Genomic DNA, 114828 nt, shown 5'->3' with positions numbered 1-114828 from the left:
ATTTATCGTGAAAGCATATCAAGGCATGACAGGGCATCAGCGCGGCGAAATTCCCTTTGACTCAAAAGAGGAGATGTTTGATGCGTTTAAGGTGTCTTTAACGCCATATTTACATAGCAATAAGCTCGCCATGGTGCTGTTTCAATTTCCGCCGTGGTTTGACTGCAAGAAGGAGAATGTCGCCTATTTGAGATGGTGCAAGCACCAAATGGGAGATATTCCTTGTGCGCTTGAATTCAGAAACCGTTCCTGGTTCTCGCCGCCATTTTATGAGCAGACGCTTTCATTTATGAAAGCGGAAGGCTGGATTCACAGTGTCTGTGATGAACCGCAAATCGGAGAAGGCAGCGTTCCGACTGTGTTGCGCGCCACCGATGAAAACAAAACGCTCGTCAGGTTTCACGGACGCAACAAGCAGGGCTGGATGAAGCCTGATGGCGGGAAAAACTGGCGGGAGGTCAGGTACTTATACCGCTACAACCAACAGGAGCTGGAGGATTGGAAAAAGCACCTGAATGAATTGCAGCAGCAATGTAAGGATGTTTTTGTCCTGTTCAACAACAATTCCGGCGGTGACGCCGCGGATAATGGCAAGCAGATGCTTGAACTGCTTGATATCGAGTACAGCGGACTTGCTCCGAGACAGCTCGATTTATTTTAGAAAAGAGGTTTTTATTGATGTCGTTTGTGATTTTGGTCGTACTGGGATTAATCGCAGGTACGGTAGGAAGTCTGATCGGGCTTGGCGGCGGAATTGTCATTGTGCCGTCTCTGATGTTTTTAAGCACAGTGACGCAGCTGTTTCAGGATGTGACGCCGCAGGTTGCGATTGGAACTTCGCTTTTGGTCATTATTTTTACGGGCCTTTCTTCAACTTTGGCTTATATTAAATATAAAACCGTTGATTATAAGAGCGGGCTCATTTTCTTTATCGGTTCGGGTCCCGGCAGCATGATCGGGGCTTACGTGTCAAAGCTGTTCAATTCAAACTCGTTTTCCGTTTGGTTTGGCATTTTTATGATTCTGATTTCATTATCCTTAATGCTGAAAGCGAAAGCCCGGCCGGTCAATAAAGCGCACAAAGGAATTATCCGGACATTTCAGGATGATGCCGGTGAGCCTTATACGTACTCATATCAGGCCTCTGTCGGTATTGCCATTGCCTTTGTTGTCGGTTTTTTAGGCGGACTTTTCGGTATAGGCGGCGGATCACTGATGGTTCCGGCGATGATGCTGTTATTTCTGTTTCCGCCGAAGGTTGCGGTGGCAACGTCCATGTTTATTATTTTCCTGTCTTCTATGACAGGGTCTGTTTCACATATGATTTCCGGGCACGTCAATTGGCTTTACGCCCTCGCGCTTGTGCCCGGCGCTTGGTTCGGCGGAAAGCTTGGCGCCGCCATCAACAGAAAAATGCAGACGAAAACGATCGTTATGATCATGCGGATCGTATTGATTTTGATCGGCTGCCAGCTCATTTATGAAGGCATTTTCAGCTGAACGATTAGGGAGAGATATTATGAAGGAGAAGCTCCGCTTATATCATACAAATGATTTGCACAGCCATTTTGAAAACTGGCCGAAAATTGTAGATTATATCGAGCAGAAAAGAAAAGAGCATCAGTCATACGGCGAAGAGACGCTCGTTTTTGATATTGGCGATCATCTTGATCGTTTTCAATTCGTGACAGAGGCGACATTCGGAAAAGCGAATGTCGATCTCTTAAACCGCCTTCACATTGATGGAGCGGCGATCGGCAATAACGAAGGGATTACGCTTCCGCATGAAGAGCTTGCTGCCTTATATGATCATGCTGAATTTCCTGTCATCGTCTCTAACCTGTTTGATAAAAATGGAAACCGTCCGTCCTGGGCGGTGCCTTACCATATCAAATCATTGAAAAACGGTATGTCCATTGCTTTCTTAGGTGTAACTGTGCCGTATTATCCTGTTTATGACAAGCTGGGATGGACAGTAACGGATGCCCTTGAAAGCATAAAGGAAACCATTCAGGAAGTGAAAGGGCAGGCTGATATTATCGTTCTGCTGTCACATTTAGGCATTCTTGATGATCAAGCAGTGGCTGAAGCGGTACCTGAGATTGATGTAATCCTCGAATCACATACCCATCATTTGCTTGAAGATGGACAAGTGGTTAATGGGGTACTGCTGGCCAGCGCCGAGAAATACGGGCATTATGTCGGCTGTGTAGAAATCACGGTGGACAGCGTACAGCGAAGCATCATCAGCAAAACGGCTTCTGTGCAGAACATGGCGGAATGGACAGGAGAATCCGCAGAAACAAAAGCGTTTCTCAATGAAAAAGAACGTGAAGCCGAGGCGAAGCTGTCCGATGCCGTTGCAGAGCTTGCACAAGATGCTGAGGTGAAGTGGTTTGAAGAATCAGAGCTGCCTTTGCTTTTGGCATACGCCTTAAAGGAATGGTGCGAGACGGACATCAGTATGGTCAATTCAGGTGTCATTCTCGGTCCGCTAAAAGCAGGTCCTGTGACAAAGCTGGATCTGCACCGTATCTGTCCGCATCCGATCAACCCGGTGGCTGTCCGCCTGACGGGAGAAGAACTGAAGGAAACCATTGTCCATGCCGCTTCCGAACAAATGGAGCAGCTCCGGATCAAAGGACTTGGCTTCCGCGGAGAAGTGATGGGGAAAATGGTGTATGCCGGCGTTGAGGTAGAAACGAAACGGCTCGATGACGGGATCACCCACGTCACCCGAATCACACTGAACGGGGAAGATATTGAAAAACATAAACAATACTCCGTTGCGGTGCTTGATATGTTTACGCTCGGCAAACTGTTTCCGTTGATTCGCGACGCTGCAGAAAAAGAATATTTTATGCCTGAATTTTTGCGGGATCTGCTTGCTTGGAAGCTTGCGCAATAAGGAAGTCAGCCCACAACAAGCTGTGCCCTTCATCATAAAGTGATGAATGAAGGGAGTGGTTGACGTGGTAAATCTGACACCGATCATGATAGAAGGACAGCCTTTTACAGCTGTGACAGTGAAACTTCCAAAAACGAATTTTATGGCCGTCACCAATGATCACGGATACATTATGTGCGGCGCGCTAGATGTGGCGCTGCTGAATGAAAAATTAAAGGAGCGCGGCATTGTGGCGGGTCGCGCAGTTGGTGTCCGCACCATTGACCAGCTGTTAGACGCACCTTTAGAATCCATCACGTACGCCGCAGAAGATCTTGGCATCAAAGTCGGCATGAGCGGCAGAGAAGCGCTTTTAAAAATGGTGAAATAAAATAAATTGGCCCCGGCTATTACTATGTCCCCTCTTATAAGCATACATTGTGATATGTAAGGGGGGATTTTCTTGCCAAGATATCGCGGCCCTTTTCGCAAGAGAGGACCTTTGCCTTTCCGTTACGTGATGCTCCTGTCAGTTGTCTTTTTTATCCTGTCAACAACGGTCAGCCTTTGGATGATCAATGGCTCGATCAAACCTATTTTAATGGACATCGGCGAGATGGAAACGAAGCGTATAGCGACAGAGGTGATCCAGGATTCGATTGAGGACTATATGTCTGACAGTGAAAATATGAAAGATATGTTTCAAATGAATTCTGATGAAAACGGAAACTTAACGACAATCGATTTTAATACACAGGTTGTAAACAGTGTGAAAACAAAAGTGACAAAGCAGCTTCAGGCTCATTTGAAAGAGATGGAAACCCATACTGGACACAGCGGCGCCAGTGAAAACATTATGATCAACATTCCGCTGGGACAGGTAACCGGCAACAGTCTTCTTGGAAACCTCGGGCCGAAAATCCCGGTCCGGTTCAATTTAATCGGTGACGCTTTTACAGATGTCAAAACTAAAATCAAGCCGTATGGCATAAATAACGCACTTATTGATATCAGCATCTTTGTCGAAATTAAAGTGAAGGTCATCATTCCATTTGCCAGCAAAACCGCTGTCGTCACAAATAATGTTCCTGTATCGATTAAAGCAGTGCAGGGCGAAGTGCCGCAGTTTTATAATGGAAGCGGCGGCTCGGGTGTCACGCCTTCTGTCCAGCTCCCGAGCAGCAAAGAAGAAGACGGTGCTGATTCAAAAAAAGAAAAAAGCAGCAAATAAGCCGCCTGTCGAAGAGGCGGCTTTTTGTTACTTCTTTTTTTGGTATTCATATCGCTCCCACGCCCTCAAATGCGGGTATGGATCAAATGACCATTCGGTTCTTCCGTTATCTTTGTACATGCCATAGTGCAGATGCGGCGGGAACTTCCCGGCGGTTCCCGGCGGGCCGTATCCGGAGCTGCCGACTGATCCGATCACTTGGCCAGGCTCAACGATTTGTCCTGTTTTAATCCCTTTGGCAAACCCATTGAGATGGGCAAAATAATGATACGTATTGTTAATGTCCCTGATGCCGATTCTCCATCCTCCGAAGCGGTTCCAGCCCTTCATTTCAACTACACCGTAACATGTGGATTTGACAGGAAGGCCGTAATGGGCAAAGATATCCGTACCTTCATGAATCCGCCTTCCTCCGAAGCCGCGGGCATCTCCCCACGTGCTTCGATAGCTGTAATCGGTTCTGATCGGAAGCGGGAATGCATGCTCGCCCAGATCAATATGGCCGTAGGCTTTAAACAGCTTCATGAATTCAGATATGATCCCCACTGTCTGATCACGCCGGTAATAATTCCAAAGCCCGATCCGGATGTTGTCTTCATCTGTGCCATACGACAGTAAGTATTGGCTGAACGTATACAAAATATCTTCATCGTTGCTGACCTCGGCTTTCCCGTCTCCATCGCCATCCATTCCGATTCCGTCAAACACTTTAATGCTTAACGGCGCATCATCTTTCGGATTCGGGTTTTCAGGCCCGCTCCAGATGTCATCGGGTATATAGATGCTGATGATTCCCGCCTTGTCAGGCAGATCTTTCCGGTTGCTCCGCACGTTTTCTTCGTACTGATCAACAGCGGCGAGCGCATACCAAGGGATCTGCGTCACAGCTTCGATTTTATGATATAATTCCATCCGTTTCGACAGCACTGGATCTGAAAGCTTTGTTCCAGACGCAGAAGGCTCAAATGCAAACAAAAGGAGAAGAAGAGCGGATAACAAAACTTTCACAAAATAATCTCCTTTCATATTGAATACACATAGTTTGCGGCAACCCGGCTTAAAAATGTCAGTAATCATCTTCCCTTGTCGAGAAATTTTTCCTATGTTAAAGTGTCTAAAGAAAAGACTTTCTTTAGTTAGAAAAACATTATTTTTGTTGCAGAACTAAAACCTGCACCTTTCTCGTTTTCAGAATGTTTCGTGTCAGAAATTGAGTATATTGGATATTGGAGATGATGGGAATTGGCAAAGAAAGACGAACACCTCAGAAAGCCCGAATGGCTTAAAATTAAATTAAATACAAATGAAAACTATACAGGGCTCAAAAAACTCATGCGGGAAAACAACCTTCATACCGTATGCGAAGAAGCAAAATGTCCGAATATTCATGAATGCTGGGCGGTCAGACGTACAGCGACATTTATGATTTTAGGTTCTGTTTGTACAAGAGCATGCCGTTTCTGTGCTGTCAAAACAGGCCTTCCAACTGAGCTTGACCTGCAAGAGCCGGAACGCGTAGCGGATTCAGTCGCGCTTATGAATCTGAAGCACGCGGTCATTACGGCTGTTGCGCGTGACGATCAGAAAGATGGCGGGGCAGGCATTTTCGCGGAAACGGTCCGTGCGATCCGCAGAAAAAGCCCGTTCACAACAATTGAGGTGCTGCCGTCTGATATGGGCGGAAACTACGATAACCTAAAAACCTTAATGGATACACGCCCAGACATCCTGAATCACAATATCGAAACGGTTCGCCGCCTGACGCCAAGAGTCCGCGCGCGTGCGACGTACGACCGTTCATTGGAATTTTTGCGCCGTGCGAAGGAAATGCAGCCTGACATTCCGACAAAATCAAGTATCATGATCGGACTTGGCGAAACAAAAGAAGAGATTATTGAAGTAATGGACGACCTCTTGGCGAACAACGTGGATATTATGGCAATCGGCCAATATCTGCAGCCGACGAAGAAACACTTGAAAGTCCAAAAATACTACCATCCTGATGAATTTGCAGAATTAAAAGAAATCGCGATGCAAAAAGGCTTCAGCCATTGTGAAGCCGGTCCGCTTGTCCGTTCCTCTTACCATGCGGATGAACAAGTAAACGAAGCATCTAAAAAGCGTCAAGCACAAGCATAATGCCAAAACGCCAGATCATCTGGCGTTTTTGTCATTCCTATCGATTTTCATGTCCTGATGTGTTTCTCCATTGGCATTTTCATTCTCTGAGACAGGGCTTCCTTGCGGGGAGGTTTTCATTTCTTGAATCGTCCCCGACATGATCTCTCTGATATCCCTTGAACCAGAGCCGAGATTGCTGTAATTTTCGACGGATTGCATATGGTTTGGATTATCAGAAATATACACGTGATAGTATCGCGGTATCACGGAAGCCGCTGTTTTTTTCACCTGATCGGCGGTCAGCTCCCGGTTTTTAGAATCGGTTTTGTATACGACAAGCGCTTCTCGGTCAGTCACCAATGTCGCAGCATCTTGAATATGAGGGAGCTGAACCGTTAAACTTGATATCATGTGAGCGGTTTCTTCCCGGTTCATCACCGGCGTTTTCTGCTGGTCTCCGTCAAATTGTTCTTTTTGATAGCGGACATAGCCAAATTGTTCGTTCTCATTATGCCTGTTAAAAGCCTCGTTGCGGTCCGACACATGAATGGGTTTGGTTTGATTCTGCGTCTGATTCCGGACATTTTGGGCATTATCCAATCCTGCGCCTCCGCACCCGGATAAAAGTCCGGTTAGCAGGCAGAGGCTGACAGCGGTTCGTTTCATTTATAAATCCCTCCTCATGTGTAGGGTAGCCAAATCGCATGATTTATTCTTTAGCAATTGATGGGGACGGGGCAATGAATTATGATAGGAATGAGTGAAAAAGAGGTGAGATCATGATTCTTATTCAAAATGCCGAATTTGAATTGGTGCACAATTTCAAAGACGGCTTCAACGAAGAGGCTTTTAAAGCCCGCTACTCCGATATATTAAATAAATACGATTATATTGTGGGAGACTGGGGATACGGTCAGTTAAGGCTCAAGGGCTTCTTTGACGACCAGAATCAAAAGGCAACCTTCGAAACGAAAATCAGCACATTAGATGAATATATTTACGAATACTGCAATTTCGGCTGTGCGTATTTTGTCTTGAAACGGATCAGAAAATAAATATACACAAAGGGGATGCTGTCATGTATTTTGTTGACAGAAGCAAAATCGAGAAAACACTAGGATTCTTCGAGCACCAGCTGGCGCTATTTGACTCACAAACAGGCTGGCAGTCTGAAATCGGGGGATTGGCACTTCAGCGTATAGGCCATCTGTTAATCGAATGCATTTTGGATACAGGCAATGACATGATTGACGGCTTTATTATGCGGGACCCGGGCAGCTATGACGACATTATGGATATACTTGTTGATGAGAAAGTTGTCACGGAAAAAGAGGGTGATGAGCTCAAAAAATTGATCGCCTACCGCAAAACGTTGGTTCAACAGTATCTGCTCGCTGACAGCGGCGAGCTTTACAGGCTGATCAAGGCGCATCAAACAGCTCTTCAGGACTTCCCGAAACGGATCAGAAGCTATTTGGAAACAGAGCTAGGGCCTGTTTCCGCGTTTAAATAACAACTGGAAAGCCACAGGAGTGTTGGATATGAAAACATATAAAGGGTATTTAATTGATTTAGACGGAACGATGTACAATGGCACGGAAAAAATCGAGGAAGCGTGTGAATTTGTCAGAACGCTGAAAGATCGCGGCGTTCCTTATCTTTTCGTGACAAACAACTCTTCGCGCACACCGAAGCAGGTAGCGGACAAGCTCGTGTCTTTTGATATTCCGGCAACAGAAGAGCAGGTCTTCACGACCAGCATGGCAACTGCCCAGCACATTGCACAGCAGAAAAAAGACGCGTCTGTGTATGTGATTGGGGAGGAAGGAATCCGCCAGGCGATTGAAGAAAACGGCCTGACATTTGGCGGAGAAAACGCGGACTTTGTCGTTGTTGGCATCGATCGTTCCATTACATACGAAAAATTTGCTGTCGGCTGCCTGGCAATCAGAAATGGTGCCCGCTTTATTTCCACTAATGGAGATATTGCGATTCCGACTGAAAGAGGGCTTCTGCCGGGAAACGGTTCACTGACATCGGTGTTAACCGTATCTACAGGTGTACAGCCTGTATTTATCGGCAAGCCGGAATCAATTATTATGGAGCAGGCGATGCGCGTTCTCGGCACAGATGTGTCTGAAACACTCATGGTTGGCGACAACTACGCCACTGATATTATGGCCGGCATTAACGCGGGTATGGATACGCTGCTCGTTCACACAGGCGTAACGAAAAGAGAACATATGACAGACGATATGGAAAAACCGACTCACGCCATTGACTCTCTGACTGAATGGATTCCATACATTTGAAAAAAGGGCACCCAAAAAAGGTACCCTTACAGATTGAGGGCACCCAAAAAAGGTACCCTTACAGATTGATGACAAAATCCTAAAACGTTTTCGTTTTAGGATTTTGTCATCTTTTCAGCGTGATTGAAAACCTTTGAAGTCTAGGAAGGCCGAGCACCGGAGCACGGCGAATGTTGAAATTCGTGAGCACCGAAGCGCAGGCCTGACAACGAATGCGAGGGTTTGTCGACACGCTGAAAGGGCACCCTAAAAGGGTGCCCTTATTCTGTATGCCGCGCGCGGTGTGCAAGTCTGCTTGAAGCCGCGGCGGAAATCGCTCCGACGATGTCATCTAAAAAGGTATGGCATTCACCGGTTGATTTATCATTCAATCGTTTAAGGATTCCGGGTTTTTCTTTGTCGATGTAACCGTAGTTCGTAAACCCGATCGATCCGTAAATGTTCACAATGGAAAATGCCAGAACTTCATCTACTCCATATAGGCTTTCATCTATTTCCAGCATCGTTTGCAGCGGTTCAGACAGTTTTTTCTGCTCAGCAAGAACATCCAATTCAATGCCCGTTAAAATCGCGTTTTGCACCTCGCGTTTTGCGAGAACACGATTGACGTTCAGCGTGCATTCATCAATGGTTAAATCCGGATGATATTTTTTCTGCAGAAAAAAGACAAGCTCGGCAATGTCTGATACCTCAACGCCGCGCTCCTTCATCCGTGCTCTTGCTTTAGCTTCCATCTGACTGAATTGTTCGTTTTCTGACATCAGCTTCACCCAATCTTTTTTACTAGTTTATACAAAATGCTTGAGAAGTTTACGACTTTTTCTTGCGCCTTCTTCGGATTAAAATATGTATTCATAATTCCGGCTGTGTATGACTACGATGTGATGAGCCCTAATTCAACAGGCAGGTGATCATGGTGAAAGGTACAATAAAAGAAAAATACGGCATTCACATCAGGCAGCTTTCCATGTACCAGCACACATATCAATGCTTTCAGACGCCTAATTCATACTTTCTGATTGTTCCCGTTTCCCAATTCTCAGAAACAGAGCTGGCGGAGCTTTATTACATGAGTCAGTATTTACAAGAACAAAGTGACCCATACGTCTCGGTTTTTATCTTTACAAAAGAAGGTGAGCTGACATTTGAACATGAGGGAAAAACGTACGCTCTGCTGAAGGCGGCCCCCCCTTATTCAAACAGGGCGTTCTCCATTGGAGCGGAGCTGTCGGAATTTCACCGAAAAGGCCGAGGATATCCGTATGAGGTGAAGGCAGCCGGAAGAATCGGCCAGTGGAAGGATCTGTGGGGAAAACGAATTGATCAGCTGGAAGCATTTTGGCAGAGAAAGGTTCAGACCCCTCCGCATGAGCCATTCGATAAAAAAATGATCGAATCATTTTCATATTATTTAGGACTGTCAGAAAACGCGATACAATATTTAGTGGACACTGAGCTGGATGACAAGCCCCAAGCCGCTGATTCAGGAACGATATGCCATCAGCGGATGGAAAGGCATACATGGTCACCCGAATCACTGATCAGAATTCCGGCTGATTGGGTGTTTGACCATGCTTCCCGTGATTTGGCTGAATATATGAGGCATACGTTTTTGCATCACAGACAAGATTTTAATCAGCAGGGCTTTCTCTTTTTACAGGAATACGAGCAAGTCACACCGCTGTCTTCGTTTTCGAAACGCCTTTTATACAGCCGTCTGCTTTTCCCGCTTCATTATTTTGAAATCGTGGAAAGCTATTACATGTCATCAGAATCAGAAAAGCATTATTTTGAAGAACAGCTTGACTTCATTCTTAATGACTGTGGGCGTTATGAACAATTTCTCAATACAGCGCAGGAATTCATGAATATGCGGGCGCAGAAGCTGTTTGTTCCCCGCGTCAGCTGGCTCGGCAAAGGCAGCTCAGGGTGAGGAGAAAATCTGACAAAAATAATTAGAAAATAAAGAATCTTGTCATATCAATGCATTAAGCGTTTACATTCACAAAATTCAGCCTAGTGCTGTCTTGTCAAAACAGGAGCGGGCTTATATAATGTTTGTAACTTATATGTCTGTGTTGAGTTAACAATTGTCTTTTTCAAGAGGACAATCAAAAGAAAGGTGGAGTTTTTTTGAAAGCGATTCGTGTAGGGCTTTTAGGTTTAGGTACCGTCGGAAGCGGTGTCGTTAAAATTATTCAAGACCATCAGGATAAGCTTATGCATCAGGTCGGCTGTCCGGTTACGATAAAAAAAGTGCTTGTAAAAGATATAGAGAAAAAGAGAGAAGTAGATTTGCCGAAGGAAGTGCTCACGACAGAAGTGTATGATGTCATTGATGATCCAGATGTTGATGTCGTCATCGAGGTGATCGGCGGCGTTGAACAGACAAAACAATATTTGGTCGACGCGCTGAGATCGAAAAAGCATGTTGTCACAGCAAACAAGGACTTAATGGCTGTGTACGGCTCCGAGCTGCTTGCCGAAGCAAAGGAAAATGGATGCGATATCTACTTTGAAGCCAGTGTTGCCGGCGGGATTCCGATTCTGCGCACGTTAGAGGAAGGCCTCTCATCAGATCGAATTACAAAAATGATGGGAATTGTGAACGGCACAACAAACTTTATCTTAACAAAAATGATCAAAGAGAAAAGCCCATACGAGGAAGTGCTCAAGGAAGCGCAGGATCTCGGTTTTGCCGAAGCTGATCCGACTTCTGACGTGGAAGGGCTTGACGCCGCACGGAAAATGGCGATATTGGCGCGCCTCGGCTTCTCGATGAACGTGGATCTGGAAGACGTCAAAGTAAAGGGGATCTCCCAAATTACAGACGAGGACATCAGCTTCAGCAAACGCCTTGGCTATACAATGAAGCTGATCGGGATTGCTCAGCGTGACGGCAGCAAAATCGAGGTCAGCGTACAGCCGACACTGCTTCCTGACCACCATCCGCTTTCTGCTGTTCATAATGAGTTTAACGCCGTTTATGTATACGGCGAGGCTGTAGGTGAGACGATGTTCTACGGGCCGGGAGCCGGAAGCATGCCGACAGCGACATCCGTTGTTTCTGACCTCGTCGCTGTCATGAAAAATATGCGCCTTGGTGTAACAGGCAACAGCTTTGTCGGACCGCAATATGAGAAAAACATGAAATCGCCGTCTGACATTTATGCACAGCAGTTTTTAAGAATTCATGTAAAAGATGAGGTTGGTTCATTCTCGAAAATTACATCTGTGTTCTCAGAACGGGGCGTGAGCTTTGAAAAAATCCTTCAGCTGCCAATTAAAGGCCATGATGAGTTAGCTGAAATCGTAATTGTCACACATCATACATCAGAAGCTGATTTCAGTGATATTCTGCAAAACCTAAATGATTTGGAAGTCGTTCAAGAAGTCAAAAGCACATATCGTGTAGAAGGGAACGGTTGGAGCTAATGTGGAAAGGACTTATCCATCAATATAAAGAATTTTTACCTGTAACAGATCAAACACCGGCGCTGACTTTACATGAAGGAAACACACCTCTTATTCACCTGCCGAAGCTATCTGAGCAGCTCGGAATTGAGCTTCATGTCAAAACGGAAGGCGTCAATCCTACGGGATCATTTAAAGATCGCGGAATGGTTATGGCTGTGGCAAAGGCAAAAGAAGAAGGCAATGACACGATTATGTGCGCGTCAACAGGTAACACTTCCGCTGCTGCGGCAGCATATGCAGCCCGTGCTAACATGAAATGCATTGTCATCATCCCGAACGGAAAAATTGCATTTGGAAAACTCGCTCAAGCTGTCATGTACGGAGCCGAGATTATCGCAATTGACGGAAACTTTGACGATGCGCTTAAAATTGTCCGTTCCATCTGTGAGAAATCACCGATTGCCCTTGTCAACTCAGTCAACCCTTACCGCATTGAAGGCCAAAAAACTGCTGCCTTCGAAGTGTGCGAACAGCTGGGGGAAGCGCCTGATGTTTTAGCGATCCCGGTCGGAAACGCGGGAAACATCACTGCGTACTGGAAGGGCTTCAAGGAATATCATGAGAAAAACGGCACAGGCCTTCCGAAAATGCGCGGCTTTGAAGCTGAGGGTGCGGCGGCAATCGTGCGCAATGAAGTGATTGAAAATCCTGAAACAATAGCGACAGCCATTCGTATCGGAAACCCGGCAAGCTGGGACAAAGCTGTAAAGGCAGCCGAGGAATCCAATGGGAAAATTGACGAAGTCACTGATGATGAAATCCTTCACGCATATCAGCTGATCGCCCGTGTAGAAGGCGTGTTTGCAGAACCAGGTTCTTGCGCGTCTATCGCAGGAGTGCTGAAACAGGTGAAATCCGGAGAAATTCCGAAAGGCAGCAAGGTCGTAGCTGTGTTAACAGGAAACGGACTGAAAGATCCGAACACAGCGGTCGACATTTCAGAAATCAAGCCTGTCACTTTGCCGACTGATGAAGACAGCATCCTTGAATATGTAAAAGGAGCGGCCCGTGTATGAACGAAGCCGACATGCTGTTCTCTGTCACTGTTCCCGGAAGCACAGCTAACCTAGGCCCCGGCTTTGATTCAGTCGGAATGGCGCTCAGCAGATATTTGAAGCTGACCGTCTTTGAAAGCGACAAATGGTCTTTTGAGGCTGAAACAGAAACAGTCGCCGGAATTCCGGCGGGTACAGATAACCTGATCTATCAAGTGGCTAAACGGACCGCAGATTTGTACGGAAAAGAAATGCCTCCTGTCCATGTGAAGGTGTGGAGCGACATCCCGCTTGCACGCGGCCTTGGCAGCAGCGCCGCGGCGATTGTAGCGGCCATTGAACTGGCTGATGAATTATGCGGCTTAAAGCTGTCTGAAGCGGACAAGCTGCATTTAGCCAGTCTAGAAGAAGGACACCCGGACAATGCTGGCGCTTCTCTCGTCGGCGGACTTGTGATCGGCCTGCATGAGGATGACGAGACCCAAATGATCCGCGTCCCGAATGCTGACATTGACGTAGTCGTTGTCATTCCTTTTTACGAAGTGCTGACAAGAGACGCGAGAGACGTGCTTCCGAAGGAGTTTCCATATGCCGATGCCGTAAAAGCAAGTGCTGTCAGCAATATCCTCATTGCTGCGATCATGTCCAAGGACTGGCCGCTTGTCGGGAAAATCATGAAGAAGGATATGTTCCATCAGCCGTACCGGGCGATGCTTGTGCCTGAGCTGTCAAAAGTAGAGCACGTCGCCGAGATGAAGGGCGCATATGGAACGGCTCTCAGCGGAGCAGGCCCGACGATTCTTGTCATGACCGAAAAAGGAAAGGGAGAAGAGCTAAAAGAACAGCTCGCGCTTCATTTCCCTCATTGTGAAGTAGACGCTTTGACCGTTCCGAAAGAGGGAAGTATAATAGAGCGAAATCCTTTATATCAAGTAAAAAGTGTATAAATCATGCCAAGCGTTCCTCAGCGTCAGCGGAGGGCGCTTTTTTTTGCTGAAGATAAAGGAGTTTTTATTTAGAAAAACGAAATACTTGTAAAAAGGAGGAGATGAATATGAAAAAGCTGATAACCGCAGACGACATCACTGCGATTGTCTCTGTGACCGATCCTCAATACGCCCCAGACGGCACCCGTGCCGCATATGTAAAATCACAAGTGAATCAAGAGAAAGATTCGTATACATCAAATATATGGATCTATGAAACGAAAACGGGCGGGTCTGTTCCTTGGACACATGGAGAAAAGCGAAGCACCGACCCAAGATGGTCTCCGGACGGGCGCACGCTTGCCTTTATTTCTGATCGAGAAGGCGATGCGGCACAGCTGTATATGATGAGCGCTGAAGGCGGAGAAGCGAGAAAACTGACTGATATCCCGTATGGCGTGTCAAAGCCAATATGGTCCCCGGATGGCGAATCGATTCTAGTCACTGTCAGTTTGGGAGAGGGAGAAAGCATTGATGACCGAGAAAAAACGGAGCAGGACAGCTATGAACCTGTTGAAGTGCAAAGCCTCTCCTACAAACGGGACGGCAAAGGGCTGACGAGAGGCGCGTATGCCCAGCTTGTGCTTGTCAGCGTAAAGTCGGGTGAGATGAAGGAGCTGACAAGTCACAAAGCTGATCATGGTGATCCTGCTTTTTCTCCTGACGGCAAATGGCTTGTTTTCTCAGCTAATTTAACTGAAACAGATGATGCCAGCAAGCCGCATGATGTTTACATGGTGTCACTGGAGTCTGGAGATCTTAAGCAGATTACACCTCATCGCGGCTCATTCGGACCAAGCTCATTTTCACCAGACGGAAGGTATCTTGCTTTGCTTGGAAATGAAAAGGAATATCAGAATGCAACGCTCTCAAAGGCGTGGCTCTATGATATCGAACAAGGCCGCCTCACATGTCTGACTGAAATGCTGGACGTACACTTAGCGGATGCACTGATTGGTGATTCATTGATCGGTGGTGCCGAACAGCGCCCGGTTTGGACAAAGGACAGCCAAGGGTTTTATGTCATCGGCACAGATCAAGGCAGTACGGGCATCTATTATATTTCGATTGAAGGCCTTGTGTATCCGATTCGTCTGGAAAAAGAGTACATCAATAGCTTTTCTCTTTCACCTGATGAACAGCACTTTATTGCCAGTGTGACAAAGCCGGACAGACCGAGTGAGCTCTACAGTATCCCGCTTGGACAGGAAGAGAAACAGCTGACTGGCGCGAATGACAAGTTTGTCAGTGAGCATACGATATCAATACCTGAAGAGATTCAATATGCTACAGAAGACGGCGTGACGGTGAACGGCTGGCTGATGAAGCCTGCACAAATGGAAGGTGAGACAACATATCCACTTATTCTCAACATACACGGCGGTCCGCATATGATGTACGGGCATACATATTTTCATGAGTTTCAGGTGCTGGCGGCGAAAGGATACGCGGTCGTTTATATCAATCCGAGAGGAAGCCACGGCTACGGACAGGAATTTGTGAATGCGGTCAGAGGAGATTATGGAGGAAAGGATTATGACGATGTGATGCAAGCTGTGGATGAGGCTATCAAACGAGATCCGCATATTGATCCTAAGCGGCTCGGTGTCACAGGCGGAAGCTACGGAGGTTTTATGACCAACTGGATCGTCGGGCAGACGAACCGCTTTAAAGCTGCCGTTACCCAGCGCTCGATATCAAATTGGATCAGCTTTCACGGCGTCAGTGATATCGGCTTTTTCTTTACAGACTGGCAGCTTGGGCATGACATGTTTGAGGACACAGAAAAGCTCTGGGACCGGTCTCCTTTAAAATACGCAGCAAACGTGGAGACACCACTTTTGATTCTGCATGGCGAGCGGGATGACCGATGCCCGATCGAGCAGGCGGAGCAGCTGTTTATCGCTCTGAAAAAAATGGGCAAGGAAACCAAGCTTGTCCGTTTTCCGAATGCATCGCACAATTTGTCACGCACCGGACACCCAAGACAGCGGATCAAGCGCCTGAATTATATCAGCTCATGGTTTGATCAACATCTCTAATAAAAAAGCCAGGCTGATCAAATATCAGCCTGGCTGCTTTATTAAAAAACTTGTTCTACTTCAACGACACCCGGCACTTCTTCTAGAAGAGCGCGCTCAATTCCGGCTTTCAGCGTAATTGTTGAACTTGGGCAGCTGCCGCATGCGCCTAGAAGACGAAGCTTAACGATACCTTCATCTACGTCTACAAGCTCACAGTCACCGCCGTCACGAAGTAAAAACGGACGAAGTTTGTCCAGTACTTCCTGCACCTGTTCTTTCATTTCAACTTCAGTCATGACATTCGCTCCTTTCGTCGTCATAAAACCATTATATTCAGTGTAACAATAAAAATCTATTGTTTGGTTTGCAAAGTTGCTTTCCCTATTATAGCACATTCAGACTTCAACACAAAAACGGTTTTTTTCTATAAAAACGTCCTTTGGCTCTGTATACTTAAAAGAAAGGACTTACATAGGAAAGGGGGCGTTTACAAGTGATGAAACCAGTCATGCTCAGCGTATACGGGGCAGAAACCGTTTGTGCGAGCTGTGTCAATATGCCGACAGCCAAGGATACATACGAGTGGCTTGAGGCTGCGCTGAAAAGAAAATATCCAAATCAGCCTTTTGAGATGCAGTACATCGATATTCATGAGCCGCCTGACAATGAACATGCGAAAGAGCTTGTGGAAAAAATCAGAAATGACGAGTATTTTTATCCGCTTGTGCTCGTAGAAGACAAAATTGTCGGTGAAGGCAATCCGAAATTAAAAGACGTTTATGAGGAAATGGAGAAGCATGGGTATACAGAAAACCGCTGACTTGATCAGCGGTTCTTCTCTATCATTAACCGTTATGGTGTTTATACATCCACAGCAAGCCGGATTTCAGCATACGCGGAACACGGCCGATCAGCGGACGGTCAGCAACAAGCCCGAAGCCGGCTTTTTTTCCGAGTGAACCGAGGACGCCTTTCAGCTTAAACTGAGGCATTGATTCAGGCAGGGCTTCTCCATTCCAGCGTTTTTGCAAGATTTGGACAATCTGCTCTGCTTGAGCCTCTGCCAGCTGGGCGCTCGGTGCATGAGGAAGGCTGGCGCAATCGCCGACAACGTACAGATGTTCATCACCTGGAAGATTGTGATGAGGCGTTAATACAATACGCCCTTGTGCGTCCTTCTCCACATCTAAGTCTCTGACGACTTTGTTTGGCTGGATGCCGGCTGTCCACACGATGGCGTCTGCAGAAATCGGATCATCGTGGTTATACACAACGCCTTCTTCTACTTTTGTGATATTTGCCCTGTTAATAATGCGGACACCGTGCTCTTCGAACCATTTTTGCACATATTTGCTTAAACGCTCGGGAAAGCTTGATAAAATGAGATTACCGCGGTCGAACAAAATAATGTTCAGGTCATCACGGCTTTCTCTCAATTCACTTGCAAGCTCAACGCCGCTTAAGCCCGCTCCGACAATGGCGACGGTGGCATTAGCGCTCAGATTATTCAGCTTTTGATAGGTTTCGCGGGACTGATCGATGGTTTGAATACTGTAGGTGAATTCAGGCGCTCCCGGCACGTTGTGGTATTTATCCTCACAGCCGAGCCCGATTACGGCGTCATCGTAAGAAATCGGTTCACGATCTTGGAACAGCACTTGTTTTTGTACAATATCAATTGATGTGATATCACCATATTGGACATCCAGGCGAGGGTGCTCTGGGAATGACACTCTGATATGATGGTCAGAAATTGTGCCTGCGGCAAGGGCATAATATTCTGTTTTCAAGCAGTGATAAGGATTTCTGTCAATTAACGTGATTGAAACATCATCAGGCAGCTGGTTTGGCAATAAGCGATGAAGAACACGCATGTTCCCGTAACCTCCGCCGATCAAGACCAATTTTTTCATTTGAATTCCCCTTTAATCCGAAGAGTATGATAGACACATTGAAGAAAATACGAACTATGTAAAATAACATCTAGAATTATATCGAATTTGATCTAAAATCACAATAATAGTTTCAAAATAACCTACAATTTAGCCTGAAAACACAAATTAGTAAAACGTTATTTGAGAAATAATATGTTACGATAATAAATTTTGAATCATCCGTTGTCTTTGACGAATAGTAAAAAATTCGCGATAATGGACATATGTGAGGTGAAACCGCATGAATCCAATGATTGAATTTTGTGTCAGCAATCTGGCTCACGGCTCTCAGGAAGCCCGGGCGATTTTGGAGAAGGATCCCAACCTTGATGTCCTTGAATATGGCTGCTTAAGCTACTGCGGGACATGCATGGAATCGCTTTTCGCTCTGGTAAACGGAGAAGTCGTCATGGGTGAAACGCCTGCTGAGCTTGTTGAGAATATATATACCTTTATTGAAGAAAATCCAATGTTTTAAAGAAAAGGGCCTGGACAGGCCCTTTTTTTATTTTGCCGTACAAAAGAACTAAAAAAATGTGTAGACATCAAAAAATATTATTGTTATCGTATAAAAGATATTTTTTTAAATAAAATTTAAGAGGTGTACGAGTATTCATGAATGTTCTGTGGGGGCTGCTGGGCGCAGTTGCGATCATTGCTATCGCGTTTTTATTTTCAGAAAAGAAAAGCAATATTAAGATAAGAACCGTCATCGTTGGTTTATGCACACAGGTGGCGTTTGGATACATCGTGTTGAAATGGGAAGCGGGACGCGCTGTTTTTTTATGGTTTTCAAGCCGTGTACAGCTTCTGATTGACTATGCGAATGAAGGCATCAGTTTTATTTTTGGACCGCTTCTAAAGGTCGGAGACAGTCCGGCATTTGCATTAAGTGTACTGCCCGTTATCATTTTCTTCTCAGCACTGATTGCAGTTTTATATCATTTGAAAATCATGCAGCTCGTTTTCCGTGTCATTGGCGGCGGATTGTCGAAGCTCCTTGGAACAAGCAAAACGGAATCTCTGGCGGCTGCTGCCAATATTTTTGTAGGACAATCAGAATCTCCGTTAGTGATCAAACCTCTGATTGCTGGGCTGACGCGCTCTGAGTTGTTTACGATTATGACGAGCGGTCTATCGGCAGTTGCGGGATCTACCTTGTTTGGGTACGCGCTACTCGGTATTCCGATTGAATACTTGCTGGCGGCCAGCTTTATGGCTGCTCCAGCTGGACTAGTCTTTGGTAAATTGATTATACCCGAAACGGAAAAAACGCAAACCGTAAAAAGCGATTTCAAAATGGATGAAGGTGAAGGCGCAGCCAATGTCATTGACGCAGCTGCAAAGGGAGCGTCAACAGGACTGCAAATTGCGTTAAACGTTGGGGCGATGCTGCTTGCGTTTGTTGCGTTAATCGCTGTAGTAAACGGTATTCTCGGCGGGGCTTTCGGCTTGTTCGGTTTAAAAGGCGTAACATTAGAATCCATTCTCGGCTATGTGTTTTCTCCTATCGCCTTTTTGATTGGCGTGCCCTGGCATGAAGCATTGCAGGCGGGAAGCTATATCGGCCAGAAATTGGTGCTGAATGAGTTTGTCGCTTATTCTAACTTCGGTCCGCACATCGGCGAGTTTTCTAAGAAAACTGCTACCATTATCAGTTTCGCGTTATGCGGATTCGCCAATTTTTCATCAATTGCGATTATGCTTGGTACGCTTGGCGGTTTAGCACCCAGCCGCCGTTCAGATATCGCACGTCTCGGCCTGAAGGCTGTTCTTGCAGGAACATTAGCCAATCTGCTCAGCGCAGCCATTGCCGGCATGTTTATATAAACGATAAAAGCTCCTTGCGTCAGTGCAAGGAGCTTTTATGTATGAAAAACGGGGGATAATTGTATTGTGTCCGCTTATAATAGCTTTTATACTAAGAAAAAGAAAAAAAGTTGGAGGCACCTATGAACTCATTTCGATTTACCAAAATGCACGGCCTGGGAAACAGTTATATTTATGTGAATCAATTTGAAGAACAGCTTTCAGAAGAAAAACTGTCAGAGATTGCAATTCAGGTTTCTTCTGTTTATACAGGGATCGGATCCGACGGAATGATCCTGATATGCCCATCAGACCAAGCGCCTGTTAAAATGCGGATTTTTAATAATGACGGGTCTGAAGGGAAAAACTGCGGCAACGGCCTGCGCTGCGTCGCAAAATACGCATATGAGCATAAGCTGGTTGAGGAAACATCTTTTCTGATTGAAACTCTCTCCGGGCTTGTGAAAGCGGAGGTTCAAGTCGAAAACGGAAAAGTGAATGTGGTCACTGTCGATATGGGCGAACCGCGCTTGACAAAATCCGAGCTCCCGATGCTTGACGGCGGGGAAGAGCGCACAATCAATGAAACGATGGCATTTGGTGAAGTAGAACTAACAGGCACTGCCGTTTCAATGGGAAATCCGCATATCGTTTTTCCGATCGCAGACATTGAACAGGCACCCTTAACGACACTGGGGCCGGTGATTGAGAAAGATCCGAGATTTCCGGAAGGCATCAATGTGGAATTCGTTGAAACTGTGAATGAACAAGAATTGCATTTCCGCGTCTGGGAACGGGGATCAGGGATTACTCAGGCATGCGGGACAGGAGCATGTGCAGCGGCGGTCGCATCTGTATTAAACGGCGTATCAAAGCGAAATCAAGACATCACGGTGCATTTAGCAGGCGGGGATTTGGTGATAAACTGGAAAGATAACGGCCATGTAATGATGACAGGGCCGGCTGAAACCGTTTGTGAGGGTGTCTATTTCTTGTAAAACACCTTGTTTGAGAATTGGGACGATCATGTTTATAATAAAAGACAGCAACCGGTTTTTAAAAGGAGGTTCACAATGATGAGCAACCCGGTAACAATTACAGAAGCAGCAGCTTTGCATATAAAAGATATGATGAAAGAGCATGAAGAAGAAAACGCGTTTCTGCGTGTAGGCGTCAAAGGCGGCGGCTGCAGCGGACTTTCTTACGGCATGGGCTTTGAGCATGAAAAGAGTGAATCAGACAGTGTGTTTGATCAGCATGGCATCACTGTTCTAGTTGACAAAGAAAGCCTTGACATCATGAACGGCACCGTGATTGATTATAAACAATCCATGCTCGGCGGTGGCTTCACCATCGACAATCCAAACGCCATCGCTTCATGCGGCTGCGGTTCTTCGTTCAGAACAGCAACGAATGCAGGCAAGCCTGAAGAGTGCTAAGCACTAAAAACGGATAGCAACTATTAATGACGCTTTTCTTAGCGATAAATCATCGTTAAGGGAGGCGTTTTTATTATGGGGAAATGATGCAGAGAGTTCCGGGAACTTCGGCAAGAGAAAATCCGCATTGCTGTTTGATTTTTGTTGTAAATACAGCAAAATTACGCTATATTTAATGCGAAGTATATTTTATTGCATTTACAACAAAAAACGTTAGGGAGTTGATGATGAAGAAGGTTTTTGGAATGGTAACAAGGTCAGTATCTGTTCCTTGTTTAAATATATTAAAAAGGGACACAAGACAATTGAATTTTTAATAAAGGGGCTGAATCCGAACAATGAGTGTAAAAATGAAAAAATGCAGCCGGGAAGATTTACAAACACTCCAACAATTGAGTATTGAAACATTCAATGACACTTTTAAAGAACAGAACTCACCTGAAAATATGAAATCCTATTTAGAAAGCGCATTTAACACTGAGCAACTGGAAAAAGAGTTATCCAATATGTCTTCGCAATTCTTTTTTGTTTACTTTGATCATGAAATCGCTGGATATGTAAAGGTCAATATCGATGATGCTCAGTCTGAAGAAATGGGTGCTGAATCACTTGAAATCGAGAGAATTTATATAAAGAACAGCTTTCAAAAACATGGGCTTGGCAAACATCTGTTGAATAAAGCTATAGAAATTGCGCTGGAACGTAATAAAAAGAACATTTGGCTAGGTGTGTGGGAAAAAAATGAAAATGCCATTGCCTTTTATAAGAAAATGGGGTTTTATCAGACCGGCGCCCACTCTTTTTATATGGGTGATGAAGAACAAACGGATTTAATCATGGCTAAAACACTCATATAATATTTTTCGAAGGGTGGATGATGATGTATATTCCAAAATATTTTAAAGTCACAAATGCTGAAGACATTTGGAATTTTGTACAAGAAAACTCCTTTGGTACGATTGTCACAACAGAACAAGGAAAACCAATTGCCACACATTTGCCGTTAGGATTCAATAAAAAAGATGATCATTACTATATTACGGGGCATTTCGCTTATGGAAATCCTCAGTGGAGAACGTTTGAAGCCTGTGAAGATGTGCTTGTGATGTTTCAGGGACCGCACGCTTATATTTCTTCTTCCTGGTATTCGCGCGAAAATGTTCCGACGTGGAATTATCAGGCTGTCCACATGTATGGAAAAGCAAGTATGTTAGAGAAAGATGAATTAGCAGAAGAATTAACAATCATGCTGGAGAAATACGAAAAACATCGTGACAATCCTGTTTTATGGGATAAGCTTTCTCCAAAACTCTTAGAACGTGAATTGAAAGGTATCGTTGGATTTAAGATTAAGGTGGAAGACATTCAAGCGGCATATAAATTAAGCCAGAACCGAAATGAAACGGATTATATGAACATCATTGAACAGTTGCAAAATGAAGAAAATCCAAATGCAAAACAAATGGCAGAACTGATGGAAAATAAATTCAAAAAGCAAATATAAGCTTACTTTGCTGAAGAAGTAGCAGAAAACGCCAACTCAAGCGGAGAACCGCTGACTTGGCGTTTTTTTATGATTAATATTTATCCCCATTAAAAATGGAATTCTTCACAATCACATAATCCACATTGCGGATGGCGTCAAGCTTTGTTCCGCCTGCATAAGAAATAGAAGATTGAAGATCCTGCTCCATTTCAATCAGTGTATCCTTGATTGAGCCTTTATGCGCCACGTGCATTTTTTTGCCTTCGACATTTTTCTTTTCGCCTTTTTGGAATTCAGAGGCTGAGCCGAAGTACTCTTTGTAAAGCTTTCCGTCTTTTTCGATCGTTTGGCCTGGCGATTCTTCGTGTCCGGCAAATAGTGAACCGATCATGACCATCGTTGCGCCGAATCGGATTGATTTTGCGATGTCGCCATGGGTGCGGATGCCGCCATCCGCGATAATCGGTTTGCTGGCTGCTTTGGCACACCAGCGCAGCGCCGCTAATTGCCAGCCGCCTGTGCCGAAGCCGGTTTTGATTTTCGTAATACATACTTTTCCCGGTCCGATGCCGACTTTAGTGGCATCCGCTCCCGCATTTTCAAGTTCTCTGACCGCTTCCGGCGTTCCGACATTGCCAGCAATAACAAAGCTGTCCGGCAAATGTTTTTTTAGGTGCTGGATCATTTCAATGACAGCATTTGAGTGCCCGTGAGCAATGTCAATTGTCACGTATTCAGGAGTCAGATTTTCTTCTGCCAGCTGGCGGACAAATTCATACTCCTCCTCTTTGACGCCCACGCTGATAGAAGAGAATAAGCCGCGTGCGTTCATATCTTTAATAAAATTAATTCGTGTCTCAGGCTCAAATCTGTGCATCACATAAAAGTAGCCATTTTCGGCTAATGAAATCGCTAGTTTTTCATCTATAATCGTCTGCATATTGGCAGGGACGACGGGTAATTTAAATGTACGTCCGCCTAAACGTACGGATGTATCACATTCTGAACGGCTATTTACAATGCATTTTGCAGGAATTAGCTGAATATCTTCGTAATCAAATACGTTTTCCATGTTTTTCACTCCTAAAAACGAATATTTAAAATGATATTATATGAAATGTTCGCCTTCTATAATGTACTCTGTTTTATTTAGGATGTCAAACATTATGATTTCCTGGCAGGTATGGTGCAAGTGCCGAAGCTTGTCATGCAGGGTGAGTTTAGGTATCATAGTTTTAACGAATGGTCTTAGAGAGCGGATCAAAACGCGAATGATATACGTTCAGCAAAGCTTGGTCGTTCAGCACCAGGCTTTCTTTATGGCATGGACATGGGAAAGGAGCGAATAAGATGGCCCAAAACGAAGAAAAAACACCGAAGTCCCAAAAGATTCAGGACCGTATTATTATGGCAATGATCTGGGTAGTCGCAGCCCTTGTGATTGCGCTGGTTGTAGGAACTGCATTGAATTATATCAATATCTTCAAATAAAAAAGGAGCTGTGTCGCAGACACAAGCTCCTTTTTTATTATTTATTTTCAAAAAGACTTGTTGAGTGAAGAGGCTGTACGCGGGCTTTCGGGTCCATGTAAGCCTTGGCGTTGTTCACTGCTGTCGGTGCCTCACCGAAGCCGCTGGCAATCAGGTTGACTTTTCCTTCGTATGTACAAATGTCACCTGCTGCAAAGAAGCCTTCGATATTTGTTTCCATTGTTGATTTCACGACAATGGAATTTTTCTCGATATCCAGGCCCCAGTTTTTGATCGGTCCAAGAGATGAAACGAAACCGTAGTTGACGATTAAGTCATCAATTTCTAAAATTTCTTTGCGGTCGCCTTTCACTTCTTCAAGCACTAGCTGTTCGATTTTGTCTTCGCCGATCAGCTCCGCAGGGACGAATGGTGTCAGGACATTAACCTTCGACGCATGAAGGTTTTCCACACTGTGCTCGTGCGCACGGAACTTGTCGCGGCGGTGAATGATCGATACTTCTTTTGCGATTGGCTCAAGCATAAGCGCCCAGTCAACCGCGGAATCTCCACCGCCTAGGATCGCAACGCGTCTGCCGGCGAATTTTTGCAGATCATCAACGAAGTAATGGAGGTTTTTGCCTTCATACTGCTCGGCATTTTCAAGTTCCAGCTTTCTCGGTTTGAATGCGCCGTTTCCTGCAGTGATGATGACCGTTTTAGAGTAGTGGGTTTCTTCATTTGTTACAAGCTTAAACACGCCATCCGCTTGTTTCTCAACAGATTCAACCGCTTGCTCCAGACAAATGGTTTGGTCGAATTTCGCCATTTGCTCTTTTAGGTTATTGATAAGCTCTTGCGCGCGGATTTTCGGGAATCCCGCTACATCATATATATACTTCTCAGGGTATAGGGCGCTAAGCTGTCCGCCGAGCTGAGGCAGGCTTTCGATAATTTTGACGCTTGCCTGTCTCATTCCGCCGTAAAAAGCGGTGAATAAGCCGACCGGTCCCCCGCCTATAATTGTAATATCATAAACCTTTGTATCCTCTCGCATACGAAAATTGCCTCCTAAATGAAAATTGTTATTAATTATACCATATTGCCGTTCAAATTGACGAGTCAGCAGAAAAAATCGTAAGGATCTAACGTGCCCATCCGTTCTTGAAAATATTTCCGCAGGCCGCTACGATAATAACCAAATGAAATGATCTTTTTCTGAATGTTTCTTGGGCCAGCCGGATAAACATGATAATAGTGCTATGGGTAAGGACTTCACAAAAAACTTTTCAATATATTTCATAAAATCCCGCCAATTAGCTGAAGCTAACACAAATGATGATTTTATTATGGGTCTAACAAAAGCAAAAAAAGAGAAGGTGGATGTGATGGCATTGAATAAGCCCAAAATCGTGATTTTAGGTGCAGGATATGGCGGATTGATGACGGTGACAAGGCTGACGAAATATGTCGGTCCGAATGATGCTGAAATTACGCTTGTAAATAAACACAATTATCATTATGAAACGACATGGATGCATGAAGCGAGCGCGGGTACGCTCCATCATGACCGCTGCCGTTATCAGATAAAAGATGTAATCAACCAGTCACGGGTGAATTTTGTACAGGATACCGTAAAGGCAATCAAAATTGATGAGAAAAAAGTTGTGCTTGCGAATGGAGAACTGCAGTACGATTATTTAGTCATCGGGCTCGGCGCCGTGCCTGAAACATTCGGCATTAAAGGCTTGAAAGAATATGCGTTTCCGATCGCCAACATCAACACGTCGCGCCTGCTGCGGGAACATATTGAGCTGCAGTTTGCGACTTACAATACGGAAGCGGAAAAACGGCCGGACAGGTTAACGATCGTTGTTGGCGGTGCCGGATTTACGGGAATTGAATTTCTTGGCGAGCTGGCGGCTCGCGTGCCGGAGCTCTGTAAGGAGTATGACGTTGACAGAAGTCTTGTCCGCATCATTTGTGTGGAAGCAGCGCCGACCGTTTTGCCGGGCTTTGATCCGGAACTTGTTGATTACGCCGTACATTTCCTTGAGGAAAACGGAGTTGAGTTCAAGATCGGCACAGCTGTACAAGAATGTACCCCGGAAGGAGTCAGAGTCGGCAAAAAAGATGAGGAACCAGAGCAGATCAAATCGCAAACCGTTGTATGGGCAGCAGGTGTCCGCGGCCATCCGATTGTAGAGGAAGCCGGTTTTGAAAATATGCGCGGCCGGGTGAAAGTCAACCCTGATCTTCGCGCCCCAGGACATGACAATGTCTTTATTCTCGGCGACAGCTCGCTGTTTATGAATGAAGATACAGAGCGTCCGTATCCGCCGACTGCGCAAATTGCAATGCAGCAGGGCATAACGGTTGCTAAAAACCTTGGCAGGCTAATTAAAGGCGGAGAGCTTGAGGAATTCAAGCCGGACATTAAGGGAACAGTGGCTTCTCTTGGCGAGCATAACGCGGTTGGGGTTGTTTATGGCAGAAAGCTGAAAGGCACGCCGGCTTCGTTTATGAAAAAAGTCATTGATAACCGCTCGCTGTTTATGATTGGCGGACTCGGACTGACACTGAAAAAAGGCAAGTTCAAGTTTTTCTAAAAACCCGCGGAAGCGGGTTTTCTTTATTAAAAAACGCCAAAATAAAAAGAGAATGAGAGGAAAATAAGTATGTTTCCGCTTACATCAAAAGATTTGTCACATGATCTGACTTTATTATTGACAGCTTGATATGGTATATTATCAGAAAATTAAGAAAAAGGGTGATGATTAGATGAAAACTGCAACGACAACCGCTTCACATGCATGCCCATTTTGTTCAGGGAAAGGATATTTTCAATTGATTCTCGGCGGTTCAGAGACTTGTCCGTCTTGCCAGGGGACAGGAAAAGACAGTCATTCTTTTTCCAGCCGTTGACTTTATTTCAGCCCCCGCGTTACACTAAAAACAACGCAGGGGGGTGGAATAGGTTGATTAGTCTGCCAGTCGTAATCATCTCAATTGTTTTGTTTTTTGTCTTGTTTTTTGGAATCGGTTTCTTATTAAACATGCTGCTGAGAATGTCTTGGATTATGGCTGTGATTTATCCGATTGTATGCCTTTTCATTATCAGCAAAGAAAAGCTGATCAGCTATGTCCAGTCGCCGGGAGAATCCTTTGCCAGCCTGTTTCATCGTGTCTTATCATTAGCGGCTGCCGATGTGCTGATTTTAGTCAGTGGTTTGGCCGGCGCCATCGTGTCCGGTATAGCGATCAACATGCTCAGAAAAAGAGGATATCAAATGTTTTAAATGCCGCTTTCTTCTAAAGAAAGCTTTTTTTATGTGTTCAACTCATTCATCATTTTGAATAATGCTCTCTCCACTTGGGAACAATGATTCGGAGGAGAGGTGAATGATGTTGAATATGATCAGACGTTTGCTGATGACCTGTTTATTTCTGCTTGCATTTGGCACGACATTTTTATCAGTGTCAGGAATTGAAGCGAAGGACTTGTCAAAATGGGTGCAGGAACATCAGGAAAAGCACTTGAAGCATGCAGGACTGACATTAAAAGCATTGCAGCAGAAACAAACACAAACCACGTCCGCGGCTGAGGATAAAACAAAACCGTTAGAAGAGGCATTTGATTGGGATGAATATCCAGTCCAAAGAGTAACAGCAACAGGCTACACAGCAGGAGCTGAGTCGACGGGCAAAAATCCCGGTGATCCATTATACGGGCTTACATATTCAGGTGTGAAAGTGAAACGGGATTTATATTCCACGGTTGCTGCTGACCCGTCCGTTTTCCCGATCGGAACAATTTTATTCATTCCGAACTACGGTCTCGGAGTTGTGGCCGACACAGGATCAGCTATTAAGGGAAACCGCCTTGATCTGTACTATGAGACAGTCAAAGATGTATACAATGAATGGGGCAAAAAAACCCTTGATGTATATGTGATTAAAAAGGGAACGGGAAAGATTACCGAGGATGAGCTTGAGAAGCTCAATGAAACAAAATCTTTGCAAGTGTTCAGAAATCAATATAAAACTGTGAAAGAATAAAACGCTCCAGCGAAAGCAGGAGCGTTTTTTTACATGAAAAAGTAAGCGAGTACCAATGTCAGTAAAATACCTGTGAGGCCTCCGAAAAAGACTTCGATCGGCTGATGTCCGAGAAGCTCTTTCAGCTTTTTTTGCTTTTCTTTCTCTGCAGCCTTAGGGAAGTCCTTCGCTTCATTTACGAAACGGTTAAAATCAATGACAAGCTTATTAATGACTGTTGCCTGCTCACCGGCGTGACGTCTGACGCCAGTTGCGTCAAACATGGTGATGACGGCGAAAATGGCGGAAACCGCAAAGAGTGAGGAGTCTAATCCATGCTCCAAGGCTACGCCTGTAGAAAGCGCAGTGACCGCTGCGGAGTGAGAGCTCGGCATGCCGCCTGTGCTTGTGACCAGCGACCAGTCCAGTTTTCTGGACACGATAAACTGTATGGGCACTTTGATGACCTGAGCAAAAATAATTGCGGCCAGGCTTGATAATAAAGGAAAATTCGTTAAAAGTTCCATCGGCGACATCCTTTCTATTTGAAAAATCCTTCGTGTTTCAAAAGAAAAAAGCAAGTCTTAGACTGTTGTTTGTTAAAATAAGTATAGTGGAAAGAATGTTTTTCCTATTATACCATTGTTCATTACAAATACCCATTACGTTAGGAGTGTAAGCCTCATGTTTTATGCGGTTCAACAATCAGAGCATACAGAAACCCTTGTGGTCGGGCTTTTTCAAAAAAGCCAGCTGACAGGAAAAGCGTTGGAAATTGATGAAATGCTCGAAGGCCATCTGACACAGCTTTTAAAAGAGGGTGATGTCTCTGCGAAACCGAATCAAGTATCAAAAGTATTCCCTCCATCTTCTGCGGGTATGAAACGGATTTATTTCGTTGGTCTGGGGAGAGAAGCAAATTATTCGTTTGAACAGGCGAAGGAACGTTTTGCTCATGTTTTTCAAGCCATTCATAAAGATCGAAAACAAGAAACTGCTGTTCTGCTTGATACGTTTATTTCGGAAGACGTGCCTCCAGCCGATGCCGCTCATGCTTTAGCAGAGAGCTGCCTGCTTGCTTCCTATGAGGTGCAGGATTATAAGCACAAATCAAATGAGCCTGACAAACAAATTGAAGCCGTGTATGTTGTAACAGATGAAGATACACAGGAAGTGCAGGCGGGGCTTCGCGTCGGCCAGGCATACGGACAAGGGACAAATTCGGCTAGAACGCTTGTGAATATGCCGGGAAACATGCTGACAGCGACTGACCTCGCTTCGTATGCTGAGGAGCTTGCGGCGAAATATGATTTTGAGTGTGAGATACTGGAGAAATCAGAGATGGAAGAGCTCGGTATGGGCGGAATACTTGCGGTAAACCAAGGCTCCACCGAACCGCCGAAAATGATTGTGTTGAAATATCAGGGCAAAAAGGAATGGGAAGACGTCGTCGGACTAGTCGGGAAAGGAATTACCTTTGACACAGGCGGCTACTCCATTAAAACGAAATCTGGAATTGTCGGCATGAAATCAGATATGGGAGGAGCAGCTGCGGTTCTCGGGGCTATGGAAACGATCGGAGAGCTTCGTCCTGAGCAAAACGTGCTGTGCGTTATTCCATCAACCGATAATATGATCTCCGGCGGGGCCATGAAGCCGGATGACGTGATCGTATCTTTAAGCGGAAAAACAATAGAAATCCTTAATACGGATGCTGAAGGAAGGCTAGTGCTTGCAGATGGCATTACATACGCGAAACAGCATGGCGCGTCAGTTCTTGTCGATGTAGCTACGCTTACCGGCGGCGTCGTTGTAGCTTTAGGAACAGAAACAACCGGTGCAATGACAAATGATCAAAGCTTTTACCAGCAGGTAGCTGATGCTGCACAAGAGTGCGGCGAGGCAATCTGGCAGCTGCCGATAACAGAGAAGGATAAAAAACGCGTGAAAAGCAGCCAAATGGCGGATCTCAACAATTCACCGGGACGCGAGGGACATGCGATAATGGCAGGAACGTTTCTTGGTGAATTCGCTGAGTCAACACCTTGGGTTCACCTTGATATTGCAGGCACAGCGACTGCCAATAAAGCAACCTGCTTCGGGCCGGCCGGGGCTACTGGCGTTATGGCAAGAACACTGGCTACACTTGCGGAGCGATTTACATTGGAAGAAGATAAAAACGAGTAATCAAAAATCCCTGCTGTACGATGCGGCAGGGATTTTTTTCTTCCGGAATCTTTAGTTGACTAAAGTGGATCGGTTATGATACGATACGTTCGTACTTTATTTATCTACTACATTAGCAAACTAAAGGATTTTTGGAGGGGTATCATCATGAATGCAGTCGTCATCGCAGTCCTGCTTATGCTTGTATTAAGCCTGCTGCGTGTCAATATTGTTATCGCATTAATTATAGGCGCCTTGGCCGGCGGGTTAACAGGCGGGCTCGGTCTTGGCGAAACGGTTAAAGCTTTCACAGACGGTCTCGGCGGAAATGCCACCGTTGCAGTCAGCTACGCTATGCTTGGCGCGTTTGCCGCCGCTTTGACGAAAACGGGTCTTCCGGACGCAATGGTGGAAGCCTCCGTTAAATTAATCGGAAATAAAGAAGATTCTCGAAAAAAAGCACTGTCTAAGGTGCTGATTGTGCTGATTATTTTAATTGTATCTTGTTTTTCGCAAAACGTCGTTCCGGTTCACATCGCGTTTATCCCGGTGCTGATTCCGCCGCTTTTGAAAATCTTTAATGAACTTGAAATGGACCGCCGTCTGATCGCGTGTGTAATTACATTTGGCTTAACGGCTCCTTATATTTTGCTTCCGGTCGGTTTCGGCCAAATCTTCCAGGGAATGCTGAAGGACAATATGGCGGATGCGGGGTTAAACGTTCCGCTTGCTGATATTCCGTACGCACTGATTATTCCAGTTGCAGGTATGGTTGTCGGCCTTATTTTATCAGTGATCGTATACCGTAAACCGAAACAATATGAAACAAAAGACATTTCAGGTGCAGAAGCATCGCCATATACGAGAAAAAGCATTGGTATCGCGGTTCTAGCCATTGTCGTGTCACTCGGCGTCCAGCTTTACTTATCTCAGACTTTGGGAGTAGAAGGAATGATTATGGGGGCGCTCGCTGGTCTGATTGTTCTGTTTGTCAGCGGTGTGATGAAGCGTGATGAAGCGGACTCACTGATTACTGATGGAATGGTTTTAATGGCCTTTATCGGCTTTGTCATGCTTGTTGCAGCCGGGTTTTCAAACGTGTTGACGAAAACCGGAGATGTCGAGTCACTGGTCAAAACGTCAGCTGGTTTTATCGGACACAGTCAGTCATTAGGTGCATTGCTGATGCTCATTGTCGGCTTATTAATTACAATGGGGATCGGATCTTCTTTTGCGACGATTCCTGTTATCACAACCATTTTCGTGCCTCTATGCATGCAGCTTGGATTCAGCCCGATGGCAACGATTGCGATTATCGGAGCTGCTGCTGCCCTCGGCGATGCCGGTTCACCTGCCAGTGACAGTACGCTTGGGCCGACTTCAGGTTTGAGTGCGGACGGCCAGCATCACCACATTTGGGATACTTGTGTGCCGACATTTATATTTTATAATATTCCGCTTGTTATCTTTGGCTGGATTGCAGCGCTTGTTTTATAGGAAAAAGGCTCCCCTTTACTGGGGAGCCTTTTCTCGTTATGATAAAAAAACCGTCCAATAGAACGGTTTTACATGGACGATATATGATTTCTGTTAAAGCCGGTTGCTTTATGAATAGAGCGGTAGATTGCTGGTGCGATAAACGACAGTATCACAGCCAGCGCTGTATCTTTTACCATAAACCAAATCATAAAGCCCCAAGCCGTGCCGTAGCTCACTGGCGTATGAATCCACAGCTTCAGTGCAAGATACATATAGGTAGTGCCGATGAGATACATGATCGCCGTTCCGATAAGTGAAGCAATGAGAAATCGAATTTTACTTGGCTGAATGTTTCGTTCTAAAAACCATCCCGCTGCAAATGCTGCCGGGATGTATGAGATAATAAACCCGCCGCTTTTCCCTGCAAACGGTGCGAAGCCTGCTGAAAATTGAGCGAACACAGGCGCTCCTGCCAATCCCACAAGTGCATATACAATCATGGCAACCGCTGCTCGTTTGCTGCCAAGAAGCAAAGCTGCCAAGAGACAGAAAAACGGCTGCATCGAAAGCGGAATGCCGGCTACTTGTAAAAAGGGTGCTACTGACGTAATGTTGGCCCCGACAGCCATAAGTGCAGCGAACATGCCAATCAGCGCCATATCTCCCGCACGAAGTTTACGTTGTTTCATCGTTGTTCCCCCTTAGGTTGACATACACAATCATAGAGTAATAAAGAACAAAAAGATTGTCAACATAATTTAAAATGAGGTTAACAAAAAAGGAGTGCTCCATATGTATTTCGGAAAAACAAAACAGTCCGATCAATCTGGAAGAGTGCCGCCAAATCAAAACGTCACCACTTCATTTCCTGTGCTTCATACCGGAAATGTCCCATATTACGAAGATATGACGAAATGGAATCTTCAAGTATACGGTTTGGTTGACCATCCGATGCTGTTAAGCTTTGAAGATGTCAAAGCCTTTCCACGGTATGAATCGAAAAATGACATTCATTGCGTCACGGGCTGGTCAAGGCTTGATAATGTGTGGCAAGGCGTGCGGGCTTGTGATATAGCGGAAAAAGCGGGTGTAAAAGAAGAAGCGGGCTACGTCATTTTACATGCTGAAGAGGGCTGGACGACCAATCTGCCGCTTGATGATTTCTTAGCGGAAACTTCCCTTCTGGCTTATGCGCATAATGGCGAACCTTTAACCCCTGAACACGGCTTTCCGCTGCGGGGTGTATTTCCGCATCTGTATTTTTGGAAAAGCGCCAAGTGGCTGCGCGGCATCCAATTTACGAAAGAAAATCACCCTGGCTTTTGGGAGCGGAATGGCTATCACATGAGAGGCGATCCTTGGCAAAATCAAAGGTTTACATGGGATTAAGGTTCTATTTCAAATAGGACAATCCGCATCTTTATTGGATTTTTACTTCCATATTGATAGTCTGCAGGTACCTTATTTGATCAAGGTGCTTTTTTTATTCGGGAAAAAGTTGACTTTCTTTGGAAGAAAACCTATTATTTGAGGTGTCTAGTTGATAGTGAAAATCATTATCATACATTGCGGTTTAGTTTAAGGAGAGGAATGTCGTACTGCATGAAAGAGCAAACAACAGACCGGACAAATGGCGGGACATCAAACGCATTTACGATTCCTGGTACGGAAGTGCGTATGATGTCTTCACGCAATGAAAACCGTACCTATCACATTTTTATCTCGAAACCTAGTACGCCGCCGCCACCCGCTGGTTATCCTGTGATTTATCTGCTGGATGCCAATTCTGTCTTCGGAACGATGACGGAAGCCGTTCGAATACAGGGACGCCGACCCGAAAAAACCGGGGTGATCCCTGCAGTAATCGTCGGCATTGGCTATGAGACAGCGGAGCCGTTCTCTTCAGCACGCCACCGGGATTTTACAATGCCAACAGCCCAATCGAAGCTGCCGGAAAGGCCCGACGGCAGAGAATGGCCGGAGCATGGCGGAGCGGAGGGCTTTTTCAGATTTATTGAAGAGGATTTAAAACCGGAGATAGAACGAGATTACCAGATTGATAAAAAAAGACAAACAATCTTTGGCCATTCGCTCGGAGGGCTTTTCGTGCTGCAGGTGCTGCTAACAAAGCCCGATGCGTTTCAAACGTATATCGCGGGAAGTCCGTCCATTCATTGGAATAAACCGTTTATTCTCGAGAAAACGGACCATTTCGTCTCTCTCACCAAGAAAAACAATCAGCCTATCAATATCCTGCTTGCTGCAGGAGAATTGGAGCAGCATCATAAAAGCCGGATGAATGATAATGCAAGGGAGCTTTATGAGCGGCTGGCCGTTTTATCTGAACAAGGCATACGAGCAGAATTTTGCGAGTTTTCAGGAGAAGGACATATTTCAGTTCTTCCAGTTTTGGTCAGCCGGGCGCTGCGTTTTGCGCTTCACCCTGACGGACCGCATCTATCAATGGGCTGAGACATACTCAGCCTTGCCTTTAAAAAATATTTGTCACTGAAATTATATTTGACTGTCACATGACATTTGGATATGATTATTTTTATAATTGATAATGATAATCATTATCAATAGATTGCGTTTTTCAAGGCGCAGCAGTCTTTTTCGCTGGATGTCTGTTCGGCATTTAGAGCGAAGAAAGGAATTGATGATATGAATGCAAAGGGTATAGAGGGAAAAATTGCTTTTATAACAGGGGCTGCCCAAGGAATAGGCGAAGCTGTTGCGCGGACGCTTGCCAGTCAAGGCGCACATATTGCGGCAGTTGATTATAATCCTGAAAAGCTGGATAAGGTTGTGAGCAGCCTCAAAGCAGAAGGCCGCCATGCAGAAGCTTTTCCTGCGGATGTGAGAGACAGCGCGGCGATTGACGAGATCACGGCGCGCATTGAACGTGAAATGGGGCCGATTGATATTTTAGTGAATGTAGCGGGTGTCCTTCGCCCGGGACTGATCCATTCACTTAGCGATGAGGAATGGGAGGCGACGTTCTCAGTGAATTCGACTGGCGTATTTAACGCCTCGCGTTCAGTCAGCAAATATATGATGGACCGAAGATCAGGTTCGATTGTAACAGTTGGATCGAATGCTGCCGGTGTACCAAGAACATCTATGGCGGCATATGCGTCTTCAAAGGCTGCGGCTGTGATGTTTACGAAATGCCTTGGCCTTGAGCTTGCAGAATACAATATTCGCTGCAACATTGTATCTCCCGGATCAACGGAAACAGACATGCAGTGGTCATTATGGGCCGACGAGAATGGAGCGGAGCAAGTCATAAAAGGATCACTTGAGACATTTAAAACAGGGATCCCGCTCAAAAAACTAGCCAAGCCTTCGGATATTGCGGATGCGGTGCTCTTTTTGGTTTCTGACCAGGCAGGGCATATTACGATGCATAATTTAGTCGTAGATGGCGGCGCGACCTTAGGCGTGTAACTGAATTTAAAGGAGGTTCATGAGAATGTTGGATCAAAACGTTATAACAGAAACAAAAGCGGAGCATTTGCTTCATGAATATCAGCCGGGCGCCTTTTTCTTAGCGTCTCCTCATCGTGTACTGTTAGCGAAAGGCATATGTGAAATCGTACCGGAGGCAGACGGGCAAAACCAAATAGAAACCCTTTCTGGCCGAATTGCAGAGACGTTGCGTCAGGCAAAACAATCAGGGCAAAGCCGGCCGCTTGTTGTCGGGGCCGTTCCTTTTGATCAAGTAAAAGCAGCGCGGCTCGTTGTACCTGAGGAAGTGCGCTGGTCAGGACCGTTTCAATTTGATCATGAGGAAAAGGAACAGCAGGCTGGGCATACATACCACATAAAGCCTGTTCCTGAACCTGAGGATTATAAAAATGGTGTTGAACAAGGGCTGACACGCATTGCCGATGGAACACTCAGCAAAATCGTCCTATCCAGATCGCTGCATTTGACATCGCCTGAACCGATTCAGACGGATGAATTGCTTCGCCATCTGGCTCAGCATAACACGCATGGCTACACGTTTGCCGCAGACGTGTCCAGCCAGGAGGAAACGTCTCCCCGCCGAACATTGCTCGGAGCAAGTCCGGAGCTTCTCGTTTCAAGGATGGGAACACAGGTCGTTTCCAATCCATTAGCCGGCTCAAGGCCGCGCAGTAATGATCCTGTTGAAGACCAGCGCCGGGCAGCTGAATTGCTTTCTTCCGCAAAGGATCTTCATGAGCACGCGGTTGTCGCTGACGCGGTTGCGGCAGCGCTGAGACCTTTCTGCCGGACGCTGGAGGTTCCGGAGAAGCCTTCACTGATCAAAACGGAAACGATGTGGCACCTGTCCAGCGTGATTAAGGGAGAGCTTTCCGATCCGTCTGTAACTGCACTTGAATTGGCGGCGGCGCTCCACCCGACGCCAGCAGTCTGCGGAACACCGACTGATCTTGCAAGAGAAGCGATTCTCAGCATTGAACCATTTGACCGCGGTTTCTTTACCGGCATGGTCGGCTGGTGTGACGATGCCGGTGACGGAGAATGGATCGTGACCATCCGTTGTGCAGAGGCAGAAGAACGCTCACTCCGCCTGTATGCTGGAGCTGGTGTTGTGGCCGGTTCAAAGCCCGAGGACGAGCTTCAGGAGACGTCCGCAAAGTTTCGGACAATGCTGCGGGCAATGGGCGTGGATCACATATGAACAGAATGAATTGCTGGAGGGATACAACATGCTGAAAGGATTTACGCCTTGGCCTGATGAGTTAGCTGAGACCTATCGAAAGAACGGCTGCTGGGCCGGTGAAACGTTTGGAGATTTGTTAAGGGACCGAGCAGCCAAATATGGTGATCGCATTGCCATTACATGCGGAAACACCCATTGGAGCTATCGAGAGCTTGACACAAGGGCTGATCGCCTGGCTGCCGGATTTCAAAAGCTCGGCATTCAACAGATGGATCGTGTTGTGGTGCAGCTGCCAAATATCAAAGAGTTTTTTGAAGTCATTTTCGCGCTTTTCCGTCTGGGGGCGCTTCCAGTCTTCGCACTGCCTTCTCATCGAAGCAGTGAAATTACATATTTTTGCGAGTTTGCTGAAGCGGCTGCATATATCATTCCCGACGCATATTCCGGTTTTGACTACCGTTCGCTTGCCAGACAGGTTCAAAGCAAGCTGCCGACTTTGAAAAACATCATTGTCGCAGGTGAGGCAGAGGAATTTTTGCCGCTCGAGGATTTGCATACAGAACCTGTAAAACTGCCTGAAGTCAAATCTTGGGATGTGGCGTTCCTCCAGCTTTCTGGCGGGAGCACCGGGCTATCGAAACTGATTCCGAGGACCCACGATGACTACATATACAGCCTGAAGCGGAGTGTGGAGGTCTGCTGGCTCGACCACAGCACGGTGTACTTGGCCGCGCTGCCGATGGCACACAATTATCCGCTGAGCTCACCTGGCGTTCTCGGCGTATTATACGCTGGAGGAAGAGTGGTATTATCTCCTTCTCCAAGTCCAGATGACGCATTTCCTTTGATTGCACGCGAAAAGGTCACGATAACCGCTCTTGTTCCGCCTCTTGCGATGGTATGGATGGATGCGGCATCCTCACGCCGTGACGATTTATCCAGCCTTCAAGTGTTGCAGGTCGGCGGTGCCAAGTTTAGTGCTGAAGCCGCGCGCAGGGTAAATGCTGTTTTCGGCTGCACGCTGCAGCAGGTGTTCGGAATGGCAGAGGGTCTCGTCAATTATACGAGATTGGATGATCCTGAGGAGATCATTGTCAACACCCAAGGAAGACCGATGTCCCCATATGATGAAGTGCGTGTTTGGGATGATCATGATCGCGACGTAAAACCTGGTGAAACAGGCCATCTGCTGACGCGGGGACCGTATACAATTCGAGGTTACTATAAGGCAGAAGAGCATAACGCCGCTTCATTTACTGAGGACGGTTTTTACCGTACGGGTGATATCGTCAGGCTGACACGAGACGGCTATATTGTCGTTGAAGGCCGGGCGAAGGATCAAATTAACCGTGGAGGAGAAAAGGTTGCGGCTGAAGAGGTAGAAAATCATCTGCTGGCGCATCCAGCTGTCCATGATGCGGCAATGGTCTCCATGCCTGATCAATTTCTTGGCGAAAGATCTTGTGTGTTCATTATTCCCAGGGATGAAGCCCCAAAAGCCACAGAGCTCAAAGCATTTTTGAGAGAGCGCGGACTGGCGGCATATAAAATCCCTGATCGAGTTGAATTTGTCGAATCCTTTCCGCAGACAGGGGTAGGAAAGGTAAGCAAAAAGGCTCTTCGTGAAGCTATTTCCGAGAAACTTCTTGCAGGGTCAAAAAAATAAAACAACAATTTGAGAGGAAGTGTTCAAATGGCTATACCTGCCATTCAGCCGTATCAAATGCCGACAGCATCTGATATGCCGCAAAACAAAGTATCATGGGTGCTTGATCCGAATGGGGCTGTCTTGTTAATACACGATATGCAAAACTATTTTGTCGATGCTTTCACAGCGGGAGCGTCTCCGGTAATAGAGCTTTCAGCGAATATACGAAAGCTGAAGAATCAATGTGTTCAGCTTGGGATTCCTGTTGTCTATACCGCACAGCCGGGAAGCCAAAATCCGGCTGACCGGGCGCTGTTGACTGACTTTTGGGGCCCGGGATTAAACAGCGGTCCTTATGAGGAGAAAATTATAACCGAGCTGGCACCAGAGGATGATGATCTTGTGCTGACAAAATGGAGATACAGCGCGTTTAAGAGAACGAATCTGCTTGAAATGATGCGCAAAGAGGGACGCGATCAGCTGATCATTACAGGAATTTACGCCCATATCGGCTGTCTTGTTACAGCATGTGAAGCATTTATGGAGGATATTAAAGCCTTTTTTGTGGGAGATGCAGTTGCTGATTTTTCATTAGAAAAACATCAAATGGCGCTGGACTATGCAGCTGGACGCTGTGCGTTTACCGTGATGACTGACAGTCTTCTTGATCAGCTGCAGAATGCGCCGGCAGACGTTCAAAAAACGTCAGCAAACACTGGCAAAAAGAAGGTGTTTACATGTGAGAATATCCGTAAACAAATTGCTGAGCTTCTACAAGAAACACCGGAAGACATCACAGATCAAGAGGATTTGCTCGATCGTGGTCTTGATTCGGTAAGGATCATGACATTGGTGGAACAATGGCGCCGTGAAGGGGCAGAGGTGACTTTCGTAGAATTGGCTGAACGCCCAACGATCGAAGAATGGCAGAAATTGCTCACAACCCGCAGCCAGCAAGTGCTGCCAAACGCGGATTATTTATAAAAGGAGGGTAAACAAACGGATGCCTGATACAAAAGATCTTCAATATTCTTTGACCGGGGCGCAAACTGGCATATGGTTTGCTCAGCAGCTTGATCCGGACAATCCAATCTACAATACAGCGGAATATATAGAAATCAATGGACCAATCAATATTGCTCTTTTTGAAGAAGCTTTGCGGCACGTGATCAAGGAAGCGGAATCGCTGCATGTCCGCTTCGGTGAAAATATGGACGGGCCTTGGCAGATGATAAACCCGTCTCCGGATGTACAGCTGCACGTCATTGACGTCAGCTCTGTGCCTGATCCGGAAAAAACATCATTAAACTGGATGAAAGCTGATTTAGCAAAGCCGGTTGATTTAGGGCATGACCCTTTGTTTAATGAAGCTCTGTTTATTGCCGGGCCTGATCGTTTCTTTTGGTATCAGCGCATTCACCATATAGCGATCGACGGCTTCGGTTTTTCCCTGATAGCCCAGCGTGTGGCAAGTACATATACTGCGCTTATAAAAGGACAAACAGCTAAAGGCCGTTCCTTTAGGTCTCTCCAGGCCATTTTGGAGGAGGATACAGATTATCGCGGATCAGAGCAGTATGAGAAGGATCGTCAATTCTGGCTGGACCGTTTTGCAGATGCACCTGAAGTTGTGAGCTTGGCTGATCGGGCGCCAAGAACATCTAACAGTTTTCTTCGTCATACGGCATATCTGCCTCCGTCTGATGTAAACGCGTTAAAAGAAGCGGCGCGCTATTTCTCAGGAAGCTGGCATGAAGTCATGATTGCGGTGTCAGCTGTTTATGTGCACCGTATGACCGGCTCTGAGGATGTTGTGCTCGGCCTGCCCATGATGGGTCGGATAGGGTCTGCATCACTGAATGTACCGGCTATGGTGATGAACCTTCTCCCGCTCCGGCTGACGGTAAGCTCTTCGATGAGCTTTTCTGAACTGATTCAGCAAATTTCCCGGGAAATCCGCAGTATTCGGCGACATCATAAGTATCGCCATGAAGAGCTTCGGCGCGATCTGAAATTGATAGGAGAAAATCATCGATTATTTGGCCCTCAAATCAATCTTATGCCGTTTGATTACGGTCTCGACTTTGCCGGCGCCCGGGGCACAACGCATAATCTTTCAGCCGGTCCTGTTGATGATCTATCAATCAATGTATATGACAGAACAGACGGCAGCGGGCTGCGAATTGATGTTGATGCGAATCCCGAGGTATACAGTGAGTCTGATATTAAGCTTCATCAGCGGCGTATCCTGCAGCTGCTGCAAACGGCTTCTGCCGGAGAGGACATGCTGATTGGGCACATGGAGCTTCTGTTGCCAGAGGAGAAAGAAAAAGTCATTTCTAAATGGAATGAGACGGCAAAATCCGAGAAGCTGGTCAGCCTTCAGGACATGTTCGAAAAGCAGGCAGTTCTTACGCCAGAACGTATCGCTCTCATGTGTGATGACATTCAAGTCAACTATCATAAGCTCAATGAAGAGGCAAACCGCCTCGCGCGTCTGTTGATCGAAAAAGGGATTGGTCCGGAGCAATTTGTCGCTTTGGCGCTGCCGCGTTCCCCTGAGATGGTGGCCTCAATGCTTGGTGTGCTCAAGACTGGTGCGGCGTATCTCCCCCTTGATCCGGAGTTTCCAGCCGACCGTATTTCTTACATGCTGGAGGATGCGAAACCTTCATGCATCATAACGACTGAGGAAATAGCAGCCAGTCTGCCTGATGACCTGGCTGTACCGGAGCTTGTGCTTGATCAGGCTGTTACACAGGAGATTATAAAACGCTATTCGCCTGACAATCCGAATGTATCGGTTTCTCTTGACCATCCTGCGTATATCATCTATACCTCAGGATCAACAGGAAGACCGAAGGGAGTCGTTGTGACACAGAAAAGCTTAAGCAATTTTCTGCTGTCCATGCAGGAGGCATTTTCTCTAGGAGAAGAAGACAGGCTGTTGGCTGTGACGACTGTCGCTTTTGATATTTCAGCATTGGAGTTATATCTTCCGCTGATTAGCGGAGCGCAAATCGTGATCGCAAAGAAAGAAACGATCCGTGAGCCGCAGGCATTAGGTCAAATGATTGAAAATTTCGATATTAACATCATGCAGGCGACACCGACACTGTGGCACGCTTTGGTAACGAGTGAACCTGAGAAACTTCGGGGGCTTAGAGTGCTTGTAGGAGGCGAGGCGCTGCCGAGCGGTCTTTTGCAGGCGCTTCAAGACCTTCATTGTTCAGTCACGAACTTATACGGTCCCACTGAAACAACGATTTGGTCTGCAGCAGCTTTTCTTGAAGAAGGGCTGAAGGGCGTTCCTCCGATTGGGAAACCGATTTGGAACACGCAGGTGTATGTGCTTGATAATGGATTGCAGCCGGTGCCGCCGGGCGTTGTCGGAGAGCTTTATATTGCAGGCACCGGCTTGGCCAGAGGCTATTTCCATCGCCCTGATTTAACGGCGGAGCGCTTCGTTGCAGATCTATACGGACCGCCGGGAACTAGGATGTATCGGACCGGAGACCAGGCCCGCTGGCGCGCCGATGGGTCTTTGGATTATATCGGGCGGGCGGATCATCAAATCAAAATTCGCGGATTCCGAATTGAACTTGGAGAAATTGATGCCGTGCTTGCCAATCATCCGCACATTGAACAGGCCGCGGTTGTCGTGCGGGAAGATCAGCCGGGAGACAAACGATTGGCGGCTTATGTAGTCGCTGATGCTGCTATTGATACTGCAGAGCTTCGTCGTTATATGGGGGCTAGTCTTCCTGATTATATGGTACCGGCGGCGTTTGTGGAGATGGACGAGCTGCCGTTAACACCTAATGGCAAGCTTGACCGGAAAGCACTGCCGGCACCAGACTTCAGCACATCTGTCAGTGATCGGGCCCCGCGGACTCCTCAGGAAGAGATATTGTGTGACTTGTTTGCAGAGGTTCTCGGTTTGGCACGCGTCGGTATCGATGACAGTTTCTTCGAGCTTGGGGGCCATTCTCTTCTTGCAGCCCGTCTGATGAGCCGCGTTCGCGAGGTAATGGGAGCCGAACTTGGTATCGCCAAGCTCTTTGACGAACCGACAGTAGCCGGACTCGCTGCCCATCTTGATCTGGCGCAGAGTGCACGTCCCGCTTTGCAGAGAGCTGAGCGGCCTGAAAAGATCCCGCTATCATTTGCCCAGCGCCGGCTATGGTTCCTGCATTGTCTGGAAGGACCGAGTCCTACTTATAATATTCCGGTTGCTGTCCGTTTGTCGGGTGAGTTGGATCAAGGATTGCTGAAAGCGGCACTTTATGACCTCGTCTGCCGTCATGAAAGCCTTCGGACGATCTTCCCTGAATCACAGGGGACATCCTATCAGCATATTTTAGATGTCGATCAAGCCCATCCTGAGTTACATGTTACTGAAATTGCTGAGAAGGAGCTTTCTGATCGGCTTGCCGAAGCTGTACGCTACAGCTTTGATCTTGCAGCTGAACCTGCTTTTCGTGCCGAGCTTTTTGTGATCGGTCCTGACGAGTACGTGCTGCTTCTTCTCGTCCATCATATTGTCGGGGACGGCTGGTCCTTAACACCGCTGACCCGAGACCTTGGGACGGCTTATGCAGCTCGCTGCCACGGACGATCTCCCGAATGGGCGCCTCTTGCTGTGCAGTATGCAGACTATGCGCTTTGGCAGCAAGAACTGCTTGGAAACGAGGATGATCCAAATAGCTTGATTGCCGGACAGCTTGCTTTCTGGAAAGAAACCTTGAAAAACCTGCCTGATCAGCTTGAACTGCCAACCGATTATTCACGTCCGGCTGAGCCGAGTCATGATGGAGATACGATTCATTTTCGTATTGAGCCCGAGCTTCACAAGCGATTGCAGGAGCTGGCTCGCGCAAATAGGGTGAGCCTGTTTATGGTGCTTCAATCCGGTCTCGCCGCTTTATTGACAAGGCTCGGGGCGGGCACCGACATTCCGATCGGCAGTCCGATCGCGGGACGGAATGATGATGCGCTGGGCGATCTTGTAGGGCTGTTCATTAATACATTGGTGCTCAGAACCGATACGTCCGGTGATCCAAGCTTCCGTGAGCTCCTTGACAGAGTACGGGAAGTGAATCTGGCCGCCTATGACAATCAGGATCTGCCGTTTGAGAGACTTGTAGAGGTACTCAATCCGGCTCGTTCGCGTGCGACGCATCCTTTATTCCAAATCATGCTTGCGTTCCAAAACACACCGGACGCTGAACTGCATCTTCCTGATATGGAGAGCAGCCTGCGAATCAACAGTGTCGGTTCTGCCAAGTTTGATTTGACGCTGGAAATCAGTGAAGATCGCCTTGCTGACGGGACACCAAACGGAATGGAAGGACTGCTTGAATACAGCACTGATCTTTTCAAGCGGGAAACTGCTCAGGCTCTTGCTGACCGATTGATGCGCCTGTTGGAGGCTGCCGAGTCTGATCCTGACGAGCAAATCGGAAATCTGGATATTCTTGCGCCAGAGGAACGCAGCAGCATGGTGACAGATTGGCAAAGTGTATCTGAAAAGATTCCGCACGCAAGTTTGCCAGAGCAGTTTGAGAAGCAGGCTGCTTTACGTCCTGATGCTATTGCCGTTGTATATGAAGATCAGGCACTGAGCTATGCAGAGCTGAATGAAAGAGCAAACCGGCTTGCCCGAATGCTGATTAGTGAAGGTGTCGGGCCGGAGCAATTTGTGGCATTGGCACTGCCCCGATCGTTGGAAATGGCTGTCGGCCTATTGGCGGTGCTAAAAGCCGGGGCAGCTTATCTCCCTCTTGATCCGGATTATCCGGCTGATCGAATTGCTTTTATGCTAAAAGATGCACAGCCTGCGTTTATCATGACGAACACTAAAGCTGCAAATCACATTCCGCCAGTTGAAAACGTGCCGAAAATCGTGCTGGATGATCCCGAGCTGGCAGAGAAACTAAACACGTACCCTGCAGAGAATCCAAAAAATAAGGATAGGACTCAGCCGCTTTCGCCTTTGAATACGGCATATGTCATTTATACATCCGGCTCAACTGGTGTTCCAAAAGGTGTGATGATTCCTCACCAAAATGTAACACGTTTATTTGCAGCGACCGAGCACTGGTTCCGTTTCAGCTCAGACGATATCTGGACCATGTTCCACTCCTATGCGTTTGATTTTTCGGTGTGGGAGATCTGGGGTCCTCTGCTGCATGGCGGACGTCTTGTGATCGTACCTCACCACGTCAGCAGATCGCCAGAAGCGTTTTTGCGCCTGCTTGTCAAAGAGGGGGTGACTGTTCTGAACCAGACACCGTCTGCTTTCTATCAGTTTATGCAGGCGGAACGGGAACAGCCGGATCTCGGACAGGCACTCAGTCTGCGCTATGTCATTTTTGGCGGAGAAGCGCTTGAACTCAGCCGTTTAGAGGATTGGTACAACCGCCACCCTGAAAATAGACCGCAGCTTATCAATATGTATGGTATTACAGAAACGACGGTGCATGTGAGCTATATCGAATTAGACCGAAGCATGGCAGCTTTACGGGCAAACAGCTTGATCGGCTGCGGCATTCCCGATCTTGGTGTATACGTGCTGGATGAACGCCTGCAGCCGGTTCCGCCGGGTGTTGCCGGAGAGCTGTATGTATCAGGAGCGGGGTTAGCACGAGGTTATCTAGGCCGGCCTGGTTTAACATCTGAACGCTTCATAGCTGATCCGTTCGGTCCTCCAGGCACCCGGATGTACCGCACTGGGGATGTGGCCCGCCTCCGCGCTGACGGTTCCCTCGACTATGTCGGCCGTGCAGACCATCAAGTGAAAATTCGGGGATTCCGAATTGAATTGGGAGAAATTGAAGCCGCACTTGTTCAGCATCCGCAGCTTGAAGATGCGGCAGTGATCGTTCGTGAGGATCAGCCGGGAGATAAACGGTTGGCAGCTTATGTCATCCCTTCGGAAGAAACATTTGATACGGCGGAACTGCGCAAATATGCTGCGGAGAGACTGCCGGATTACATGGTGCCTGCTGCCTTTATGACGATGAAAGAATTGCCGCTGACACCGAATGGAAAGCTTGATCGTAAAGCACTGCCCGCTCCGGATTTCGCAGTGACAGGACGAGGACCGAGAACGCCGCAGGAAGAAATTCTCTGTGACCTCTTTATGGAGGTGCTTCACTTGCCGCGTGTCGGCATTGATGACCGTTTCTTTGATTTAGGCGGACATTCCTTGCTTGCTGTACAGCTCATGAGCCGCATTCGTGAAGCGCTCGGCGTTGAACTCAGCATCGGCAACTTGTTCGAAGCACCTACTGTAGCCGGGCTCGCTGAAAGACTTGAAATGGGATCAAGCCAAAGCGCTCTTGACGTTCTGCTGCCGCTCCGAACAAGCGGAGACAAGCCTCCTTTATTCTGTGTTCATCCGGCAGGGGGACTCAGCTGGTGCTATGCCGGTTTGATGACGAATATAGGAACGGATTATCCGATCTATGGCTTGCAGGCACGGGGAATCGGGCAGCGCGAGGAGCTTCCGAAAACACTTGATGACATGGCTGCCGATTACATTGAACAAATCCGAACGGTCCAGCCAAAAGGCCCGTACCATCTGCTGGGCTGGTCCCTGGGCGGGAATGTCGTTCAAGCGATGGCCACCCAGCTGCAAAATCAAGGAGAAGAAGTTTCCCTATTGGTGATGCTGGATGCCTATCCGAACCACTTCCTTCCTATAAAAGAGGCACCGGATGATGAGGAAGCGCTTATTGCCCTTCTGGCGTTAGGCGGGTACGATCCAGACAGCTTAGGGGACAAACCGCTAGATTTTGAAGCGGCGATTGAGATTCTTCGCCGAGACGGCAGTGCGCTTGCGAGCTTGGATGAAACGGTCATTTTAAATTTGAAGAATACGTATGTCAATTCTGTCGGCATTTTAGGCTCCTATAAGCCGAAAACCTTCCGTGGAAATGTTTTGTTTTTCAGATCAACAATCATTCCTGAATGGTTTGATCCGATTGAACCTGACTCGTGGAAGCCTTATATTAACGGACAGATTGAACAAATCGACATCGACTGCCGCCATAAAGATTTATGTCAGCCGGAACCTCTGGCTCAAATCGGCAAGGTTCTCGCTGTCAAATTGGAAGAGTTGAATAAATAAGGGAGGAGAAATAGAATGGCAAATCCTTTTGAAAATGCGGATGGCACATATTTGGTGCTGGTCAATGAAGAAGGCCAATATTCCCTATGGCCCGGTTTTATAGATGTGCCAAGCGGCTGGACAGTCGTTCATGAGGAAAAAGGGCGTGAAGCTTGTTTGGACTATATCCAATCGCATTGGAGTGATATGAGGCCAAACAGCCTAAAGACTGTTGAAAATGTGTAATCGTATCAAAAAGAGACTGCTCGCCGCAGTCTCTTTTTCTAATCTTACGCAGACGTTTGGGTATGATCACAATCTCTGACCGGGTTTCCGTTTTCATCGGTACACCAAGATTGGGATAAAAACGCTAAAAATACAGCGGCCCACTGATCTGCAAACTGAATCAGAATACCCCCGTCATGCCAAGAGCCGTTGTCTTTTTTCCAGCGGGTATCCATTGCATTCCCTTGATTCATATGGATATTGTGCATTCCGTTGGTCGGGGTAAAGCCGAATATTTTATCTGCAGCCTGTTCAGGTCCGAATTTTGAACCGAATATATAAACCGGCGCTTTCTCATCTTGTGCTTTCTTCATATAGGTTTCAATAAAATCATTTAAATCATTATCAGGGCCCGTGATTTCATGAGGCAAAGGCTTCATTCCCCGCGGGTCAAACAAATTGCCCCGCACATAATCCAGTGCCACTTCACGGTTTGCTTCATTGATCCTTGTATATCCATACGGCATGTTCGGAAGGATGGTAATTGAGCCCGAATCAAACTGATCGTCAGCCAAATACAATACTTCAGATTCCTCAGAACTGGACATCACATTGATGGCGCACCTGTAATACGTATTCTCTTCACCGAGCATTTTGACTTGGAAATGAGGACTGTCATCATCTGTTTCCCGCTTCATGTCTAAGACTATGCCTTTTAACACGCCATATTGCTGAACAGCCATATGAATCCTCCTTTATGATCAACTTCATAGTCATAATTCGTGAAATGGTCTCTTTTTTCCTTTTAAAAAATAAAAAAGCCTGCAGAAATCTTTCTGCAAGCTCATTGTGAATTAAGCACCCGCCACAGATGATTCATCCTGTAAAGCTTTCTCGGCAGGAACATACTCATAGCCTAGATCTCTTGCTACAGCTTCATAGGTCACGTGTCCGTTTGCGGTGTTTAAACCCGCTCTCAGTGCCGCATTGTCTGCGAGCGCTTTTACTGCCCCTTTGTTCGCGATTTGCAGTGCGTATGGAACAGTAACGTTAGTCAGGGCGATTGTTGACGTACGAGGGACTGCGCCCGGCATGTTCGCTACAGCATAATGCACAACCCCGTGTTTTTCATATGTTGGCTGATCATGTGTTGTGATATGGTCGACAGTTTCGACGATGCCGCCTTGGTCGATCGCTACATCAACAATGACTGAACCAGGTTTCATTTGTTTTACCATTTCCTCAGTGACAAGAGTCGGAGCTTTAGCACCCGGAATTAATACCGCGCAAATGAGGAGATCCGCTTCCGCCACAGCATCAGCAATATTGACCGGATTAGAAATTAACGTTTTAATCTGATGGCCGAAGATGTCATCCAGCTGGCGCAAGCGGTCTGCGTTTAAGTCAATGATCGTCACATCTGCACCGAGGCCAACAGCCATTTTCGCCGCGTTTGTCCCGACAACGCCGCCGCCGATAATCGTTACTTTTCCGCGAGAAACGCCCGGCACCCCGGCAAGCAGAATGCCTTTTCCGCCTTTAGGCTTTTCTAAGAATTGAGCGCCGATTTGCGCTGCCATTCTGCCCGCAACCTCTGACATTGGCGTCAGAAGAGGCAATGTCCGGCCTTCACTGACCGTTTCATATGCGATGGCAGTTACTCCTTTATCCTTCAAGGCCTGTGCAAGCTCAGGCTCAGCTGCTAAATGAAGGTACGTAAACAGCACAAGTCCTTTGCGGAAATAAACATATTCTTCCGGCAGCGGTTCTTTTACCTTCATGACCATTTCGGCGTCCCAGACCTGTTTCGGATCAGCAATGATTTCCGCTCCTGCTGACTCATAGGCTTCATTTTCAAATCCGCTTCCAAGGCCCGCGCCTGTCTCAACCAGCACCCGGTGGCCGTTTGAAATGAGCTGAGAAACGCCCCCGGGTGTTAATGCGACACGGTTTTCATTGTTTTTTATCTCTTTAGGAACCCCTATGATCATATCTGTCTCCTCCTGTATCCTGTGATATTTTTAGTGTAGCTTGATATTTTGGAAAATTCTTTGTTTGATTAAGAAAATAAAAAAACATGGATTTGTGAAATTTCACAAATCCATGTGCCGAAGTTTGATATCTAAATAGATGGTGAATTTTTGATTCACATTTTTTAAATCAATTTCAGCGATCTGGCTGATTCGTTTGAGACGGTAATTCAGCGTATTAACGTGTATATTTAACAGCTTAGAAGCGGTATTCACGTTGCTGTCTGCTTCAATAAAGCGCTCTAGCGTCTCTACCAGATTTGACTGGTGATCCCGGTCATATTGTTCCAGTTTGGAAAGCGAGTAATTATAATGGCCCGCCTGTTTCCGTTTTTCATTTAAGACATCTAAGTATTGATAAATGCCTAACTCGGAAAAGCTGAAAAGATGTTTGGTCTCTTCAGCGAACCGTTCCTTCGTTTTTAAGACGGACAATGCTTCCTGATAGGAGCGGGAGACAAAAGAAATAGAGTTGTATATTCCGCCAAAAGCGATAGAAACGTCTTCTATTTTATACCGCTCCTTCAGCTGTTTTTGCGTACTGAAAGCAAACTGTTTTAAATCTTGAAAAGGATGATCTGTTTTGGGTGAGGTTAATATAATAAGTTCATTGGAATCTACGGTCGCCAGCAGCACGTAAACCTGCTGGGTCGTTTCCTGTAAATATTGCAGCTGCTGTTCGATTTTTTCAGTCAGCTCGCCATTTATGCGGATGATTATAACGGAAAACTCTGAAGGAGCGGCCATTCCAAGCTTATGGAACCCATCCGCCATATCATCCTCCTGATGGATGTGTCCGGTCAGCATTTTCCAGAAAAATTCTTGGCTGCGTTCTTCATTTTTCGTTTTTCTGATTTGAAGTTTGAGAAGCTTATTTCTCACTGCTTTTGCTGCCATTTGCAATGTCAGCAGATCTTCATCGGACAATGTTTTTTGGATCTCAAGCGCCCATATGAAGCCAAGCACTTGCTTGTTTTTCCAAATCGAAATAGCGACGCGATTGCTCAGCCCGACTTCATCAATTTGCTTGACTCTGATCGGCTGGTCCGTTTTTAAGAGAGCTGGAATTGTCCCGTCTTTCCACAACTTGTTAATCACCTTCTCCGGTACCCTTCTGCCAATAATGGTAGACGTCCGGGCAGGGTCTGTGCAGTCGCTGTGTGTACTGTAGGCAAGCAGCTTGTGGTTAACATCCTCTATGGTGATCGGGCACCGCAGAACGTCGCTGATATGATCAGCCACATCTTCAAGTCTGTCAAAACTATATTTAAACGGATCATTCGGCATGGTCATAAATCTCCCTACTTTTCGTGCTTGATTTCTCTTTGACATCTCATCCCCTTCCTTTTATTATGATTGTTGTTGTTTGTGAAAATCAACAACAAAGAACAGAAGCAAAAAAACAATTTCATGAGAGAAACGTTCTATACATTTGGCGGTGTAATCGCCTCTTTGCAGGACAGTTGTATGCCTCATATAATACGACAGCTTATCCTATTAATCTTCTAAGAAAGTCATCGGAGGCGAGACTAATTAAGGAAAGAAAAAATTGAACCTTTCAGAAATGGTGCTGTAGCATCAAATTTTCTGAAAGGTTTTTTTTGGGAGTTGGGGAGTTATTTGGGTCTTTTGGATTATTCGGAGAATGAAGAGAAGATTAAGAAAATAAACCTATTTACTTTACAGTATATGTCATTTTTAAGTGATTCGGGGTAAACCATTGGACTCATTTTGTAAAATTAAAACATATTTGTTTGACTATGCCGAAAAACTGTTTTTATAATAATGACGTTCTAAAAATAAGTGAATTAGCCCATATTTAGGCTGATGGCACAGGAGGTAATGAGGAATATGGCAGGATTAATTCGTGTCACACCCGAAGAGCTAAGAGCGATGGCGAAGCAATATGGCGTTGAAAGCCAAGAAGTATTAAATCAGGTTGATCGTTTAAACCGAATGATCTCTGATTTGAAAAGCATGTGGGAAGGTGCTTCAAGCGAAGCGTTCGCAGATCAATACGAGCAGCTCAAACCTTCATTTATCAAAATGTCAGATTTGCTTCAAGATGTGAATCAGCAGCTTGATCAAACAGCAAATACACTTGAGTCTACTGACCAAGACATCGCAAATCAAATCCGCGGATAACAGTATGAAAGGGAAGGAGCGCCTGATTCAAAAGAAGACGGCGCTCTTTCTATGTAAGGGTGATCCTAAATGTATATTGATATTACAATAGATTTGAAACATTATAACGGCAGTGTCTTTGATCTCAGATTGTCAGATTACCACCCGGTGAAAAAAGTAATTGATATTGCTTGGCAGGCCCAAAGCGTATCTATGCCTCCGCGCGAAGGGCACTGGATCAGAGTGGTGAACAAGGATAAGGTGTTTTCCGGAGAATGCAAGCTGTCTGATTGCGGCATTACAAACGGAGACCGGCTTGAAATATTATGAAAGGATCTGGTTGAATGTTAGGTAAACAAAAATCATATTTAGAAAACCAATTAGAAGCTGTTGCCGAGAAAACAGATGCCGGCTATACATTTACCTTTCAACGGGAAAAAATAAAGCTTCTCGACGGTCTTGAAGCTAACGTGATCAAAGATATAAATCCATTTTTTTATAAAGAAATCGATGTGACGGATGATGAAGTAATCATCACAATCCAACCTCCCTCCTCCTATAAAGCATTCCGCTTCATGAAAGCTAAGGATAAAAAAAGTAAATGGCAGTTTGCCTATCAGCTTGTTCAAGCCGTACAGCAGCACAATCTGTCGAGGCTGAATTTGATTGTCGCTCCTGAAAACATTGTATTCGATAAAGGGCTTACGCCTTATTTTCTCCATTATGGAGTAAAAGAAAGCATTCCTCCTTACGAGCGTGATGAGGAAAGAGTATGGCAGGAGCTGAAAGCGGCAGCGGCTTTGGCAGTTGACGGCGCTTTTGCGTTTGAAGACTACCTGAAATTCAATGAAACGCTGACGTTCTCCGCAGAGGCAAAGGCGATATTAGATGCGGAATCCTATGATGATTTGCTCGAGCTGATTCAAACCCATATTGATGAGCTCGAAGCCAAAGCAAAAACATACATACATATCCCGAGAAAGAAGTGGAACATCCAGCGATATATCGGCCTGGGGCTCATTGTTTTGCTTGTACCGGCACTTATTTATTCGATGTACGCCTTATTTTTCGCGCAGCCAAAGCACCAGGCGATAGTGGACAGCAACCGTGCGTTCTTAAACAAGCAGTACAGTGAAGTCATCAGCACACTGTCCAAGTATGATGCGGAAAGCCTGCCTGAATCGGTGCAGTATCAGCTGGCGACGTCCTATGTTGAGGTCGAAAACCTGGGGAGTGCAAAAACCAAAAATATAGAAAATAATTTAGTCACCCTTCAATCAGACCCTCAGCATTTCTTGTATTGGATTGATTATGGTCGAGGAGAATACAAAGAAGCGATCAGTATCGGCCGTAAGCTTGAATACAATGATTATATTTACTTTGCCCTAGCTAAATATAAACAGCAGCTTTTATCTGAGGATACAAATGATGAAGACATACAAAAAGAACTTGACTCAGTAAATAGTGAGCTTGAAAAAGCCCAAAAAGAACGTCAAGACAACAAACAGTCTAATTCTGAAACATCGTTAGTCGATACAAGCGAAGAACAGACACAAACAGACGAAGAAAAACAACAAGCAGAAGAGAAAGCGGCAGAAGAAAAAGCCGCAGCCGAGGAAAAAGCGAAAAAAGAAGAACAGAAGAAAAAAGAAGACGAGAAAAAAGAAACAGAAAAGAAAGATGAGAAAAAAGATGACAAATAACGTGAGACATGAAGCACAGGTCATCGCATGCTGCCATTCGGCCGTAAGGGGGTTCGCCATTTGAGTCTATTATGGGTTTTTTACCAAAATAACGTTCAAAAATTAAATCTTTCTAACCTCCCGTCGTCTCATCCGGTGACCATAGGGCCTGATGTGAAGGATTCCGTTACGATCAGCTCCATTCCATTTAATAGCGGAGTGATTTCTCTTAAAAGAAAGGAATCCGGCGGCCAATACGAAGTTTTCCTGGGAAATGATTGTCTCGGCACGATTGAGGCGGATATATCATTTACTCTCCAAACGGATCAGCAGGATATACGCTTGATATTGACGGGCAGTGAACCTGAGAAATCCGTTTATTTTACGGGAAATCGGGATGAAATTGTATGTTCCTCAGAAAAAACGAATGCAGATATTTATCTGAATCCGCAAGATTTTGCATTTGCAGAACAAAGCACGTTTTCTTTGCTTCGTGCAGGCGGCAGCTGGTCGGTCCGCCCTGAAAGCGGAACGATCTTCTTGAACGGAGAGAAGATCAACGCCAATACGCCGCTCAAGCCGGGGGATGAAATATTCTGGAACTTCACGCAAATGAGGGTGACGGAACAAGACCTTTTAGAAATTGTTCATTATGCCCAGTTTGAAACAGCGTTAACAGAAACGGTCAAACCGAGTACAGAGATGCAGAAAAAATATCCGCAGTACAGAAGAACGCCGCGGATGGTATACGATCTGCCGGATGACCGCGTTTCTTTCAGTTTCCCCTCTCAGGAGAGCGATCAAACCAACAGAGGGCTGTGGCTCGTCATCCTGCCTCCGCTTGTGATGCTGATCGTGATGGGCGTAGTTGCCATCATCCAGCCGCGCGGTATATTTATACTCGTTTCTTTGGCGATGTTTATGATGACTCTCATTACCTCGACAGTGCAATATTTCCGGGATAAAAACCAGCGGAAAAAACGCGAGGAAAAACGGGAGCGTGTATATAAGCTTTACTTAGACAATAAGCGGAAAGAGCTTCAGGCACTTGCTGAAAAGCAAAAGCAGGTTCTTGAATTTCACTTTCCTTCATTTGAACAAATGAAATACTTAACAAGTGAAATCAGTGACCGGATCTGGGAAAAATCACTTGAAAGCAAGGATTATCTCCAGCTGCGGCTTGGGACGGGAACAGTCCCTTCAAGCTATGAAATCAATATGAGCGGCGGAGACTTGGCGAATCGTGATATCGATGACCTCATGGAGAAATCGCAGCACATGCAGCGCGTCTATAAAGATATCCGCAATGCGCCGGTGACGGTCGATTTGGCAGAAGGTCCGATGGGGCTTGTCGGTAAATCGCAAATTGTGAAAAATGAGATTCACCAGTTGATCGGACAGCTTTCGTTCTTTAACAGCTATCACGATTTGCGTTTTGTATTTATTTTTCATGAAGAAGAGTATAAAGACTGGGAGTGGATGAAGTGGCTTCCGCAATTTCAAATGCCCCATATTTATGCAAAAGGATTTATTTATAATGAGCAAACGCGAGATCAGCTCCTGTCTTCACTTTACGAATTGATCAGAGAGCGTGATCTCGAAGATGACAAAGAAAAACTGCAGTTCAAACCGCATTTTGTATTTGTCATCACGAATCAGCAGCTGATCTCTGAGCATGTCATTCTCGAATATTTAGAAGGACAGCATGAGCATCTGGGCATCTCGACAATTGTCGCAGCGGAAACAAAGGAAAGCTTGTCGGAAAACATTACAACTCTTGTCCGCTACATCAATGAGCATGAAGGCGACATTTTAATACAAAAGAAAAAAGCGGTAAGAATTCCGTTCCGTCTCGATCATCATCAGCGTGAGGACAACGAACGGTTCTCACGCACGCTGCGGACGCTGAACCACCAGGTCGGCATTACGAATTCCATTCCGGAAACGGTATCGTTCCTGGAGCTTTTTCATGCAAAGGAAGTAAAAGAAATCGACATTCAGCAAAGGTGGCTGACAAGTGAATCGTCGAAGTCGCTGTCAGTGCCGATCGGCTATAAAGGGAAAGATGACATTGTGTATCTGAACCTTCACGAAAAAGCACACGGTCCGCACGGCTTGCTTGCGGGGACAACGGGATCAGGGAAAAGTGAATTTCTCCAGACTTACATCTTGTCACTTGCCGTGCATTTTCATCCGCACGAAGCGGCTTTCTTATTAATTGACTATAAAGGCGGAGGAATGGCGCAGCCGTTCCGCAACATTCCCCACCTCCTCGGCACGATCACAAATATTGAAGGAAGCAAAAACTTCAGTATGCGTGCGCTTGCTTCCATTAAAAGCGAGCTGAAAAAAAGGCAGCGCCTGTTTGACCAGTATCAAGTCAATCACATCAATGACTATACAAAGCTGTACAAGCAGGGGAAAGCAGAAGTGGCGATGCCTCACTTGTTCTTAATTTCTGATGAGTTTGCCGAGCTGAAAAGCGAGGAGCCTGATTTTATCAGGGAGCTTGTCAGTGCCGCGCGTATCGGACGAAGCCTCGGCGTTCATTTGATTTTGGCGACACAGAAGCCAGGCGGCATCATCGACGACCAGATCTGGAGTAACTCGCGCTTTAAAGTAGCGCTCAAGGTCCAGGATGCCACCGACAGTAAAGAAATTTTGAAAAACAGCGATGCCGCAAACATTACCGTAACAGGCCGCGGCTATTTGCAGGTCGGAAACAATGAAGTGTATGAGCTGTTCCAATCTGCATGGAGCGGGGCGCCTTACTTAGAGGAAGTCTACGGTACCGAGGATGAAATCGCGATTGTTACAGATACGGGTCTGATCCCGCTTTCTGAGGTTGATACCGAAGATAACGCGAAAAAAGACGTTCAAACCGAAATCGAAGCTGTAGTTGACGAAATTGAACGCATCCAAGATGAAATGGGAATCGAGAAGCTGCCAAGCCCTTGGCTGCCGCCGCTTGCGGAACGTATTCCGCGCACTCTTTTCCCTTCAGACGAAAAAGACCATTTCCACTTTGCGTATGTCGATGAACCTGATCTGCAAAGACAGGCGCCAATTGCTTATAAGATGATGGAAGATGGAAATATCGGCATCTTCGGCTCTTCGGGCTACGGAAAATCGATTACAGCCGCAACGTTCCTGATGAGCTTTGCGGACGTATACACACCTGAAGAGCTTCATGTCTATATCTTTGATTTCGGAAACGGAACGCTGCTGCCATTAGCGAAGCTCCCGCATACCGCGGATTACTTCCTGATGGACCAGTCAAGGAAAATTGAAAAGTTCATGATTCGCATCAAAGAAGAAATTGACCGCCGTAAACGTTTGTTCCGGGAAAAAGAAATCAGCCACATCAAAATGTACAATGCGCTGAGCGAAGAAGAGCTTCCGTTCATTTTTATCACCATTGACAACTTTGACATTGTCAAGGATGAGATGCATGAGCTTGAATCGGAATTTGTCCAGCTTTCCAGAGACGGACAAAGCTTGGGTATCTACTTTATGCTGACAGCAACGCGGGTGAATGCTGTCCGCCAGTCATTGTTAAATAACTTGAAAACAAAGGTTGTCCATTATCTCATGGATCAATCAGAAGGATATTCCATTTACGGCCGTCCGAAATTCAATCTTGAGCCGATTCCGGGACGCGTCATCATTCAAAAGGAAGAGCTTTATTTCGCGCAAATGTTCCTGCCTGTTGACGCCGATGATGATATCGGCATGTTCAACGAGCTGAAATCAGACGTACAGAAACTTCAAGAGCGATTTGCTTCAATGGAGCAGCCGGCACCGATTCCGATGCTGCCTGAGAGCTTGTCGACGAGAGAATTTTCTATCCGCTTCAAGCTGGAACGCAAGCCTTTATCTGTACCGATCGGGCTTCATGAAGAAACAGTCAGCCCAGTCTATTTTGATTTAGGCAAGCATAAGCACTGCCTGATTTTAGGCCAGACTCAGCGCGGGAAAACAAACGTCTTAAAAGTAATGCTCGAACATCTGATTGATGATGAAACTGAAATGATCGGCCTGTTTGACTCGATTGACCGCGGCTTATCTCATTATGCGAAGGAATCAGATGTTTCATATTTGGAAACGAAAGAAGATATTGAGCAGTGGATTGAAACAGCAGAAGACATTTTCAAAACAAGAGAGGCCATGTATGTAGAAGCCGTCCGCCAAGGAGACGCGCAAAATCTGCGATTCTCACAAGTGGTGCTGATGATTGACGGGATAACGAGATTCCAGCAGACGATTGATACGAGAATACAAGACCGTCTCGCTAACTTCATGAAATCATACGCTCATCTTGGGTTCAGCTTTATCCCGGGCGGAAATCACAGCGAATTCTCAAAAGGCTATGACTCCTTGACGACTGAGATGAAGCAAATCCGCCACGCGATTCTGCTGATGAAAAAATCTGAGCAAAATGTCATTCCTCTCCCGTACCAAAGACAGGAGCCTGAGATTCAGCCGGGCTTCGGATATGTTGTGGAAAACGGGAAGGAGCAAAAAGTTCAAATTCCTTTATGTTCTGCTGAAAGGGAGAGTGCTAGATGACAGAACAACGAAAAAGCTTGATCAAGTTAATATCCGCCGTCATCATCATTTTGCTGCTGCCGGTGTTGTTTTTCCGATTTATCGGAGACGACCCAACGAAAAAAGCAGTCAATTCCACCCGGCAAATCGCGGTGGTGAATGAAGACACAGGCGTATTGAGTGATGAGGTAAAGTCTGATGAAGAGGACAAATCCGCCCAGTTCGGCAAGGAAGTAGCGGCCGTTCTGGGTGAACGTCCTGATTATTCGTGGACGGTCGTAAACCGAAGCGCGGCCGAGACCGGTCTCGCTTCAAAGAAATACGATGCGATCGTCTACATTCCCTCAGACTTCTCAAAAAACATTTTGAGCTATGACAAAGACCATCCTCAAAAAGCAACGCTCGAATTCAGCATTCAAGATAACCTGAATGCGGTTAACAAAGAAAAAGTTCAGCGTGAGCTTGAGGATGCCCAAAAGACAATGAACAAAAAAATGTCGGCCTTATACTGGAATTTTGTTTCACAAAAAGTGGACAATGTCAGAGGAGAATTTGACAAGATCGTCAATAAAGAATCTGAATTCCAGAATGTCATGTACAACTTTTACAAACCAAGCTCTAATGATTTAGCAGGTGAAATCAAACAGCAAAAAGACTTAATCGATGAGCTGAAGAAATCAATGAATGAAGCGCAAGGCACGACAAAAGAAAAAGCTTCTACAGCGGAGGAAGCCAAAAACACGCTGAAAGAATTCATTGATACAGTTGAAAGATACAAAGAATATCAAGAAAATCAGAAAAAGCTGCTTTTGGCAGCCCAAGATTCAACACAGCAGCAAATCCGGACAGGTCTGGATGCCATCCAGGCACAGCAAAAGGCGAATCAGTTCAGCGAACGCATGAGCGGATTGGCAACTGGGATCAGCCAAGCGAAGACACAGCTCGGACAAACCAGTAATGTGCTGGCAAACGCCCAGCAAATTAGGGAGAGTCAAGTGCCTCAGCAGGAACTTGGTATGGCGAAGATACAAAGCGATTTAATTAACCAATACCAGGTCGCATCAAGGCAGGCTGCACTAAATCAGGTGTATGAACTGCTTGTTTTGACGCGTCCGGCGCTAACTGTTGAGAAAGGGGACGACCCAGTCATAGACGATGGCTCTGACAACAATGATAAAGATAAAGACCCTAAAGAAGATGATCCTGAAGAACTCAAAATTGATCTTGAAAAACAGCGTGAAGAACTGAAAAATATCGCTGCTGATATTCAGGATATTTCAGACAATCTGAAGGAGCCTGAAAAAGAGGACCCAACACCGGAGGACCCGGGTACTGAACCAGACGATCCGTCCACTGATAATCCAGAAAAACCTGATGACGGGGGCAGTACAAATCCCGATGATACACAGGGCGACACAGGGAACGACAATAACAGCAGTGATACCGGTAATGACGGACAAACGGACGGCAGTACTCAGGATCAAGACCAGCAGAAGGGAACAGACGGTCAGGAGCAGAACGGCGATGGATCTGACGGTGCGTCCGACAGCGGACAAACCGAAACGGGCACATCTGCCGAACAGACTGCATCTTCTGATTCAGCCCTTCAATTTATCAAGCTGGCAAATGAAGGCGGAACCGGAGATTCAGGAGATACCGGGAGCGGCGGAGATACGACGGAGCCTGGAGACCAAGATCAACCAGGAAACGATGACATTTCTGATATCGCCAAAGCAAAAGAACAGCTCAGCAAAGCGTCAGAGCGAATTAAGCAAATCGAAGAAGAGCTGAAGGAAAAAGAAAATACACATAATGAAGCACTGAAGAAGAAGCTTCAAGAATTGAAAGAGCAAATGGACGGTCTAAATGATGAAATAGATGATCTCAAAGACCAAGTGAAAACACTCGATGATAATCTCAAAAGACTCGAAGCGAAACGGAAGCGGGAGTTTGAAGGGATTTACAGTGCGATTCGCGAGCTTGAAAATAAAGATCAGCTTCAGTTTTCAGGAGAAATCAATACAGAAAGCATCTCCGCTTTAATGAGATACTATAAATATCTATCTGTTTATGATTCTGTATTATCCGGTACGATTGACAGTGCTGCAAAAGCCGGCGCTATTGACGGCCAGCAGGGCAACGTCAAATCAGTCCTGGCTCTCTCACCTGAAGAATCAGCCAGCTGGGAAGCTCTCAAGAACAACACGATGCAAACTGATGAAGACATTAACAGCTTCATCGACGGAATGACCAAATTTGCGGACGACTACAGCGGATTTATCCGTGACTCTCAAGCAGGTGTTCTCGACGAACTGACGAAAATCTCTGAAAGTGCCGCAAAAGCGACAGAACAGCTTGTAACGGGCGCAACGCAGGAATCTGCGACGTTCAGCAACGATGGGCTGTCTGGCACCATGGCACTGAGTGTCCAAGATACAGTCGGCCAGGAAGTGCTGCAAATGTCAGACATGATGGGTTCATTGTCTGATCGCCAGTCAGGCATCATTGATTACACAACCAACATGCAGCAAAGCGTCAATGATGTTCAAGCGAAAGCCGACACCTTAAACAACAACTGGGGGAAAAATGTCGCTTCCACGAAACTCGTGCGCAATGACGTATACGGCATACTCGGAAACACATTAGTAGATGGGCAAAACAATGGCTATGTATATGATTACTTGGCGAATCCGCTTAAAATCAGCGGAGAGGTTCCGGAAGAAAAAATTCAGACGGTACCTCCGGTTGTCATCCTTGTCATTGTGTTGATCAGCAGTCTGTTAATCGGCTATTTCAGCTCGTATTACCAAAATGCACCGCTTCTCGTCAAAGGAGCTTTATTCGGAATTCTGAATATCCTTGTCGGACTTATGATCAGCTTGTTCGGTTTGAATATTTATTCACTGCCGGACGATCAGACGATTAAGTGGTCGGTGTTTACGATTCTATTGCTGGTCGCAAGCTCTGCCTTCATCCGGACGGCATTCAGATTCGGATCAATCCCTGGCTGGGTTGCTTCAGCGGCAATGATTCTATTCTATGTCGCACCGCTTATTGATTTGATCATGCCGAACTTTACATTTGAAGATCCGGTTTCGAAAGTATATATCGACATCCAGTACGGTACTGGGCACTTGTTTACAATGGGAATAACAGTTCTGCTGATCATTACGGTGATTGCCGCGGCTCTGCCGCTGATTATCCGGCTGATGGCTGAACACACAGCAGAAAGCGATGAAACGTATGAAGCGTAATCGCAGCATGGAAAAGGGGATCATGATTTGTATGCTCTCCTTTTCCCTTTTCATACCCTCTGCAGCTGCTGCCCAAACTGAAGAAAATACAGATGTCGCGCCAAACCAGTATGAGAAAAAAGACATCGAAATCGATACGAATTATTTACATGAAGATACCTACTATGAAGAAAAAACAGAACTGCCTGAGGAACAGAAGGATATCACTTTTGATAAACCGAAGGACAAGGACGCCGAGCTGATAAAAGATTTGTTTACATCAACAAATGCCGAGGATTCCAACACGATTGCGGCCCAGTCGAAACAGCTTGGAATTACTTTTGCTGAAAAACCAATGACAAAGACATCATCAACGGAAACAGAAGATGAACAAGAAACATCATCATTGCTGCTGCCGATGATCTATGTCGTACTGATCCTGCTCGGAATTGCAGGCATCGTGTTCCTCATCCCAAAAGTCACAGCGCAGGAAAACAAGAAGGCGTAGGCCGCGTGCTTGTGTTGTGTAAAAGCGGTGCCGTACAATAATAACGGAAAAGGAGGTTTCCAATGGAACTTTATATCATCACCGGAGCGTCAAAAGGGCTGGGTCAAGCCATTGCATTACAGGCTTTAGAAAAGGGGCATGAAGTCCACGCCTTATCCAGAACGAAAACGGATGTCTCTCACAAAAAACTAACGCAGCATCAAATAGACCTCATCAATCTTGAAGAAGCTGAACAGCAATTTGAAACATTGCTCTCATCCATCGATCCAGATCGTTATTCTGGTATTACCCTTATTAATAACGCCGGAATGGTAACGCCGATCAAACGTGCCGGCGAAGCGTCTCTTGACGAGCTTCAGCGCCATTATCAGCTGAACCTGACTGCGCCCGTGCTTTTGAGTCAGCTGTTTACAAAACGGTTTGCTTCATACAGCGGCAAAAAGACGGTTGTCAACATTACTTCAGGAGCCGCCAAAAATCCATATAAGGGATGGAGCGCGTATTGCAGTTCAAAAGCCGGGCTCGACATGTTTACGAGGACATTCGGATTTGAACAGGAGGATGAAGAGCTGCCGGTGAACATGATTTCGTTCTCACCTGGAGTGATGGACACTGAGATGCAGGCCGTCATCCGTTCTTCATCGAAAAAGGATTTCCACCACATTGAACGATTCCGGAAATTAAATGAAACAGGAAGCCTTCGCAGTCCGGACTTTATTGCCGGCACGCTGCTTTCTTTACTAGAAAAAGGGACGGAAAACGGCCGCATTTATGATATTAAAGAGTTTTTGTAGAGCAGATATTTTCTGCTCTTTTTTTATACAAAAGGCTACAGCCAGCGCATTTTATTGAACAGCCGCATATACTGACTGAAACGCTGCTTTTAGGGTATAACAATGATGATAAGAAGATCAAAATGATGTGACATAAGAATTGAGTTTCTCTGCAAATTATGTTAGGATTCTAAAAATATCTAAAGGAGGGGTTTCCATGAGAAAGGTTACATTAATGGATGTTTTCACCCATCCAATTGCACAAAAATATCTTCAGCGTTCCGGCGTGGCACATGCGATTGCCTGCGCTTATCATGCATACAGGCTGTCTGTGAAGGCTGACATTAATCCTGATTTAGCAGCAAAAGCGGCACTGCTTCATGACATCGGCCATTATGAATGGTATACAGACGGAAAGTGGGATTATGAGAAATATAAAAGAAATGACATTCATGCCATTAAAGGGGCGGAACGGGCGCATAAGCTTCTGATTCGGCTTGGCGAGGAACCGAAAGCGGCAAAAGAGATTGCACTAGCTATTTTGCTTCATACAGATTCCTATTTGCCTGAAGGCGAATTAGATAAAAACACGCTGCAGCAGATTGTCAAAAAAGCGGACGAACTGGATGAAGAGCCGGGCGGCCACCATCATTACCGCCAAATTGATCCTTCAACCGCACGAAAAAAAATAGAAAAGCTGGACCAATTAATCGACCAAGCCCAGGCATCCGTGATAAAGCCTGTATAAGTACGGAACAGCGCCAGCTTTCTTCGCTGTCTCCGCTTCATCGATACTTCCTTTACACCCGCTTCCAAACGTATTCTCCTAAAATCTCCGCACCCCTTTGTTTTATCAGGTAAGCCTGTGTCATTATCCATAAGCGCGGCATAAGCTGAGATAAAACACACAAAGGGGATAAAAGTATGGTCAACCAAGGTAGTCCGCAACTGGTCTCTTTAGTCGATCCTTATGTCTATCAGACCATTAAAAAGCTCATCGGCTCAAGGTTCGTTATACAGACAGTACGAGATACGGTCAGAGGCAGACTGATCGATGTAAAACCTGACCATATCACAATTGAAGGAGCCCGAAATTCTGTTTGTTTGATCAGAATCCAGCACATGATTTCCGTCACCCCAGATTACAGTGAGCGGGTCTAACAGTGCTTGCGCATGAAAAATAGGCGTACAACAGGACGTCCTATTTTTCAGTTAAGCGCTGTAAAAATGTACTATGATACATTGTTCCGTCAAGGTCAAAACCGGCAAATTCCTGATAGTTACCATCTGAAAAACAGAAAGTGACGCCGTACACTGTATAGCAGGAACGGATTGAAGCATGCTGTCGGACACGAAAATGATAACCGTCTGAATCTTTTACATAAAGCCGGGATTTCCCGGTAAATGGGGCACAGAGGTGTGCTGCCTTACCAAAACATTCGAATCCGGCAATTTTGCCGTCTTGGTCGATATCCAGCAGGATACAATCATTGACCTTAAGCTCCTCAGACCGCATATTCCTGTTCTTTTCCGGAGGATGAACATAGATATAAGCCAGTTCTGAATCTGTATCGTATGTCACGGCCTTCATCACCAACACTCCTTTCATTATATTAAGAGTTCTGATATGAGTTCATTTTTGTTACAATGATGGGGTATAAGTTCTTTTATCTGACAGACAAAGAAAAACTAGGAGGAACAAAGCTTGTTGAAATCAAAAGTCCATTTTTGGACATTGCAGATTTTATTTGTTTTGCTGATTATTTATGTAGCAACAAAAGTTTCATTTGTATTTCAGCCGTTTATTGTTTTTATCTCGACATTGTTTTTCCCGATGCTGATTGCGGGAATTTTGTATTTCATATTTAATCCGGTTGTCCGCCTGCTTGAGAAAAAAATTCCGCGGACATTATCCATTCTATTGATCTATTTACTGTTTATCGGTTTGCTTGCCTTTATTTCAGCGTCAGTCGGACCTATCATCACCTCACAGGTGACAGGGCTGTTTAACAACCTTCCTGATTATATAAAACAGATTCAGGCGCTGACAAAGGATTTGTCCCATTCTCAATGGTTTACCTGGATGATGAACCAGGATTATGTATCGATATCAAAAATTGAACAGTCATTGACAAGTTTTCTCCAAAACCTGCCGCAAAATATCACGTCCAGTTTATCTGCGGTGTTTGGCGTCGTGACAAACATCACGCTTGTTATTATTACTGTTCCATTTATCCTTTTTTACATGCTGAAAGACGGACACCGCTTTCCGCATTTGGCAGTAAAAATTCTTCCGGCTTCTTATCGGACAGAAGGCTTAAAGATTTTTAAAGATTTATCCGATACGCTTGCGGCATACTTCCAGGGTCAGCTGTTAATCTGTCTTTTTGTCGGGACAGCGTGTTTTATCGGCTATTTAATTGCCGGACTGCCGTATGCCCTGATTCTCGGGATTGTCATGGCGATTACCAATATCATTCCCTATGTCGGGCCTTTTCTCGGTGCCGCACCGGCTGTCATTGTCGGTTTTATGGACTCGCCGGCCAAAGCGCTGTTTGCGATTATTGTGGTCGTCATCGTTCAGCAGCTGGACGGAAACCTGCTGTCTCCTCTTGTGATCGGAAAGCGGCTGAATACCCATCCGCTTACGATTATTTTGCTGTTAATCGGAGCGGGAAGCTTCGGCGGAATTCTCGGCATGATTTTAGCGGTGCCGGTTTATGCGGTAGTGAAGGCGTTCTTCCTGAATATTGTCCGCTTGATCAAGCTGCGCCAGCGGTCACGACTCGAGGAAAACGCAAAGCCAGCTGAATAGGCGGGCACCATTAGCGGCTCTTTGCATATGATGCTGTAAATCAATGCGGAGGTGGGGAAATGCCTGCAATTGTGGGGCCGATTTATATCATGTCAGTTACGGGTAATGCCGCGGCAAGCTTTGGAGACGTATTTGCGATTTCGCCCAAAAGCGTCGCTCATTCAGGGGCGGGGTCAGGCGCATTTCAGCTTGGTGATTTTGTGAAGATTAACAACCAAACGAGTAAAACTCTCTTCAAAGATGCCGATATCACTGATGAAACAGTTTCGTTTAACGGGTAACAGCCTTTTCACAAGAGGCTGTTGCTTTTTTATTGTATAATATGGGTAGTCTTTAAATAGAGAGGTCATGTTATGAAAATCAGAAAAGCAAATATCAATACGCAAACCGGAATGATCACGGACGTGTATCTGCATGAAAACAGAAAAGAACTGCGCACGCTTGTAGCGGTACCGCAGCTGGAGTGGAGCACGATCATTTCCTATGAAGAAGATAAAGCAACTCTGCCTGAACGGCTGGAAGCGTCGTTGCGCCGGCATACAGAGGAAACCCCTGCTGGTGAGCTGGCCAAAAAAATCATTCATTGGGTAACAGAAATGTAAGCGGCGCTTGAAAGTTTAGCTCCTGCCTGATCAGGTGATAATGAAGACAAACAAGACGGGAGGACAGGCTTTTGAGTGAAGATAAAATGGATCTCTATTTGCAGCAAGGAATGTATGGGCCTTTGGAGACAAAGCCTGACGAGCGCCATTTGTTTTTAGGTTCTTTAAGAGAAAGAGTCGTTTTGGCACTGACGAAGGGACAGGTGCTTAGAAGCAAACCGTATAAAGAGGTGGAGCACGAGCTGAAAAACAGCCATAACGTCACCCTTTTGATTAATGGAAAGCTTCAGTACCAGTCTTACTCTCCTTATATCCAAATGGCGAACCGGTACGGAGTGCCCTTCAAGATTGTATCTGATCTTCAGTTTCATACGCCTTTAGGCCTCGTCATTGCGGCTGACATCGCTGTGAATCGTGAATTGATATATATTCAGGACGACATTTATAATCGGTCAGTGCTGAAATCTTAAGAGACAAACGGACCGTTTGTCTTTTTGTTCATGGCAATTCACTTACAACTGGAGATAAGATATAATGTTCTCATACTGATGGCGGGGAGGCCGGCTATGAAAAAAGCACTTATTTGTATTGATTATACGAATGATTTTGTGGCGAGTGACGGAAAATTGACCTGCGGGGAGCCCGGCAGAATGATTGAAGAGGCGATCGTCAATTTAACTGAAGAATTCATCACAAACGGTGATTACGTCGTATTAGCAGTAGATTCTCATGATGAAGGGGATCAATATCACCCTGAAACCCGTCTTTTTCCTCCGCATAATATAAAAGGCACGGAAGGAAAAGATCTGTACGGAAAGCTTTTGCCTCTATATCAGAAACATGAACATGAACCTAATGTTTACTACATGGAAAAAACGAGATATTCTGCTTTTGCGGGAACTGATTTAGAGCTCAAACTCAGAGAGCGGCAGATTGGCGAACTGCATCTTGCCGGTGTCTGCACAGATATTTGTGTGTTGCATACAGCTGTTGACGCATACAACAAAGGTTTTCGGATTGTTGTGCATAAACAAGCTGTTGCCAGCTTTAATCAGGAGGGGCACGCATGGGCTCTTTCCCATTTTGCAAACAGCATCGGAGCGCAAGTGGCAGAGTAAGGAAGGGGAAAAACAGTGTTAGAGTACGGATTTAAAGATGACAGCCTGTCATTACATACAGACCTTTATCAGATCAATATGGCGGAAACGTACTGGAGAGACGGCATTCATGAAAAGAAAGCGATTTTTGAGCTGTTTTTCAGAAGGCTTCCGTTTGAAAATGGCTATGCCGTATTTGCGGGCTTGGAAAAAGCCATTGAATACTTGGAAAATTTCAAGTTTACGGATAGCGATTTGAGTTATTTACAGGATGAACTCGGGTATCATGAAGATTTTATTGAATATTTGCGCGGCTTATCTTTTACAGGTTCACTTTACTCCATGAAAGAAGGAGAACTCGTTTTTAACAATGAGCCGATTATGAGGGTGGAGGCACCCCTGGTAGAAGCGCAGCTGATTGAAACGGCTTTGCTCAACATTGTGAACTATCAAACATTAATCGCAACAAAGGCTGCCCGGATTAAAGGCGTCATCGGTGATGAAGTTGCGCTTGAATTCGGAACAAGACGGGCGCACGAAATGGATGCGGCCATGTGGGGAGCGAGAGCAGCCTTAATCGGCGGCTTTAGCGCGACAAGCAATGTAAGAGCCGGAAAGCGCTTTAATATCCCGGTTTCCGGCACACATGCGCATGCGCTTGTGCAGGCTTACCGCGATGAATATACAGCTTTCAAAAAATACGCGGAAACACATAAGGACTGCGTCTTCTTAGTTGACACGTATGACACGCTTCGTTCAGGCATGCCTAACGCGATTAGGGTTGCCAAGGAATTCGGCGACCGCATTAATTTCATTGGCATCCGTCTGGACAGCGGCGATTTGGCGTACCTGTCAAAAAAAGCCCGGAAAATGCTTGATGAAGCAGGATTTACAGACGCGAAGGTGATTGCTTCAAGCGATTTGGATGAGCACACTATTATGAATTTAAAGGCTCAGGGAGCGCGCATTGATGTCTGGGGTGTCGGTACGAAGCTGATCACTGCCTATGACCAGCCGGCTCTCGGCGCAGTTTATAAACTCGTTGCCATTGAAGAAGACGGGAAAATGGTCGACACGATCAAAATTTCGTCCAATCCTGAAAAAGTGACGACGCCGGGCAGAAAGAAAGTCTACCGCATTATTAATCAGTCCAACCATCATTCTGAAGGCGACTATATTGCGCTTTATGATGAGCAGGTGAATGATCAGAAGCGGCTCAGAATGTTTCACCCGGTTCATACATTCATCAGCAAATTTGTCACGAATTTTTATGCGAAGGATCTTCATGAGCTGATTTTTGAGAAGGGTATTCTTTGCTACCAAAACCCTGAGATTTCAGACATACAGCAGTATGTGCAGGATAACCTCAGCCTGCTTTGGGAGGAATATAAGAGAATCAGCAAGCCGGAGGAATACCCGGTTGATTTAAGCGAGGACTGCTGGAGCAATAAAATGCAGCGGATCCACGAAGTGAAAAGCAGAATTGAAGAAGAGCTTGAGGAAGAATAAAGAAAAACTGGCCTTTCGTTCGCGAAGGGCCAGTTTTCTTTATGTATATATTATTTTTCATGTTTAGACAATTTTCGTCAAATTATTTGATATACTTAGGGGTGAAAGCCGCGCGTATTGTAAGGGGGATAAATCAATGAGGGTGTTTGTTGCAAGACAGCCTATTTTTAATAGAAAAGAACAGGTTGTTGCTTATGAACTGCTGTATAGAGAAAGCGAAGAGAACGTGTATAGCGCTAAAGACGGCGATCAGGCAACAACAGATTTGGTGATCAACAGCTTTTTAAACATCGGAATTGAGAAGCTGACGGAAGGGAAACGCTGTTTTGTTAATTTTACGGAAAGCCTGATGTTTTCGAATCTTCCCACCTCCTTCAATCCGAAACAGCTTGTCATTGAAATCCTTGAAGATATACCGATCACGCCGGCCCTCATTTCTAGATGCAAAGAATTGAAAAAAATGGGGTATATGCTGGCGCTTGATGATTTTTATGCAATAAACCCGCAAGATGAGGACTTACTGGAAAAACTCATGAGCTATATTGATATATTGAAAATTGATTTTCTCAAAACAACACGAATGGAACGCAGAACAATTTTGCAAACCTACGGCTGTCGCGGCCTGATTTTTTTAGCGGAAAAAGTAGAGACCCGAAAAGAATATAAACAGGCGGTCCAAGACGGCTTTCAATTATTCCAAGGCTACTTTTTCAGCGAGCCGCGCATCATCAGCGGGCATGACCTATCGACTCATTTCTATTCTTACTATGAACTGCTTAACGAACTGAGCAAAGAGCAGCCTAACATAAAGCGTGTGACAGAGTACATAGAGCGGGATTTATCACTGTCCTATCAAATTTTAAAATTTTTAAACTCATCCCACAGCCGTTTGAGCCAGAAAATTGAAAGCATTCAACAGGCCATTATGCTGCTGGGATTTAATGAAATCAAACGGTGGATATATATTCTTTCCTTTAAGGATTTAAGCAGGAAAGGGCATTCCAGCAAGCACGAAATCATTAAGATTTCTTTGATAAGAGCAAAGCTTTGCGAACTGCTGGCGAGAAAGACATCCCGGCCGCAGCCTGCTTCTTATATGCTGATCGGAATGTTTTCTCTCATAGACACCCTCCTGCATAGAGAAATAGAGGAAATTGTTCAAGAGTTGCCTTTAAAAGATGAAGTCGGGCAAGCATTATTAGGCCATCAAAACGACTACTACCAAATGCTTGAGCTTGTGAAATTAATTGAAAGCAACAACTGGGACACTTGCTCGGAATTGGGCAATCAACTCGACAAAGATGAAGCGTATGAATGTTATCTTGAGGCTCTGGAATGGTGTCATAATCTTATGGACGCAAAATGATTGCGGTCCTCTGACCACCGCAAAGCAAGAATCATTCGGCTTTGCGTTCCGATAAGACTGATATAGATGCCGTCGGGATTAAAGACCGTATCCACTTCATGCCGGACGCCCATTTGTTTGATCAGGCGCTTGATGGTTTGTTTATCGGACTGCTCGGCTGCGGTCAGAATGCGGCGCGAGAGCTCCCGCGAGCCCGCAATGCGGCCGAGAACGAGCTGGGCATCCGCAAATATCCCCGCGGCCTGCTTCGCTGAACGGATAAAGGTATCAATATTGTTGGCAGGAGCGGGCGGACGGCGTACCTCATACGGATACACGTAAAACCAGGGATAACGATATCTCATGGGAGCACCTCACACAAAAGGGATGTTTCTATATGTATAGATCCCTAATTGCCGAATATGACAAAGCGAAAAGGCCACAACTTTAGCGTTGCGGTCTTTTTCGGTGTTTGTCGGTCAGGAAACGCCAAGAATCGCATATTCAATTTTGAAAATACGGTATGAAGGACTATAGTCTTGCTTAGTGAAAATGCGAAACACGTTAAAATCAAGGGAATTAAGAATATTTCTCAATTTGAGCAGAAATAAACGCTCTTTCGCATAGAGAGATAGTCCCGTTCTTGTTGTGATTCCTTTGAGTATAAGGACCTATTGAGATTTGCGGTGTCACGCAGGACTTTTTTGTATACTTTTCGGTGAAAAATGAGCCGAAAGCAGATACACTATTAGTAACAGATCAAATACCTAGGACTCGTTCACCATACACAATTCATTGATCTTTCAAAAAAAGGAGTGTGGAAACGATGGAAAAGAAACTTGAAGAAGTAAAACAATTGTTATTCCGACTCGAACTTGATATTAAAGAAACGACAGATTCATTACGAAACATTAACAAAAGCATTGATCAACTCGATAAATACAATTATGCAATGAAAATTTCGTGAAAAAGACTTGGAAACAAGTCTTTTTTTTCGTTCTACCGATACAATAAATGGATAAAGTATTATATGATTGTTAAAAAACGAAAAACCTGCTGTCCTTTAAATGTCCCATTTAGTAAAATGGAATGGGAGGGGGGAAGTCGTTATTGAGCAGATATGTTTAGATTCTGTCCGGATCAAGGAGAAAATGAAGGAGATTGTGGAGCAAAACATATTTAACGAGGATTTGTCACAACTTCTTTACTCATTTATTGATTCTAAAGAAACATTCTTCTTTGCTGAATCCACAATCTTACATTATGTTGTTTTTGGAGGGGAGAATTTAGATGTTGCAACAAGGCTTGGCGCGGGAATAGAAATTCTTATTCTTTCATCAGATATTATGGATGATCTTGAAGATGAAGATAATCACCATGCATTATGGATGAAAATTAATCGCTCGGAGTCGTTAAATGCAGCACTTTCCTTGTATACAGTAGGATTAACGAGTATTTATTCATTAAATAACAATCCTCTAATTTTTAAATATGTTTTAAAATACGTAAACGAGGCCATGCAAGGTCAACATGACGATATCACTAATAAATCTAAAACAGAAGATGAAAGTTTAGAAGTAATTAGATTAAAATGTGGAAGTCTGATTGCACTAGCAAATGTAGCAGGTGTTTTATTGGCTACAGGAGAATATAATGAAACAGTTGAAAGATATTCCTACTATAAAGGGATTATAGCTCAAATTTCTGGAGACTATTATGTTCTTTTATCCGGAAATCGCAGTGATATTGAAAAAAACAAACATACACTGATTTACTTATATCTTAAGCGCCTTTTTAATGATGCTTCGGAAGATTTATTATACTTAATTTCACATAAAGACTTATATTATAAATCGTTACTTGATAAAGAGAAATTCCAAGAAAAATTAATTAAAGCGGGAGTTACTCAATACATTTCGGTATTATTGGAAATATATAAACAGAAATGTATTTCTGCTATAGAACAATTAAATTTAGATAAAGAAAAAAAAGAGCTAATAAAGGAATGCTTATTAAGTTATACAAAGGGGGATACAAGATGCAAGACCTAATTAACTACTTTCTAAATTATCCTGAGGCTTTAAAAAAATTGAAAAATAAAGAAGCCTGCCTTATAGGTTTTGATGTGCAAGAAACTGAAACAATAATTAAAGCTTATAATGATTATTATCTGGCTGATCCAATAACCCGTCAATGGGGTGATTAATAGGTGGATTAATATTGAAGAACTTAATAAAAAAATTCACAATAGCTGTAATTGTTTTGAGTATCCTTTATATAAGCTATACAACTTATATCAGTATGAATGGAATTATTATTGGGACTAAGATTCATAAAAATGATAAAAGTCAATTTATGATAGAAGAAATATCGGAATCTTCATATGGACAATTTGTTGGTCTGAGACAGGGAGACATCATATTAAAAATTAATAAAGAAAAACCTTCAGACAAACATTTGAAATGGGGATATTTGAGTCATATTAACAGTCTGGATATTTTGAGAAGTGGAAAAAAGATTCATCTCAAAGATTTTGATTTAGTTACTCTAAATAGACCTTATAGTTTTTTTCTGTTCGTACTTCCTTTGGTTTTTTATTTTTTAAGCATAATATGTATTTTTTATATACTTAAAGTAAATAAAAAAAGGAGATCATTTGCTGCCTATATTCTTATTCTATTGTTATTAGACATTTCGATAGCATATATAAGTGCAGGCGGACCATTTAGAGGACATATAATCAATCGGTATATTAACTTGTTTACTTTTATATCTTCTCCTATTCTTTATCTTCAATTTATACAAAGATACCTTGGAGAAATAGGTAAAACTTTTTTGAATAGAATTTCTTTTCTTTATATCATACCAATATTTAATCTTGGTATTGAGTTTTTTCAAGACTATTTACAAGTAGATATTGATTTTTTAGCAACTCTTAATTTGGTTTCTTTTGCAACTTTGACTCTATTTTCTTTTTCAGCGATATACTTACATCTTAATAAATATAAATATGCTGAGCATTCGTTTATTCTTAAATTACTAATTTTAACAAACACTCTTTCATTTGCGCCTTTTTTGATATTTTTTGTTCTTCCAATAATATTTACAGGTAATTATATTTTCCCGGCATTAGCTTCGGCGTCATTACTAGTACTAATTCCGTTCGGGTTAGTATACCAATTTGTAGCCAATAAGATGTTTGATATAGAGTTTATCTTAGGAAGAATGAGATACTATGCTCTACTTGCCATGATACCAACTCTTCTAATAGTTGGTGCATTAGTTCTGTTTGATGTAATGGACATCCAGATGAACCCTGTGCGTCAAACTGTATTTTTTTTCGTTGTCATGTTCGCTGTCTTTTATTTTAAAGAGGTCATGGATTTTAAATTTCGGTTAAAACGTTTCTCCGAAAAATTCAACTATCAGGACAGTATTTTTAAATATACTCAGCTAATGAGGGGTGTAACTTCTCTTCAACAAGTTTTTAAAGAACTGAAAAATACTATACTGGATGTTTTGCTTGTAAGCAAAGCTTATACCTTTGAGGTTACTCCTGATCACAAAGTGATATTTTTAGATAAGCATGAAGTTGGACCGGACTGGAATTTTTATCAAGAGGAATTTGAAAACGTAACTTCAGAAATTGGGAAAATTATAGAAGTCAATCAAGGCTTTCTTATGAAAGTTGGTGAACGAGGCGGTAGTTCTTATGTTCTGCTTTGTTTATCTAATATTAACACTCCTCGGCTAACACGGGATGAGATATCATGGTTGAAAACACTGTCTTTCTATACAAGTGTGTCCATGGAAAATGTCATGCATATTGAGGAACTCATGGAACATTTAAAGGACTTAAAACAAGAGGGAACCAACCCCATCTGGCTGAAAAAGCTAATGTTTGCAATCGAAGAAAAACAGCGTTCAGGACTCGCCCGCGATCTCCACGATTCGGTTCTTCAGGATTTGATCTCCTTAAAACGCCAGTGTGAGCTGTTTTTGGGTGATTTTAAGAAGGGTGATAATCCGTGCCGTGAAGAGGTGCAGGACAAGCTTGTACAGATGAATGAGCAGATGTCTGATGTGATTTCGATGACGAGGGAGACGTGTCATGAGCTGCGGCCGCAGCTTCTGTATGATCTTGGATTGGTGAAGGCGCTGTCGAAGCTGGTGGCGCAGCAGCAGGAGCGGGTTCCGTTTCATATCCGTTTAAATACTGGGAGATTTACGGCTTCCCTTGATCTGGATTCGCAGCTGAATTTGTACCGGATCATTCAAGAGTTTCTGTCTAATGCGGTTAAGCACTCTCAGGCGACGGATGTGCTGATTATGCTCATCAGTATTCAAAACAAAATCGTTCTTCATTATGAGGACGATGGCGTAGGGTTTGATCAAGATAAAAATACTGAGCATTCTATGAGCATGGGGCTTTCTGGCATTAAGGAGAGAGTCAGGGCTTTAGATGGGCGCCTTCGGATTGAAACAAGTGAAGGAAAGGGCTTTAAGGCTGATATTGAAATCGAATTGTAATGGATTTATAACGGAAACGACTTGGCACAGGCCAAGTCTTTTTTATAAAATGGAAAAGAGTGAGTAAAAGGGAGGAAAACATGAAAAAGATACTAGTGATTGATGACCATCCGGCTGTCATGGAAGGCACCAAGACAATTTTGGAAACGGATTCGAATTTGTCTGTTGATTGTCTCAGTCCTGAACCGAGCGAACAGTTTATCAAGCAGCATGATTTCTCGTCATATGATCTCATTTTAATGGATCTGAATTTAGGCGGCGAGGTCAATGGGATGGAGCTTTCTAAACAGATTTTACAAGAGAATCCTCATTGTAAAATTATCGTGTATACCGGTTATGAGGTCGAGGATTATTTCGAGGAAGCGATTCGTGCGGGTCTGCACGGTGCCATCAGCAAAACGGAATCTAAAGAAAAGATCACCCAATACATATACCACGTACTCAACGGAGAAATTTTAGTCGATTTTGCTTACTTTAAACAGCTGATGACTCAGCAAAAAACAAAGCCGGCTCCTTCCTCTCAAAAAGAACAAGATGTGCTCACACCTAGAGAATGCCTGATTCTTCAAGAAGTTGAAAAGGGATTTACAAACCAAGAAATCGCAGATGCCCTTCATTTAAGCAAGCGGTCCATTGAATACAGCTTGACATCGATTTTCAATAAGCTGAATGTCGGTTCCCGGACGGAAGCGGTTTTGATTGCGAAATCAGACGGTGTACTTTAAATTAGGGGGGTGTAATGATGGATACGAAACACACATTGCTTGAAGCGCTTGGTATTGAGATTGTTGAAAACACAGCGGAACGATGCATTGCGGTTATGCCGGTGGATCATCGGACGGTGCAGCCGTTCGGATATTTGCATGGGGGCGCTTCAGTGGCCCTAGCAGAAACCGCGGCGAGCGCAGGTGCACAGAACCTGATTGATCATTCAACACAAGCTTGTGTCGGTTTGGAGATTAACGCCAACCATTTAAAATCTGTAAAGGAAGGAACGGTAAAGGCGGTAGCCGAGCCCGTTCATATCGGCAGAACGACGATTGTCTATCACATTCACATATATGACGAGCAAGAGAGGCTGATCTGTATATCCAGATGCACACTGGCTGTCATCAAGAAATAAAAAAACAGCCGGAACTCTGCCTGTCCGGCTGCTTATTTTTATAAATAAGAATCCTCTTTTCGTTTAATCACAAAGTTTCTGATTCCGTTATAGTCATCCTGTACGCTTCTCTCATCAAGCTTGACGCCGGAGTTATACGCAGCACGGCAGATCAAGTGCCCGCCGATAGGCGACGTAATAAAGATAAAGAGAATCCCAAGCAGGATTTTAGCGGAGAGCTCCCCCGTCACAAACCACAAATAGAAGAAGACACCGAGCAGAATCATATTGACACCTAATGTTGAGCCTTTAGAAGCAGCATGAGCGCGTGTAAACACATCGGGAAGGCGAAGTACGCCAAATGAAGCAATGAGGCATACAAGAGCGCCCAGCAATATGAATACAGCCACAACGACTTTAGCGGTTTCGATCATTTTCGATAATCTCTCCTTTCTCCAGGAACTTGGAAAATGCGATCGTTCCGATAAACGATAAAATCCCCAGCAGCAAAATAATATCCAAAAACGCACTTGTTTTCAGCAAAATGGAGACAAGCGCCGTGATTGCGATCAGATTGATGCCGATTGCATCCAGAGCCACGACCCGGTCAGGCACAGTCGGCCCTTTAATGACACGAATGACATACAAAAAGGTAGACACTGCCATAATGCCGAGCGCGATTTGCAGGATCAGCGTAAACATCAGCGGCTCACCTCCTGTATGGCTTTTTCAAATGACTCCCGAATGTCAAAAATTGCTTTTTCCGCATCCTCGATATCCATTGCATGAATATAAAGTATTGTTCTGTCATCTGAAATATCCATCACCAAGGTTCCCGGCGTTAATGTAATGAGCAGAGAAAGCAGGGTGATTTCCCAGTCCTTCGTCAGTTCAGTTTTAAAAGCAAAAATACCTGGTCTGATATTCAGTTTTGGAGATAAGACTGATTTCATCACACTGACATTGGCAAGGTACAGTTCCTTTATAAAAATGAAACAGAGCTTGATAATAGAAATCAATTTCCATAGATAAAACTGGCGAGTGAAAAAGCGCCGGAAGAAAAAGAGAGAGAGCATTCCCAGAATATAGCCTGTAATGAATCCTGCGGCGCTTGGACTGTTGCTTAAGAACATCCAGCAAAAAGCGAGAAACACATTTAATAAAATTTGAAATGCCATGCGATCTACTCCTTCAGAACAGCTTCGATATATTTTTCCGGATTCAGCAGCGTCTCGGCCGCTTGATCAACGTAAGGCGACACCCATTCTGTACCCAACCCGAAGAGAAGAGACAGCAAGAGAAAAATAGCTGCCGGATAAAGAAGTCCTTTAGCTGTTCGATGATTTGGTTTTGGCGTTTCTTTTTCTTCGCCCCAAAACGCATGTATAAAGATCCTCAGCACAGAGTACAGTACGAGCAGACTCGAAAGCAGAATCAGCATGGATATCGTAAATTCACCTTCTGCGAAGCCGCCCTCTGCAATTTTAAATTTGCCGACAAATCCGCTCAGTGGCGGAATGCCTGCAAGAGAAATAGCAGAAATGAAAAACATCCATCCAAGAACAGGATAGCGTTTGATCAGCCCGCCCATTTTATGCAGGCTTGCAGTTCCAGTCAATGCGATCAGCGTACCCGCCAGCATAAACAAAGCGCCTTTAATCAGCATATCGTGAATCAGATAGTAGATCGCGCCCTGAATGGATGCGGGTGTGTGTACTGCCACACCGAACAAAATCACGCCGACAGCGGTAATAATGTTATAGATCACAATTTTCATGACATTCGAATAAGCGAGTGAACCGATCACACCAAAAATCACAGTCAGCGCCGCCAGCCAAATCATCAGCTGATGGGTAAAGGCTGTATCGTGAATAAAAATCAATGTGAAAACCCTCGCAATCGCATATAACCCGACTTTTGTCAGCAAAGCGCCGAACAACGCGGAGATTGCTGCCGGTGGCGCGTAATAAGAGCCTGGAAGCCAAAAGTAGAGGGGGAAGATTCCGCCCTTCATGCCAAATACCAAAAGCAGCAGGACACCAATCACAGTGATCAGCCCGGTTTGTCCTGATTCGCTGATTTTCACGCTAAGATCCGCCATATTTAACGTGCCGGTTACAGCGTATAAAAAGCCGACCCCTATGACAAACAGGGCAGACGATACGATATTAAACACAATATATTTAAGGGATTCCCGCAGCTGAATTTTTGTGCCGCCTAATACAATCAGCATATAGGAAGCAATAAGCAGAAGCTCAAAAAATACGTACATATTAAATAAATCGCCTGTTAAAAACGCTCCGCTGACGCCGGCAAGCAAGAACTGAACGCCGGAGTAGTAAAAGGAGCGCTCCCGTTTTTCACCGATAGAACGGAAAGAATAAAGCCCAACCAATAAACCGATGATCGCTGTTGTGAGAACGAGAAGGCTGGCGAATTGGTCTGCGGCAAGCACAATGCCGTACGGCGCTTTCCATCCGCCTAAGCTGAGTGTCTGGATACCTTTTGTGAAGACAGTCTGTACAAGTATGCCGCTAATCACAATCCCGATGGCCGATGCCGCCGTGCTGAAGATTCTCATGAGCATAAGATTCTTCGTCATGAAAATCAGAAGAATAGCCGACAAAAGCGGAATCAGGATTGGCAAAATAACAAAATTATTCATGTTGATCATTTCCCCTCATTTGATCCATATCATCCGATTTCAATTCCTGATAAGCGCGAAAGGCCATGACGAGGATGAATGATGTAACGCCAAAAGAAATGACAATTGCGGTCAAAATCAGGGCTTGCGGAAGCGGATCGACAAATGATTTGGCATGCTCGCTCAAAATCGGAGCGGCGCCTTTCTTTAATCCTCCCATAGTCAAAAGCATTAAATGAACGCCATGGCTTAACAGTGCTGTTCCGATAATGACGCGAAGCAGGCTTTTAGACAGCAGCAAATACGTAGCAGCCATAAAAATAATACCGGCTAATACAGCCATTAAGATTTCCATTATTCTTCCTCTCCAATCGTTTGAATAATGGTCATCGTTATGCCTACGACAACAAGATAAACGCCTAAATCAAATATCGTCGCTGTGGCGAGCTCCGTTTTCCCAAGGATCGGCAGCTGAAAGTATCCGAATGTGTGGGTTAAAAAAGGAGCTCCGAAGACAAAGGAGCCAACGCCTGTTAATACAGCGAGCAGAAGGCCGGCTCCCGCGACATAAATGAAATTGACCGGCAAAAGGGAACGCACGGTTTTTAAATCATATGCCAGAAGCAAGAGAACGATGGAAGAGGACGTGATCAGTCCGCCGACAAAGCCTCCTCCGGGCGCGTTATGCCCTGATAAAAATAAATAGAAAGAGAAAAGCAAAATGATAAAGGATACAAGCTTTGTCGCGGTTTGAAGAATCAAGTCATTTGTTTTTTGTTCATTCACCGCTTTTCCCCTCCTCTTTTACTTTTGTTTTAATCATGCTGTAAATGCCGAGAGCGGCTATCGTTAATACCGTAATTTCAAACATTGTATCAAATCCCCTGAAATCAACAAGAATGACATTGACGACATTATCTCCTCCGCCGAGATCGTGGCTGTGTTTGACAAAGAAGGACGCAATGCTGTCTTTTGTCCGCTGGCTTGAGGATGCGATACCGAGCAGAGTAACGATAATACCGACGCCTAAAGAAATGATAAAATTCGTCATCCGGAACGTTCTCGTTTTTGTTTTCAGCCTCAGTTTCGGCAAGTGGTAGAAGCAAAGCAGAAACAGTGCCACAGAAATCGTTTCAATGACGAGCTGAGTCAATGCCAAGTCCGGCGCTCTGAAAATGACAAAAAACAATGCAAGTGTATAACCGACAACACCGAGTGCAATAATCGCCGTCAGTCTTGACCTAGCAAAAACAGTCGCCACTGTGGCGCTGATCATGACAAGCGTCAAAATGATTTCGTATACGCCGATTTTAGCCATGCCTTCCGTTTTAAATGAAAATCCGCCTTTAATGGCAAAAGCTCCGCCTATCAGAATGATGAAACCAGCGAAGATATACAGCAAATAATCTCTTAAAAACCCGGTCATATATTGTTTTGTGACCCGGTAAGAGCCTTTCTCCATCAGAGTCAAAAGCTTATCGTATAACCGGTTGAGTGTGAGTTTCGAAGGAAACAGTTTATAGATTCCCTTCCACTTATTCAGCGACAAATAACCAATTGTTCCGATCACAACAATACCCGCAGTCATGAGCAATTCCGTTGTAACCCCATGCCACTGTGAAATGTGAACGTGGAATTTCTCATGGCCGTCCAGCAGTGTCGGATAGATTGAGTTCATCGCAGGCTCTATCAGGCTGTACGACAATATATTCGGGAAAAAGAAGAGACTGACAGCCAAAGCGACAAGAATGACCGGTGGTACGAGCATGCCGACAGGCGCTTCGTGAGCCTGTTTTTCAAGCTGTTCAGGCTGGTAACTTCCTCTGAATGTTTTAAACAGCAATTTCATGCTGTAGATAAACGTAAATACACTTCCGATCCAGGCGAGAACAGGGAACAGAACGCCCCATGTCTGCACGTTGAACAGGTCGAAATGTGTCACGCGAAGCATGCTTGTGAAAAACATTTCTTTACTCAAAAATCCGTTAAACGGCGGTAGGCCGGCCATTGAAAATGTCCCGATTAAGGAAATGGTAAATGTAATCGGCATAATCGCCATCAGGCCGCCTAGCTTCCGGATATTCCGTGTGCCTGTTTCGTGATCGATAATCCCGACTGCCATAAACAAGCTTCCTTTAAAAGTAGCGTGGTTGATTAAATGGAAAATGGCAGCCATAGCGGCAACTGTATAATATTCTGTATGGCCGTAATGAAGGGCCGCAGCACTGACTCCGAGCATGGAGATGATCATGCCGAGCTGGCTGACGGTTGAAAACGCCAAAATCGATTTTAAATCAGTTTGTTTCACGGCATGGAATGAACCCCAAACCATCGTAAAGAGGCCAACGAGGGACACGATCCAAAACCACTGAGCTGAAAAGGCGAAAATAGGACTGAATCTCGCAATCACATAAATGCCGGCTTTTACCATAGTGGCTGAATGGAGATAAGCGCTGACAGGCGTCGGAGCTTCCATCGCGTCAGGGAGCCAGATGTAAAAAGGAAATTGCGCTGATTTCGTAAAAGCCCCTAATAAAATGAGAATCATAGCCGGGATAAACAATTCGTGGCCGGCAATTAATTGAACCTGATGAACCATCTCTCTAATACTGAAGGAATCCGTTATCAAATAAAGGAGAATAAATCCGCCGAGCATGCACAGCCCGCCGCTGACCGTAATCAAAAGTGATTTGGCTGCGCCATAGCGCGACTTTTCCCGCTTATACCAATAGCCGATCAGCAAAAAGGATGAAAGGCTTGTAAGCTCCCAGAACATGTAGAGAACCATGACATTGTCTACTAGAACGACGCCGAGCATGGCGCCCATGAACATCAATAAGTAGACATAAAAGGGCCCAAGCTGTTCTTTTTCTTTCGATAAATAAAAAATGCTGTAAAGAGTGACTAAAGAGCCAATGCCTGTGATCAGTAAGGCGAATAATAACCCGAGGCCGTCTATATAAACGGTAAAGTTAATGCCGAGTGACGGAATCCACTCTAATACCGATCGAAGTGTTTCTCCAGATTGTGTCATCCTGATCATTGGGAGAAAGTATATAAACAGCAAGACGGGCAGGATCAACACAAACCAGCCCGTATGCACTCTTTTTGCGTATTTTGCCAAGAAGGGAATGATAAAAGCAAATAAAAAAGGCGATAAAATAGCAAGATGTAAGAGCTGCAAAGATAAGACCTCCTTTTCTCGTTCTCAATTGAAAAATGCGCTATGTATGAAATATACGGTCAAACGACCTAGTCCAAATTATATCGCACTTTTCTGCAAGCTGCCACGCTTCGAACTGCTGTAATGGGTTTTTATGAGTTCTTTTGACCTCAAAAATAAGTCTAACAAAAAAGAGGTTATTTGTATATTTAAAATCAATCCTGATCAAGCTGAAGGAAAGGAGCTGGTCATGTGAAAAGAAAAGTCGTGATGTGCTCAGGTTTATTCTGCTCAGTATTTGCAGGGGCATTCATGTTGAATCAATATGACGGGCGCAGCGGTGTGGCGGCTAGTGATGAGTGGGAGCTGTATTTACTGGAGCACCACCTGTCAGCCAGAATGAGTGAGACGGAATCAAAGGATCTGCCGTTTGGTCCCCGAGAGTATATTCGGATTGTGAATAAATAAAAAAAGAGTTCCGCATAAAACGGAACTCTTTCTGTTTATGAAGTGAAAAAACGAAGCAGCACTGTCGCGCAAATAACTGTGCCTGCACCGCCGAGACGGGTTGAAATTTGGGCAAACGGCATAAGGCCCATTCTTCCTGATGCCGATAAAATGGCAACATCACCCGTTCCGCCGAGGCCGCTGTGGCAGCAGGTAACGATTGCGGATTCAACCGGATACATGTTCATCAGCTTGCCTACAAAATATCCAGAACCAATCATCGCGATAACAACTGAAATACAAATGATGACAAACGGAATAGAAATCACAGACGCTACGTCATCCAACGGAATAAAGAGGATGCCGAGACCGACCATCAGCGGCCATGTAAAGCTTGAAGAAATAAACTTATAAAGCTGGTAAGCGCCTTCTTCCATTTTTTTCGGAAGAATATTCGCATACTTGACAGCCGCAGCTGAAATAATCATTAAGATCGCGCCCGGGATGAAGATGAATTTCTCCAATAACCCGCCAAAAATAAAGAATGTACACGCGAGCAGAACTCCTGCTCCCATTAGTTTAAAATCAATTTTTGCTTCGGCTTCTTTTTGATTGAAAATCTCATTTGCTTTTTTAGATTTTACGAGACGTCCGTTCCCATTTAGATCTGGACGCTTATCGCCAAGCTTTTTCATTAAGGCTGCACATATGATAGCAAAAACGTTTCCTATAATTGCGGCTGGAACCAGCTGAGACACAAATACATCAGCGGATGAGCCCAGTATTTGTGAATAGGCGATTGAAAGCGGCAAAATTCCTTCACCTATTCCCCCGGCAATAATTGGGACAACAACAAAGAAAAAGGAATCATAGGCACTATAGCCAAAAATAAATCCGACAAGGATGCCGGCTGTAACGGCCGCGATCGTTCCTGCAACCAGTGGAACGAACATTCTGATAAACCCCTGTATTAAAACAATTCTGTTCATACCGAGGATACTTCCCACAACAAGGCAAGCGATATAGAAATAAAGGAAGTTAGACGTTTTCATCAAGTTGGTTACAGCGTCTAAAGATGTTGAATTCAGTACATTGTAAAAGACTAAAAATGAAGGAACAAACAAAGATAAAATAGCAGGGCCGCCAATATCCTTCAATATCGGTATGCGTTGGCCTATGTCTCCGAGAAACACACCAAGAATCATAATGATGGCAAACCCGCCAAGCATATTTGCCGGCAGCTCATTGTAATAGGCTGCAAGAATAATAATAACAGCTAATACTGTGTATAATGGCAGAGGAATCACACCGATTTCCCAAGACCAGATTTTTTGAAACAGGTTTTTCCCCTGTGAGTCTTTTTGCTCAGGTGAAATTGTCCCCGTTTTTGGAATTGCTCCCATGTCATACACCCCCATGTATTGTTTGTTACAGTCTACAAGAAAGCGTTAACACTTCATATTTTTTTAAGTTAAAAAACTAATAAACAATTAAAATAAGGGGGTCTTTTGGATTAGAAAAAAACCCTGAGAATCGTCTTCCCAGGGGAGAATGTTTTATCTTTTTCCTTTAATATAAGGCACGCCATTGGCTTTTGGCGCATCTGCCCGCCCGATAAAGCCGGTTAAAGCGAGAATCGTTAAGACATAAGGAGCCATCAGCATATACACATTTGGTATGTCTTTAAAAAGAGGGAGCAGCGATCCAATGATGCTTAAGCTTTGGGCGAATCCGAAAAACAGGGCGGCCCCCAGTGCTCCGATCGGATGCCATTTTCCGAATACAAGCGCTGCCAGGGCGATAAAGCCTTGCCCGGAGATGGTAGAGTGCGTGAAATCAAGCGCAATTGTGGAGGCATATACGCCGCCGCCGAGACCGCCGAACAATCCGCTGATCATCACGCCGATGTAGCGCATTTTATATACGTTGATTCCCATCGTATCGGCCGCCATCGGATGCTCTCCGACAGAACGGATACGAAGGCCGAACGGCGTTTTGAACAAGATAAACCAGGAAATAAAGGCAAGTGCTATTGCAAGAATAGACGTATAATAGACATCCGAAAAGAAGATCTTTCCCAAGACGGGAATATCGCCCAAACCGGGGATTTTCGTCTTATAAAAAGGCTCTGGAATTTTGTCTGTCTGCGCTTTGCCGTAGATCAGTTTGACGATAAATAAAGTTGCCCCAAGCGCCAGCATGTTAATGGCGACACCGCTGACTGTCTGGTCGGCGCGAAACGAAATCGCCGCTGCCGCGTGAATCAGTGAAAACAGGGCGCCTGCTGCCATGGCGGCAAGGAGCGAAAGCCAAGGTGCGGCGGCACCTAATTCCGGACCGAAAAATAAATTAAATAACACGCTGGTGAACGCCCCGATAATCATGAGGCCTTCTAGACCGATATTTACCACACCTGATCTCTCGGAAAACACGCCGCCGAGAGCAGTTAAAATAAGCGGGGCCGCATAGACGAGTGTGGCAGGGACAATGATAGATAAAATCTGCACAATGTCCACTTAGTTCGCCCCCTTTTTCTTCAATTTGCCCATGACGAAACGAATCGCATAGCTTGAAGCCACAAACAGAATAATAATGGCAATCACAATATCAACGACCTCTGATGGAACGCCTGATTCAATCGGCATATTTAATGCGCCGATTTTCAGCCCGCCAAGCAGGCATGCTGCCAGTACAATGCCGACGGCTGTGTTTCCCCCGAGAAGAGCGACAGCGATACCGTCAAAGCCTACGCCGGTAAATGCGCCTTTCACTGCTGCGTATTCAAATGTTCCTAGGCCCTCCATGGCTCCGGCAAGGCCTGCAAAAGCGCCGGAGATAAGCATGGAGGTCATGATATTCTTCCGCACGCTCATGCCGGCATACTGGGAAGCGTGCTGGTTAAACCCGACCGCCCGGAGCTCAAATCCCTTTGTAGTTTTGTTGATGATAAACCACATGATAACTGCTCCGAGAAGGGCAACGATGATTCCCAAATGCAGCCGTGAGTAATCGGTGATCTGTTCAAGAAAAGGAGAGCGGAGGGAGGCGGATTCGTGAATTTTCCCCGTCTTGTCCTGATGATCTGTCAAAACGTTTGAAATGATGTAATTGGTCATGTGCAGCGCGATATAATTCATCATAATGGTGACAATGACTTCATGAACGTAAAATCGCGCTTTCAAAATGCCGGGAATTAACCCCCATAATCCTCCTGCAGCTGCCGCTGTAATCAATGCGAGCGGCAAGTGAATATATGCCGGTCCGTCAAACGCCGTACCGACCCAAACCGCTGCTGTCCAGCCGACGAGCAGCTGGCCCTCGACGCCGATATTAAAGAGTCCGGTTCGGAATGCAAAGGCGACAGCCAATCCGGATAAAATATAAGGCGTAATTTGCCGGATTGTTTCTCCGACATAATAGATTTCTCCGAATATCCCATTCCACAAAGCCGAATATCCGCTGGCCACACTGTAGCCGCTCACAAGCATAATCAACGCGCCGGCCGCAAGACCAAGGATGATTGCGGTGAGCGGCACGAGTAAATGAGAGAGTCGTTTAACCATTTGCTTTCCCCGCTTCCTTTTGTGTGCTTCCGGCCATCAAGAGACCAAGCTCCTGTTCAGTGGTGTCCTGCGGGTTAACGCTGGCGATAATGCGTCCTTCAAAAATAACGGCGATTCTGTCACTGAGATTCATAATTTCTTCAAGCTCAAACGAGAGGAGAAGAACGGCCTTCCCGGCATCACGCTGCTCAATGAGCTTTTTATGGACAAATTCAATGGCTCCGACATCAAGGCCGCGAGTCGGTTGGGCGGCGATTAATAAATCAGGATTTCGGTCTACTTCCCGCCCGATAATCGCTTTTTGCTGGTTTCCGCCTGACAATGCCCGCGCGTGTGTATATTCATCCGGCGTTCTGACGTCGTACTCAGTGATCAGGCTGCATGCTTTTTTGTACATTTCGCCTTTATGTAAAACGCCCAATGCTGAATACGGCTTTTTGTAATAGCTTTGCAGCAGGATATTCTCTCCGATTGGAAAATCAAGGACGAGACCGTGTTTATGGCGATCCTGAGGAATATGCCCGATCCCGGATTCAGTGATTTTTCTTGGCGTCAGGTTTTGGATCTGTTTTCCGTTTAAGGTGATTGTTCCTGAATCTGTTTTGCGGAGTCCTGTCACCGCTTCGATCAGCTCTGATTGCCCGTTTCCGTCGACGCCGGCTATGCCGACTATTTCTCCCGCTTTGACAGAAAGAGACAAATCTCTGACTGTCTCTATTCCGCGGGTATCTTTTACAGTTATGCCGTCAATCGCAAGCACTTCCGCTCCCGGCTGAGCAGCTCTCTTTTCGGTTTTGAACGATACCTCACGGCCGACCATTAGACTGGCGAGTTCGTCTTGGTTTGTATCACGGACATCAAGGGTTTTGATGCCTTTTCCTTTACGGATAACCGTAACGCGGTCACAAATCTCCATAATCTCTTTCAGCTTATGGGTGATTAAGATGATGGACTTCCCTTCTTTGACCAGGTTCTTCATAATTTGCATCAGTTCCTTAATTTCATGAGGCGTCAAAACAGCCGTCGGTTCATCAAAAATCAGAATGTCGGCACCGCGGTAGAGGGTTTTTAATATTTCTGCGCGCTGCTGCATTCCGACTGATATGTCAGCTGCTTTTGCTTCAGGATGGATCTGCAGGCCGTATCGATCGGAAATGTCCTGCACCTCTTGGCCAGCACGCTTCCGGTCAATTCTGCCAAACTTCTTTGGCTCTTTCCCGAGAATAATATTTTCAGCAACTGTAAAGGTGTCAACAAGCATAAAGTGCTGGTGTACCATTCCAATTCCAAGGTCATTCGCTTTGTTCGGGCTGTTGATGTGCACCTTCTCGCCGCGCACCCGAATTTCACCCCGCTCCGGCTGATACAGTCCGAAAAGGACATTCATCAACGTTGATTTCCCCGCCCCGTTTTCACCGAGCAACGCGTGTATTTCGCCTTTTTTGACTTGAAGAATGATATTATCATTGGCGACGATACCAGGAAACTCTTTACGGATATTGAGCATTTCAATGACATATTCCATTGATTGACCGCTCCTTTTTTCAAAATAAAAGAAAAACAAGGGATAAGGGCTCGACCTCCTTATCCCTGCGATTCTTATTCAGCTTTGAAGGTTTTCAGCTCTTTCTCGGTTGCCGGGACTTCCAATCCGTCGATGATTTTTTTCTTCCATTTATCGACCGCTTTGATCACATCATCCGATAGATTTTGTTTAGATGGAGAAATGCCGACTCCGTCTTGATCAAGCCCGTAGGTAAGTGTTTCGCCGCCCGGGAACTTTCCGTCGCTCGCTTTTTTCGTTACATCTTCAACGACTGTATCTACTTTTTTCACCATGGAAGTGAGGGTGACGTTATCATCTGTTCCTTCTACCTGGCCTTCTGCGTATTGGTCTTTATCGACACCGATGACCCAGACATCGCGTTTTGGATCTTCTTTTTTCAGGTTTTTCGCTTCAGTAAAGACGCCTGTGCCAGTGGCGCCCGCAGAGTGATAAATAACATCTACGCCTGATTTATACATGCTTTCGGCGGTTGCTTTACCGACATCGGCTTTATCGAACCCCCCTGCGTATTTCACTTCTACAACGGCTTTAGGGTTAACTGCTTGCACGCCGGCACGGAAGCCGACCTCGAATTTTTTGATTAACTCTGATTCCATGCCGCCTACAAAGCCGATTTTTCCTGATTTGCTTGATAGGGCTGCGGCCACTCCGACGAGAAATGAGCCTTCCTGCTCTTTAAACGTAATACTTGCGACGTTGTCTTTATCGACAACAGCATCTATAATCGCAAAGTTTGTATTTTTGCGCTGGTCAGCAATTTCGCTGATTGAATCCTCCATTAAGTAGCCGACGCCGTAAATTAAGTCAAAATTCTCACGCGCCAATTTATTTAAGTTCGTTGTATAGTCTGCATCTGATTTGGATTGAAGATAGTCGTAACCGTTTTTGCCTTTTTTCAGCCCATTCTCTTTCCCAAAGGCTTGGATGCCTTCCCAGGCTGATTGGTTGAAGGATTTGTCATCCACTCCGCCTACGTCAGTAACCATCGCCACACTGAATTTGTTTTTGCCTTCGCCTGAGCCGCTGCTTTTTTCGCTGTTTCCGCATGCTCCTAATATGGTGCCTGCTGCGATCACAAGTGACATCGCCAATCCGATTTTTCGTTTATTCAAGATATACCCCCCCAGAAAAATTTGGTTCAAAGCTGATCCGGCCAGTCATGTGATGGGCTGTCCTGAACAATTTCTTATAATCGATAAAATTTTCTGATAATAACAAATGGAATGCGCTGAGACAGTTCTATTCTTCCCTGAATAAGCGTGGTGTGAGTGTTTCCTTCGAAAGGCGGGGAAGAGAAGGATGCGGAAGGCGTTCCGGGCGGAAAACCGTGACATCGTTTTCTGAAGTAAGACTTATGACTTAGTTTTTCGGGATCAACTTACCAATCATAATTTATCATTTAACTAATAAGAAATAAATAGAATTTCGCATAATTTTTTAAAAAGTATCTATTTTTAGAATTGTTTGCTTAAAAATGTTGAAAGACCCTTTGTTATTCTTGTATAGCTTAACAACAATAGAATCAAGCATCTTGGCAAGAGATATGACAGGAAAAACGCACTGCTCAAAACAAGCAGTGCGTTTTCTTATAGATATTGCTTTATTCCGTTAAGGTTACTGTTGTTGACGTTGTACTGAAACACAGGTCTTCCGATCGTTCCGTACGCCATTTCTACATTCAGAACCTGTATATCTTCAAGAAACTTTAAGTATTTTCGTATGGATACTTGAGAGATTTCTGTGTGCTTTGCCAAGTCTTCTGTCGTAAAAGATTCATTTTCAAATGACTGGATACTGGACCAGATCAGCTTCAGCGTGCTTTTTGTCAGGCCTTTAGGAAGCTGCACTTTTTCTGTTGCTTCTTTCTTTTGAAAAAGCTCGGCGTCCAGTTCTTTTTGGCTCATGTTGCGATGGGTTGAATACACCTTTTGTTTTCGTCTGTAATCAGACAAAGCCGTTTGGAAACGTTCAAATTCAAACGGTTTGATTAAATAATCGACAGCTCCGTACCGAAGTGTTTTCTTGATCACGTCAAGCTCGCTGGCCGCTGAGATGACAATCACGTCAACCGCTTCATTTTGGGCTCTCAATTCCGTCAGCAGTTCCAGCCCGTTTTTTCCCGGCATATAAATATCAAGCAAAATGAGGTCGATATGATGCTCGCCTAAAATATGCAGAGCGCTTTGAAAGGAAGAAGCGATGCCTTTCAGCTGAAAGCCATCTATTTGGCTTAAGTATCGTTTATTTAATTCACCCACCATGGGGTCATCTTCAACTATTAGTACATTAATCATGATTTTCCTCCTTCGGTTCGTACGGGATGCGAATACTGAATGTCGTTCCTTCATTCTTTTCGCTTGTGAGGATCATTTGGCCTTTTAAATTTTCGATGCTTTGCTGTGTGAAATAAAGGCCGAATCCCCGATTTTTGCCCTTTGTTGAATAGCCTTGTTCAAATACTTTGGCTTGGTCTTCTTCAGACATGCCTGCTCCAGTATCGGTAATTTCAATATCAAGTATGCTGTTATGGAAGCGCATGGACATGGTGATTTGTTTTTTCGGCATATCGGCAACAGCGTCTAAGCCATTGTTGATGAGATTTCCGATGATTGTAATAAGCTCATGGATGACAGAAGGGTCTGCCGCGTTCGGGATGACACCGTTGCATTCAATATCAAGATTTGCGCCCTGTTCACGTATAAAGCTTTGCTTTCCGAGCAGAAAACCGGCCAGTACGGAGCTTTTGACATCATTTATAATTTCACTTGTTTCTGATTTTTGCTGTATGGCTATATCTTTAATATAATCTCCAAGATCATCATACTCTTTCAGCTGGACGAGACCTAATATCACATGCAGTTTGTTCATAAATTCATGAGACTGCGCTCTCAGTGCGTTTGCATACATTTTAACACCGGAAAGCTGTTCAGCTAAATGTTTTACCTCGGTCTTGTCGCGGAATGTTGCAATCGCTCCGACAGTTTGTCCTTTCAGCTGGATAGGAACTTCATTAAACACAAGCTCCAGCCCGTTAATGCGGGCGTCTCTGTCTTGAAGAGGTTTTTTTGTCTCAATGACCTTTTTCAAGCGGCTTTTCGGCAAGATGTCATCTACATCCTGATCAATGGGATTTGTGTTGATGCCCATTTTTACGAATAGGCGTTTTGCTTCCGCGTTGGCAAGTTTAATTTTGCCATGTTCATCGACAGCGAGTATTCCTTCCTTCGTCGATTCCAGCATCGCGCTCCGTTCTTCAAGCAGAGTCGCAATTTCATAAGGTTCAAGTCCGTACATGATATTTTTCACTGTACGGGCGACGATAACGGCTCCGATCACACCGACGAAGATGCTGACGCAAATAATAAAGTAAAGCGGCCGTAAGCTATGGCTGATCACTTCATCAATTTCATTTACGGTGATGCCGACCGCGACTGCACCGACTTGTTTTCCATTCTCCGCGTAGACAGGGACGAACGCTCTCTGCGATTTCCCGAGCGTGCCAGAGGCTGTGCTGATATGGACATGCCCTTTTAATACCTCGGACTCATCACCGCCTCTGAATTTTTTTCCGATTTTGCTCGGGTCAGGATGAGTTTTGCGGATACCGTTCATATCCATGACGACAACAAATTCCGTGCCGGTAATTTTCTGAACCCGCTTTGTGTAGCTCTGCAGTTCCTTTTGTTTTTTTCCGCTTTCTAAAGCAGCGGCTGTCATCGGCGCCTCAGCTACCATTTCAGCAGTCTGCAGCGCAGTGGCCTTTTCCTGATCTCTAATTCGTTTGGTGGTTTGGGCACCGACTGTAAAAAACGTAATGAGCAATGCGATTAATACAACGATACAAACAAATATGGTGAGTCTGGTTTGCAGTTTTAATGTTTTTTTCATATAAAACTTCCTTACGTTTTATGATTCCTGCGTACTACTTTACTCTCAAAATGCTGCTTTGTGAAGATTTGGGACCGTAATTCGTAAAAAGGAGAAAAAATGGAATAATTTATCTTGTCAATGTGTTTTAAGTCCTCCATAATAAATGAGGTAGATTATAGAAAGGGACTTTTTTATATGAAAAATACTTATTTGACAGGATATTTTCCGCTGATTGCGATCCTGCTTTTTAGTTCGTCCTTATCCATCTCAACTTCACTTTATGCGTTGAAGATGCTGTCTTCATTTGGAATGTATGATGGAATGCTCGATTATTTTTCAGAGAAAGGAATCAGGCTTGCGTTATTTGCTGCCTTTGCACTTTTATATTTTATGGTTCTGTCCGCTCTGAAATTAATTGCAAATACCGTGACCGAGCTGTCATTGCTGTTTTTTGCTAATGATCCGGAAGGGAACAACCTGAAAAAACTCAGAATGGGTTCCATGATTTATTTGGGCGGCGGGATTTTATCATTTGTGCTCTTGCAAAATGTCATTTGGATTGTGATCTGGTTTGCGGTCGTCACGCTCGCTTACTTTGTGTTTACCGTATACCGGATTTATTCGACGCTTTCTCTCATGTCATTAGTTGGATTCATTCTATTGGAACTGCTGTTTTGGTTTACCTTTGTTATCGGTATTCTGTTCATATTTATCAAGCTTTATAATAGCATAATGGCTAGCTTACCTGTGTAAGCTAGCCATTTCAGCGTTTGGTGGTCAGATTTGCGCTTCGTGCTCTATACGCAATGAAACGGCGGCTAGATTCTCAGGTTTCCGCCGTTTCACATCCAATGCTCGCTCTTCATCGACTTCAAAAGTTTTCAATCACGCTGAAAAGATGACAAAATCCTAAAACGAAGCCGTTTTAGGATTTTGTCAACAATCTGTGATGGCTAGCTTCCTAGCCATTTTTTATTTACGGTAAAAATCTTTTTTTAATAGAAGGGGAGGGGAGCATACATTCATTTTTTTTGCCAAACCACTTATAGCGGTTGTTGGCAATGAAAGAATAGACCATATCTCTGACAGGCTTCGGCACTGCGAAAAACAGGACGAAGAGCCGCCATGGGCCTCGCAGATGCCTGAAAACCTTAATGGCTGCAGTTGACTTTGTGTACACTTGGCCGTCTTCAATAAAGACAAAGCTGTCAAACCGATCAGTCGGAAGCCCGCTTTTTTTCAGCAGGCTCTGTCCTGTTTCCGACTGCAACGATGTGAAAGAAATCAATCCGTCCGGATCACGTTTAATGATAAACTGCACGGCGCCATTGCATAAATTGCAGACACCATCAAACAGCAAAACGCGATTTGGTATTTGTTCTGAAGTCACCCCATATCCCCTCCGATCCTTTAATAAGCCGCTTGCAGCGTTCCTTTCCAGATGGAAAGCTGAGGGCTGATGCTGTGAAGATATTCAACGCTGGTCGGTGTATCCTTTCCGACCCAGACACCCATTGTATACGTATCAGTCAGGCCGACAAACCACATATCGTGATAATCATTTGATGTTCCGGTTTTACCGCCGATGTAAGGCGCATGGAAATATGCTTTTTTCCCTGTTCCGCTTTTCACAACGGAAGACATCAGTTTTTTCAGCTGCATGTTCGTGCGGACGCTGAATATTTGAGTCGCTTTATCATTCCATTTATAAAGCGTTTTTCCTTTAAGGTCTGTCACCTTTGTAATCGCATGGCTCGGCGTATAGCTTCCGCTGTTTCCGAATGTCGTATAAGCCTTTGTCATCTCAAGAGGCGTCATGCCGTTTGTAAATCCGCCAAGCGCTGCCGGAAGAAGATAGTCACTGTCGACAAGTTTGGCAAAATGATACGGCTCAATATAACTGAATGCCTTTTGGATGCCGACGCGATCGAGCATTCTAATAGCCGGGGTATTATATGAATTTTTAAACGCCGTATCAAGCGTCACTGTGCCGTAAGTGCGGTTATTGTAGTTTTGCGGACAGTAGTCTTTGCTGCAAAACTTGCTGGCATCAATGGTGCTGCTTGTTGTCGCGCCGGTCTGTTCAATATAAGGGCCGTAATCAAGAAGCGGCTTAATGGATGACCCCGGCTGCCTGTACGCCTGGTAGGCGCGGTTAAAGTCATATTTTTGATAGTTTTTCCCGCCGGATAGAGCGATGATTTGATGCGTCTGGTGATTAATCACAGCCGCTCCGCCCTGTACGTCCGCATACGGGAGCTTGGAATTCATTTGTGCCACAACTTGATTTTGCATGTACGGATCAAGTGCAGTATAAATTTTCACGCCGTCTTTCATCAGCGTGCTGACTCTTGCGGACAGCTCGTTCTCGATCTTTTCTTTTTGTTTTCCTGATGCTTTTTGAAGGCGTTTATCAAAGCCTTCTGATTCAGACACCAGCTGAGTGAATTCATCATTGACGTAGGAAACGTAGTCAGGATATTTGTCTTCTCTTTTTTCAACATCCAGTTTGATTTTTTGTTTTACGGCTTTTTTCAGCTCTTTGTCCGTAATGACCCCGGCATCTTTTAGCCCTTTAAGCAAACGTTCTTGACGGCTTTTCGTGTAGTCAAAATGCTTGAGAGGATCATATAATGTAGGGTTATTAGGTATAGCACAGATAAAAGCCATTTCTCCCACTGTGAGAGATTTCAGCGGTTTGCTGAAATAGAATTCAGCCGCTGAACCGACGCCATAAACACCATTGTTAAAATAAATGGTATTTAAGTAAGCTTCAAGAATTTCATTTTTCGTATATTTTTTCTCCAGCTGATAGGAATACGCGAGCTCTGTCAGCTTGCGGCTGAAGGAGCGTTCGTGGCTCAAATACAAGTTTCTTGAAAGCTGCTGTGTGATGGTGCTGGCGCCCTGGTCAATTTTCTTGTCTTTTACGTTAGAAGCAGTAGCCCGCACCATTCCCATAAAGTCAAAGCCTTTATGCTCGTAAAAATGACGGTCCTCAGATGTTAAGAAAATCTGTTTGACTTCCTCGGGAATCTTGTTAAATGGAACGAGCACACGGTTTTCGTGGTCGCTGACGATTTCCGAGACAAGGGAGCCGTCCCTGTCATACATGTAGCTGTTCTGAACAAGGCTGATATCTTTCAGATTAATATTTTTATCAAGCACCTGATCCAGGGACTTCATTTGTTTTACTTCTTTTCCGGAAGCGATAACTGTAAATGCAAACAATGGGATTATGCAAAGGAGCAAAATCCATCCGATTATTTTTCGTAACATGGTCACTCTCTTTTCTCCTAAATTCTAGCCATATCGTACCATTCTTTTGAGATTACGAGAAGGTTAAATTTAGAAGATTCCTCAGTTTTTTCTCGGAATCAGCTTGCTTTGGCATAAGAATCTTTCCGAAGTTTCTGCATGATCCAAAGCATGCAGGCGCCGGCGAAAAAGAGAAACGCCGTGACGTAAAAGGTGGCCGAAATGGCAAAATGGCTCGATATGATTCCGCCGAGCAGAGGCCCGAGCACGTTTCCTAAAAAGCGAAAGCTGACATTGTAGCCGAGAACTTCACCTTGAATGCTGCCTGGAGCCTGAACGCGGATCGCTGCCGTAATGCATGGCAGCAAACCGCCCATCGCCATTCCGAATAAAAATCTGAAAACAAGGAGCACGCTGAGTGAGGACGCGAGCGCCTGCGGAATAAAAAAGAAAGAGGCGGCGAGCAAAAGTCCGATTAAAATGCGGCGATGGCCGTAGCGGTCGCCCAGATCACCCCATTTTCTAGCCAGTAGCAAACTTCCGAGCCCCGTTGCTGAAAATGCCATGCCGGAGAAAAAGGCAAGATTGACAGGTCCGTGTAGCTCATTTACATATAAAGCGAGCAGGGGCTGAATACTGAAATTGCCTGTTTGAATCAGCATGGTTAACAGCATCATGACCCACAGCGCCGGCTGGTGAAAAATATAGGAGAGCACTTCTTTTCTCGAGTATGACGTACGTTTGGCTGTTTTCTCTGCAAGAGGCTTTTCTTTGACACCAAATAACACGAGAAGAACAGACGAGAAAATCACAAAGGATGTGATAAAAAAGGTATACGTAAAGCCGAAACGATCAGCAAGCATGCCTCCCAAAAGCGGGCCGAACAAGCTTCCGGACACTTGCCCCATTTGCAGCGTGCCAAGTGTTTTGCCGGCTGAGCTCTTCGGAGTCTGTGCCGAAATCATCGCAAGAGATGTCGGGATGAATCCGGTTACAAGACCCATTGCCATACGCAGAAAAAACAATTGGTACACCGATGTAACAAAGCCCATGAAGAAAATGCTGAGGGCAATGCCCGTTCCGGTTGCCATAAGGATTTTCTTGTATCCGCGTTTGTCTCCGAACCGTCCCCAAAACGGGGATACCAAAAACGCCATGAGAAATGTAATGCCGAACACATAGCCGCTCCACCTTTGCACAAAGCCGTTTGAAAAAGAGCTGAGCGTCTCAATGTATAAGGAGAGAAAAGGAACGATCATCGTTGTGCTAGCGGAGACAAAAAAGTTCGCCAGCCACACAATGACAAAGTTTTTCTTACGGATAGAAATAACATCACCTTCTTATTATTTCGGGTTCCTTACTAATTATAAAGAAACGATTCACAATTTAAAAGAAACGAAGCGGCTGGGAAAATTCATTATTTTTAGAAAATGAAGAAATGTCGAGAAGGGGAATTGATATACTATAAAGATAGCATTTTCTGATCGGAGGAAAGGCAGGTGTAAAAAGGTGACGACAAACAGCTTACTCATTATTGATTTCGAATTTACAATGCCCGATGGAAAGTACAGTCCTCAAAACTTCTTCCCGGAAATCATTGAAGCCGGAATTGTAAAGTCGATTGATGATGAAGTGGTTGAGACGTTTTCTAGCTATGTTAGACCGAAAAAGTTCCCGAAGCTTACGAAACGCTGCAAATCATTTTTAAAAATAACCCAAAAACAGGTAGACGAAGGAATGAGATTCGAGGATCTCATCCGTAAACTAAACGAGCTGGATCCTGAGAAAAACAGCACAATTATTACGTGGGGAAACATGGATATGAAAGTGCTGAAGCAAAACTGTATGTTTAACCATATCCCTTTCCCGTTTAAGGGAGAAATGAGAGATTTATCGCTTGAATACAAAAACTTTTTTGGAGACCGGACATTGACGGGTTTATGGAAAGCTGCCGAAGAGTATGGAGATTCCGGAACCGGCACCCATCATAAAGCGCTTGATGATGCCCTCACAGCACATAAACTTTTTAAGCTTGTTGAGCAGGATAAGCAGTATCTCGAAAAGCCAAAACCGCCCACAATCGGCGAAAGAATCGATTTAACCGAACTGTTGAAGCGCGCGACGTAAAAAACCCAATCTTTTGTCAGACTGGGTTATGGCCGGTTAAAATATTCTTTTTCTAAGATGTCCAGATTATGAAGGGAGCGTTTTGCCCACTCCGAACCATCCTCATTCAATTTGGCTCTCAGCTGTGCTGTCGCCTCCCGCAGAGATTCGGTATAATCCGGCACTTCACCGTCATAAGGCTTCACCATATGGTGGGGGATGTTGGTCTGTTCACCATATGCGAGCGCTTTTCTCTCATGAAAAAATGGCACATCCGCCTGTTTTGGATGATGAAGGTCTCCTTGAGCGGGATGGGTAAGAACCGCTTTCACTTTCACTAAATAGTGCTGCGGCCTGCAAGCCGTGATTTCTCCTATGTATACACCTGTTTTGTAAAATCCTTTAACGATAGAGCCTGTCTCAAACGTGCTCATCTGTCATCACCTCGCATTTATTCTATTAAAGTTCCAATCGATTTGCTAGTGAGGAAGATCAGCGGGAAGCTTAATGGTCACCGTAGTGCCTTTTTGGAAGCTGCTGTTAAATGAAATGGTCCCGTGATGATGTTCAATAATGGAAAAGGTTACGGTGAGGCCGAGTCCCGTTCCGTTCGTTTTTAAGGAATAATAAGGTTCGCCGAGTTTTTGCATTTGATGGTCTGTCATCCCGACCCCATTGTCTGTGATGTTAATCATGATCGTATGGCCGTTTCTTTTGGCTGATATGTGGATCATTCCCTTCCCGTGAGGAACCGCTTCAATACTGTTTTTCATCAGGTTGATGACAGCCTGCTTCAGCTTTGTTGCGTCTCCGTATATCAAAAGGTCCGGTTCTGTTTCAGCCTCGACGGTTACTGACTTGTAATTGGCGTACGACACCATAAGGGAGCTTGTCTCTTTAATAAGGCCAGATAGGTCAAAAACTTCTTTTTCGTATAATTGCTGTTTGGCCATATCGAGATAGTTTGTAATAATGCCTTGCGCCCGGTCAAGCTCTGACAGTACAAGCTTTTTGTAATCCGCACTCGACTTGTTTTGTAGGGTTTCGTCATTAAAAAGCAGCTGGACAAACCCGCGGACAACTGTCAGCGGATTCCTGACTTCATGAGCGACGCTCGCTGCCAGTTCACTCACAATCGTCATTTTTTCAGAGTGGATAAGCTGTGAACGCAGGGCGATATTTTCGGCGATGCTTTCGATAATATAGATGCTTAATAGAAGAACACTGGAGCGGAAAAGCCCTGAGACTGCCGCCTCGTAAATGAAATTTCCTGATTTTTGAAAATTTAAAATATTCAAGGCGGAAAGAATCCAGCTTGAGGCGAAAAATAGGAAAATCTCCACGCAGCTGATCAATAAAGACAGCAGCAGTTTTTTCGCTTTGGACATGAATGGCCATTTTTTCTGAAATAAGATTGGGATAATGATAAGAAAAGGCAGCAAAGTGAAAACAAACATTGCGGAAGGTTCGTAAAAAAGCAGTTCAAAACATAGGACAGATGCGGCGACCGTAAGTCCGGAAGCGGTACTAATGTAAAATAAACAAATGATAACGGGAATCATCTGAAGGCCGTATTGTATGTAGTCCATTTCATGAATCGGGAAAATAATGCATAAAACGGAGGCGCCGCAGGCGAAGAGCGTGACCAAACCGCTGTTTATTTTTGGCACAAGAATCGCAGGTTTTCCAAGCCAAAACACTTGGTAAAGAAGAATAGGAAACAAAATAAAGCAGATGTGCAGAAGATAGTCTTTTAGAATTTCCATTCGTGTGAAATCCTTTCGTATAAAATATGAATCTATTATAACACTAAATATTAGAAGTAAAATATAAAATTCCTTTATTAAGAACGCCTTTACAAATGAAGACGTAAAGGCGTTTAACAGCTATATTTACGATAATGCGGCTTTGATGCGGCGCAGGCCGTCCTGCAGGGTTGCAAGAGAGCATCCTGCGTTCAGGCGCATAAATCCTTCTCCGCCAGGCCCGTATTTCGTCCCGGGCTCTAAAATAACTTTTCCTTTTTTCAGCATTCTTTGCTGAAGCTCTGCATCGGACAAGCCGTAAGCGCTGAAGTCGAGCCAAATCAAGTATGATGCGTCCGGCTTCATCATTTTGACCTTTGGCAGCTCGGTGCTCAAAAAGGCTTCCGCTTCGTTCATGTTTTTCTCAATGTAAGAGATCAATTCATCGAGCCACGGTCCGCCTTTTGAATACGCGGCTTCGATTGCAGTGACGGCAAATGCGTTCAGTCCGCCTAAACCATTTCGCTGAAGGCTTGCGGAAAACTTGGCGCGCTTCAGGCGATCTGGAATGATGATTGCTGAAGCCTGCAATCCGGCGATATTAAATGTTTTGCTTGGAGCAGAACATGTCATGGAAATATCAGCGAAATCGTCAGAGAGCGAAGCGAACGGCGTGTGTTTGTGTCCGTACAGCATTAAATCGGAATGGATTTCATCCGATACAACTGTGACGCCATGCTCAAGGCACAATTCACCTAGCTTCCATAAATCTTCCCGGCTCCATGAACGCCCAGAAGGGTTATGAGGATTGCATAAAATAAACAATGTAACGCTTGGGTCACTAAGCTTCGTCTCCAAATCTTCAAAATCCATTGCATATGCGCCGTCTTTTTCTAGCAGCGGATTATGTAAAATGTGCCGGCCGTTTTTCTCCACCATATGGTAAAAAGGCGTATAAACTGGAGGCTGAACAACTACTTGATCGCCAGGCTCCGTAAAAGCTTGTACCGCCATGCTCAAAGCCGTTACAACGCCGGGGCTGAATGTGATGCTTTCCGGATTCACCTTCCAGCCGTGCCTGTTTTGCATCCATCCGCACACAGCATCCTTCGTTTTTTGATCTGGAGTTGTATAACCAAAAATACCGTGGTCAAGACGCTCTTTTAACGCTTCAGTTATCGCTTCCGGGGCGCGAAAATCCATATCCGCCACCCACATCGGGAGTGCGTCTGTCACGCCAAATAATTCGCCTGTTTTGTCCCATTTGACAGATTGGGTGCCAAGGCGTTCTTCTCGTTTATCAAAGTTCATTCTGTTACCCCCTCATGTATGTTTATTCTTCTAAGCTTCACTATGATAAGATAGAACTGCAAATTTTATTATAAGCGGTGATGAATATGGAAGAAAGTCAAGCGGTCAGGGAAATGATTAAGATCATTGCCAAATGGGACCCGTTTAAATATGGAGAAGAGTTTTACGAAACGGAGGCTGTTGATGTCGTGCAGGCAGTCTATGATGAAGACGATCCTGACGTGCTGGCGAAAAGCATTCAGCAAATATTTGAAACTTCTTTTGAACAAACGCTGCCGATCGACAGCTGCCGGGAAGTGGCTGGCCAGCTTTTATTCATTAAAAACAGCAGCTCCTGCACGCCTTAAAAAAACCGGTTCAGCACCGGTTTTTTTGTTATTTGATAAAATCAGCAATGTGTTCAGAAATAAGTTCAGGCCGTTCTTCAGGCACCAGATGTCCGGTCTGGCCAAGTGAGTACAGCACGGAATTAGGCAAATCTGCGTGCAGCCGTTTACCGATCTCCATTGGGACAATTCGATCCTCCTCGCCCCAAATCAATAGAGCAGGCTTGTTCATTTTCTTCAATTGCTCGGGTTCTAAATCTCCTTCTCTGTGGCGGATAAACCTTGTCATGGCTTTGAAAATCTGCTCGTCCTGAAACGGTCTGCCATAGCCGTCAATCATCTCCTCATCAATCAGCGATTTGTCATGCACCACATTTAATAAATTTTTCATCACGCCTTCTTTCGAGAGCCAGCGTTTGATGTAAAGATGAAAATACGGGATATGGGTCCCGAAAATAATCGTCGGGTGTGAACGTTTTAAATACCCTGAACTGCAAAGTAGCACAATCTTTGAAAAAAGCTCAGGCTTTTGGAGAGCAGCAGACAGCGATATCTGCCCGCCCATAGAATGCCCGACAAGCACAGCCTGTTTCACTTGCAAGTGCTCCAAAATCCCAATTACAAGCTTAGCAAGGTTTTGATAGGTATAGATAAACGTTCTTGATTTTTCAGATTGGCCGAAAGGAGGCAAATCAAGCGCGATGATGTCGTACTTGTCCCGAAGGAGAGGAATTACTTTTCTGAAGCTGAATGCTGATGATAAAAAACCGTGTACGCAGACCAGCGTTTGTCTGCCGGGATTTTGATAATGTTCGTAGTATACGTTGACTCCATCGACCGTAAACCGCCTTATTGGTGAAACCGCCTCCATTCTGTGTCACTCCCTTTTTTTGATGGTTGTATTATGCCCTGAAATTGTCAATTCTAGCGGAAGTTTCTCCTCGTTTTTTCTTAGCATTCGTCAAAAAACGTGATATAATGTCATGAGATTTCTTGACATTGCAAAGGTGTGAATCAAATGAAATTGACAGAAAAAGAAACAGAAATATTAGAAATTTTAGACGAAAACAGCCGCGCCGATTTAGAAACAATCGCAAAGATGGCGGGCATCCCTGTAAATGAAGTAAAAACAATTATTGACAAACTGGAGAAAGAAAAGGTTATTATCGATTATTCCGCTATGATTGATTGGCGAAAAGTAGACGGACATGAGGGCGTTACGGCCATGATCGACGTCAAAGTAACACCGAAGCGGGGCGTCGGTTTTGATGAAGTGGCGGAACGGATTTACCGATTCCAAGAGGTTGAATCAGTTTACCTGATGTCAGGCGTATACGATTTGTCTGTCGTGATTCGCGGCAATTCGATGTCTGACGTAGCGCGTTTTGTTTCGGATAAACTGTCCACACTTGATTCAGTTGTATCTACGACAACTCATTTTATCCTGAAAAAATACAAGCATGACGGCAAAGTGTTTGAAACAGGAGACGACGACAAAAGAATCGTGGTGTCCCCGTAAATGACTTCGTATTTATCTGACTATGTACAACAAATAAAGCCGTCCGGCATCCGCAAATTCTTTGATTTGGCGGCAACGATGGAAGGCGTCATTTCTTTAGGCGTCGGCGAGCCTGATTTTGTTACCGCGTGGAATGTCCGCGAAGCAAGCATTCTCTCTCTTGAACAAGGATATACGTCATACACGGCCAATGCGGGTTTATACTCATTGCGGGAGGAAATCAGCCGTTATTTGAGCAACAGGTTTGACCTTAGCTACTCGCCAGATAATGAGCTGATTGTGACAGTGGGGGCAAGTCAGGCTTTGGATATTGCGATCCGCGCCATTGTGAATCCAGGTGAGGAGGTCATCATTCCTGAGCCGTGTTTTGTGGCGTACGATGCGCTTGTTTCTTTGGCAGGCGGTATCCCGGTTCACGTTCATACAACGGCAGACAAAGGATTTAAAGCAACGGCTGCTGATTTTGAAGCGGCAGTCACTGAAAAAACAAAGGCCATTCTCATCTGCTCACCATCGAATCCGACAGGTTCGGTTTATTCGAAGGAAGAGCTGAATGAGATTGCTGAGTTTGCCAAAAAACATGATGTCATCGTTTTAGCCGACGAGATCTACGCAGAGCTGACATATGATGAGGAATTTACAAGTATAGCGGCATTACCGGGAATGAAGGAACGGACGGTAGTCATCTCAGGCTTTTCAAAAGCATTTGCAATGACGGGCTGGAGGCTCGGTTTTGCTGCGGCACCATCCTTGCTTCGGGATGCAATGCTTAAAATTCATCAGTATGCGATGATGTGCGCGCCCGCAATGGCGCAGTTTGCCGCCCTTGAAGGCCTGAAGAACGGCATGGAAGACGTAGAAAAAATGAAAAAAAGCTATCGAAGAAGACGGAATCTGTTTGTAGAATCGCTCAATGAAATCGGTCTCAGCTGTCATCATCCGGGCGGCGCTTTCTATGCTTTTCCATCTATTAAAAGCACGGGAATGAGCTCAGAACAGTTTGCTGAGGAGCTACTTACGCAGGAAAAAGTGGCAGTTGTTCCTGGAAGTGTGTTTGGTCCGAGCGGTGAGGGATATATCCGTTGTTCATACGCAACCTCGATTGAACAGCTTCAAGAAGCGTTAGTCAGAATGAAACGCTTCCTGCACAAAACAACATAAAAAAAGATACGAACCTTTTGTTCGCATCCAATAAAAGGGGGGAATACTAGAAAGCCTTTGGTATTTTTCAGTTTACCCCCTTTTTGCTGTGCATAAACCTGATTTTTTATAAAAAAGTTTTCTTTGCGGAAATAAGACATGTATGATATAATTTTAAATTGCGTATAAACAGATATATAATTTAACTTAGGAGTTGTTATGAATGGCAGCAAAATTTGAAGTGGGCAGTGTTTACACTGGTAAAGTTACAGGATTACAAGCGTATGGTGCGTTTGTTGCATTAGATGAAGAAACTCAAGGTTTAGTACACATTTCTGAAGTGACTCACGGTTTCGTAAAAGATATCAACGAGCACCTTTCAGTTGGCGACGAAGTACAAGTAAAGGTACTTGCTGTTGATGAAGAAAAAGGCAAAATCAGCCTTTCAATTCGTGCGACACAAGCTGCGCCTGAGAAAAAAGAAAGCAAACCAAGAAAACCTAAAGCTGCTCACGTAAGCGAAGAAGCTTCTACACCACAAGGTTTCAACACATTAAAAGATAAGCTTGAAGAGTGGATCGAAATGTCCAACCGCAAAGACCTTATCAAAAAATAAGCATGAAAAAAGCACCGGACAGGAATGTTCGGTGCTTTTGATTTCATGCAAAATCCTATTTCAGCGTGATTGATATCCTATCGCATTTCAGGATTTGCTGCTTCTTCACGTGATCTTTCCTCGTTTGGCTTAAATAGCAGACCGAGGTTGATTAAGCCGGCGATTCCGACAAGTCCGTAAATGATTCGGGAAAGAGCTGACCCTTGGCCGCCGAAGATAGCCGCTACTAAGTCAAATTGGAAAAATCCGATCAGTCCCCAGTTAATGGCGCCAATGATGGTTAATACAAGACAAATTCTTTGAATGGTACTCATGTTTTGCAACCTCCTCCATGAATTATTAAAACAGTTATAGATTGTGACATATTGGAGAATCTATACATGCATTCTCCATATGAGGGAAGCTGGCCTGCCCTCGCTTATATCAGCTTCTTTCCCAGCATCCTGCAAAATAAAACCATCTGGTATGCTGATCGGTGAGAGCTGATTGCTTTACATGTGGTGAGGACATTCTGCATAATAAAAAATCTAAGGAGGAGATGTCATGCAAAACTTTACATACTGGAATCCGACCAAATTAATTTTCGGGCGCGGCGAAGTGGAAAGACTTCCGGAGGAACTCAAACCTTACGGAAAAAACGTATTGCTTGTGTACGGAGGCGGCAGCATTAAACGCAGCGGCCTGTATGATCAAGTGATTGAACAGCTGAATAAAGCCGGAGCAACCGTGCATGAATTAGCAGGTGTGGAACCGAATCCGCGAGTGTCGACTGTTAATAAAGGTGTTGCCATCTGTAAAGAACACAACATTGATTTCTTGCTGGCTGTCGGAGGCGGAAGCGTAATCGACTGTACAAAAGCGATTGCCGCAGGAGCGAAGTATGATGGTGATGCGTGGGATATCGTTACGAAAAAACATCAGCCAAAAGATGCTTTACCATTCGGAACAGTATTGACTCTCGCTGCGACTGGTTCAGAAATGAACTCAGGATCTGTTATTACAAACTGGGAAACAAAAGAAAAATACGGCTGGGGCAGCCCGCTCGTATTCCCGAAATTCTCGATTCTTGATCCGGTGAATACATTCACCGTACCTAAAAACCACACGATCTACGGGATGGTTGACATGATGAGCCACGTATTCGAACAATACTTCCACCATGTATCAAACACGCCGTATCAGGACCGCATGTGTGAATCACTTCTGCGTACAGTCATTGAAACAGCGCCTAAGCTGATTAATGATCTCGAAAATTACGAATTGCGTGAGACAATCCTGTACACAGGAACAATCGCATTAAACGGCATGCTTTCTATGGGGGCAAGAGGGGATTGGGCTACTCATAATATTGAACATGCAGTATCAGCCGTTTATGATATTCCGCATGCCGGCGGACTGGCAATTTTGTTCCCGAACTGGATGAGACACACATTGTCTGAAAACCCTGCCCGCATGAAACAGCTTGCAGTTCGCGTGTTTGATGTTGAAGAAGCAGGTAAAACAGATGAAGAAATCGCACTTGAAGGTATCGATAAGCTGTCCGCATTCTGGACAAGCCTTGGCGCTCCGAACCGTCTTGCTGATTATGATATTAATGATGAGCAGCTTGACACAATTGCTGACAAGGCAATGGCTAACGGTACATTCGGCCAATTTAAATCACTCAACAAAGAAGATGTGCTGTCAATTTTGAAAGCATCTCTATAAAAAAAGGGGAAATAGCCGTTTGGCTGCTTCCCTTTTTCTTTTTGTCAACGTATGTTACAATGGAAAATCTGTTTTTTACAAGCATCATTTGGAGGTTTTACTATGGAAAATTTCACTTATTATAATCCAACAAAGCTGATTTTTGGAAAAGGTCAGCTTGAACAATTAAGAAAAGAATTCAAACGATACGGCAAGAATGTACTGCTTGTTTACGGGGGCGGCAGCATTAAACGCAACGGCCTTTATGATCAAGTCACAGGCATTTTAAAAGAAGAGGGCGCTGTTGTTCATGAGCTGTCAGGTGTAGAGCCGAACCCGCGTCTTGCAACAGTGGAAAAAGGCATAGGACTTTGCAGAGAGCATGACATTGATTTTCTGCTTGCTGTAGGCGGAGGCAGTGTGATTGACTGTACAAAGGCAATCGCAGCGGGCGTCAAATACGATGGCGACGCTTGGGATATTTTCAGCAAAAAAGTAACAGCGGAGGATGCGCTGCCGTTTGGCACTGTTTTAACTCTTGCTGCAACAGGGTCTGAAATGAACCCTGATTCCGTGATTACAAACTGGGAAACAAACGAGAAATTTGTATGGGGCAGCAATGTCACTCATCCGCGTTTCTCTATTTTAGACCCTGAAAATACGTTCACCGTTCCAGAAAATCAAACAGTATACGGCATGGTTGACATGATGAGCCACGTATTCGAACAATACTTCCATAATGTTGAAAACACGCCGCTTCAGGATAGAATGTGCTTTGCTGTTTTGCAGACGGTCATCGAAACAGCTCCTAAGCTTCTTGAAGATCTGGAAAACTACGAACTTCGTGAAACGATTTTGTATGCTGGTACTATTGCTTTAAACGGCACGCTCCAAATGGGATACTTCGGTGACTGGGCTTCTCATACAATGGAACACGCTGTTTCAGCTGTATATGATATTCCGCACGCGGGCGGTTTGGCAATACTGTTCCCAAACTGGATGAGATACACGCTTGATACAAATGTAGGCCGTTTTAAAAACCTTATGCTCAACATGTTTGACATTGATACTGAAGGCAAAACAGATAAAGAAATTGCGCTTGAAGGAATCGATAAACTGTCTGCGTTCTGGACAAGCCTCGGTGCACCTTCCCGTCTTGCTGATTACAATATTGGAGAAGAAAAGCTTGAGCTGATTGCTGATATCGCAGCCAAGGAAATGGAACACGGCGGCTTCGGCAACTTCCAAAAACTGAACAAAGATGACGTGCTTGCCATCCTTCGCGCGTCTCTATAAACTCAAAGGGCGGAATCCAGTCATTCCGCCCTTTCTTCTTGACTTGATTTCACAGATAAGTTCATATAAAGTGAAAGATGAAAACATTATACCGTTATGGAGGGACAAGCAATGACGCATGTACGCTTTGACTACTCAAAAGCGTTGACTTTCTTCAACGAACATGAACTTACATATCTGCGGGACTTTGTAAAAACAGCACACCATAATATCCATGAAAAAACAGGCGCGGGCAGCGATTTTCTAGGCTGGGTGGACCTCCCTGAACATTATGATAAAGAAGAATTCGCGCGCATCAAAAAAAGTGCGGAAAAAATCAAATCTGACTCTGATGTCTTGCTTGTTGTCGGCATTGGCGGTTCTTATCTTGGAGCGCGGGCAGCGATTGAAGCGCTGAATCACGCGTTTTATAACACTTTGCCAAAAGCAAAACGCGGCAATCCGCAAGTCATTTTTATCGGGAACAACATCAGTTCATCTTATATGAGAGACGTCATGGATCTTCTTGAAGATGTTGACTTCTCTATTAATGTGATTTCTAAATCAGGTACGACAACTGAACCTGCAATCGCTTTCCGTATTTTCCGCAAGCTTCTTGAAGAGAAATACGGTAAAGAAGAAGCGAAAGCGCGGATTTATGCAACAACTGATAAAGAGCGCGGCGCATTAAAAACGCTTTCTAACGAAGAAGGCTTCGAATCATTCGTTATTCCTGACGATGTCGGCGGCCGTTATTCAGTTTTAACAGCTGTAGGTCTCTTGCCGATTGCTGTCAGCGGCGTCAACATTGATGACATGATGAAAGGCGCCCTGGATGCGAGCAAAGATTTTGCAACATCTGAACTGGAAGATAACCCAGCATACCAATATGCGGTTGTTCGCAATGTCCTTTATAATAAGGGCAAAACAATTGAAATGCTCATCAACTACGAACCGGCGCTTCAATACTTTGCGGAATGGTGGAAGCAGCTGTTCGGAGAAAGCGAAGGGAAAGATGAGAAGGGCATTTATCCTTCTTCAGCGAACTATTCAACAGACCTTCATTCTTTAGGCCAGTATGTACAAGAAGGCCGCAGAGATTTATTCGAAACGGTCCTGAACGTAGAGAAGCCTAAACATGAACTGACAATTGAGGAAGCGGATAACGATCTTGACGGCTTGAACTATTTAGCCGGTAAAACTGTTGATTTCGTTAACAAAAAAGCATTCCAAGGTACAATGCTTGCCCATACAGACGGAAATGTTCCGAACTTAATCGTTAACATTCCTGAGCTGAATGCATATACTTTTGGATACCTTGTATATTTCTTCGAAAAAGCCTGCGCGATGAGCGGTTACCTCCTTGGCGTCAATCCGTTTGACCAGCCTGGTGTAGAAGCGTATAAAGTCAATATGTTTGCGTTACTCGGCAAACCTGGCTTTGAAGAGAAAAAAGCAGAGCTTGAAAAACGTCTGGAAGATTAATGTGAGAAAGCTGACTGGCATTTGCCGGTCGGCTTTTTATAAAATCAGAAAGGTGCTGATGTTCATGAAACAATTGGTTAAACATCTCATCATTGCCGGTTTTTCTGCAGCTATTTTAAGTTTCCTTATCTCCTTTGATGCCGTGTATACAGAGTTTTCTTCAAGCTTTGGCGGCACGCTGTCACATTTTTTCATCCACGCCTTTCTTCTCATTGGTTTGCCGCTTGCCCTTTTTACCGATGCGGTACATCGGATTTTGCATTTAAAACGAACCCATACTCTTTTCACTAAATTAGGACTCTATGCAACGGTTGTTTATGTGTCTTGGGATTCAGCTGCATGGCTTGCAGCGGCAATGGCTGTTTACTTCTTAATTGAATGCGCTTTCTTTTCTGTTGGACGCGCGAAAGAAACAACGATTTCCATGTAGTGCGCCTCTGAATGAAGTCTTGTTCGGCGGGACAGGATAAGTGAAAAAAGGGGCATTCTGATGATACCAATACCTTCCGCGATAGATGGGCAGTCTTTTCTGCTTCAAGAACTGGAACAAGTGATGAAGCCGCTCGGTTATGTGATAAACGGCGGCTGGGAATACGATCATGGCTACTTTGATTATAAAATTGATGATAGAGACGGCTATTTATTTTTAAGAATTCCCGTCAATGCGGTACAGGGCAGTCTCGATGAACGAGGGGCGGCCGTCCGGATCGGAACGCCATTTATGCTGAGACAGGTGTTTCAGGCGGATGTTGACGATCACGCCGAGGGAGGGCCTTTCCAATCACTGTTTAATCAATTTTCCGAACCGGAAAGGCGGGACGCGGAAATTGATCCGGCATTTTTGGATATCGGCGCCTCTCTCGTGAAAGAATTGGAGGATGTTCTGTTACACTAGATGGCAAGGAATTGGTCTGTTTCGAGCACCTTGTATGTAAGAGGAGGGGAAATCATCGGCCCCTCCTCTTTTTGTACGCCTATAATTGTTGTGTTGTGATCAAGGAAATAGAGAACACAGGTTTTGTAAGCCGCTCCCTTTAGTTCGTCAGGAACAGCAAGAAGCTCCACATGCTGATCAAGTGTCAGCTTGATTCCGTTCTGCTGTTTAGACGGCCGTAACTTGACTTGGTAATGCTGCAGCATCGCCCGGCTGATAAATTCTGAAGTTCCGATGATTTGGTTTGCACCTGCCCGCTCCGCATTGGTGACAAAACGGTCAGTCAAAATCTCGACGATGCAGTAAGCAAGGGGATTAAGCCCTTTAACAGATAAAAGAGTCAGCACTGACAGCATATCAGCATCAGTTTCACTTTTATACTGATCGGCAGTAATCATCACTGATTCCGCTTCAGTAATATTGGCCCGTTTCAGTGTCCCATCATCGGCAGCGTGCCCGCGTATGAAATGAACGTTTTCAATAAGCGGGCCTTCTGTCAAGGATTCATCGATTAGTACGACTGTTTTGGAAGGGGCGGCAAGCTGAAGGTCCTTCAAAAGCCGGTTTGTTTTTTCATTCCACCCGATCAGAATGATGTGGTCTCGGCCTTTGTAAGCAACTTTTCCTTCGATGTAGCGATGCTGTCTGCTGAATGCGGCCGCTGATAACGTAGCGAAATATGCTGTGACAAAGCTTGCTCCGCTCAAAATCAGCAGTATTCCGGCTGCCTGTCCCAGCGGCGTGTGCGGCACATAGTCTCCATAACCGACTGTCGAAACCGTTACGACAGCCCACCAAATGCCTTCGAATACCGAAGTGAACTGCTTAGGCTCAAGTATATAAATAATTTGGCCGAACAAAAGAATCAGACATAAAATAATAACCCCGATTCGGATAAATAACGGCCACCTGAGCCATGAAATAAATATCCGATTTGATTTCATTCTTTTTCTCCTTCTTCAGATACTGAGATGGATAAAATCTGTTTAATAATTGTATTTAATTTCTCATTTAGCTTTTCCTGGCCGTACTTATCTCGGGCCTGCTTCATTAACTCGGCTGTATCATCATCAAGCTGAATAAGCGGTTCATCAATTTCCGATTCATTATAAAGCTGGATAAACGCGTCCAGTCCTTCATTCATTCGGTCGATTGCTGTGCTCAGCTGTTCCCTTTCCTCACTCGTCACTTTCATAGCTTCCATCACACCCGTGCTTTTTTCTAACAGTATGTCCCACTTCCGGTGATGTTTTTCAAAAAATGTACAAAACATATAAAACCGGATTTCTCCATAAACTAAAACAAAAAGGATGAAAAAGATGACGATCTTTCAAAGAACGATCGTGGTTTTGATCGGTACGCAGCTGGCAGCATCCGCGGTGATTTTGTTTATTTTCGATTTGAATTCATATAATCACTTTTCCGGCAGCTTCTCCTGGCTTCATTTTCTGAAAGAACTGGCCGGCAGTTTCGCCTTTTATTTGTTTTCAGCAGGCCTGTTCTTTTTGCTGATTGGATTGTGTGCTCCAAGCCGGAAGAAAAAGCGCATTTCTGTACACGGGAAAGAAAACTCATTAAAATAATCGTAATAGAGAAATGATCATGGAAAAAGGATGATGAAAAAATGCTGTTTATATTTTTAACAATAGCCGCATTGGGATTGTCGTTTTGGGCACAATTTAAAGTAAAGAGCAACTTTGAAAAATATTCAAAAGTGGAAGCCTCAAGCGGACGTACAGGGGCAGAAACCGCAAGACGGATTTTAGATATAAACGGTCTTTACGACGTGCCGGTCGAACCGGTAAGAGGCACTTTAACAGACCATTACGACCCGACAAGACGGGTGGTGCGTTTATCTGAGCCGGTCTATTACGGCCGCTCAATTTCCGCCATATCCGTAGCTTCCCATGAAGTCGGACATGCCTTGCAGCATCAGGAGTCATATGGTGCGCTTGTGCTGAGACATAAAATCTTCCCAGTCGTAAATTTTGCATCCGGTGTAGCTCCTTTGCTTTTCTTAGGAGGCATGCTTCTCGGCAGCCTGAATCTGATCGGGCTTGGCATCATACTGTTTTCAGCGGCTGTCTTTTTTCAGCTGATTACATTGCCTGTCGAATTCAATGCAAGTTCACGTGCGAAGCAGATTATTGTGTCAGAAGGATTCATCCGAAACAATGAAGAAAATGGGGTAAATAAAGTGCTGAGCGCTGCTGCCTTAACGTATGTGGCCGCCGCCCTGGTATCCCTGTTTGAACTACTTCGTTTTGTGATGATTTTCTTAAACGGTCGTGATGAGAATTAACGTTAAGGAGGTGGCCCCTTACCATTTATGGTAAGGGCTTTTTTTGCTTATTTTACAACTGATCGCCATTTTTGTTTTGATTGGCATTACGGCTGTTTTCGTTGCAGCGGAATTTGCGATCGTCAAAATCAGAGGTTCAAAAATCAATCAGCTCATCGAAAGCGGTGACAGCCGAGCGCTAGCCGCACATAAAATCATCTCCAATCTTGACGAGTATTTATCAGCCTGCCAGCTCGGGATTACGATTACTGCCCTCGGCCTTGGATGGCTTGGTGAACCTACATTTGAACGTTTTCTTCATCCCTTATTTACAATGACAGGCATGCCGGAACCGTTTAACCACATTGTCACATTTGTAGTTGCATTTATCATCGTCACTTTTTTGCATGTGGTGATGGGGGAGCTTGCCCCGAAAACGGTTTCTATTCAAAAAGCTGAAGCTGTAAGCTTATGGATTGCAAAGCCGCTGATCTGGTTTTATAAAATCACGTACCCGTTTATTAAAGCATTAAACGGCTCTGCAAGTTTTCTTGTGAAATTGTTTGGCTTTCATTCAGTGAAGGAGCATGAGGTTGTCATCAGCGAGGAGGAACTGAGGCTGATCCTTTCAGAAAGCTATGAAAAGGGAGAAATCAATCAGTCTGAATTCCGCTATGTAAATAAGATTTTTGAATTTGACAACCGGGTAGCGAGAGAGATTATGATTCCGCGGACAGAAATTGCGGTTATCTCTCTGGAGCAGTCGCTTGAAGAGGCAATTCATCTTATCATTAATGAACGGTATACACGCTACCCTGTCATCAAAGATGACAAGGATCATATTTTAGGGATCATCAACAGCAAAGATATGTTTAAAGCTTATTTTCTTGGCCAGCCGATAAAGCTGAATCAAATCATGAGGCCCGTTATCAGAGTCATTGAAAGCATTCCTGTTCAGCAGCTTTTAATCCGCATGCAGAAGGAGCGGATTCACATGGCGATTCTCGTAGATGAATACGGGGGAACGGCGGGGCTTGTCACTGTAGAGGATATTATCGAGGAAATCGTCGGGGAAATCCGCGATGAGTATGATCAGGATGAAACACCGCACATCCTGAAAAAGGGCGAGCACCATTATGTGATGGATGGAAAAGCGCTAATAGACGAAGTGAATGACCTGCTCGACATTGCGATTGAAAATGAAGAAATTGATACGATTGCAGGCTGGCTTCTAACGCAAAAAATGGAGCTGAAAGCAGGAGATGTGATACACGCGGAGGGCTGTGAATTTAAAATCCTCGACGCCGAAGATCATCACATCCGTTTTGTAGAAATAAAAAAAACCGATTTTTGATAAAAAACAGCCGGGGAACGAACGGCTGTTTTTTGTGTCATCAAGTCATTTCTTAAAAAGCAATGCTGTAAAGCCTTTTTTCTACATAGGATATATAAGATGGACACTGGGAAGGAGTGGCTGTATGAAAAAGGCTTGGTGGAAGGAAGCCGTTGTTTACCAAATTTACCCCCGCAGTTTTAAAGATTCAAATGGCGACGGAATCGGGGATATTCAAGGAATCAGATCCAAGCTTTCTTACATAAAAGAGCTGGGCGCTGACGTCATATGGATTTGCCCGCTGTATGATTCACCGAATGCCGATAATGGCTATGATATCAGGGATTATCAAAACATATTAAGCGAGTTTGGCACCATGGAAGATTTTGACGAGCTGCTTGGTGACATTCATGATCTGGATATGAAGCTGATTATGGATCTCGTTGTGAACCACACAAGCGACGAACATCCATGGTTCATAGAATCCCGTTCATCTATACACTCGGAAAAGCGCGACTGGTATATTTGGAAAGACGGCAAAAACGGAAAAGCGCCTAACAATTGGGAAAGCATTTTCGGCGGGGCGGCTTGGGAGTATGATCAAAAGACAAGCCAGTATTATCTTCACCTTTTTGATAAAAAACAGCCTGATTTGAATTGGGAAAATGAAAAGGTGAGGAATGCCGTTTATGACATGATCAATTGGTGGCTTGATAAAGGAATTGACGGATTTCGGGTGGATGCCATTACGCATATTAAGAAAAAAGAAGGGTTTCCCGACATGCCGAATCCAAAGGGATTGGACTATGTCCCTTCCTTTCCTTATCATATGAATGCTGACGGTATTATGGATTTGTTAACAGAGCTGAAGGAAAACACATTTTCCCGCTATCCGATTATGACAGTTGGTGAAGCAAACGGCGTCGCTGCAAAAGAAGCAGCTGATTGGGCTGGAGAAAAAAACGGCATATTCAGCATGATTTTTCAATTTGAGCATCTCGGCCTGTGGGATGTAGAGATTAATGAAAGTATTGATATCGTTGCATTTAAACGAATTTTAACTGACTGGCAGGACAGTCTGGAAGGGATCGGCTGGAATGCTTTGTTTATGGAGAATCACGACCAGCCCCGTTCAGTTTCTGTGTGGGGAGATGACGGAGTGTACCTGAAAGAAAGTGCAAAAGCGCTTTCCGCTGTTTATTTTCTCATGAAAGGCACACCGTTTATTTATCAGGGACAGGAACTCGGGATGACGAACGTGGCTTTTCCATCTATTGAGGACTATGATGATGTCGCAATGAAACGCCTGTATGAATCAAAAACGGCGAAAGGCACATCACACGAGGATGTGATGAAGATTGTCTGGAAAAAGGGAAGAGACAATTCACGAACGCCGATGCAATGGAATGCTGGTCCATACGCCGGATTTTCTGAGGCCAAACCGTGGATCCGAATCAATGAGAATTACAAATGGCTGAATGCCGAGGCGCAAAAAAACGATAAATCATCCGTTTACCATTTTTACAAAAGCTTGATCAAGCTGCGCCAAACATATGATGTTTTTATTAACGGGACATACGAGCTCATTTTACCGGAAGATCAGCAAATCTTTGCATATCTTCGGAAAAACGAGAGCCATACTGCACTGATTGCGGCCAATCTGACAGGAACACCGGCGTTGTTCAAGCACTCTGGATTGCCATTGTCATCAGATGCACTCGTCTTGTCAAATATTGAAACAGAGCCGCACAAGCATATGACATCAGTACTCTTAAAGCCGTATGAAGCAAGAATATATCTATGGCGCTAATCTCCAGCCTTAGACTGGAGTTTTTTTTTGTTGTATCAGGTTTATGAGAGCGGTTTAACAGGAAAAAAAGAACACAGAACGAATTAATAGAGCGGACAAAAGAAAGGAGAAACAAATGCTGAAAACACTGCAAATCAAAACGACAAAACGAGATGAAATGATTGATATCACCCGGGAGGTGGAAGCGTTTCTTCAAGAAACAGGTATAACGAGCGGCGCAGCGCTGATTTACTGTCCGCATACGACGGCAGGTATTACAATTAATGAAAATGCCGATCCGGACGTCAAAAAAGATATGCTCAGAAGGTTTGATGAGGTATATCCGTGGGAACATGAGCTGGACCGCCATATGGAGGGCAATACAGCTGCACACATGAAGTCGAGTACGGTCGGAGCTTCACAGCATGTCATTGTGGAAAACGGCCGGCTCATTCTTGGAACGTGGCAGGGCATTTATTTCTGCGAATTTGACGGCCCTCGCACCCGGACATGCTATATCAAAATGATGGGATAATAGTGACAAAAGCATGATCGCTGAACAAGCGCCGATAGCCGGAGGGCTTGTCACCCCCGCCTCGGCTGCCGCTTTATCGAATGAAGGCGCGCTTGGCATTCGGCTATCTCAGTCACGACATGCTCGAAAAGCTAATCCATATGCAAAATAAAAAGCGCGGGAAAGAGACACGCGCCTCATCCTTTGTTTTCAGGAAAGCCTGCATGAGGGATAGTCAATCAATGGATGTAAACGTACCGAGCTTTGCCGAACGTAACTTGATAAACTGAGGTGACAGATATGAACATTCTTCAATATTCTTATAAAAAAAGAGGGAAAATTGAGTTTGTATTTGAAGGCTGGCCTCACTCAAAAGTTACAATGGTTCCTATCAAAGGCTACTATTTTGTCCGCTTTATCAAATGGAGCAGCCAGGATCCAATCGTGACAAGAAATGACCTTGAAAAAATGGAGTGGGCTGCGAACCAATATTTCGGCACAGCCCCCTTCTATCGAAAACGAAAGGCATTTGAAACCCCATCGTCCGGAAAATAGGCGATGGGGCTTTTTAGCGGACGATGCGGAAAAGAGACGGAACATCCAGTCTGGTCGCCTGAGACAGAAGGTAGGCTGACTGTAAGGCTCCTTTTTTCCTAAAAGAATTCAGCTTATCAATAATTTGCTGTCCGTTTAAGATTCCAAGACCATGGGCAAAATATTTATCTTCCCCCAGTAAAATTACATTTTCGCCTCTCCATTGCGCCTTTTGCGGATCAAATTCAGGATTCTTAAAATACAAACAATCTCCAAGGAAAAAGTGGTGTCCTGTTTCCGTATATATCGGCAATTTCTCATAATGCCAGTCATATAAAATAATTCTGTCAAAGCTGGCATTGAATTTATCTTCTCCGATTGTATCGATTAAGGCCAAGTAATAAATGATAACGATTGCGGTTGCGCATTCAAACGCATAAAACGGGCCGTTCTCAGCAATGTCCCGAATCGCTTTTGAAGGCGGCATTCTGTATTTCAGCTCCAAGGCGCCCTCCGGTGAAACCCTCCAATACGTTGTATTCCCGTATGTTTTTAAAAAAGTGGCAAACTTCGCCCCGCTTTTGTGCAGCGTCTTTGCCGCTGCTACAATATTCATCCGCAGTTTAAGCTCAAACATCAGTTCAGCAATTGAATGATAATCAAACTGAACAGGTGTCTCAATCATCTCTTTTAACAGCGGATTCAGATTTTGATCAATCTGCCAATTTTCAATATCCTGGGGACGGAGCAATTGTCCTGATACAATAATCATGTTTAGCCCCCCTTGTTTTTTATAAGATATGCAAAGAGCTTGGGCAATGAAAGTTAAAAAGGCAGAAGACAGCCAAAAAGAACTTCTTCCATTTTTTATTTTAAAACTTTTTTAAGCAGCCGATATATACTGTATCAAACCTGAAGGAGCAAGTGACATGAAGACTTTTATCAATTGGCTGAAGAAACCGTCTATTTCAAAGAAATTAATCGTCTCATTTATTGCGATTCTCATTATCCCTATTCTTATATTAGAATTTAGCTCTTACCGAAGCGCCAGCGGAAAGCTGGATCAGGAAATTATGGGAAATGCGAAAAACAGTGTCGATACATTTAATACAACTGTTACAAATAATCTGGGAGAAAAAGCGAAAGCAGTCACCTTTTTCAGTGAATCTCTTAAAAGATCCGCATTCAAAGGGAAATCAAATCAAGAAGAGATCAAAGCTAAATTTTCACAATATGTATCTATTAATCAAGGAGTAGCCAGAATTTATGGGGGCGCAGATAACGGCACTTACGTACAAGCGCCAAAAGAAAAATTGCCGGAAGGATACGA

General features: G+C 44.8%; 119 protein-coding genes and 1 pseudogene (2 of these 120 running past the window's edge). 80 read left to right on the top strand and 40 right to left on the bottom strand.

The window, feature by feature from the left end:
• The 5 genes from AC0OMU_RS17275 to yunB form a co-directional block, all read left to right on the top strand.
• Positions 1 to 661, top strand: partial view of a DUF72 domain-containing protein gene (locus AC0OMU_RS17275; protein WP_003243895.1) — the 3' portion only. The gene continues 188 nt to the left of window position 1, outside the view; 661 of the gene's 849 nt are visible here — the last part of the coding sequence; the start codon falls outside the window, past its left edge; it ends in the stop codon at positions 659 to 661.
• Between the two features lie 17 nt (positions 662 to 678).
• Complete coding sequence (locus AC0OMU_RS17270) at positions 679 to 1500, top strand: sulfite exporter TauE/SafE family protein (RefSeq protein WP_015384560.1); 822 nt, start codon at positions 679 to 681, stop codon at positions 1498 to 1500.
• A 19-nt stretch (positions 1501 to 1519) separates the two neighbouring features.
• Positions 1520 to 2908 carry a bifunctional metallophosphatase/5'-nucleotidase gene (locus AC0OMU_RS17265; protein WP_309530115.1) on the top strand — a complete coding sequence of 463 codons (1389 nt, stop codon included), beginning with the start codon at positions 1520 to 1522 and terminating at the stop codon, positions 2906 to 2908.
• A gap of 64 nt (positions 2909 to 2972) precedes the next feature.
• A complete protein-coding gene (locus tag AC0OMU_RS17260; RefSeq protein WP_014477885.1) occupies positions 2973 to 3278 on the top strand; it encodes a YunC family protein in 306 nt (101 codons plus the stop codon).
• A 72-nt stretch (positions 3279 to 3350) separates the two neighbouring features.
• Positions 3351 to 4118, top strand: coding sequence for a sporulation protein YunB (gene yunB, locus AC0OMU_RS17255; protein ID WP_474241363.1), 768 nt, complete (start codon positions 3351 to 3353; stop codon positions 4116 to 4118).
• A gap of 27 nt (positions 4119 to 4145) precedes the next feature.
• On the opposite strand, the gene lytH is transcribed toward yunB, so the two are convergent.
• Positions 4146 to 5126, bottom strand: a complete 981-nt coding sequence (gene lytH, locus AC0OMU_RS17250) for an L-Ala--D-Glu endopeptidase (protein ID WP_015483651.1) — start codon at positions 5124 to 5126, stop codon at positions 4146 to 4148.
• A 234-nt stretch (positions 5127 to 5360) separates the two neighbouring features.
• On the opposite strand from lytH, the gene lipA reads away from it, so the two are divergent.
• Positions 5361 to 6257, top strand: a complete 897-nt coding sequence (gene lipA, locus AC0OMU_RS17245) for a lipoyl synthase (protein ID WP_003222888.1) — start codon at positions 5361 to 5363, stop codon at positions 6255 to 6257.
• Positions 6258 to 6272: 15 nt separating this feature from the next.
• Here lipA and AC0OMU_RS17240 read toward each other — a convergent pair whose 3' ends face one another.
• Positions 6273 to 6905 (bottom strand): YhcN/YlaJ family sporulation lipoprotein, encoded by a 633-nt coding sequence (locus AC0OMU_RS17240; RefSeq protein WP_153256456.1) that lies wholly within the window; start codon positions 6903 to 6905, stop codon positions 6273 to 6275.
• 113 nt (positions 6906 to 7018) lie between these two features.
• Between AC0OMU_RS17240 and AC0OMU_RS17235 the strand changes: the two genes are divergently transcribed.
• From AC0OMU_RS17235 to nucF, 3 genes are read left to right on the top strand one after another with little or no spacing between them, the layout of a single operon-like run.
• On the top strand, positions 7019 to 7294 hold the full coding sequence (locus tag AC0OMU_RS17235) for a YutD family protein (RefSeq protein WP_003228682.1): 276 nt from the start codon (positions 7019 to 7021) through the stop codon (positions 7292 to 7294).
• Positions 7295 to 7317: 23 nt separating this feature from the next.
• Positions 7318 to 7752, top strand: coding sequence for a DUF86 domain-containing protein (locus tag AC0OMU_RS17230; protein WP_474241362.1), 435 nt, complete (start codon positions 7318 to 7320; stop codon positions 7750 to 7752).
• A gap of 28 nt (positions 7753 to 7780) precedes the next feature.
• Positions 7781 to 8551: a 5' nucleotidase NucF gene (gene nucF, locus AC0OMU_RS17225; protein ID WP_003243196.1), complete on the top strand. Its 771-nt coding sequence runs from the start codon at positions 7781 to 7783 to the stop codon at positions 8549 to 8551.
• 260 nt (positions 8552 to 8811) lie between these two features.
• Here the strand turns inward: nucF and AC0OMU_RS17220 are convergent, their stop codons facing one another.
• Complete coding sequence (locus AC0OMU_RS17220; protein ID WP_003243814.1) at positions 8812 to 9312, bottom strand: phosphatidylglycerophosphatase A family protein; 501 nt, start codon at positions 9310 to 9312, stop codon at positions 8812 to 8814.
• 152 nt (positions 9313 to 9464) lie between these two features.
• Here AC0OMU_RS17220 and cotNH point away from each other — a divergent pair, with 152 nt between their 5' ends.
• The 5 genes from cotNH (at position 9465) to AC0OMU_RS17195 (ending at position 16051) form a co-directional block, all read left to right on the top strand.
• Positions 9465 to 10484 (top strand): spore coat-associated protein CotNH, encoded by a 1020-nt coding sequence (gene cotNH / locus AC0OMU_RS17215; RefSeq protein ID WP_015483650.1) that lies wholly within the window; start codon positions 9465 to 9467, stop codon positions 10482 to 10484.
• 200 nt (positions 10485 to 10684) lie between these two features.
• Positions 10685 to 11986, top strand: a complete 1302-nt coding sequence (locus AC0OMU_RS17210; protein WP_014477878.1) for a homoserine dehydrogenase — start codon at positions 10685 to 10687, stop codon at positions 11984 to 11986.
• Entirely contained in the window at positions 11986 to 13044 is a 1059-nt protein-coding gene (thrC, locus tag AC0OMU_RS17205; protein ID WP_003228697.1) for a threonine synthase, read from the top strand. The genes AC0OMU_RS17210 and thrC overlap by 1 nt, the downstream gene beginning before the upstream one ends.
• Positions 13041 to 13970 (top strand): homoserine kinase, encoded by a 930-nt coding sequence (gene thrB / locus AC0OMU_RS17200; RefSeq protein ID WP_003228699.1) that lies wholly within the window; start codon positions 13041 to 13043, stop codon positions 13968 to 13970. The genes thrC and thrB overlap by 4 nt, the downstream gene beginning before the upstream one ends.
• A 107-nt stretch (positions 13971 to 14077) precedes the next feature.
• Positions 14078 to 16051 carry a S9 family peptidase gene (locus tag AC0OMU_RS17195; RefSeq protein WP_474241361.1) on the top strand — a complete coding sequence of 658 codons (1974 nt, stop codon included), beginning with the start codon at positions 14078 to 14080 and terminating at the stop codon, positions 16049 to 16051.
• A 41-nt stretch (positions 16052 to 16092) separates the two neighbouring features.
• Here the strand turns inward: AC0OMU_RS17195 and AC0OMU_RS17190 are convergent, their stop codons facing one another.
• Positions 16093 to 16428 carry a NifU family protein gene (locus AC0OMU_RS17190; RefSeq protein WP_010886606.1) on the bottom strand — a complete coding sequence of 112 codons (336 nt, stop codon included), beginning with the start codon at positions 16426 to 16428 and terminating at the stop codon, positions 16093 to 16095.
• Positions 16429 to 16526: 98 nt separating this feature from the next.
• On the opposite strand from AC0OMU_RS17190, the gene AC0OMU_RS17185 reads away from it, so the two are divergent.
• Positions 16527 to 16853 carry a YuzD family protein gene (locus tag AC0OMU_RS17185; RefSeq protein ID WP_063334607.1) on the top strand — a complete coding sequence of 109 codons (327 nt, stop codon included), beginning with the start codon at positions 16527 to 16529 and terminating at the stop codon, positions 16851 to 16853.
• A 25-nt stretch (positions 16854 to 16878) separates the two neighbouring features.
• Here AC0OMU_RS17185 and AC0OMU_RS17180 read toward each other — a convergent pair whose 3' ends face one another.
• On the bottom strand, positions 16879 to 17946 hold the full coding sequence (locus tag AC0OMU_RS17180; RefSeq protein WP_003228707.1) for an NAD(P)/FAD-dependent oxidoreductase: 1068 nt from the start codon (positions 17944 to 17946) through the stop codon (positions 16879 to 16881).
• A 262-nt stretch (positions 17947 to 18208) separates the two neighbouring features.
• On the opposite strand from AC0OMU_RS17180, the gene AC0OMU_RS17175 reads away from it, so the two are divergent.
• The 6 genes from AC0OMU_RS17175 (at position 18209) to paiB (ending at position 22719) form a co-directional block, all read left to right on the top strand.
• The gene (locus AC0OMU_RS17175) at positions 18209 to 18445 is read left to right on the top strand and encodes a YuzB family protein (protein WP_003222913.1); all 237 of its coding nucleotides are present in this window, start codon (positions 18209 to 18211) and stop codon (positions 18443 to 18445) included.
• A gap of 137 nt (positions 18446 to 18582) precedes the next feature.
• Entirely contained in the window at positions 18583 to 19797 is a 1215-nt protein-coding gene (locus tag AC0OMU_RS17170) for a NupC/NupG family nucleoside CNT transporter (RefSeq protein ID WP_003228710.1), read from the top strand.
• 122 nt (positions 19798 to 19919) lie between these two features.
• Positions 19920 to 20774: a diaminopimelate epimerase gene (gene dapF / locus AC0OMU_RS17165; protein ID WP_367147583.1), complete on the top strand. Its 855-nt coding sequence runs from the start codon at positions 19920 to 19922 to the stop codon at positions 20772 to 20774.
• Between the two features lie 78 nt (positions 20775 to 20852).
• Positions 20853 to 21215 (top strand): HesB/IscA family protein, encoded by a 363-nt coding sequence (locus AC0OMU_RS17160; protein WP_003244166.1) that lies wholly within the window; start codon positions 20853 to 20855, stop codon positions 21213 to 21215.
• Between the two features lie 338 nt (positions 21216 to 21553).
• Positions 21554 to 22072: a spermidine/spermine N(1)-acetyltransferase gene (paiA, locus tag AC0OMU_RS17155; RefSeq protein WP_474241360.1), complete on the top strand. Its 519-nt coding sequence runs from the start codon at positions 21554 to 21556 to the stop codon at positions 22070 to 22072.
• Positions 22073 to 22095: 23 nt separating this feature from the next.
• On the top strand, positions 22096 to 22719 hold the full coding sequence (gene paiB, locus AC0OMU_RS17150; RefSeq protein ID WP_133954423.1) for a protease synthase/sporulation negative transcriptional regulator PaiB: 624 nt from the start codon (positions 22096 to 22098) through the stop codon (positions 22717 to 22719).
• Between the two features lie 73 nt (positions 22720 to 22792).
• Here the strand turns inward: paiB and guaC are convergent, their stop codons facing one another.
• Positions 22793 to 23773, bottom strand: coding sequence for a GMP reductase (gene guaC, locus AC0OMU_RS17145; protein ID WP_015483645.1), 981 nt, complete (start codon positions 23771 to 23773; stop codon positions 22793 to 22795).
• Positions 23774 to 24051: 278 nt separating this feature from the next.
• Here guaC and AC0OMU_RS17140 point away from each other — a divergent pair, with 278 nt between their 5' ends.
• On the top strand, positions 24052 to 24192 hold the full coding sequence (locus tag AC0OMU_RS17140; RefSeq protein WP_003228723.1) for a hypothetical protein: 141 nt from the start codon (positions 24052 to 24054) through the stop codon (positions 24190 to 24192).
• A 37-nt stretch (positions 24193 to 24229) separates the two neighbouring features.
• Here AC0OMU_RS17140 and yumC read toward each other — a convergent pair whose 3' ends face one another.
• Positions 24230 to 25228, bottom strand: coding sequence for a ferredoxin--NADP reductase 2 (gene yumC, locus AC0OMU_RS17135; RefSeq protein ID WP_003220618.1), 999 nt, complete (start codon positions 25226 to 25228; stop codon positions 24230 to 24232).
• 331 nt (positions 25229 to 25559) lie between these two features.
• Here yumC and AC0OMU_RS17130 point away from each other — a divergent pair, with 331 nt between their 5' ends.
• From AC0OMU_RS17130 to spsC, 4 genes are all read left to right on the top strand, one after another.
• Positions 25560 to 26780, top strand: coding sequence for an NAD(P)/FAD-dependent oxidoreductase (locus tag AC0OMU_RS17130; protein ID WP_063334904.1), 1221 nt, complete (start codon positions 25560 to 25562; stop codon positions 26778 to 26780).
• A gap of 172 nt (positions 26781 to 26952) precedes the next feature.
• The gene (locus tag AC0OMU_RS17125; protein ID WP_003243733.1) at positions 26953 to 27096 is read left to right on the top strand and encodes a YuiA family protein; all 144 of its coding nucleotides are present in this window, start codon (positions 26953 to 26955) and stop codon (positions 27094 to 27096) included.
• 53 nt (positions 27097 to 27149) lie between these two features.
• Entirely contained in the window at positions 27150 to 27470 is a 321-nt protein-coding gene (locus tag AC0OMU_RS17120) for a YuiB family protein (RefSeq protein ID WP_003243877.1), read from the top strand.
• 103 nt (positions 27471 to 27573) lie between these two features.
• A complete protein-coding gene (gene spsC, locus AC0OMU_RS17115; RefSeq protein WP_080286255.1) occupies positions 27574 to 28230 on the top strand; it encodes a stationary phase survival protein SpsC in 657 nt (218 codons plus the stop codon).
• Between the two features lie 29 nt (positions 28231 to 28259).
• Here spsC and AC0OMU_RS17110 read toward each other — a convergent pair whose 3' ends face one another.
• Complete coding sequence (locus tag AC0OMU_RS17110) at positions 28260 to 28736, bottom strand: divergent PAP2 family protein (protein WP_003244337.1); 477 nt, start codon at positions 28734 to 28736, stop codon at positions 28260 to 28262.
• A 157-nt stretch (positions 28737 to 28893) separates the two neighbouring features.
• Here AC0OMU_RS17110 and AC0OMU_RS17105 point away from each other — a divergent pair, with 157 nt between their 5' ends.
• Together AC0OMU_RS17105 and AC0OMU_RS17100 are read left to right on the top strand one after the other, a co-directional pair.
• On the top strand, positions 28894 to 30396 hold the full coding sequence (locus AC0OMU_RS17105) for a leucyl aminopeptidase (protein ID WP_015251314.1): 1503 nt from the start codon (positions 28894 to 28896) through the stop codon (positions 30394 to 30396).
• A 147-nt stretch (positions 30397 to 30543) separates the two neighbouring features.
• Complete coding sequence (locus tag AC0OMU_RS17100) at positions 30544 to 31872, top strand: Na+/H+ antiporter family protein (RefSeq protein WP_003228736.1); 1329 nt, start codon at positions 30544 to 30546, stop codon at positions 31870 to 31872.
• A gap of 68 nt (positions 31873 to 31940) precedes the next feature.
• On the opposite strand, the gene AC0OMU_RS17095 is transcribed toward AC0OMU_RS17100, so the two are convergent.
• The gene (locus AC0OMU_RS17095; protein WP_181220092.1) at positions 31941 to 32543 is read right to left on the bottom strand and encodes a biotin transporter BioY; all 603 of its coding nucleotides are present in this window, start codon (positions 32541 to 32543) and stop codon (positions 31941 to 31943) included.
• A gap of 103 nt (positions 32544 to 32646) precedes the next feature.
• Between AC0OMU_RS17095 and AC0OMU_RS17090 the strand changes: the two genes are divergently transcribed.
• From AC0OMU_RS17090 to AC0OMU_RS17055, 8 genes are all read left to right on the top strand, one after another.
• A complete protein-coding gene (locus AC0OMU_RS17090) occupies positions 32647 to 33243 on the top strand; it encodes a sulfite oxidase-like oxidoreductase (RefSeq protein WP_021480518.1) in 597 nt (198 codons plus the stop codon).
• A gap of 213 nt (positions 33244 to 33456) precedes the next feature.
• Entirely contained in the window at positions 33457 to 34326 is an 870-nt protein-coding gene (gene besA / locus AC0OMU_RS17085) for a ferri-bacillibactin esterase BesA (protein WP_015714637.1), read from the top strand.
• 192 nt (positions 34327 to 34518) lie between these two features.
• Complete coding sequence (locus tag AC0OMU_RS17080) at positions 34519 to 35304, top strand: 2,3-dihydro-2,3-dihydroxybenzoate dehydrogenase (protein WP_322839892.1); 786 nt, start codon at positions 34519 to 34521, stop codon at positions 35302 to 35304.
• Positions 35305 to 35329: 25 nt separating this feature from the next.
• Positions 35330 to 36526 (top strand): isochorismate synthase DhbC, encoded by a 1197-nt coding sequence (dhbC, locus tag AC0OMU_RS17075; RefSeq protein ID WP_474241359.1) that lies wholly within the window; start codon positions 35330 to 35332, stop codon positions 36524 to 36526.
• Positions 36527 to 36554: 28 nt separating this feature from the next.
• Entirely contained in the window at positions 36555 to 38174 is a 1620-nt protein-coding gene (locus AC0OMU_RS17070; protein ID WP_474241358.1) for a (2,3-dihydroxybenzoyl)adenylate synthase, read from the top strand.
• A 27-nt stretch (positions 38175 to 38201) separates the two neighbouring features.
• A complete protein-coding gene (locus AC0OMU_RS17065) occupies positions 38202 to 39140 on the top strand; it encodes an isochorismatase (RefSeq protein WP_474241357.1) in 939 nt (312 codons plus the stop codon).
• Positions 39141 to 39159: 19 nt separating this feature from the next.
• The gene (gene dhbF, locus AC0OMU_RS17060) at positions 39160 to 46290 is read left to right on the top strand and encodes a non-ribosomal peptide synthetase DhbF (protein WP_474241356.1); all 7131 of its coding nucleotides are present in this window, start codon (positions 39160 to 39162) and stop codon (positions 46288 to 46290) included.
• 15 nt (positions 46291 to 46305) lie between these two features.
• Positions 46306 to 46515 (top strand): MbtH family protein, encoded by a 210-nt coding sequence (locus AC0OMU_RS17055; RefSeq protein WP_029725880.1) that lies wholly within the window; start codon positions 46306 to 46308, stop codon positions 46513 to 46515.
• A gap of 44 nt (positions 46516 to 46559) precedes the next feature.
• Here the strand turns inward: AC0OMU_RS17055 and AC0OMU_RS17050 are convergent, their stop codons facing one another.
• The 3 genes from AC0OMU_RS17050 to adeR form a co-directional block, all read right to left on the bottom strand.
• A complete protein-coding gene (locus AC0OMU_RS17050; protein ID WP_181220087.1) occupies positions 46560 to 47237 on the bottom strand; it encodes a YukJ family protein in 678 nt (225 codons plus the stop codon).
• Positions 47238 to 47348: 111 nt separating this feature from the next.
• Positions 47349 to 48485 carry an alanine dehydrogenase gene (gene ald / locus AC0OMU_RS17045; RefSeq protein WP_014480718.1) on the bottom strand — a complete coding sequence of 379 codons (1137 nt, stop codon included), beginning with the start codon at positions 48483 to 48485 and terminating at the stop codon, positions 47349 to 47351.
• Positions 48486 to 48587: 102 nt separating this feature from the next.
• Complete coding sequence (gene adeR / locus AC0OMU_RS17040; RefSeq protein WP_474241355.1) at positions 48588 to 49856, bottom strand: sporulation transcriptional activator AdeR; 1269 nt, start codon at positions 49854 to 49856, stop codon at positions 48588 to 48590.
• A 519-nt stretch (positions 49857 to 50375) separates the two neighbouring features.
• Here adeR and AC0OMU_RS17035 point away from each other — a divergent pair.
• The 9 genes from AC0OMU_RS17035 (at position 50376) to AC0OMU_RS16995 (ending at position 62553) form a co-directional block, all read left to right on the top strand.
• Entirely contained in the window at positions 50376 to 50669 is a 294-nt protein-coding gene (locus tag AC0OMU_RS17035; RefSeq protein WP_003220661.1) for a WXG100 family type VII secretion target, read from the top strand.
• 69 nt (positions 50670 to 50738) lie between these two features.
• Positions 50739 to 50978: an ESX secretion system protein YukD gene (gene yukD / locus AC0OMU_RS17030; RefSeq protein ID WP_003228763.1), complete on the top strand. Its 240-nt coding sequence runs from the start codon at positions 50739 to 50741 to the stop codon at positions 50976 to 50978.
• A gap of 14 nt (positions 50979 to 50992) precedes the next feature.
• A complete protein-coding gene (gene essB, locus AC0OMU_RS17025) occupies positions 50993 to 52351 on the top strand; it encodes a type VII secretion protein EssB (protein WP_474241354.1) in 1359 nt (452 codons plus the stop codon).
• 60 nt (positions 52352 to 52411) lie between these two features.
• The gene (gene essC / locus AC0OMU_RS17020) at positions 52412 to 56899 is read left to right on the top strand and encodes a type VII secretion protein EssC (protein WP_474241353.1); all 4488 of its coding nucleotides are present in this window, start codon (positions 52412 to 52414) and stop codon (positions 56897 to 56899) included.
• Positions 56896 to 60132, top strand: coding sequence for a type VII secretion protein EsaA (gene esaA, locus AC0OMU_RS17015; RefSeq protein WP_474241352.1), 3237 nt, complete (start codon positions 56896 to 56898; stop codon positions 60130 to 60132). Before essC ends, esaA begins: the two co-directional genes overlap by 4 nt.
• A gap of 31 nt (positions 60133 to 60163) precedes the next feature.
• Positions 60164 to 60619, top strand: a complete 456-nt coding sequence (gene essA, locus AC0OMU_RS17010; protein ID WP_010886603.1) for a type VII secretion protein EssA — start codon at positions 60164 to 60166, stop codon at positions 60617 to 60619.
• Between the two features lie 62 nt (positions 60620 to 60681).
• A complete protein-coding gene (locus AC0OMU_RS17005) occupies positions 60682 to 61413 on the top strand; it encodes a (S)-benzoin forming benzil reductase (protein WP_014477842.1) in 732 nt (243 codons plus the stop codon).
• 196 nt (positions 61414 to 61609) lie between these two features.
• Positions 61610 to 62140 carry an HD domain-containing protein gene (locus AC0OMU_RS17000; protein WP_003244444.1) on the top strand — a complete coding sequence of 177 codons (531 nt, stop codon included), beginning with the start codon at positions 61610 to 61612 and terminating at the stop codon, positions 62138 to 62140.
• 176 nt (positions 62141 to 62316) lie between these two features.
• Positions 62317 to 62553 carry a YuzF family protein gene (locus AC0OMU_RS16995; protein ID WP_003220677.1) on the top strand — a complete coding sequence of 79 codons (237 nt, stop codon included), beginning with the start codon at positions 62317 to 62319 and terminating at the stop codon, positions 62551 to 62553.
• Between the two features lie 40 nt (positions 62554 to 62593).
• Here AC0OMU_RS16995 and AC0OMU_RS16990 read toward each other — a convergent pair whose 3' ends face one another.
• Positions 62594 to 62983, bottom strand: a complete 390-nt coding sequence (locus AC0OMU_RS16990; RefSeq protein WP_015483637.1) for a DUF2283 domain-containing protein — start codon at positions 62981 to 62983, stop codon at positions 62594 to 62596.
• 114 nt (positions 62984 to 63097) lie between these two features.
• Between AC0OMU_RS16990 and AC0OMU_RS16985 the strand changes: the two genes are divergently transcribed.
• The 7 genes from AC0OMU_RS16985 to pdeH all read left to right on the top strand — a co-directional run bounded on the left by AC0OMU_RS16985 (position 63098) and on the right by pdeH (position 68781).
• On the top strand, positions 63098 to 64207 hold the full coding sequence (locus AC0OMU_RS16985; RefSeq protein ID WP_015483636.1) for an AI-2E family transporter: 1110 nt from the start codon (positions 63098 to 63100) through the stop codon (positions 64205 to 64207).
• 59 nt (positions 64208 to 64266) lie between these two features.
• A complete protein-coding gene (locus tag AC0OMU_RS16980) occupies positions 64267 to 64488 on the top strand; it encodes a spore germination protein (RefSeq protein WP_015384524.1) in 222 nt (73 codons plus the stop codon).
• 72 nt (positions 64489 to 64560) lie between these two features.
• Entirely contained in the window at positions 64561 to 64809 is a 249-nt protein-coding gene (locus AC0OMU_RS16975) for a YueH family protein (RefSeq protein WP_003228783.1), read from the top strand.
• A gap of 71 nt (positions 64810 to 64880) precedes the next feature.
• Positions 64881 to 65279, top strand: a complete 399-nt coding sequence (locus AC0OMU_RS16970; RefSeq protein ID WP_309530125.1) for a YueI family protein — start codon at positions 64881 to 64883, stop codon at positions 65277 to 65279.
• A gap of 96 nt (positions 65280 to 65375) precedes the next feature.
• Positions 65376 to 65927, top strand: a complete 552-nt coding sequence (locus tag AC0OMU_RS16965; protein WP_014477836.1) for a cysteine hydrolase family protein — start codon at positions 65376 to 65378, stop codon at positions 65925 to 65927.
• Between the two features lie 15 nt (positions 65928 to 65942).
• Positions 65943 to 67415, top strand: a complete 1473-nt coding sequence (locus AC0OMU_RS16960) for a nicotinate phosphoribosyltransferase (protein WP_003228788.1) — start codon at positions 65943 to 65945, stop codon at positions 67413 to 67415.
• Positions 67416 to 67551: 136 nt separating this feature from the next.
• Entirely contained in the window at positions 67552 to 68781 is a 1230-nt protein-coding gene (gene pdeH / locus AC0OMU_RS16955; RefSeq protein WP_474222254.1) for a cyclic di-GMP phosphodiesterase, read from the top strand.
• On the opposite strand, the gene AC0OMU_RS16950 is transcribed toward pdeH, so the two are convergent.
• Positions 68757 to 69125 carry a YuzC family spore coat inner layer protein gene (locus AC0OMU_RS16950; protein ID WP_017695529.1) on the bottom strand — a complete coding sequence of 123 codons (369 nt, stop codon included), beginning with the start codon at positions 69123 to 69125 and terminating at the stop codon, positions 68757 to 68759. The two genes, pdeH and AC0OMU_RS16950, sit on opposite strands and share 25 nt — an antisense overlap.
• A 114-nt stretch (positions 69126 to 69239) precedes the next feature.
• The gene (locus tag AC0OMU_RS16945; RefSeq protein ID WP_474241585.1) at positions 69240 to 69365 is read right to left on the bottom strand and encodes a hypothetical protein; all 126 of its coding nucleotides are present in this window, start codon (positions 69363 to 69365) and stop codon (positions 69240 to 69242) included.
• A 221-nt stretch (positions 69366 to 69586) separates the two neighbouring features.
• Here AC0OMU_RS16945 and degQ point away from each other — a divergent pair, with 221 nt between their 5' ends.
• The 6 genes from degQ to AC0OMU_RS16915 all read left to right on the top strand — a co-directional run bounded on the left by degQ (position 69587) and on the right by AC0OMU_RS16915 (position 74413).
• Positions 69587 to 69727 (top strand): degradation enzyme regulation protein DegQ, encoded by a 141-nt coding sequence (gene degQ / locus AC0OMU_RS16940; RefSeq protein WP_003220708.1) that lies wholly within the window; start codon positions 69587 to 69589, stop codon positions 69725 to 69727.
• Between the two features lie 184 nt (positions 69728 to 69911).
• A complete protein-coding gene (gene comQ / locus AC0OMU_RS16935; RefSeq protein ID WP_474241351.1) occupies positions 69912 to 70811 on the top strand; it encodes a ComX modifying isoprenyl transferase ComQ in 900 nt (299 codons plus the stop codon).
• Positions 70799 to 70966, top strand: coding sequence for a competence pheromone ComX (gene comX, locus AC0OMU_RS16930; protein WP_003242801.1), 168 nt, complete (start codon positions 70799 to 70801; stop codon positions 70964 to 70966). Before comQ ends, comX begins: the two co-directional genes overlap by 13 nt.
• Before the next feature lie 14 nt (positions 70967 to 70980).
• Positions 70981 to 73290 (top strand): two-component system sensor histidine kinase ComP, encoded by a 2310-nt coding sequence (comP, locus tag AC0OMU_RS16925; RefSeq protein WP_322839902.1) that lies wholly within the window; start codon positions 70981 to 70983, stop codon positions 73288 to 73290.
• Between the two features lie 80 nt (positions 73291 to 73370).
• On the top strand, positions 73371 to 74015 hold the full coding sequence (gene comA, locus AC0OMU_RS16920; protein ID WP_003220716.1) for a two-component system response regulator ComA: 645 nt from the start codon (positions 73371 to 73373) through the stop codon (positions 74013 to 74015).
• 17 nt (positions 74016 to 74032) lie between these two features.
• Complete coding sequence (locus AC0OMU_RS16915; RefSeq protein WP_015483631.1) at positions 74033 to 74413, top strand: hotdog fold thioesterase; 381 nt, start codon at positions 74033 to 74035, stop codon at positions 74411 to 74413.
• Between the two features lie 38 nt (positions 74414 to 74451).
• Here AC0OMU_RS16915 and mnhG read toward each other — a convergent pair whose 3' ends face one another.
• Genes mnhG through AC0OMU_RS16880 form a run of 7 tightly spaced genes read right to left on the bottom strand, consistent with a single transcriptional unit; the run spans position 74452 to position 80220 of the window.
• A complete protein-coding gene (gene mnhG, locus AC0OMU_RS16910; protein WP_014477830.1) occupies positions 74452 to 74826 on the bottom strand; it encodes a monovalent cation/H(+) antiporter subunit G in 375 nt (124 codons plus the stop codon).
• A complete protein-coding gene (locus tag AC0OMU_RS16905) occupies positions 74810 to 75094 on the bottom strand; it encodes a Na(+)/H(+) antiporter subunit F1 (protein ID WP_003228814.1) in 285 nt (94 codons plus the stop codon). Before AC0OMU_RS16905 ends, mnhG begins: the two co-directional genes overlap by 17 nt.
• Positions 75094 to 75570 (bottom strand): Na+/H+ antiporter subunit E, encoded by a 477-nt coding sequence (locus AC0OMU_RS16900; RefSeq protein WP_003228815.1) that lies wholly within the window; start codon positions 75568 to 75570, stop codon positions 75094 to 75096. Before AC0OMU_RS16900 ends, AC0OMU_RS16905 begins: the two co-directional genes overlap by 1 nt.
• Before the next feature lie 5 nt (positions 75571 to 75575).
• Positions 75576 to 77057: a Na+/H+ antiporter subunit D gene (locus tag AC0OMU_RS16895; RefSeq protein WP_063334591.1), complete on the bottom strand. Its 1482-nt coding sequence runs from the start codon at positions 77055 to 77057 to the stop codon at positions 75576 to 75578.
• Positions 77050 to 77391 (bottom strand): Na(+)/H(+) antiporter subunit C, encoded by a 342-nt coding sequence (locus AC0OMU_RS16890; protein ID WP_003220730.1) that lies wholly within the window; start codon positions 77389 to 77391, stop codon positions 77050 to 77052. Before AC0OMU_RS16890 ends, AC0OMU_RS16895 begins: the two co-directional genes overlap by 8 nt.
• Positions 77391 to 77822, bottom strand: coding sequence for a Na(+)/H(+) antiporter subunit B (locus tag AC0OMU_RS16885; protein WP_003228819.1), 432 nt, complete (start codon positions 77820 to 77822; stop codon positions 77391 to 77393). Before AC0OMU_RS16885 ends, AC0OMU_RS16890 begins: the two co-directional genes overlap by 1 nt.
• Positions 77815 to 80220: a Na+/H+ antiporter subunit A gene (locus tag AC0OMU_RS16880; RefSeq protein WP_047183106.1), complete on the bottom strand. Its 2406-nt coding sequence runs from the start codon at positions 80218 to 80220 to the stop codon at positions 77815 to 77817. The genes AC0OMU_RS16885 and AC0OMU_RS16880 overlap by 8 nt, the downstream gene beginning before the upstream one ends.
• A gap of 231 nt (positions 80221 to 80451) precedes the next feature.
• On the opposite strand from AC0OMU_RS16880, the gene AC0OMU_RS16875 reads away from it, so the two are divergent.
• A complete protein-coding gene (locus tag AC0OMU_RS16875) occupies positions 80452 to 80667 on the top strand; it encodes a hypothetical protein (protein ID WP_015483630.1) in 216 nt (71 codons plus the stop codon).
• Positions 80668 to 80702: 35 nt separating this feature from the next.
• Here AC0OMU_RS16875 and maeN read toward each other — a convergent pair whose 3' ends face one another.
• The 7 genes from maeN to maeL form a co-directional block, all read right to left on the bottom strand.
• Entirely contained in the window at positions 80703 to 82049 is a 1347-nt protein-coding gene (gene maeN / locus AC0OMU_RS16870) for a sodium/malate symporter MaeN (RefSeq protein ID WP_015483629.1), read from the bottom strand.
• Between the two features lie 153 nt (positions 82050 to 82202).
• A complete protein-coding gene (gene nupQ, locus AC0OMU_RS16865; protein ID WP_014480697.1) occupies positions 82203 to 83162 on the bottom strand; it encodes a guanosine ABC transporter permease NupQ in 960 nt (319 codons plus the stop codon).
• Positions 83163 to 84209, bottom strand: coding sequence for a guanosine ABC transporter permease NupP (nupP, locus tag AC0OMU_RS16860; RefSeq protein WP_474241350.1), 1047 nt, complete (start codon positions 84207 to 84209; stop codon positions 83163 to 83165).
• Positions 84202 to 85734 (bottom strand): guanosine ABC transporter ATP-binding protein NupO, encoded by a 1533-nt coding sequence (gene nupO / locus AC0OMU_RS16855; protein ID WP_047183578.1) that lies wholly within the window; start codon positions 85732 to 85734, stop codon positions 84202 to 84204. The genes nupP and nupO overlap by 8 nt, the downstream gene beginning before the upstream one ends.
• 74 nt (positions 85735 to 85808) lie before the next feature.
• Positions 85809 to 86888, bottom strand: coding sequence for a guanosine ABC transporter substrate-binding protein NupN (gene nupN / locus AC0OMU_RS16850; protein ID WP_015384509.1), 1080 nt, complete (start codon positions 86886 to 86888; stop codon positions 85809 to 85811).
• 474 nt (positions 86889 to 87362) lie between these two features.
• On the bottom strand, positions 87363 to 88070 hold the full coding sequence (gene maeM / locus AC0OMU_RS16845) for a two-component system response regulator MaeM (protein WP_014477821.1): 708 nt from the start codon (positions 88068 to 88070) through the stop codon (positions 87363 to 87365).
• A complete protein-coding gene (gene maeL, locus AC0OMU_RS16840; protein ID WP_322839905.1) occupies positions 88063 to 89664 on the bottom strand; it encodes a two-component system sensor histidine kinase MaeL in 1602 nt (533 codons plus the stop codon). Before maeL ends, maeM begins: the two co-directional genes overlap by 8 nt.
• A 177-nt stretch (positions 89665 to 89841) precedes the next feature.
• On the opposite strand from maeL, the gene AC0OMU_RS16835 reads away from it, so the two are divergent.
• Positions 89842 to 90399 carry a YufK family protein gene (locus tag AC0OMU_RS16835; protein WP_003228837.1) on the top strand — a complete coding sequence of 186 codons (558 nt, stop codon included), beginning with the start codon at positions 89842 to 89844 and terminating at the stop codon, positions 90397 to 90399.
• A gap of 223 nt (positions 90400 to 90622) precedes the next feature.
• Here AC0OMU_RS16835 and AC0OMU_RS16830 read toward each other — a convergent pair whose 3' ends face one another.
• From AC0OMU_RS16830 to AC0OMU_RS16820, 3 genes are all read right to left on the bottom strand, one after another.
• Complete coding sequence (locus tag AC0OMU_RS16830; protein ID WP_015384506.1) at positions 90623 to 91036, bottom strand: thiol-disulfide oxidoreductase DCC family protein; 414 nt, start codon at positions 91034 to 91036, stop codon at positions 90623 to 90625.
• 20 nt (positions 91037 to 91056) lie between these two features.
• Positions 91057 to 92931, bottom strand: a complete 1875-nt coding sequence (locus AC0OMU_RS16825) for a transglycosylase domain-containing protein (RefSeq protein ID WP_174616584.1) — start codon at positions 92929 to 92931, stop codon at positions 91057 to 91059.
• A 92-nt stretch (positions 92932 to 93023) separates the two neighbouring features.
• On the bottom strand, positions 93024 to 94232 hold the full coding sequence (locus AC0OMU_RS16820; protein WP_396121714.1) for a multidrug efflux MFS transporter: 1209 nt from the start codon (positions 94230 to 94232) through the stop codon (positions 93024 to 93026).
• On the opposite strand from AC0OMU_RS16820, the gene AC0OMU_RS16815 reads away from it, so the two are divergent.
• Together AC0OMU_RS16815 and kapD are read left to right on the top strand one after the other, a co-directional pair.
• Positions 94135 to 94338, top strand: a complete 204-nt coding sequence (locus AC0OMU_RS16815) for a hypothetical protein (RefSeq protein ID WP_003243502.1) — start codon at positions 94135 to 94137, stop codon at positions 94336 to 94338. The two genes, AC0OMU_RS16820 and AC0OMU_RS16815, sit on opposite strands and share 98 nt — an antisense overlap.
• Before the next feature lie 75 nt (positions 94339 to 94413).
• Positions 94414 to 95031: a 3'-5' exonuclease KapD gene (kapD, locus tag AC0OMU_RS16810; RefSeq protein ID WP_100505756.1), complete on the top strand. Its 618-nt coding sequence runs from the start codon at positions 94414 to 94416 to the stop codon at positions 95029 to 95031.
• Positions 95032 to 95057: 26 nt separating this feature from the next.
• Here the strand turns inward: kapD and kapB are convergent, their stop codons facing one another.
• The 3 genes from kapB to patB form a co-directional block, all read right to left on the bottom strand.
• Positions 95058 to 95444, bottom strand: a complete 387-nt coding sequence (gene kapB / locus AC0OMU_RS16805; protein WP_015384502.1) for a kinase-associated lipoprotein KapB — start codon at positions 95442 to 95444, stop codon at positions 95058 to 95060.
• A 45-nt stretch (positions 95445 to 95489) separates the two neighbouring features.
• The gene (kinB, locus tag AC0OMU_RS16800) at positions 95490 to 96776 is read right to left on the bottom strand and encodes a sporulation sensor histidine kinase KinB (protein WP_015384501.1); all 1287 of its coding nucleotides are present in this window, start codon (positions 96774 to 96776) and stop codon (positions 95490 to 95492) included.
• A gap of 126 nt (positions 96777 to 96902) precedes the next feature.
• Complete coding sequence (gene patB, locus AC0OMU_RS16795) at positions 96903 to 98066, bottom strand: cystathionine beta-lyase PatB (protein WP_474241349.1); 1164 nt, start codon at positions 98064 to 98066, stop codon at positions 96903 to 96905.
• An 86-nt stretch (positions 98067 to 98152) separates the two neighbouring features.
• Here patB and AC0OMU_RS16790 point away from each other — a divergent pair, with 86 nt between their 5' ends.
• Entirely contained in the window at positions 98153 to 98413 is a 261-nt protein-coding gene (locus AC0OMU_RS16790; RefSeq protein ID WP_014480684.1) for a YugE family protein, read from the top strand.
• A 28-nt stretch (positions 98414 to 98441) separates the two neighbouring features.
• Here the strand turns inward: AC0OMU_RS16790 and AC0OMU_RS16785 are convergent, their stop codons facing one another.
• Positions 98442 to 99263: an alpha/beta fold hydrolase gene (locus tag AC0OMU_RS16785; RefSeq protein ID WP_015384498.1), complete on the bottom strand. Its 822-nt coding sequence runs from the start codon at positions 99261 to 99263 to the stop codon at positions 98442 to 98444.
• 147 nt (positions 99264 to 99410) lie between these two features.
• On the opposite strand from AC0OMU_RS16785, the gene AC0OMU_RS16780 reads away from it, so the two are divergent.
• From AC0OMU_RS16780 to yugI, 3 genes are all read left to right on the top strand, one after another.
• Positions 99411 to 99911, top strand: a complete 501-nt coding sequence (locus AC0OMU_RS16780) for an Lrp/AsnC family transcriptional regulator (RefSeq protein WP_009968070.1) — start codon at positions 99411 to 99413, stop codon at positions 99909 to 99911.
• Positions 99912 to 101072 (top strand): aminotransferase, encoded by a 1161-nt coding sequence (locus tag AC0OMU_RS16775; protein ID WP_003228862.1) that lies wholly within the window; start codon positions 99912 to 99914, stop codon positions 101070 to 101072. It begins immediately after the preceding gene.
• Positions 101073 to 101274: 202 nt separating this feature from the next.
• A complete protein-coding gene (gene yugI / locus AC0OMU_RS16770) occupies positions 101275 to 101667 on the top strand; it encodes a S1 domain-containing post-transcriptional regulator GSP13 (RefSeq protein ID WP_014477809.1) in 393 nt (130 codons plus the stop codon).
• Between the two features lie 77 nt (positions 101668 to 101744).
• Here the strand turns inward: yugI and AC0OMU_RS16765 are convergent, their stop codons facing one another.
• Positions 101745 to 101981, bottom strand: coding sequence for a DUF378 domain-containing protein (locus AC0OMU_RS16765; protein ID WP_003220771.1), 237 nt, complete (start codon positions 101979 to 101981; stop codon positions 101745 to 101747).
• A 229-nt stretch (positions 101982 to 102210) separates the two neighbouring features.
• Between AC0OMU_RS16765 and AC0OMU_RS16760 the strand changes: the two genes are divergently transcribed.
• The 5 genes from AC0OMU_RS16760 (at position 102211) to AC0OMU_RS16740 (ending at position 107008) form a co-directional block, all read left to right on the top strand.
• Positions 102211 to 103374, top strand: coding sequence for an iron-containing alcohol dehydrogenase (locus AC0OMU_RS16760; RefSeq protein WP_100505753.1), 1164 nt, complete (start codon positions 102211 to 102213; stop codon positions 103372 to 103374).
• Between the two features lie 102 nt (positions 103375 to 103476).
• Positions 103477 to 104649: an iron-containing alcohol dehydrogenase gene (locus AC0OMU_RS16755; RefSeq protein ID WP_003228872.1), complete on the top strand. Its 1173-nt coding sequence runs from the start codon at positions 103477 to 103479 to the stop codon at positions 104647 to 104649.
• A 111-nt stretch (positions 104650 to 104760) separates the two neighbouring features.
• On the top strand, positions 104761 to 106113 hold the full coding sequence (locus AC0OMU_RS16750; protein ID WP_003243401.1) for a glucose-6-phosphate isomerase: 1353 nt from the start codon (positions 104761 to 104763) through the stop codon (positions 106111 to 106113).
• Positions 106114 to 106171: 58 nt separating this feature from the next.
• Positions 106172 to 106543, top strand: coding sequence for a hypothetical protein (locus AC0OMU_RS16745; protein WP_080010569.1), 372 nt, complete (start codon positions 106172 to 106174; stop codon positions 106541 to 106543).
• Between the two features lie 60 nt (positions 106544 to 106603).
• Entirely contained in the window at positions 106604 to 107008 is a 405-nt protein-coding gene (locus tag AC0OMU_RS16740) for a YugN-like family protein (RefSeq protein WP_003228878.1), read from the top strand.
• Here the strand turns inward: AC0OMU_RS16740 and kbfO are convergent.
• Together kbfO and mstX are read right to left on the bottom strand one after the other, a co-directional pair.
• Positions 107005 to 107991: a potassium channel protein KbfO gene (gene kbfO, locus AC0OMU_RS16735; RefSeq protein ID WP_015384493.1), complete on the bottom strand. Its 987-nt coding sequence runs from the start codon at positions 107989 to 107991 to the stop codon at positions 107005 to 107007. The two genes, AC0OMU_RS16740 and kbfO, sit on opposite strands and share 4 nt — an antisense overlap.
• The gene (gene mstX, locus AC0OMU_RS16730) at positions 107988 to 108320 is read right to left on the bottom strand and encodes a biofilm formation protein MstX (RefSeq protein ID WP_015384492.1); all 333 of its coding nucleotides are present in this window, start codon (positions 108318 to 108320) and stop codon (positions 107988 to 107990) included. Before mstX ends, kbfO begins: the two co-directional genes overlap by 4 nt.
• Before the next feature lie 46 nt (positions 108321 to 108366).
• On the opposite strand from mstX, the gene AC0OMU_RS16725 reads away from it, so the two are divergent.
• The 8 genes and pseudogenes from AC0OMU_RS16725 to AC0OMU_RS16690 all read left to right on the top strand — a co-directional run bounded on the left by AC0OMU_RS16725 (position 108367) and on the right by AC0OMU_RS16690 (position 113519).
• Positions 108367 to 108630, top strand: coding sequence for a YuzI family membrane protein (locus AC0OMU_RS16725; protein ID WP_015483620.1), 264 nt, complete (start codon positions 108367 to 108369; stop codon positions 108628 to 108630).
• 41 nt (positions 108631 to 108671) lie between these two features.
• Positions 108672 to 109349 carry a zinc metallopeptidase gene (locus AC0OMU_RS16720; protein ID WP_003228889.1) on the top strand — a complete coding sequence of 226 codons (678 nt, stop codon included), beginning with the start codon at positions 108672 to 108674 and terminating at the stop codon, positions 109347 to 109349.
• A 43-nt stretch (positions 109350 to 109392) separates the two neighbouring features.
• Entirely contained in the window at positions 109393 to 110682 is a 1290-nt protein-coding gene (locus AC0OMU_RS16715; protein WP_063334575.1) for a hemolysin family protein, read from the top strand.
• Between the two features lie 124 nt (positions 110683 to 110806).
• Positions 110807 to 112471 carry a glycoside hydrolase family 13 protein gene (locus AC0OMU_RS16710; RefSeq protein ID WP_474241348.1) on the top strand — a complete coding sequence of 555 codons (1665 nt, stop codon included), beginning with the start codon at positions 110807 to 110809 and terminating at the stop codon, positions 112469 to 112471.
• 27 nt (positions 112472 to 112498) lie between these two features.
• Positions 112499 to 112627, top strand: a pseudogene (locus AC0OMU_RS16705) (hypothetical protein).
• Complete coding sequence (locus AC0OMU_RS16700; protein WP_003243483.1) at positions 112587 to 112985, top strand: secondary thiamine-phosphate synthase enzyme YjbQ; 399 nt, start codon at positions 112587 to 112589, stop codon at positions 112983 to 112985. Before AC0OMU_RS16705 ends, AC0OMU_RS16700 begins: the two are co-directional and overlap by 41 nt.
• A 13-nt stretch (positions 112986 to 112998) precedes the next feature.
• Entirely contained in the window at positions 112999 to 113136 is a 138-nt protein-coding gene (locus AC0OMU_RS16695) for a hypothetical protein (RefSeq protein WP_015384487.1), read from the top strand.
• A gap of 128 nt (positions 113137 to 113264) precedes the next feature.
• On the top strand, positions 113265 to 113519 hold the full coding sequence (locus AC0OMU_RS16690; RefSeq protein ID WP_003244393.1) for a hypothetical protein: 255 nt from the start codon (positions 113265 to 113267) through the stop codon (positions 113517 to 113519).
• A 13-nt stretch (positions 113520 to 113532) separates the two neighbouring features.
• Here the strand turns inward: AC0OMU_RS16690 and AC0OMU_RS16685 are convergent, their stop codons facing one another.
• A complete protein-coding gene (locus AC0OMU_RS16685; protein WP_015384485.1) occupies positions 113533 to 114270 on the bottom strand; it encodes a protein-glutamine gamma-glutamyltransferase in 738 nt (245 codons plus the stop codon).
• A 157-nt stretch (positions 114271 to 114427) separates the two neighbouring features.
• On the opposite strand from AC0OMU_RS16685, the gene mcpB reads away from it, so the two are divergent.
• Positions 114428 to 114828 carry the start of a methyl-accepting chemotaxis protein McpB gene (gene mcpB / locus AC0OMU_RS16680; protein WP_047183094.1) on the top strand. It continues 1588 nt past the right edge of the window, so the window shows 401 of its 1989 coding nt (coding positions 1–401); its start codon is at positions 114428 to 114430; its stop codon lies off the right edge, out of view.

The organism is Bacillus sp. FAU18, from assembly GCF_056033885.1.
The sequence above is the reverse complement of the archived record's forward strand: the minus strand, read 5'-3'. Positions and strand labels throughout refer to the sequence as shown.

What these genes read in the sequence shown, in the direction of transcription:
- AC0OMU_RS17270 (WP_015384560.1), top strand. Translation starts at nt 679, where the DNA reads ATGTCGTTTGTGATTTTGGTCGTACTGGGATTAATCGCAGGTACGGTA.
- AC0OMU_RS17265 (WP_309530115.1), top strand. Translation starts at nt 1,520, where the DNA reads ATGAAGGAGAAGCTCCGCTTATATCATACAAATGATTTGCACAGCCAT.
- AC0OMU_RS17240 (WP_153256456.1), bottom strand. Translation starts at nt 6,905, where the DNA reads ATGAAACGAACCGCTGTCAGCCTCTGCCTGCTAACCGGACTTTTATCC.
- AC0OMU_RS17235 (WP_003228682.1), top strand. Translation starts at nt 7,019, where the DNA reads ATGATTCTTATTCAAAATGCCGAATTTGAATTGGTGCACAATTTCAAA.
- AC0OMU_RS17230 (WP_474241362.1), top strand. Translation starts at nt 7,318, where the DNA reads ATGTATTTTGTTGACAGAAGCAAAATCGAGAAAACACTAGGATTCTTC.
- nucF (WP_003243196.1), top strand. Translation starts at nt 7,781, where the DNA reads ATGAAAACATATAAAGGGTATTTAATTGATTTAGACGGAACGATGTAC.
- AC0OMU_RS17220 (WP_003243814.1), bottom strand. Translation starts at nt 9,312, where the DNA reads ATGTCAGAAAACGAACAATTCAGTCAGATGGAAGCTAAAGCAAGAGCA.
- cotNH (WP_015483650.1), top strand. Translation starts at nt 9,465, where the DNA reads ATGGTGAAAGGTACAATAAAAGAAAAATACGGCATTCACATCAGGCAG.
- thrC (WP_003228697.1), top strand. Translation starts at nt 11,986, where the DNA reads ATGTGGAAAGGACTTATCCATCAATATAAAGAATTTTTACCTGTAACA.
- thrB (WP_003228699.1), top strand. Translation starts at nt 13,041, where the DNA reads ATGAACGAAGCCGACATGCTGTTCTCTGTCACTGTTCCCGGAAGCACA.
- AC0OMU_RS17195 (WP_474241361.1), top strand. Translation starts at nt 14,078, where the DNA reads ATGAAAAAGCTGATAACCGCAGACGACATCACTGCGATTGTCTCTGTG.
- AC0OMU_RS17190 (WP_010886606.1), bottom strand. Translation starts at nt 16,428, where the DNA reads ATGTGCTATAATAGGGAAAGCAACTTTGCAAACCAAACAATAGATTTT.
- AC0OMU_RS17180 (WP_003228707.1), bottom strand. Translation starts at nt 17,946, where the DNA reads ATGAAAAAATTGGTCTTGATCGGCGGAGGTTACGGGAACATGCGTGTT.
- AC0OMU_RS17175 (WP_003222913.1), top strand. Translation starts at nt 18,209, where the DNA reads ATGAATCCAATGATTGAATTTTGTGTCAGCAATCTGGCTCACGGCTCT.
- AC0OMU_RS17170 (WP_003228710.1), top strand. Translation starts at nt 18,583, where the DNA reads ATGAATGTTCTGTGGGGGCTGCTGGGCGCAGTTGCGATCATTGCTATC.
- dapF (WP_367147583.1), top strand. Translation starts at nt 19,920, where the DNA reads ATGAACTCATTTCGATTTACCAAAATGCACGGCCTGGGAAACAGTTAT.
- AC0OMU_RS17160 (WP_003244166.1), top strand. Translation starts at nt 20,853, where the DNA reads ATGAGCAACCCGGTAACAATTACAGAAGCAGCAGCTTTGCATATAAAA.
- paiA (WP_474241360.1), top strand. Translation starts at nt 21,554, where the DNA reads ATGAGTGTAAAAATGAAAAAATGCAGCCGGGAAGATTTACAAACACTC.
- paiB (WP_133954423.1), top strand. Translation starts at nt 22,096, where the DNA reads ATGTATATTCCAAAATATTTTAAAGTCACAAATGCTGAAGACATTTGG.
- guaC (WP_015483645.1), bottom strand. Translation starts at nt 23,773, where the DNA reads ATGGAAAACGTATTTGATTACGAAGATATTCAGCTAATTCCTGCAAAA.
- AC0OMU_RS17140 (WP_003228723.1), top strand. Translation starts at nt 24,052, where the DNA reads ATGGCCCAAAACGAAGAAAAAACACCGAAGTCCCAAAAGATTCAGGAC.
- yumC (WP_003220618.1), bottom strand. Translation starts at nt 25,228, where the DNA reads ATGCGAGAGGATACAAAGGTTTATGATATTACAATTATAGGCGGGGGA.
- AC0OMU_RS17130 (WP_063334904.1), top strand. Translation starts at nt 25,560, where the DNA reads ATGGCATTGAATAAGCCCAAAATCGTGATTTTAGGTGCAGGATATGGC.
- AC0OMU_RS17125 (WP_003243733.1), top strand. Translation starts at nt 26,953, where the DNA reads ATGAAAACTGCAACGACAACCGCTTCACATGCATGCCCATTTTGTTCA.
- spsC (WP_080286255.1), top strand. Translation starts at nt 27,574, where the DNA reads ATGATGTTGAATATGATCAGACGTTTGCTGATGACCTGTTTATTTCTG.
- AC0OMU_RS17110 (WP_003244337.1), bottom strand. Translation starts at nt 28,736, where the DNA reads ATGGAACTTTTAACGAATTTTCCTTTATTATCAAGCCTGGCCGCAATT.
- AC0OMU_RS17105 (WP_015251314.1), top strand. Translation starts at nt 28,894, where the DNA reads ATGTTTTATGCGGTTCAACAATCAGAGCATACAGAAACCCTTGTGGTC.
- AC0OMU_RS17100 (WP_003228736.1), top strand. Translation starts at nt 30,544, where the DNA reads ATGAATGCAGTCGTCATCGCAGTCCTGCTTATGCTTGTATTAAGCCTG.
- AC0OMU_RS17095 (WP_181220092.1), bottom strand. Translation starts at nt 32,543, where the DNA reads ATGAAACAACGTAAACTTCGTGCGGGAGATATGGCGCTGATTGGCATG.
- AC0OMU_RS17090 (WP_021480518.1), top strand. Translation starts at nt 32,647, where the DNA reads ATGTATTTCGGAAAAACAAAACAGTCCGATCAATCTGGAAGAGTGCCG.
- besA (WP_015714637.1), top strand. Translation starts at nt 33,457, where the DNA reads ATGAAAGAGCAAACAACAGACCGGACAAATGGCGGGACATCAAACGCA.
- AC0OMU_RS17080 (WP_322839892.1), top strand. Translation starts at nt 34,519, where the DNA reads ATGAATGCAAAGGGTATAGAGGGAAAAATTGCTTTTATAACAGGGGCT.
- dhbC (WP_474241359.1), top strand. Translation starts at nt 35,330, where the DNA reads ATGTTGGATCAAAACGTTATAACAGAAACAAAAGCGGAGCATTTGCTT.
- AC0OMU_RS17070 (WP_474241358.1), top strand. Translation starts at nt 36,555, where the DNA reads ATGCTGAAAGGATTTACGCCTTGGCCTGATGAGTTAGCTGAGACCTAT.
- AC0OMU_RS17065 (WP_474241357.1), top strand. Translation starts at nt 38,202, where the DNA reads ATGGCTATACCTGCCATTCAGCCGTATCAAATGCCGACAGCATCTGAT.
- dhbF (WP_474241356.1), top strand. Translation starts at nt 39,160, where the DNA reads ATGCCTGATACAAAAGATCTTCAATATTCTTTGACCGGGGCGCAAACT.
- AC0OMU_RS17055 (WP_029725880.1), top strand. Translation starts at nt 46,306, where the DNA reads ATGGCAAATCCTTTTGAAAATGCGGATGGCACATATTTGGTGCTGGTC.
- AC0OMU_RS17050 (WP_181220087.1), bottom strand. Translation starts at nt 47,237, where the DNA reads ATGGCTGTTCAGCAATATGGCGTGTTAAAAGGCATAGTCTTAGACATG.
- ald (WP_014480718.1), bottom strand. Translation starts at nt 48,485, where the DNA reads ATGATCATAGGGGTTCCTAAAGAGATAAAAAACAATGAAAACCGTGTC.
- adeR (WP_474241355.1), bottom strand. Translation starts at nt 49,856, where the DNA reads ATGTCAAAGAGAAATCAAGCACGAAAAGTAGGGAGATTTATGACCATG.
- AC0OMU_RS17035 (WP_003220661.1), top strand. Translation starts at nt 50,376, where the DNA reads ATGGCAGGATTAATTCGTGTCACACCCGAAGAGCTAAGAGCGATGGCG.
- yukD (WP_003228763.1), top strand. Translation starts at nt 50,739, where the DNA reads ATGTATATTGATATTACAATAGATTTGAAACATTATAACGGCAGTGTC.
- essB (WP_474241354.1), top strand. Translation starts at nt 50,993, where the DNA reads ATGTTAGGTAAACAAAAATCATATTTAGAAAACCAATTAGAAGCTGTT.
- esaA (WP_474241352.1), top strand. Translation starts at nt 56,896, where the DNA reads ATGACAGAACAACGAAAAAGCTTGATCAAGTTAATATCCGCCGTCATC.
- essA (WP_010886603.1), top strand. Translation starts at nt 60,164, where the DNA reads ATGCTCTCCTTTTCCCTTTTCATACCCTCTGCAGCTGCTGCCCAAACT.
- AC0OMU_RS17005 (WP_014477842.1), top strand. Translation starts at nt 60,682, where the DNA reads ATGGAACTTTATATCATCACCGGAGCGTCAAAAGGGCTGGGTCAAGCC.
- AC0OMU_RS17000 (WP_003244444.1), top strand. Translation starts at nt 61,610, where the DNA reads ATGAGAAAGGTTACATTAATGGATGTTTTCACCCATCCAATTGCACAA.
- AC0OMU_RS16995 (WP_003220677.1), top strand. Translation starts at nt 62,317, where the DNA reads ATGGTCAACCAAGGTAGTCCGCAACTGGTCTCTTTAGTCGATCCTTAT.
- AC0OMU_RS16990 (WP_015483637.1), bottom strand. Translation starts at nt 62,983, where the DNA reads ATGAAGGCCGTGACATACGATACAGATTCAGAACTGGCTTATATCTAT.
- AC0OMU_RS16980 (WP_015384524.1), top strand. Translation starts at nt 64,267, where the DNA reads ATGCCTGCAATTGTGGGGCCGATTTATATCATGTCAGTTACGGGTAAT.
- AC0OMU_RS16975 (WP_003228783.1), top strand. Translation starts at nt 64,561, where the DNA reads ATGAAAATCAGAAAAGCAAATATCAATACGCAAACCGGAATGATCACG.
- AC0OMU_RS16965 (WP_014477836.1), top strand. Translation starts at nt 65,376, where the DNA reads ATGAAAAAAGCACTTATTTGTATTGATTATACGAATGATTTTGTGGCG.
- pdeH (WP_474222254.1), top strand. Translation starts at nt 67,552, where the DNA reads ATGAGGGTGTTTGTTGCAAGACAGCCTATTTTTAATAGAAAAGAACAG.
- AC0OMU_RS16950 (WP_017695529.1), bottom strand. Translation starts at nt 69,125, where the DNA reads ATGAGATATCGTTATCCCTGGTTTTACGTGTATCCGTATGAGGTACGC.
- degQ (WP_003220708.1), top strand. Translation starts at nt 69,587, where the DNA reads ATGGAAAAGAAACTTGAAGAAGTAAAACAATTGTTATTCCGACTCGAA.
- comQ (WP_474241351.1), top strand. Translation starts at nt 69,912, where the DNA reads ATGAAGGAGATTGTGGAGCAAAACATATTTAACGAGGATTTGTCACAA.
- comX (WP_003242801.1), top strand. Translation starts at nt 70,799, where the DNA reads ATGCAAGACCTAATTAACTACTTTCTAAATTATCCTGAGGCTTTAAAA.
- comA (WP_003220716.1), top strand. Translation starts at nt 73,371, where the DNA reads ATGAAAAAGATACTAGTGATTGATGACCATCCGGCTGTCATGGAAGGC.
- AC0OMU_RS16915 (WP_015483631.1), top strand. Translation starts at nt 74,033, where the DNA reads ATGGATACGAAACACACATTGCTTGAAGCGCTTGGTATTGAGATTGTT.
- mnhG (WP_014477830.1), bottom strand. Translation starts at nt 74,826, where the DNA reads ATGATCGAAACCGCTAAAGTCGTTGTGGCTGTATTCATATTGCTGGGC.
- AC0OMU_RS16905 (WP_003228814.1), bottom strand. Translation starts at nt 75,094, where the DNA reads ATGTTTACGCTGATCCTGCAAATCGCGCTCGGCATTATGGCAGTGTCT.
- AC0OMU_RS16900 (WP_003228815.1), bottom strand. Translation starts at nt 75,570, where the DNA reads ATGGCATTTCAAATTTTATTAAATGTGTTTCTCGCTTTTTGCTGGATG.
- AC0OMU_RS16895 (WP_063334591.1), bottom strand. Translation starts at nt 77,057, where the DNA reads ATGAATAATTTTGTTATTTTGCCAATCCTGATTCCGCTTTTGTCGGCT.
- AC0OMU_RS16890 (WP_003220730.1), bottom strand. Translation starts at nt 77,391, where the DNA reads ATGGAAATCTTAATGGCTGTATTAGCCGGTATTATTTTTATGGCTGCT.
- maeN (WP_015483629.1), bottom strand. Translation starts at nt 82,049, where the DNA reads ATGGGAGCAATTCCAAAAACGGGGACAATTTCACCTGAGCAAAAAGAC.
- nupP (WP_474241350.1), bottom strand. Translation starts at nt 84,209, where the DNA reads ATGGTTAAACGACTCTCTCATTTACTCGTGCCGCTCACCGCAATCATC.
- nupO (WP_047183578.1), bottom strand. Translation starts at nt 85,734, where the DNA reads ATGGAATATGTCATTGAAATGCTCAATATCCGTAAAGAGTTTCCTGGT.
- maeM (WP_014477821.1), bottom strand. Translation starts at nt 88,070, where the DNA reads ATGATTAATGTACTAATAGTTGAAGATGACCCCATGGTGGGTGAATTA.
- maeL (WP_322839905.1), bottom strand. Translation starts at nt 89,664, where the DNA reads ATGAAAAAAACATTAAAACTGCAAACCAGACTCACCATATTTGTTTGT.
- AC0OMU_RS16835 (WP_003228837.1), top strand. Translation starts at nt 89,842, where the DNA reads ATGAAAAATACTTATTTGACAGGATATTTTCCGCTGATTGCGATCCTG.
- AC0OMU_RS16815 (WP_003243502.1), top strand. Translation starts at nt 94,135, where the DNA reads ATGTATAAGGAGAGAAAAGGAACGATCATCGTTGTGCTAGCGGAGACA.
- kapB (WP_015384502.1), bottom strand. Translation starts at nt 95,444, where the DNA reads ATGAGCACGTTTGAGACAGGCTCTATCGTTAAAGGATTTTACAAAACA.
- kinB (WP_015384501.1), bottom strand. Translation starts at nt 96,776, where the DNA reads ATGGAAATTCTAAAAGACTATCTTCTGCACATCTGCTTTATTTTGTTT.
- patB (WP_474241349.1), bottom strand. Translation starts at nt 98,066, where the DNA reads ATGAACTTTGATAAACGAGAAGAACGCCTTGGCACCCAATCTGTCAAA.
- AC0OMU_RS16790 (WP_014480684.1), top strand. Translation starts at nt 98,153, where the DNA reads ATGGAAGAAAGTCAAGCGGTCAGGGAAATGATTAAGATCATTGCCAAA.
- AC0OMU_RS16785 (WP_015384498.1), bottom strand. Translation starts at nt 99,263, where the DNA reads ATGGAGGCGGTTTCACCAATAAGGCGGTTTACGGTCGATGGAGTCAAC.
- AC0OMU_RS16780 (WP_009968070.1), top strand. Translation starts at nt 99,411, where the DNA reads ATGAAATTGACAGAAAAAGAAACAGAAATATTAGAAATTTTAGACGAA.
- AC0OMU_RS16775 (WP_003228862.1), top strand. Translation starts at nt 99,912, where the DNA reads ATGACTTCGTATTTATCTGACTATGTACAACAAATAAAGCCGTCCGGC.
- yugI (WP_014477809.1), top strand. Translation starts at nt 101,275, where the DNA reads ATGGCAGCAAAATTTGAAGTGGGCAGTGTTTACACTGGTAAAGTTACA.
- AC0OMU_RS16765 (WP_003220771.1), bottom strand. Translation starts at nt 101,981, where the DNA reads ATGAGTACCATTCAAAGAATTTGTCTTGTATTAACCATCATTGGCGCC.
- AC0OMU_RS16760 (WP_100505753.1), top strand. Translation starts at nt 102,211, where the DNA reads ATGCAAAACTTTACATACTGGAATCCGACCAAATTAATTTTCGGGCGC.
- AC0OMU_RS16755 (WP_003228872.1), top strand. Translation starts at nt 103,477, where the DNA reads ATGGAAAATTTCACTTATTATAATCCAACAAAGCTGATTTTTGGAAAA.
- AC0OMU_RS16750 (WP_003243401.1), top strand. Translation starts at nt 104,761, where the DNA reads ATGACGCATGTACGCTTTGACTACTCAAAAGCGTTGACTTTCTTCAAC.
- AC0OMU_RS16745 (WP_080010569.1), top strand. Translation starts at nt 106,172, where the DNA reads ATGTTCATGAAACAATTGGTTAAACATCTCATCATTGCCGGTTTTTCT.
- AC0OMU_RS16740 (WP_003228878.1), top strand. Translation starts at nt 106,604, where the DNA reads ATGATACCAATACCTTCCGCGATAGATGGGCAGTCTTTTCTGCTTCAA.
- kbfO (WP_015384493.1), bottom strand. Translation starts at nt 107,991, where the DNA reads ATGAAATCAAATCGGATATTTATTTCATGGCTCAGGTGGCCGTTATTT.
- mstX (WP_015384492.1), bottom strand. Translation starts at nt 108,320, where the DNA reads ATGTTTTGTACATTTTTTGAAAAACATCACCGGAAGTGGGACATACTG.
- AC0OMU_RS16725 (WP_015483620.1), top strand. Translation starts at nt 108,367, where the DNA reads ATGACGATCTTTCAAAGAACGATCGTGGTTTTGATCGGTACGCAGCTG.
- AC0OMU_RS16720 (WP_003228889.1), top strand. Translation starts at nt 108,672, where the DNA reads ATGCTGTTTATATTTTTAACAATAGCCGCATTGGGATTGTCGTTTTGG.
- AC0OMU_RS16710 (WP_474241348.1), top strand. Translation starts at nt 110,807, where the DNA reads ATGAAAAAGGCTTGGTGGAAGGAAGCCGTTGTTTACCAAATTTACCCC.
- AC0OMU_RS16700 (WP_003243483.1), top strand. Translation starts at nt 112,587, where the DNA reads ATGCTGAAAACACTGCAAATCAAAACGACAAAACGAGATGAAATGATT.
- AC0OMU_RS16695 (WP_015384487.1), top strand. Translation starts at nt 112,999, where the DNA reads ATGATCGCTGAACAAGCGCCGATAGCCGGAGGGCTTGTCACCCCCGCC.
- AC0OMU_RS16690 (WP_003244393.1), top strand. Translation starts at nt 113,265, where the DNA reads ATGAACATTCTTCAATATTCTTATAAAAAAAGAGGGAAAATTGAGTTT.
- AC0OMU_RS16685 (WP_015384485.1), bottom strand. Translation starts at nt 114,270, where the DNA reads ATGATTATTGTATCAGGACAATTGCTCCGTCCCCAGGATATTGAAAAT.